Annotated in this window: 106 protein-coding genes, 4 pseudogenes and 1 riboswitch (2 of these 111 only partly in view); of the genes and pseudogenes, 63 read left to right on the forward strand and 47 right to left on the reverse strand. The window is 73.0% G+C overall.

Features of this window, described 5'->3' with window-relative positions; all coding sequences use genetic code 11:
- The 4 genes from ACZ79I_RS08225 to ACZ79I_RS08240 form a co-directional block, all read left to right on the forward strand.
- Positions 1–480, forward strand: partial view of a S8 family serine peptidase gene (locus ACZ79I_RS08225; protein ID WP_471495582.1) — the final stretch only. The gene continues 1059 nt to the left of window position 1, outside the view; the window shows 480 of its 1539 coding nt (coding positions 1060–1539); its start codon lies beyond the left edge, outside the window; its stop codon occupies positions 478–480.
- A gap of 71 nt (positions 481–551) precedes the next feature.
- Entirely contained in the window at positions 552–2081 is a 1530-nt protein-coding gene (locus ACZ79I_RS08230; protein ID WP_471495584.1) for a S8 family peptidase, read from the forward strand.
- A gap of 100 nt (positions 2082–2181) precedes the next feature.
- Complete coding sequence (locus ACZ79I_RS08235; protein ID WP_471495586.1) at positions 2182–3579, forward strand: CoA transferase; 1398 nt, start codon at positions 2182–2184, stop codon at positions 3577–3579.
- Between the two features lie 100 nt (positions 3580–3679).
- Complete coding sequence (locus ACZ79I_RS08240; RefSeq protein ID WP_471495588.1) at positions 3680–4729, forward strand: CopD family protein; 1050 nt, start codon at positions 3680–3682, stop codon at positions 4727–4729.
- A gap of 61 nt (positions 4730–4790) precedes the next feature.
- Here ACZ79I_RS08240 and ACZ79I_RS08245 read toward each other — a convergent pair whose 3' ends face one another.
- The 7 genes from ACZ79I_RS08245 to ACZ79I_RS08275 form a co-directional block, all read right to left on the reverse strand.
- A complete protein-coding gene (locus ACZ79I_RS08245) occupies positions 4791–5492 on the reverse strand; it encodes a lysoplasmalogenase (protein WP_471495590.1) in 702 nt (233 codons plus the stop codon).
- Positions 5489–6391, reverse strand: coding sequence for a sterol desaturase family protein (locus ACZ79I_RS08250; protein ID WP_471495592.1), 903 nt, complete (start codon positions 6389–6391; stop codon positions 5489–5491). The genes ACZ79I_RS08245 and ACZ79I_RS08250 overlap by 4 nt, the downstream gene beginning before the upstream one ends.
- Before the next feature lie 165 nt (positions 6392–6556).
- Complete coding sequence (locus tag ACZ79I_RS08255; protein ID WP_471495594.1) at positions 6557–7267, reverse strand: VIT1/CCC1 transporter family protein; 711 nt, start codon at positions 7265–7267, stop codon at positions 6557–6559.
- Between the two features lie 90 nt (positions 7268–7357).
- Positions 7358–8584 carry an amidohydrolase family protein gene (locus ACZ79I_RS08260; RefSeq protein WP_471495596.1) on the reverse strand — a complete coding sequence of 409 codons (1227 nt, stop codon included), beginning with the start codon at positions 8582–8584 and terminating at the stop codon, positions 7358–7360.
- A complete protein-coding gene (locus ACZ79I_RS08265) occupies positions 8581–9864 on the reverse strand; it encodes an amidohydrolase family protein (RefSeq protein ID WP_471495598.1) in 1284 nt (427 codons plus the stop codon). Before ACZ79I_RS08265 ends, ACZ79I_RS08260 begins: the two co-directional genes overlap by 4 nt.
- A 12-nt stretch (positions 9865–9876) precedes the next feature.
- The gene (locus ACZ79I_RS08270; RefSeq protein ID WP_471495599.1) at positions 9877–10761 is read right to left on the reverse strand and encodes an SDR family NAD(P)-dependent oxidoreductase; all 885 of its coding nucleotides are present in this window, start codon (positions 10759–10761) and stop codon (positions 9877–9879) included.
- Positions 10761–11558 carry an acetoacetate decarboxylase family protein gene (locus tag ACZ79I_RS08275; protein ID WP_471495601.1) on the reverse strand — a complete coding sequence of 266 codons (798 nt, stop codon included), beginning with the start codon at positions 11556–11558 and terminating at the stop codon, positions 10761–10763. Before ACZ79I_RS08275 ends, ACZ79I_RS08270 begins: the two co-directional genes overlap by 1 nt.
- A 100-nt stretch (positions 11559–11658) precedes the next feature.
- Here ACZ79I_RS08275 and ACZ79I_RS08280 point away from each other — a divergent pair, with 100 nt between their 5' ends.
- The 4 genes from ACZ79I_RS08280 (at position 11659) to ACZ79I_RS08295 (ending at position 14665) form a co-directional block, all read left to right on the forward strand.
- Positions 11659–12387, forward strand: coding sequence for a TetR/AcrR family transcriptional regulator (locus ACZ79I_RS08280; protein WP_471495602.1), 729 nt, complete (start codon positions 11659–11661; stop codon positions 12385–12387).
- 114 nt (positions 12388–12501) lie between these two features.
- On the forward strand, positions 12502–13500 hold the full coding sequence (locus ACZ79I_RS08285; RefSeq protein ID WP_471495604.1) for a DEDDh family exonuclease: 999 nt from the start codon (positions 12502–12504) through the stop codon (positions 13498–13500).
- 92 nt (positions 13501–13592) lie between these two features.
- A complete protein-coding gene (locus ACZ79I_RS08290) occupies positions 13593–13826 on the forward strand; it encodes a hypothetical protein (protein ID WP_471495605.1) in 234 nt (77 codons plus the stop codon).
- A 47-nt stretch (positions 13827–13873) separates the two neighbouring features.
- Positions 13874–14665, forward strand: a complete 792-nt coding sequence (locus tag ACZ79I_RS08295; RefSeq protein WP_471495607.1) for an SURF1 family cytochrome oxidase biogenesis protein — start codon at positions 13874–13876, stop codon at positions 14663–14665.
- A 358-nt stretch (positions 14666–15023) separates the two neighbouring features.
- Here the strand turns inward: ACZ79I_RS08295 and ACZ79I_RS08300 are convergent, their stop codons facing one another.
- The 3 genes from ACZ79I_RS08300 to ACZ79I_RS08310 form a co-directional block, all read right to left on the reverse strand.
- Complete coding sequence (locus ACZ79I_RS08300) at positions 15024–15212, reverse strand: YbdD/YjiX family protein (RefSeq protein WP_471495608.1); 189 nt, start codon at positions 15210–15212, stop codon at positions 15024–15026.
- Positions 15209–17374 carry a carbon starvation CstA family protein gene (locus tag ACZ79I_RS08305; RefSeq protein WP_471495610.1) on the reverse strand — a complete coding sequence of 722 codons (2166 nt, stop codon included), beginning with the start codon at positions 17372–17374 and terminating at the stop codon, positions 15209–15211. The genes ACZ79I_RS08300 and ACZ79I_RS08305 overlap by 4 nt, the downstream gene beginning before the upstream one ends.
- A 65-nt stretch (positions 17375–17439) precedes the next feature.
- The gene (locus ACZ79I_RS08310) at positions 17440–17565 is read right to left on the reverse strand and encodes a hypothetical protein (protein WP_471495611.1); all 126 of its coding nucleotides are present in this window, start codon (positions 17563–17565) and stop codon (positions 17440–17442) included.
- 167 nt (positions 17566–17732) lie between these two features.
- Here ACZ79I_RS08310 and ACZ79I_RS08315 point away from each other — a divergent pair, with 167 nt between their 5' ends.
- The 5 genes from ACZ79I_RS08315 (at position 17733) to ACZ79I_RS08335 (ending at position 22812) form a co-directional block, all read left to right on the forward strand.
- The gene (locus ACZ79I_RS08315) at positions 17733–19295 is read left to right on the forward strand and encodes a sodium:solute symporter family protein (protein WP_471495613.1); all 1563 of its coding nucleotides are present in this window, start codon (positions 17733–17735) and stop codon (positions 19293–19295) included.
- Entirely contained in the window at positions 19292–19906 is a 615-nt protein-coding gene (locus ACZ79I_RS08320; protein WP_471495614.1) for an RNA polymerase sigma factor, read from the forward strand. Before ACZ79I_RS08315 ends, ACZ79I_RS08320 begins: the two co-directional genes overlap by 4 nt.
- The gene (locus ACZ79I_RS08325; RefSeq protein WP_471495616.1) at positions 19903–20196 is read left to right on the forward strand and encodes a hypothetical protein; all 294 of its coding nucleotides are present in this window, start codon (positions 19903–19905) and stop codon (positions 20194–20196) included. The genes ACZ79I_RS08320 and ACZ79I_RS08325 overlap by 4 nt, the downstream gene beginning before the upstream one ends.
- A 73-nt stretch (positions 20197–20269) precedes the next feature.
- Positions 20270–22051, forward strand: coding sequence for a glycoside hydrolase family 15 protein (locus ACZ79I_RS08330; protein ID WP_471495618.1), 1782 nt, complete (start codon positions 20270–20272; stop codon positions 22049–22051).
- Positions 22052–22056: 5 nt separating this feature from the next.
- The gene (locus ACZ79I_RS08335) at positions 22057–22812 is read left to right on the forward strand and encodes an SDR family oxidoreductase (protein ID WP_471495620.1); all 756 of its coding nucleotides are present in this window, start codon (positions 22057–22059) and stop codon (positions 22810–22812) included.
- Positions 22813–22993: 181 nt separating this feature from the next.
- On the opposite strand, the gene amaP is transcribed toward ACZ79I_RS08335, so the two are convergent.
- The 8 genes from amaP to abc-f all read right to left on the reverse strand — a co-directional run bounded on the left by amaP (position 22994) and on the right by abc-f (position 29089).
- A complete protein-coding gene (gene amaP, locus ACZ79I_RS08340) occupies positions 22994–23581 on the reverse strand; it encodes an alkaline shock response membrane anchor protein AmaP (protein ID WP_471495622.1) in 588 nt (195 codons plus the stop codon).
- A complete protein-coding gene (locus ACZ79I_RS08345) occupies positions 23578–24243 on the reverse strand; it encodes a DUF6286 domain-containing protein (protein ID WP_471495623.1) in 666 nt (221 codons plus the stop codon). Before ACZ79I_RS08345 ends, amaP begins: the two co-directional genes overlap by 4 nt.
- Positions 24240–24674 (reverse strand): Asp23/Gls24 family envelope stress response protein, encoded by a 435-nt coding sequence (locus ACZ79I_RS08350; RefSeq protein WP_471495625.1) that lies wholly within the window; start codon positions 24672–24674, stop codon positions 24240–24242. The genes ACZ79I_RS08345 and ACZ79I_RS08350 overlap by 4 nt, the downstream gene beginning before the upstream one ends.
- A gap of 3 nt (positions 24675–24677) precedes the next feature.
- Positions 24678–24863, reverse strand: coding sequence for a hypothetical protein (locus ACZ79I_RS08355; protein ID WP_471495627.1), 186 nt, complete (start codon positions 24861–24863; stop codon positions 24678–24680).
- Positions 24864–24898: 35 nt separating this feature from the next.
- Positions 24899–25375 (reverse strand): Asp23/Gls24 family envelope stress response protein, encoded by a 477-nt coding sequence (locus tag ACZ79I_RS08360; RefSeq protein WP_471495629.1) that lies wholly within the window; start codon positions 25373–25375, stop codon positions 24899–24901.
- A 564-nt stretch (positions 25376–25939) separates the two neighbouring features.
- On the reverse strand, positions 25940–26731 hold the full coding sequence (locus ACZ79I_RS08365; protein WP_471495631.1) for an enoyl-CoA hydratase/isomerase family protein: 792 nt from the start codon (positions 26729–26731) through the stop codon (positions 25940–25942).
- Between the two features lie 165 nt (positions 26732–26896).
- Positions 26897–27118 carry a helix-turn-helix domain-containing protein gene (locus tag ACZ79I_RS08370; protein WP_471495633.1) on the reverse strand — a complete coding sequence of 74 codons (222 nt, stop codon included), beginning with the start codon at positions 27116–27118 and terminating at the stop codon, positions 26897–26899.
- A gap of 372 nt (positions 27119–27490) precedes the next feature.
- Positions 27491–29089 carry a ribosomal protection-like ABC-F family protein gene (abc-f, locus tag ACZ79I_RS08375; protein WP_471495635.1) on the reverse strand — a complete coding sequence of 533 codons (1599 nt, stop codon included), beginning with the start codon at positions 29087–29089 and terminating at the stop codon, positions 27491–27493.
- A gap of 249 nt (positions 29090–29338) precedes the next feature.
- Here abc-f and ACZ79I_RS08380 point away from each other — a divergent pair, with 249 nt between their 5' ends.
- Complete coding sequence (locus tag ACZ79I_RS08380; protein ID WP_471495637.1) at positions 29339–29752, forward strand: VOC family protein; 414 nt, start codon at positions 29339–29341, stop codon at positions 29750–29752.
- 7 nt (positions 29753–29759) lie between these two features.
- Here the strand turns inward: ACZ79I_RS08380 and ACZ79I_RS08385 are convergent, their stop codons facing one another.
- The 3 genes from ACZ79I_RS08385 to ACZ79I_RS08395 form a co-directional block, all read right to left on the reverse strand.
- Positions 29760–31262 carry a hypothetical protein gene (locus ACZ79I_RS08385; RefSeq protein WP_471495639.1) on the reverse strand — a complete coding sequence of 501 codons (1503 nt, stop codon included), beginning with the start codon at positions 31260–31262 and terminating at the stop codon, positions 29760–29762.
- Between the two features lie 188 nt (positions 31263–31450).
- Positions 31451–32581, reverse strand: coding sequence for an alpha/beta hydrolase family protein (locus ACZ79I_RS08390; protein ID WP_471495641.1), 1131 nt, complete (start codon positions 32579–32581; stop codon positions 31451–31453).
- Positions 32582–32681: 100 nt separating this feature from the next.
- On the reverse strand, positions 32682–33410 hold the full coding sequence (locus ACZ79I_RS08395) for a class II aldolase/adducin family protein (protein WP_471495643.1): 729 nt from the start codon (positions 33408–33410) through the stop codon (positions 32682–32684).
- A 234-nt stretch (positions 33411–33644) separates the two neighbouring features.
- Between ACZ79I_RS08395 and ACZ79I_RS08400 the strand changes: the two genes are divergently transcribed.
- The 4 genes from ACZ79I_RS08400 (at position 33645) to ACZ79I_RS08415 (ending at position 36764) form a co-directional block, all read left to right on the forward strand.
- Positions 33645–34928 carry an inorganic phosphate transporter gene (locus ACZ79I_RS08400; protein WP_471495645.1) on the forward strand — a complete coding sequence of 428 codons (1284 nt, stop codon included), beginning with the start codon at positions 33645–33647 and terminating at the stop codon, positions 34926–34928.
- Between the two features lie 13 nt (positions 34929–34941).
- Positions 34942–35160 carry a hypothetical protein gene (locus ACZ79I_RS08405; RefSeq protein WP_381083182.1) on the forward strand — a complete coding sequence of 73 codons (219 nt, stop codon included), beginning with the start codon at positions 34942–34944 and terminating at the stop codon, positions 35158–35160.
- A 252-nt stretch (positions 35161–35412) separates the two neighbouring features.
- The gene (locus ACZ79I_RS08410) at positions 35413–36270 is read left to right on the forward strand and encodes a helix-turn-helix domain-containing protein (RefSeq protein WP_471495647.1); all 858 of its coding nucleotides are present in this window, start codon (positions 35413–35415) and stop codon (positions 36268–36270) included.
- Between the two features lie 41 nt (positions 36271–36311).
- Entirely contained in the window at positions 36312–36764 is a 453-nt protein-coding gene (locus tag ACZ79I_RS08415; protein WP_471495649.1) for a hypothetical protein, read from the forward strand.
- A gap of 270 nt (positions 36765–37034) precedes the next feature.
- On the opposite strand, the gene ACZ79I_RS08420 is transcribed toward ACZ79I_RS08415, so the two are convergent.
- On the reverse strand, positions 37035–37256 hold the full coding sequence (locus tag ACZ79I_RS08420; protein WP_471495651.1) for a DUF397 domain-containing protein: 222 nt from the start codon (positions 37254–37256) through the stop codon (positions 37035–37037).
- Positions 37257–37559: 303 nt separating this feature from the next.
- A riboswitch (cobalamin riboswitch) is annotated at positions 37560–37698 on the forward strand.
- A gap of 101 nt (positions 37699–37799) precedes the next feature.
- On the opposite strand from ACZ79I_RS08420, the gene ACZ79I_RS08425 reads away from it, so the two are divergent.
- From ACZ79I_RS08425 to cobC, 13 genes are all read left to right on the forward strand, one after another.
- Positions 37800–38756: a cobalamin biosynthesis protein gene (locus tag ACZ79I_RS08425; protein WP_471495652.1), complete on the forward strand. Its 957-nt coding sequence runs from the start codon at positions 37800–37802 to the stop codon at positions 38754–38756.
- On the forward strand, positions 38753–40261 hold the full coding sequence (locus tag ACZ79I_RS08430) for a cobyric acid synthase (RefSeq protein WP_471495654.1): 1509 nt from the start codon (positions 38753–38755) through the stop codon (positions 40259–40261). Before ACZ79I_RS08425 ends, ACZ79I_RS08430 begins: the two co-directional genes overlap by 4 nt.
- The gene (cobN, locus tag ACZ79I_RS08435) at positions 40258–43911 is read left to right on the forward strand and encodes a cobaltochelatase subunit CobN (protein ID WP_471495656.1); all 3654 of its coding nucleotides are present in this window, start codon (positions 40258–40260) and stop codon (positions 43909–43911) included. The genes ACZ79I_RS08430 and cobN overlap by 4 nt, the downstream gene beginning before the upstream one ends.
- Positions 43908–45917: a putative cobaltochelatase gene (locus ACZ79I_RS08440; RefSeq protein WP_471495658.1), complete on the forward strand. Its 2010-nt coding sequence runs from the start codon at positions 43908–43910 to the stop codon at positions 45915–45917. The genes cobN and ACZ79I_RS08440 overlap by 4 nt, the downstream gene beginning before the upstream one ends.
- Entirely contained in the window at positions 45917–46525 is a 609-nt protein-coding gene (cobO, locus tag ACZ79I_RS08445) for a cob(I)yrinic acid a,c-diamide adenosyltransferase (RefSeq protein ID WP_471495659.1), read from the forward strand. The genes ACZ79I_RS08440 and cobO overlap by 1 nt, the downstream gene beginning before the upstream one ends.
- Positions 46519–47868 carry a cobyrinate a,c-diamide synthase gene (locus ACZ79I_RS08450; RefSeq protein ID WP_471495661.1) on the forward strand — a complete coding sequence of 450 codons (1350 nt, stop codon included), beginning with the start codon at positions 46519–46521 and terminating at the stop codon, positions 47866–47868. Before cobO ends, ACZ79I_RS08450 begins: the two co-directional genes overlap by 7 nt.
- Positions 47865–48614: a precorrin-2 C(20)-methyltransferase gene (gene cobI, locus ACZ79I_RS08455; protein WP_471495663.1), complete on the forward strand. Its 750-nt coding sequence runs from the start codon at positions 47865–47867 to the stop codon at positions 48612–48614. Before ACZ79I_RS08450 ends, cobI begins: the two co-directional genes overlap by 4 nt.
- An 89-nt stretch (positions 48615–48703) precedes the next feature.
- A complete protein-coding gene (gene cobM / locus ACZ79I_RS08460) occupies positions 48704–49522 on the forward strand; it encodes a precorrin-4 C(11)-methyltransferase (protein WP_471495665.1) in 819 nt (272 codons plus the stop codon).
- Positions 49519–50760: a precorrin-6y C5,15-methyltransferase (decarboxylating) subunit CbiE gene (cbiE, locus tag ACZ79I_RS08465; RefSeq protein ID WP_471495667.1), complete on the forward strand. Its 1242-nt coding sequence runs from the start codon at positions 49519–49521 to the stop codon at positions 50758–50760. Before cobM ends, cbiE begins: the two co-directional genes overlap by 4 nt.
- Complete coding sequence (cobJ, locus tag ACZ79I_RS08470) at positions 50757–52442, forward strand: precorrin-3B C(17)-methyltransferase (protein ID WP_471495668.1); 1686 nt, start codon at positions 50757–50759, stop codon at positions 52440–52442. Before cbiE ends, cobJ begins: the two co-directional genes overlap by 4 nt.
- Positions 52439–53023, forward strand: coding sequence for a precorrin-8X methylmutase (locus ACZ79I_RS08475; protein ID WP_471495669.1), 585 nt, complete (start codon positions 52439–52441; stop codon positions 53021–53023). The genes cobJ and ACZ79I_RS08475 overlap by 4 nt, the downstream gene beginning before the upstream one ends.
- The gene (locus tag ACZ79I_RS08480) at positions 53020–53952 is read left to right on the forward strand and encodes a sirohydrochlorin chelatase (RefSeq protein WP_471495671.1); all 933 of its coding nucleotides are present in this window, start codon (positions 53020–53022) and stop codon (positions 53950–53952) included. Before ACZ79I_RS08475 ends, ACZ79I_RS08480 begins: the two co-directional genes overlap by 4 nt.
- Positions 53942–55009 (forward strand): Rv2231c family pyridoxal phosphate-dependent protein CobC, encoded by a 1068-nt coding sequence (gene cobC / locus ACZ79I_RS08485; protein ID WP_471495673.1) that lies wholly within the window; start codon positions 53942–53944, stop codon positions 55007–55009. The genes ACZ79I_RS08480 and cobC overlap by 11 nt, the downstream gene beginning before the upstream one ends.
- 46 nt (positions 55010–55055) lie before the next feature.
- Here the strand turns inward: cobC and ACZ79I_RS08490 are convergent, their stop codons facing one another.
- A complete protein-coding gene (locus tag ACZ79I_RS08490; protein ID WP_471495675.1) occupies positions 55056–56009 on the reverse strand; it encodes an SCO1860 family LAETG-anchored protein in 954 nt (317 codons plus the stop codon).
- 255 nt (positions 56010–56264) lie between these two features.
- Positions 56265–57356, reverse strand: a complete 1092-nt coding sequence (locus ACZ79I_RS08495) for an amidohydrolase family protein (RefSeq protein WP_471495676.1) — start codon at positions 57354–57356, stop codon at positions 56265–56267.
- A gap of 803 nt (positions 57357–58159) precedes the next feature.
- Here ACZ79I_RS08495 and ACZ79I_RS08500 point away from each other — a divergent pair.
- The 12 genes and pseudogenes from ACZ79I_RS08500 to thpD all read left to right on the forward strand — a co-directional run bounded on the left by ACZ79I_RS08500 (position 58160) and on the right by thpD (position 71237).
- Entirely contained in the window at positions 58160–59683 is a 1524-nt protein-coding gene (locus ACZ79I_RS08500; protein WP_471495678.1) for a SulP family inorganic anion transporter, read from the forward strand.
- Between the two features lie 296 nt (positions 59684–59979).
- Positions 59980–60101 (forward strand): annotated as a pseudogene (locus ACZ79I_RS08505) (transcriptional regulator); the annotation flags it as partial.
- 128 nt (positions 60102–60229) lie between these two features.
- Positions 60230–60712 carry an NADH-quinone oxidoreductase subunit B family protein gene (locus ACZ79I_RS08510; protein ID WP_471495679.1) on the forward strand — a complete coding sequence of 161 codons (483 nt, stop codon included), beginning with the start codon at positions 60230–60232 and terminating at the stop codon, positions 60710–60712.
- Positions 60709–62742, forward strand: coding sequence for a proton-conducting transporter transmembrane domain-containing protein (locus tag ACZ79I_RS08515; RefSeq protein ID WP_471495681.1), 2034 nt, complete (start codon positions 60709–60711; stop codon positions 62740–62742). The genes ACZ79I_RS08510 and ACZ79I_RS08515 overlap by 4 nt, the downstream gene beginning before the upstream one ends.
- A 9-nt stretch (positions 62743–62751) precedes the next feature.
- Positions 62752–63708, forward strand: a complete 957-nt coding sequence (locus tag ACZ79I_RS08520; RefSeq protein WP_471495683.1) for a respiratory chain complex I subunit 1 family protein — start codon at positions 62752–62754, stop codon at positions 63706–63708.
- Positions 63705–64397, forward strand: a complete 693-nt coding sequence (locus tag ACZ79I_RS08525; protein ID WP_471495684.1) for a hypothetical protein — start codon at positions 63705–63707, stop codon at positions 64395–64397. Before ACZ79I_RS08520 ends, ACZ79I_RS08525 begins: the two co-directional genes overlap by 4 nt.
- Positions 64397–66034 (forward strand): proton-conducting transporter transmembrane domain-containing protein, encoded by a 1638-nt coding sequence (locus ACZ79I_RS08530; protein WP_471495685.1) that lies wholly within the window; start codon positions 64397–64399, stop codon positions 66032–66034. Before ACZ79I_RS08525 ends, ACZ79I_RS08530 begins: the two co-directional genes overlap by 1 nt.
- Before the next feature lie 4 nt (positions 66035–66038).
- Entirely contained in the window at positions 66039–67523 is a 1485-nt protein-coding gene (locus ACZ79I_RS08535) for a hydrogenase large subunit (RefSeq protein ID WP_471495687.1), read from the forward strand.
- A 534-nt stretch (positions 67524–68057) separates the two neighbouring features.
- On the forward strand, positions 68058–68600 hold the full coding sequence (gene ectA, locus ACZ79I_RS08540; protein ID WP_471495689.1) for a diaminobutyrate acetyltransferase: 543 nt from the start codon (positions 68058–68060) through the stop codon (positions 68598–68600).
- A 29-nt stretch (positions 68601–68629) separates the two neighbouring features.
- Positions 68630–69901 (forward strand): diaminobutyrate--2-oxoglutarate transaminase, encoded by a 1272-nt coding sequence (gene ectB, locus ACZ79I_RS08545; RefSeq protein WP_471495691.1) that lies wholly within the window; start codon positions 68630–68632, stop codon positions 69899–69901.
- A 31-nt stretch (positions 69902–69932) separates the two neighbouring features.
- The gene (locus ACZ79I_RS08550; protein WP_471495693.1) at positions 69933–70331 is read left to right on the forward strand and encodes an ectoine synthase; all 399 of its coding nucleotides are present in this window, start codon (positions 69933–69935) and stop codon (positions 70329–70331) included.
- A 6-nt stretch (positions 70332–70337) separates the two neighbouring features.
- On the forward strand, positions 70338–71237 hold the full coding sequence (gene thpD / locus ACZ79I_RS08555; RefSeq protein WP_471495695.1) for an ectoine hydroxylase: 900 nt from the start codon (positions 70338–70340) through the stop codon (positions 71235–71237).
- A 66-nt stretch (positions 71238–71303) separates the two neighbouring features.
- Here thpD and ACZ79I_RS08560 read toward each other — a convergent pair whose 3' ends face one another.
- The 4 genes from ACZ79I_RS08560 to ACZ79I_RS08575 form a co-directional block, all read right to left on the reverse strand.
- Entirely contained in the window at positions 71304–72389 is a 1086-nt protein-coding gene (locus ACZ79I_RS08560; protein WP_471495697.1) for an aminotransferase class V-fold PLP-dependent enzyme, read from the reverse strand.
- A 63-nt stretch (positions 72390–72452) separates the two neighbouring features.
- Positions 72453–73169 (reverse strand): DsbA family oxidoreductase, encoded by a 717-nt coding sequence (locus tag ACZ79I_RS08565; protein WP_471495699.1) that lies wholly within the window; start codon positions 73167–73169, stop codon positions 72453–72455.
- Positions 73170–73308: 139 nt separating this feature from the next.
- The gene (locus ACZ79I_RS08570) at positions 73309–73917 is read right to left on the reverse strand and encodes a DUF1349 domain-containing protein (protein WP_471495701.1); all 609 of its coding nucleotides are present in this window, start codon (positions 73915–73917) and stop codon (positions 73309–73311) included.
- A 69-nt stretch (positions 73918–73986) separates the two neighbouring features.
- The gene (locus tag ACZ79I_RS08575) at positions 73987–75516 is read right to left on the reverse strand and encodes an aldehyde dehydrogenase (NADP(+)) (protein WP_471495703.1); all 1530 of its coding nucleotides are present in this window, start codon (positions 75514–75516) and stop codon (positions 73987–73989) included.
- Positions 75517–75647: 131 nt separating this feature from the next.
- Here ACZ79I_RS08575 and ACZ79I_RS08580 point away from each other — a divergent pair, with 131 nt between their 5' ends.
- Positions 75648–76421: an IclR family transcriptional regulator gene (locus ACZ79I_RS08580; protein WP_471495705.1), complete on the forward strand. Its 774-nt coding sequence runs from the start codon at positions 75648–75650 to the stop codon at positions 76419–76421.
- Position 76422: 1 nt separating this feature from the next.
- Entirely contained in the window at positions 76423–76896 is a 474-nt protein-coding gene (locus ACZ79I_RS08585; RefSeq protein WP_471495707.1) for a GNAT family N-acetyltransferase, read from the forward strand.
- 26 nt (positions 76897–76922) lie between these two features.
- Here the strand turns inward: ACZ79I_RS08585 and ACZ79I_RS08590 are convergent, their stop codons facing one another.
- Positions 76923–78374, reverse strand: coding sequence for an NCS2 family permease (locus ACZ79I_RS08590; RefSeq protein ID WP_471495709.1), 1452 nt, complete (start codon positions 78372–78374; stop codon positions 76923–76925).
- Positions 78375–78562: 188 nt separating this feature from the next.
- Between ACZ79I_RS08590 and ACZ79I_RS08595 the strand changes: the two genes are divergently transcribed.
- From ACZ79I_RS08595 to ACZ79I_RS08605, 3 genes are all read left to right on the forward strand, one after another.
- Complete coding sequence (locus ACZ79I_RS08595; protein ID WP_471495711.1) at positions 78563–79129, forward strand: SigE family RNA polymerase sigma factor; 567 nt, start codon at positions 78563–78565, stop codon at positions 79127–79129.
- Positions 79126–79983 (forward strand): hypothetical protein, encoded by an 858-nt coding sequence (locus ACZ79I_RS08600; protein ID WP_471495713.1) that lies wholly within the window; start codon positions 79126–79128, stop codon positions 79981–79983. The genes ACZ79I_RS08595 and ACZ79I_RS08600 overlap by 4 nt, the downstream gene beginning before the upstream one ends.
- An 85-nt stretch (positions 79984–80068) precedes the next feature.
- Positions 80069–80899 carry a pectate lyase gene (locus tag ACZ79I_RS08605; RefSeq protein WP_471495714.1) on the forward strand — a complete coding sequence of 277 codons (831 nt, stop codon included), beginning with the start codon at positions 80069–80071 and terminating at the stop codon, positions 80897–80899.
- Between the two features lie 92 nt (positions 80900–80991).
- On the opposite strand, the gene ACZ79I_RS08610 is transcribed toward ACZ79I_RS08605, so the two are convergent.
- The 3 genes and pseudogenes from ACZ79I_RS08610 to ACZ79I_RS08620 form a co-directional block, all read right to left on the reverse strand.
- On the reverse strand, positions 80992–81789 hold the full coding sequence (locus ACZ79I_RS08610) for an HAD family acid phosphatase (protein WP_471495716.1): 798 nt from the start codon (positions 81787–81789) through the stop codon (positions 80992–80994).
- A 297-nt stretch (positions 81790–82086) separates the two neighbouring features.
- Positions 82087–82650: pseudogene (locus ACZ79I_RS08615) on the reverse strand (pectate lyase family protein); the annotation flags it as partial.
- A gap of 161 nt (positions 82651–82811) precedes the next feature.
- A pseudogene (locus ACZ79I_RS08620) lies at positions 82812–83270 on the reverse strand (RNA-guided endonuclease TnpB family protein); the annotation flags it as partial.
- A gap of 7 nt (positions 83271–83277) precedes the next feature.
- On the opposite strand from ACZ79I_RS08620, the gene tnpA reads away from it, so the two are divergent.
- Positions 83278–83706 (forward strand): IS200/IS605 family transposase, encoded by a 429-nt coding sequence (gene tnpA / locus ACZ79I_RS08625; protein WP_471495717.1) that lies wholly within the window; start codon positions 83278–83280, stop codon positions 83704–83706.
- A 203-nt stretch (positions 83707–83909) separates the two neighbouring features.
- Here the strand turns inward: tnpA and araD are convergent, their stop codons facing one another.
- The 4 genes from araD to ACZ79I_RS08645 form a co-directional block, all read right to left on the reverse strand.
- Positions 83910–85643 (reverse strand): L-arabinonate dehydratase, encoded by a 1734-nt coding sequence (gene araD, locus ACZ79I_RS08630; protein WP_471495719.1) that lies wholly within the window; start codon positions 85641–85643, stop codon positions 83910–83912.
- A complete protein-coding gene (locus ACZ79I_RS08635; RefSeq protein WP_471495721.1) occupies positions 85640–86548 on the reverse strand; it encodes a dihydrodipicolinate synthase family protein in 909 nt (302 codons plus the stop codon). Before ACZ79I_RS08635 ends, araD begins: the two co-directional genes overlap by 4 nt.
- Positions 86545–87207 carry a GntR family transcriptional regulator gene (locus ACZ79I_RS08640; RefSeq protein WP_471495723.1) on the reverse strand — a complete coding sequence of 221 codons (663 nt, stop codon included), beginning with the start codon at positions 87205–87207 and terminating at the stop codon, positions 86545–86547. The genes ACZ79I_RS08635 and ACZ79I_RS08640 overlap by 4 nt, the downstream gene beginning before the upstream one ends.
- Positions 87208–87355: 148 nt before the next feature.
- Positions 87356–87943 (reverse strand): TIGR03086 family metal-binding protein, encoded by a 588-nt coding sequence (locus ACZ79I_RS08645; RefSeq protein WP_471495725.1) that lies wholly within the window; start codon positions 87941–87943, stop codon positions 87356–87358.
- A 146-nt stretch (positions 87944–88089) separates the two neighbouring features.
- Between ACZ79I_RS08645 and ACZ79I_RS08650 the strand changes: the two genes are divergently transcribed.
- Positions 88090–89325, forward strand: coding sequence for an MFS transporter (locus ACZ79I_RS08650; protein WP_471495727.1), 1236 nt, complete (start codon positions 88090–88092; stop codon positions 89323–89325).
- Here ACZ79I_RS08650 and ACZ79I_RS08655 read toward each other — a convergent pair.
- The gene (locus tag ACZ79I_RS08655; protein WP_471495729.1) at positions 89259–90425 is read right to left on the reverse strand and encodes a hypothetical protein; all 1167 of its coding nucleotides are present in this window, start codon (positions 90423–90425) and stop codon (positions 89259–89261) included. The genes ACZ79I_RS08650 and ACZ79I_RS08655 overlap by 67 nt on opposite strands.
- Positions 90422–91363 carry a 5-dehydro-4-deoxyglucarate dehydratase gene (locus ACZ79I_RS08660; RefSeq protein ID WP_471495731.1) on the reverse strand — a complete coding sequence of 314 codons (942 nt, stop codon included), beginning with the start codon at positions 91361–91363 and terminating at the stop codon, positions 90422–90424. Before ACZ79I_RS08660 ends, ACZ79I_RS08655 begins: the two co-directional genes overlap by 4 nt.
- A gap of 274 nt (positions 91364–91637) precedes the next feature.
- Here ACZ79I_RS08660 and ACZ79I_RS08665 point away from each other — a divergent pair, with 274 nt between their 5' ends.
- The 7 genes from ACZ79I_RS08665 to ACZ79I_RS08695 all read left to right on the forward strand — a co-directional run bounded on the left by ACZ79I_RS08665 (position 91638) and on the right by ACZ79I_RS08695 (position 99109).
- A complete protein-coding gene (locus ACZ79I_RS08665) occupies positions 91638–92447 on the forward strand; it encodes an NAD-dependent epimerase/dehydratase family protein (RefSeq protein ID WP_471495732.1) in 810 nt (269 codons plus the stop codon).
- 271 nt (positions 92448–92718) lie between these two features.
- The gene (locus ACZ79I_RS08670; RefSeq protein WP_471495733.1) at positions 92719–93489 is read left to right on the forward strand and encodes a DeoR/GlpR family DNA-binding transcription regulator; all 771 of its coding nucleotides are present in this window, start codon (positions 92719–92721) and stop codon (positions 93487–93489) included.
- Positions 93490–93639: 150 nt separating this feature from the next.
- Positions 93640–95013, forward strand: a complete 1374-nt coding sequence (locus tag ACZ79I_RS08675; RefSeq protein ID WP_471495735.1) for an ABC transporter substrate-binding protein — start codon at positions 93640–93642, stop codon at positions 95011–95013.
- Complete coding sequence (locus ACZ79I_RS08680; RefSeq protein WP_471495737.1) at positions 95010–95957, forward strand: carbohydrate ABC transporter permease; 948 nt, start codon at positions 95010–95012, stop codon at positions 95955–95957. The genes ACZ79I_RS08675 and ACZ79I_RS08680 overlap by 4 nt, the downstream gene beginning before the upstream one ends.
- Positions 95954–96835, forward strand: coding sequence for a carbohydrate ABC transporter permease (locus ACZ79I_RS08685; RefSeq protein ID WP_471495739.1), 882 nt, complete (start codon positions 95954–95956; stop codon positions 96833–96835). Before ACZ79I_RS08680 ends, ACZ79I_RS08685 begins: the two co-directional genes overlap by 4 nt.
- Entirely contained in the window at positions 96832–97821 is a 990-nt protein-coding gene (locus tag ACZ79I_RS08690; protein ID WP_471495741.1) for a zinc-dependent alcohol dehydrogenase family protein, read from the forward strand. The genes ACZ79I_RS08685 and ACZ79I_RS08690 overlap by 4 nt, the downstream gene beginning before the upstream one ends.
- A gap of 94 nt (positions 97822–97915) precedes the next feature.
- Positions 97916–99109, forward strand: a complete 1194-nt coding sequence (locus tag ACZ79I_RS08695; protein WP_471504827.1) for a TerD family protein — start codon at positions 97916–97918, stop codon at positions 99107–99109.
- A 116-nt stretch (positions 99110–99225) separates the two neighbouring features.
- On the opposite strand, the gene ACZ79I_RS08700 is transcribed toward ACZ79I_RS08695, so the two are convergent.
- From ACZ79I_RS08700 to ACZ79I_RS08710, 3 genes are all read right to left on the reverse strand, one after another.
- Positions 99226–99792, reverse strand: a complete 567-nt coding sequence (locus ACZ79I_RS08700) for a TetR/AcrR family transcriptional regulator (RefSeq protein ID WP_471495743.1) — start codon at positions 99790–99792, stop codon at positions 99226–99228.
- Between the two features lie 161 nt (positions 99793–99953).
- On the reverse strand, positions 99954–100205 hold the full coding sequence (locus ACZ79I_RS08705) for a hypothetical protein (RefSeq protein WP_471495745.1): 252 nt from the start codon (positions 100203–100205) through the stop codon (positions 99954–99956).
- Between the two features lie 119 nt (positions 100206–100324).
- On the reverse strand, positions 100325–100465 hold the full coding sequence (locus ACZ79I_RS08710) for an Arc family DNA-binding protein (protein ID WP_471495747.1): 141 nt from the start codon (positions 100463–100465) through the stop codon (positions 100325–100327).
- Positions 100466–100500: 35 nt separating this feature from the next.
- Between ACZ79I_RS08710 and ACZ79I_RS08715 the strand changes: the two are divergent.
- Positions 100501–100611 (forward strand): annotated as a pseudogene (locus ACZ79I_RS08715) (AraC family transcriptional regulator); the annotation flags it as partial.
- 93 nt (positions 100612–100704) lie between these two features.
- Here the strand turns inward: ACZ79I_RS08715 and ACZ79I_RS08720 are convergent.
- Positions 100705–102132: a hypothetical protein gene (locus tag ACZ79I_RS08720; RefSeq protein ID WP_471495749.1), complete on the reverse strand. Its 1428-nt coding sequence runs from the start codon at positions 102130–102132 to the stop codon at positions 100705–100707.
- Positions 102133–102432: 300 nt separating this feature from the next.
- Between ACZ79I_RS08720 and ACZ79I_RS08725 the strand changes: the two genes are divergently transcribed.
- Positions 102433–104259, forward strand: a complete 1827-nt coding sequence (locus ACZ79I_RS08725) for an endonuclease/exonuclease/phosphatase family protein (RefSeq protein WP_471495750.1) — start codon at positions 102433–102435, stop codon at positions 104257–104259.
- A gap of 85 nt (positions 104260–104344) precedes the next feature.
- Here the strand turns inward: ACZ79I_RS08725 and ACZ79I_RS08730 are convergent, their stop codons facing one another.
- Positions 104345–105079, reverse strand: a complete 735-nt coding sequence (locus ACZ79I_RS08730; RefSeq protein ID WP_471495752.1) for an SRPBCC family protein — start codon at positions 105077–105079, stop codon at positions 104345–104347.
- 16 nt (positions 105080–105095) lie between these two features.
- On the reverse strand, positions 105096–105749 hold the full coding sequence (locus tag ACZ79I_RS08735) for an ArsR/SmtB family transcription factor (RefSeq protein WP_471495753.1): 654 nt from the start codon (positions 105747–105749) through the stop codon (positions 105096–105098).
- 144 nt (positions 105750–105893) lie between these two features.
- Between ACZ79I_RS08735 and dapA the strand changes: the two genes are divergently transcribed.
- Positions 105894–106799 carry a 4-hydroxy-tetrahydrodipicolinate synthase gene (gene dapA / locus ACZ79I_RS08740; protein ID WP_471495755.1) on the forward strand — a complete coding sequence of 302 codons (906 nt, stop codon included), beginning with the start codon at positions 105894–105896 and terminating at the stop codon, positions 106797–106799.
- 108 nt (positions 106800–106907) lie between these two features.
- On the opposite strand, the gene ACZ79I_RS08745 is transcribed toward dapA, so the two are convergent.
- Complete coding sequence (locus ACZ79I_RS08745; protein ID WP_471495757.1) at positions 106908–107456, reverse strand: flavoprotein; 549 nt, start codon at positions 107454–107456, stop codon at positions 106908–106910.
- Between the two features lie 118 nt (positions 107457–107574).
- Between ACZ79I_RS08745 and ACZ79I_RS08750 the strand changes: the two genes are divergently transcribed.
- From ACZ79I_RS08750 to ACZ79I_RS08760, 3 genes are all read left to right on the forward strand, one after another.
- Positions 107575–108765, forward strand: a complete 1191-nt coding sequence (locus ACZ79I_RS08750; protein ID WP_471495759.1) for a helix-turn-helix domain-containing protein — start codon at positions 107575–107577, stop codon at positions 108763–108765.
- A 432-nt stretch (positions 108766–109197) separates the two neighbouring features.
- A complete protein-coding gene (locus ACZ79I_RS08755; RefSeq protein ID WP_471495760.1) occupies positions 109198–109611 on the forward strand; it encodes a DUF6415 family natural product biosynthesis protein in 414 nt (137 codons plus the stop codon).
- Positions 109577–109789 (forward strand): hypothetical protein, encoded by a 213-nt coding sequence (locus tag ACZ79I_RS08760; RefSeq protein WP_471495762.1) that lies wholly within the window; start codon positions 109577–109579, stop codon positions 109787–109789. The genes ACZ79I_RS08755 and ACZ79I_RS08760 overlap by 35 nt, the downstream gene beginning before the upstream one ends.
- Positions 109790–110308: 519 nt before the next feature.
- On the opposite strand, the gene ACZ79I_RS08765 is transcribed toward ACZ79I_RS08760, so the two are convergent.
- Positions 110309–110662, reverse strand: a complete 354-nt coding sequence (locus ACZ79I_RS08765; RefSeq protein ID WP_471495763.1) for a zinc ribbon domain-containing protein YjdM — start codon at positions 110660–110662, stop codon at positions 110309–110311.
- Between the two features lie 96 nt (positions 110663–110758).
- On the reverse strand, positions 110759–110853 hold the end of the coding sequence (dapD, locus tag ACZ79I_RS08770; protein WP_471495765.1) for a 2,3,4,5-tetrahydropyridine-2,6-dicarboxylate N-succinyltransferase. It continues 895 nt past the right edge of the window; 95 of the gene's 990 nt are visible here — the last part of the coding sequence; its start codon lies beyond the right edge, outside the window; its stop codon occupies positions 110759–110761.

The raw sequence follows: 110853 nt of genomic DNA on the forward strand, positions 1-110853 counted from the left end.
GCGGTGACCCGCACCGTCGACCCGCACGAGTGCTTCGACGTGCCGACCCAGCTGCCGGGCGTCGTCACGGTCAGCGCGACCGGGGTCAAGGGCGCCAAGTCCTACTACTCCAGCTACGGCGACGGCGTGATCGACGTCGCGGCACCGGGCGGCGACAAGTACCAGATCCCGGACACGCCGTCGGCCAACGGCCGCATCCTCTCCACGATGCCGGGCGGCCAGTACGGCTTCCTCCAGGGCACCTCGATGGCGTCCCCGCACGCCGCGGGCGTGGCCGCGCTGCTGAAGTCCACGCACCGGTGGGCGACGCCGGCCCAGCTGCAGTGGCTCCTGAAGGCGCAGGCGGACAACCCGGGCTGCCCGAGCGAGCCCTACGACGGCAACGGCGACGGCGTCGTGGACGCGACCTGCGTGGGCGACAAGCACATGAACGGCTTCTACGGCTTCGGCGTCGTCAACGCCCTGCGGGCGGTCGAGTAGCCGCACGGACCCGTTCACCGGGCTTCCGCACGGCCCGTACCGCTGCTCTCGCGAACGAACTGGAGACCTCCATGACAGCGCCGCGCAAGCGCTCACGCCGTCTCGTCGCCCTACCGCTGGGCATGGCCATGGCGTCTGCCTTCGCCTTCCTGCCGAACGCCACCGCGTCGGCGGCCCAGGCCGCCCAGGCGGCCCCGAAGGCCACGACGGCGGACGCCGCCTCGCTCAGCTACGTCGTCAACGTCCGCCCCGGCCACGGCCCTTCCGCACACGTGAAGAAGGCGATCGCCGACGCGGGCGGCACGATCGTGATTTCGTACGACCGGATCGGCGTGATCGTCGTCCACTCCTCGAACCCCGACTTCGCGAGGACCGTCCGCACGGTGCGCGGGGTGCAGTCGGCGGGAGCCACCCGCAACGCACCGCTTCCCGCACAGTCGACGACCGATGTCGGCACGCCGAAGGTGCTCACCTCCGCGGAGGCCGCGAGCGCCCGCGCCACCGACGGACAGGACCCGCTGGAGCCGCTGCAGTGGGACCTGCCCGCCATCAAGGCGGACAAGGCGCACGAGAAGACGCTCGGCAGCCGGGACGTCACGGTCGCCGTCATCGACACGGGCGTCGACGACACACACCCGGACATCGCGCCGAACTTCGACCGCGACGCGTCCGTCAACTGCGTGTCGGGCAAACCGGACACGACCGACGGGGCCTGGCGGCCGAGCGCGTCGGAGAGCCCGCACGGCACGCATGTGGCGGGGGAGATCGCGGGCGCCAGGAACGGCGTCGGCATCACCGGGGTCGCCCCCGGGGTGAGGGTCGCCGGGATCAAGGTGGCCACGACGGCGGGCTACTTCTACACCGAGGCCGTGGTGTGCGGCTTCGTGTGGGCGGCCGAGCACCACGTCGACGTCACCAACAACAGCTATTACACCGACCCCTGGTACTTCAACTGCACCGACGACCCGGACCAGAAGGCGCTCGTCGACGCCATCACCCGGGCCTCGCTGTACGCGGAGCGCAAGGGCACGGTGAACGTCGCGGCCGCCGGCAACGAGAACTACGACCTGGACGCGGACTCGATCACCGACCCGGTCTCCCCGAACGACGGCACACCGAGCGACCGGGTGATCGACCCGCACCGGTGCTTCGACATACCGACCCAGCTGCCGGGTGTGGTGACCGTCGCCGCGACGGGCGCCAAGGGCATCAAGTCGTCGTTCTCCAACTACGGCCTCGGCGTCATCGACGTCGCCGCACCCGGCGGCGACGCCACCCGCTACCAGACCCCCGCACCGCCGGCCACCAGCGGTCTGATCCTCGGCCCGCTGCCCGGCGGCACCTGGGGCTACATGGCGGGCACGTCGATGGCGTCCCCGCACGCCGCGGGGGTGGCCGCGCTCATCAAGTCGACGCACCCGCACGCCTCCGCGGCCCTGGTGAAGGCGCTGCTCTACGCCGGCGCCGACCCCACACCGTGCACGGATCCGTACGACATCGACTCCGACGGCAAGGTCGACGCGGTGTGCCAGGGCTCGAAGAACCGCAACGGGTTCTACGGCTGGGGCACCGTGGACGCGTTGAAGGCCGTGACCAGGTAAGGACGGACCCGCCTGAACGACGGACCGGCCGCTGCCGGGGCCGGGCCACCGCCCGGCCCCGGCAGCCGTGTTGATCCGGTACACCCTGCATAGTGCCCCCATGACGGATATGGACATGGCATGGGCGGCACTGGGCGGGGATCCCGCTCTGCTGCCGGGGGTCTCGGCCGTCGTGCGGGACGGGGCACTGCCCTCGCGCCTGCCCGTGCGGGAGGTGGCGAGGGCCTGTGTCGGGGCCTGCGCCCTGGCGGCCGCCGAATGGGGCGCGCTTCGGGCCGGGCTCCCGGCCGTGCCCCGGGTCCGGGTGGACGACGGGGCCGTGGCCACGGCCTTCCACAGCGAACGGCACCTGCTGGTCGACGGCCGCGCACCCGTCGCCTTCGCCCCGCTGTCCCGGTTCTGGCGCACCGCGGACGGCTGGGTGCGCACCCACGCGAACTATCCGCATCACCGGGCGCGGCTGCTCGGTGCGCTCGGGCTGCCGGCGGACGCGTCCCCGGACACCGTGGCCCCGGCGCTCGCCGAGCGGTCGGCCGCCGAGGTGGAGGAGAGCGTGTACGCGGCCGGAGGGCTCGCGGTCGCGCTGCGCACCCCGGGGGAGTGGGCGGCGCACGAGCAGGGGCGCGCCATCGCCGCACACCCCCTGGTGGGCCGTGAGCGGCTCGACGACGCGCCCGTACGCCCCCTCGTACCGCTCGCCGGACAGCCGCTGCTGCCCGCCGTGGGCCTGCGCGTCCTGGACCTCACCCGGGTCATCGCCGGCCCCTCGGCCACCCGCACGCTGGCGCTGCTCGGCGCGGACGTGCTGCGGATCGACAGCCCGCGTCTGCCCGAACTCCCCGACCAGCACGCCGACATGGACATCGGGAAGCGGTCCGCGCTCCTCGATCTGACGGCGTCCGCGGACCGGCGGACGTTCGAGGGGCTGCTGGCGCAGGCCGACGTGGTCGTCAGCGGATACCGGCCCGGAGCGCTCGACCGGCTGGGACTGTCTCCCGGGCGGTTGGCCGAGCGGCGCCCCGGCCTCGTCATCGCCCAGCTGTCGGCGTGGGGCGCGTACGGTCCGTGGGGCGGGCGCCGTGGCTTCGACAGTCTGGTGCAGGTCGCCACCGGCATCGCGGTGACCGAGGGGCCGGCCGACCGGCCTGGCGCCCTGCCTGCGCAGGCCCTCGACCACGGCACCGGGTATCTGCTGGCCGCGGCGGTCCTGAGGTCCCTCACCGAGCAGACCCGGGAGGGCGGGACCCGGGTCGTACGGCTGGCGCTGGCGCGCACGGCCGCCTGGCTGACGGACGGGGCCGTGCGGGCCCCGGGGGGCGCGCGGTCGGCGTACGACGGCCCGGACGCCTGGCTCACGGAGTCCGACAGCGTGCTGGGCCGGCTGCGGTACGCGCTGCCGGCGACGCGTTTCGAGGGCGGGCCGGCGGACTGGGCGCGGCCACCGGGGCGGTGGGGGGAGGATCCGGCGCGCTGGGCGCCGGCCGCGCCCCGCGGCTGAGCCACCGGACGGCCGAAAGCGCACCTCTGGGCGGAATGACACCATCCCAGTTGTTCTCATTCGCTTGCCCGGTTCTGTGCCGACTGGTGACGATCCTGGGGTGAGCCCGATCCGACCTCCGGCCGAAGCCGGCGGCGGGGGCGCCGGCGCGGCGTCCGTGCCCGCGCCGCTCTCCCCCGCCCTCCCGCGCCCGTCGGCCCGGCGCGCCACCGCCGTCCTCGCCCTCGTGACCGCCGCCGCCCTGATACCCCTGCTCGGTCCCTCGGCGGCACTGCGGGACACGGGCGAGGCGGCCGCACCCGGGGCCGGCGGCACGGGCCTGCTGCGCACGGTCCTGTTCGCGGCGCTGTGCGTGCCGGCGGGCGAGTTCCTCTGCGCCCGGCTGGTCCGCCGGGTGCCGGACGCGCCCGGGGCCGGTGCGCCGCGCAGCCCGGCGACCTGGGCGGCCGCCGCGGGTTTCGCGGCCGCGCTGGCGCTCGCCTCGGTCGTGGCCACCGGCAACCTGGTCCCGGACCGGCTCGACCAGATCGACCTCGGGGGGCTGTACCGCACCAGGGACGGCTCGCTGGCCCTCCTGGAGGTCAACGCCTTCCTGGTGGCGGGGGTGTGCGCCCGCTCGCGCCGGCCGTCCCTGCGGCTGTGGCCGCCGGCCGCGGTGGTCGTCGCGGAGGCGCTGCGCGCCCATCCCACGACGGAGCACGGTGCACTGACCGGCTCGGTCCTGACGTTCGTTCACCTGACCTGCGCGGCCCTGTGGGCGGGGGGTCTGCCGGCCGTGCTGCGGACGGTGCGGCGCTGGCGTGCCGTCCCCGGGGCGGGCGCCGCGCTGCTGGGACTCTACGCGCGCGTGGCGGCCGTGCTGCTGGCCGCGATCACCGCGACGGGGGTGTGGAGTTCGCTGCGCCGGATGCCGACCGACACGGTCCTCGGCCAGCTCACGACGACGGCGTACGGCCGCGCCCTGCTGGCCAAACTGCTGCTCGTGGCCGTCGTCGCCGCGCTCGCCCTGATGGCGCGCCGGCGGCTTCGGCGTGCCGCCGATCCGCTCAGCGCCTGTTCCCCGGCGCGCGCGGAGGTGGCGGCGCTGTCCCTGGTCGTCGCGGTGTCGGGGCTGCTGACGGCGCTGCCGCTGCCGATCCGCTGGTCCTGATGCGCGGTTGGCGGGCGCGTCGACGACCGGCTCCCGGGGCTCGGCGCTGCCGTCCGGCCTCTCACCGCCCCGTCAGGCGGTGGACGGGCTCGCCGCGCCGTACGCCGTCGCCGGCTCCCGTCGCCGGTTCCCGTCGCCCGTCGAGGGCGCCCCGGACCAGCAGCGTCTGCGCGGCGGCGTAGGTGGCCATGACCCAGAAGTCCGGTCGCGGGAGCTGCGGCCAGTCGGCGACGCCGGTGGCGATGAGGGTGTCGGAGAGCATGAACAGCGCACCGCCCGCGCCGGCGACGGGGCCGAGCCGGGTGGCGCCGTACGCCATGGCGGTCAGCAGCAGGCTGTAGCCGGCGACGGGGACGCGCAGACCGGCCGGGAGTCCGGGCCACAGCAGGGCGACGAGGACGACGAGGGCGACGCCGTAGGCGGCGGCGAGCCGTGCGCGCTGCGGGCCCGGCGCGCCGTACCGCCGGAAGAGGAGGAGATAGCAGACGTGCCCCGCGGCGAAGGAGGCCATGCCCGCGAGGAAGGCGGCGTCGGCGTGGGACATCAGCAGGAGGTCGCCGCCCCACCCGAGGAGCAGGGCCGCGATCAGGAGGCGCGGGCCGCCGCGCACGCGCGCGTGGAGGACGAGCAGGGGCATCAGGAGGGGCTTGGCCAGGACGTGCCCCGGGTGGTAGCCGGCGGCCAGGGACCCGAGGTCGACGGCGGCGGCCACCCCGAACGCGAGGAGCGGCACGCGCGCGAGGCGCTCGCGCAGGGGGCTCATGCGGCAGGCTCCTCGACGGCCGGTGCCGTGGCGACGGCTGTGGCCGCGGACGCGGCCACGGCCGCGGCCGGTGCCGGTTCCCAGCCGGGCCCGCGGAACACCCGCCCGGCCCGCTCCCGCCAACCGCGCGCCGCCCTGACGTCCTTGGCGATGGCCACGTACTCGTGCGTGGCGACCCTCAGCGGGTTGTGCGTGGTGATGTTCTTGGTGAGCCCGTACACCGGCCGCTCCGTCTCGGGGACGAAGGATCCGAAGAGCCGGTCCCAGACGATGAGGATGCCGCCGAAGTTGCGGTCCAGGTAACCGCCTTGGGACGCGTGGTGCACCCGGTGGTGCGACGGCGTGTTGAAGACGGCCTCGAACCACCGGGGCATCCTGTCGATGCGCTCGGTGTGGATCCAGAACTGGTAGACGAGGCTCGTGGAGGAGCAGAACGCCAGCGCGGCCGGGTGCACGCCGAGGGCGACCAGGGGGAGGTAGAAGGGCCAGCCGGTGAGGGACGTCCAGGGCTGGCGCAGCGCGGTGCTCAGGTTGAACTTCCGGCTGGAGTGGTGCACGACGTGGCATGCCCACAGGATCCGGATGACGTGGTGCCCGCGGTGGGACCAGTAATAGAAGAAGTCCTGCCCGAGAAGCATCAGCGGGACCGTCCACCACAGCACGGGCACGCGCAGCGGCGTGAGCCCGTAGACCGCGTCGTAGACCAGGACGATCGGGATCTTCCACAGGAAGTCGAAGAAGAGGCTGCCGAGCCCCATGCCGATGCTGGTCGCGGCGTCCCTGGCGTCGTATCCCTCCGCGTCCTCGTCGGGATGGATCCGGTAGCTCACCGCCTCGATCACGGTGAGCAGCACGAAGGCGGGTATCGACCACAGCACGACATCGGGCAGGTTCGGCATGGATGAACCGTAGGGCCGCCGGTCGGCGGCGGCTAGAGGTTGTTACCGACAAGTATGGGCGGGGCGGGGGCGCGTTCGGTGGTCTCCGCCCATGGACGGCCGGACCTCAGCCAAACCTCGGCCGGACCTCAGCCGGACCTCAGCCGGGCCACGGCCGGGCCGCGGCTATACCCCGGTCGCGCCCAGCAGCGCGCCCGCCGCGTACGTCACCGCCATCGCCAGCGCCCCGCCGGCCACGTTCCGCAGCACGGCCCGCCCCGGCTCGGCCGCTCCCAGGCGCGCGCTGGTCCAGCCGGTGACCACGAGCGCGGCCAGGACGGACACCACGGTCACCGGGATCCGCCAGCCCGTCGGGGGCAGCACGATCGCCAGCAGCGGCAGCAGGGCGCCCACCGTGAACGCCAGGAAGCTCGCCCACGCCGCGTGCCACGGGTTGGTCAGCTCGTCGGGGTTGATGCCGAGTTCCACGCGCGCGTGGGCGCGCAGCGCGTCCCGCTCCGTGAGCTGGACCGCCGCCTCGCGGGCCACCTCCCGCGACAGGCCGCGCTCCCGGAGCAGCTGGGTCAGCTCCTCCAGCTCCGCCTCCGGCTGCTCCCTCAGCTCCCATCTCTCCAGGGCCAGCGCCGCCTTCTCCGAGTCGCGCTGGGTGGAGACCGAGACGTACTCGCCGGCCGCCATGGACATGGATCCGGCCAGCAGCCCGGCCAGACCCGCCGTCAGCAGGGCCGAGCGGTCCGTCGTCGCGCCCGCGACGCCGACCACGAGGCCCGCGGTGGAGACGATGCCGTCGTTGGCGCCGAGGACCGCGGCCCGCAGCCAGTTCAGCCGGGTGCCGAGATCGCCGCCGTGGGGCTCGGGGTGCATGGGTTTCGTCACAGGGTGAGGATGGCATCCCGGGTGCGCCCTCCGGCGCACCGACCCCGGCGGCCGGGCCCGGCGGCCGGGCCCGGGCCGGCGCGTCGCCCGTCACCAGACCCGTACCCGGCCTCCCCGGGCGAACACGGGACTCGTCGCGTCCCCCGGCGGCTCGGTCAGGGGTTCGGCGGTCCCCGCCACCGTGGGGCCCACCCTGGCGGCGATCGGGTCCAGGAGGGCCGGGTCGAAGCCGTACAGCCGGGCCGCGTTGCCGCCGACCATCGCCGCCACCTCCGCACGCGGCACACCGGCGTAGGCGGCTCTGAGGGCCTCCCGTGTGTAGGGATGGGTCCCCTCGTCGTGCGGGTAGTCGCTCCCCCACATGATCTTGTCGAGGCCGATGCGGTCGCGCAGCGGCACCTCGTGCGGACGCATGAAGCTCGCGCCGACGAAGCAGTTGGAGCGCCACACCTCCGAAGGGCCCTTGCCCATCGAAGCCGCCAGGCCGGCGCCGAACTTCGACTCCGCCGTCGACGCCTTCGCGCCCGCCGCGACCAGCCGGCCGTGGTAGTAGTCCAGCATGTCGAGCACGCCGGGGATCCAGCCCGAGCCCTGCTCGGTCAGCACCAGTTTCAGCCCGGGATGACGGTGGAAGGCCCCACCGAAGACCAGGTGCCACAGGGCGCGGTGGGAGAACCACGTCGTCTCGACCATGAAGACCGCCCGTGCGGCCGGCTCGTCCCCCAGGGGCGGCGACGCCGATCCCGCGTGGTGGTTGACGGGTACGTCCAGTTCCTCGCACACCGCCCAGATCGGGTCGTAGGCACGGGAGTGGAGTTCGGGCAGGCCCGAGCCCGGCGGCGTGCCGGGGAGCAGCAGACCGCCGCGCAGGCCCGCCGCCACCGCCCACCGGATCTCCCTCACCGCCTCCTCGACGTCGTTGAGGAGGATCTGGAAGACGCCCGCCCGGCGGCCGGGGGCCGCCGAGCAGAAGTCCGCCAGCCAGCGGTTGTGCGCCCGCAGGCCCGCCCAGCGCCGCTCGAACTCCTCCCGCGTGGGTGTCGGGGCCATCAGCGAGCCGGACGGGAAGAACGGCGGGATGGTGTTCGGGAAGACGACCTCCGCGACGATCCCGTCCGCCTCCAGCTCCGCGAGGCGCCGGTCCGAGTTCCAGTTCCGGTCGGCGGTGTCGGCGAGCAGGTCCTCGTACGGGTTGGTGTACGAGGCCGCCCACGCGTCGAAGTCGTCGTGGTACCGCGACTCCAGGTAGGGCCGGTAGTCCAGGAGGTCCGCGCCCGCGTGGCAGTCCGCGGAGATCACGGTGTACCGCTCGTTCACGGGGTCGCCCCCAGGGCCGGGAAGTCCTCGCCGGTCAGCCAGTGGCGGCCCACCTCGCGCGAGCGGGCCCACGACGCCTCCACGGCGGCCTGGTCGTCGCTCTGGCCGAGGTCCGCCGGGGTCGGGCCGATGCGCCGGGCCAGCGGGGTCAGCCGCTCCACGTCGAAGCCGAAGACCTCCGCCGCCGCCAGCCCGAGCATGCGGCGCGTCTCGCCCACCGGGATGTCGTGGAAGGTGCGCCTCAGCCAGGCGCGCGTGTCGGGCCAGGTGCCCTCGGGGTGCGGGAAGTCGCTGCCCCAGAGGATGTTGTCCACGCCGATCTCGTACCGCTGGGCCAGTTCGCGCCGTTTGGTGTTGGTCGCGCAGACGAAGACCTGCCGGTCCAGGTACTCGTGGGGCGGCCGCTTCAGCTCGGCGAAGGGGGAGAGCTTCTTGCCGCCGTGCGCGCCCAGGTAGAGGCGGTCCATGAACCAGAGCAGGTTCGGCAGCCACCAGCAGCCCGACTCCGCCACGCCGAACCTCAGCCCCGGGTGCCGTTCGAAGACCCCGGACCACAGCAGGAACCAGAGCGGGCGCGCCGGCCACCAGGTGACTTCGGAGACGTAGATGCCCAGGTGGTCTCCGTACTCGTGCCGCGGTGCGGCCCCCGAGTGGGTGAGGACGGGCATCCCGCACTCGGCCGCCGCCGCCCACACCGGGTCGTAACGGCGGTCGTGGTAGGGCTCCTTGCCGACCCACATGGCGGGGATCATCAGCGCTCCCAGGCCCGACTCCTTGGCCCGGTGGACCTCCGCGACCACGCGGCCGGTATCCGCCGTGACGGGCAGCAGGGCCACCCCGCAGTGCCGCTCGGGGTGCTCGGAGACGAAGTCCGCGAGCCAGCGGTTGTGCGCCTGCGCGCCCGCCATGCCCAGCTCGGGGTCCTGGTCGCCGGAGAGGCCGAGGCCCACGCCGAAGGGCGCGGCCGTCCGGCTGTCCACCGCGTCGGCGTCGGGGAACACCACCTCGGCGGCCACCCCGTCGCCGTCCAGTTCCTTGAGGCGCTGCGCGGTGTCCCATCCTCCGCGCAGCCCCTCCTCGTTGTCCTGGAACCACCGGGCGGCGAACTCCTCGTTGCGGATGCCGAGCCGGGTCATCTCCTCGCGGCGGCGGTCGCGCCCCGCGAGGAACTCGTCGAAGTCCCGGTGGAAACGGGTCTCCAGGTAGGGCCGGTACTCCTCGGTGGGCAGCCCGGCGTGGCAGTCGGAGGAGATGATCAGGTACGGGTCGTGGTCGGTCACGGCGGCCCCCTGTCAGTCCAGGATGAAGCGTTCGAGGTACGACGGGTTCGCGCGGTCGAGCATGGAGCGCGCCCGCGCCCGGATCTGTGCGTCGCTGTGCTCGCTGTCGGGCAGCAGCCAGAAGCGGTCCGCGCGGATGCCGTCCACGACCAGCCCGGCGACCTCCTCGACGGGTGTGAACCGCACCTCGTGCCCCGCCGCCCTCATGGCGGACTCCCACTGGGCGAGGCTGCGGTACGGGGTCCTGCGGGGCTTCTGCTTGGCGTACCGGGCGGGCCGGTTGCGGTGCGACTCCCACAGTCCGGTGCGCAGCATGTGCGGGCCCGGGAAGAGCACGGAGGCGCCCACGCGCGCGTGCTCGGCCCTCAGGTGCGCGTACAGGGACTCGGTCATCGTCACGACGGCCGCCTTGGTGACGGCGTACACGGACGCGGTGGGCAGCGGCGCGATGCCGCCGTCGCCCGACGAGGTGTTGACGACGTGACCGGCCTGCCCGCCCGCGAGCATCCGCGGTACGAACGCCTGGACGCCGTGGAAGACGCCCCACACGTTCACCGCGAAGGCCCACGCCCAGTCGTTCGGGTCGTGCTCCCACATGCGGCCCTCGGCGCCCGAGCCGACGCCCGCGTTGTTGCAGAGCACATGGACGGCGCCGAACCGCTCGTACACGTCGTCGGCGAGGGCCAGCACCTCGGCGCGCTCCCCGACGTCGACCACGCGCGCGTGCACGGTGCCGCCCTCCTCGCGCAGCAGGGACGCCGCCTTCTCCAGGGCGCCCTCCTCCACGTCCGCGAGGACGACCCGCAGCCCCTCGGCGGCGAACCGCCGCGCCATCGCCAGGCCGATGCCGCTCGCCGCGCCGGTGACGACGGCGACCTGTCCGGCGTTCAGCTCCATCACACGCTCCCTTCGGGCGGTCCGTCGTGTACCTGCTGCGGGTCGTCGTAGCGCTGGTGGACGTAGGGCAGCAGGGCCTCGGCGGGGACCCGTTCGACGACCGTGCCGCGCTGGTCGCTGGTCTTCTCGCCGATGGTGATCTCGACGAGCCGGCGCACGGGGAGGTCCGCGACGGGGTCGTACGCCGACTCGCGCAGGACGACGTCCCCGGTGATCCGTTCCAGCCTGCGCACCGTCTCGCGGCGTACGCAGTGCACGAGGACGGGGCCGGCGTCGAAGCCGGAACCGTCCACCGCCGGGAGGAACTTGAAGTAGAAGTCGGTCTTCGGGCGGGGTTCGGGCACCGGCAGGTCACCGCTCACCGTGCCGCGCACCTCCACGAACGCGACGCCGTGCCGGGCCAGCGAGGCACGGACGGCGGGGCCGTCGCGCTCGACCGTCACCTCGCCGAGCTTCTTCGGCTCCCCGAAGACCTCACGGCCGCCGGTCAGGGCCCGCTCGTGGGTCATCGGCATGACCAGCGGGTACCAGCCCCCGACGCCGCCGTGCGCCGCGGCGACCGCGAAGGAGCCCGCGCCCAGCGGGTATCCCGGCAGCTCGACCGTGCTGATGTTCACCCGTACCAGGGGCCGCCCGGTGGGTTCGAGCGGTGGCGGCAGCACCGCCGCCACCGCGTCAGGGTCGCTCTCCCAGACGGCCACCACGCCCGTGGACCAGATGTCGGGGAGTTCCGCCCGTGCGGTGCGTGCCGCGGCGATCTCCGCCTCGGTGCGGGCGCCGTAGCGCACTCGTGGCATGTCGTACCGCCCTTCTCCTGATGGGCCGTCACCTGTAACACAGTTACAGCACTCCTCGTGCGGGGTAAACAGGGCTGCACGGGCGGACCTCGGGGGGATCATGGCGAGAGCGGCACTCACGCGGGACGAGGTCCTGGACGCCGCCGCGGACCTGGTGAGGCGGCACGGTCCGGAATCGCTCACCATGCGCGGGCTCGCGGCCCGGCTGGGTACCGCCGTCACATCGATCTACTGGCACGTCGGCAACCGTGAGTCCCTGCTCGACGCGCTCGTCGAGCGGACGGTCGCCGACCTGGGCGAGATCCGGCCGTCGGGGCGCACGCCCGCACAGCGGATCGTGTCCGTCGCGCGGGCCCTGCGCCGGCAGCTGCTCGACCGCCCCCACCTCATCGCGATGGTCCACGAACGGGGCCTGACGGAGCGCATGTTCCTGCCCGCCCAGCAGGCCCTGGTACGCGAGGCGCACGCGGCCGGACTGCGCGGCGCCGGGGCCGCGGACCTCGTACGGGCCGTGCAGTTCCAGGTCGTCGGCCACGTCCTGGTCGAGCGCAACCGCGAGCGCGCCCCCGCGCAGCACCCCGGCGAGCAGGAGCTGTGGAACGCGGCGTCCGCCGGGGACGATCCCGCGCTGGCCCAGGCGCTGGCCGGTCCGCCGGACCTGGAACGGCTGTTCGTCACCTCCGTGGAGGCGTTGACGCGATCCCTGCCGGCGTCAGCGGACGCGCCCGGCGAACGGCCGGCGGACGACCGGCGGACGGAGGTACCGAAAGCCCCACGGGCGTCCGTCCCGGACGGGCGGCCGACGGGGCGGCGTCCGGGCGGGCGGTGAACTCCCGCGGCGCACGGCCCGGTTGCGCGCGCCCTGGCGCGAGCGTGACGCGGCCCGGCTCCCGGGTGCGGGTGCGCGCGGGAGTGTCAGACGCGGCCCGTATCCTCAGTGACCATGCTCGAAGACCGTACGACCGCAGCGGCCCCGGCCGCCTGGCCGGCCGCGTACCCGGAGGGGTACGCGGTCGTCGACGTGGAGACCACCGGCCTGGCCCGGGACGACCGGATCATCTCGGCCGCCGTCTACCGGCTGGACGCGCGCGGCGAGGTCGAGGACCACTGGTACACGCTGGTCAACCCGGAGCGCGACCCGGGCCCCGTGTGGATCCACGGTCTGACGAGTGAGGCGCTGGAAGGGGCGCCGCTGTTCCGGGACGTCGCCGGGGAGTTCGCCGCCCGACTCGATGGCCGTGTCCTCGTCGCGCACAACGCGGTCTTCGACTGGTCGATGATCGCCCGGGAGTACGCGCGCGCGCAGAGCGAGGCGCCGGTCCGCCAGCGGCTGTGCACCATCGCGCTCTCCAAGGAGCTGGGCCTGCCACTGGCCAACCACAAGCTGGAGACGCTGGCCGCGCACTTCGGCGTCGTCCAGCGGCGGGCCCACCACGCGCTGGACGACGCGCGTGTGCTGGCCGAGGCGTTCCGGCCGAGTCTGCACGCGGCGGCGCGCGGGGGTCTGCGGCTGCCGCTGCTGGAGTGCCGCCCGCTGGTCGAGTGGTCCGCCTCCCCGGCGATCGGCCGGCAGTCCTCCCGGACCTACCGTCCGGGCAGTTGGCGTCCCTCCCGCAAGCGGCCCGCCTGCCCCTACCCCAACCCGGGGAGGTACGAAGAGGGCAAGCGCCTCAAGCAGGGCATGCGGGTCGCGTTCTCCGGCGACACGTCCGTCGACCGCGAGCTGCTGGAGGACCGGGCGGTCGAGGCCGGGCTGCACGTCGCGACGAGCCTGTCCCGGCTGACCAGTCTCCTCGTCACCAACGATCCGGACTCGGGCACCTCCAAGGTGGTCAAGGCGCGGCAGTACGGGACGCCGGTGGTGGACGAGGCGGCGTTCGGGCAGTTGCTGCGCGACGTCGAGCCCGCGGCAGGGGGCGCGGCGCCCGCCTCGAAGGAGTGAAGGACGGCGGTTGACCGACGTACGGGTGATTGCCGCGCGACTCGCCCGGCGCCCGCTCGCCCGCGCCGCGCCGACGGCCCACCCTGTGGCGCATGGCGAGATGTGAAGTATGTGGCAATGACTACGGAATGACCTTCGAGGTGCACGCGCAGGGCTCGGTGCACGTCTTCGACTGTTTCTCCTGCGCCATCCACCGGATGGCACCCATCTGCGAACACTGTCGCGTCCAGATCATCGGGCAGGGTGTCGAGGTCGACGGCCACTTCTACTGCGGGGCGCACTGCTCCCGGGCGGAGGGAAAGGTGGGAATCGTCGACCACGCCTGAGGAGCCCCTGTGCGGGCGCCCCACGTCCCGAGAGGTACGGTCGTGGGGTGTACCGCTTCCTGTTGTCCCGGCAGTGGGTGATCCTCACCCTTGTCGCCCTCGCCCTCATCCCGACGATGATCGAGCTGGGCTTCTGGCAGCTGCACCGGCACGAGCACAGGGTCGCGCTGAACAAGGTGATCGCCGACTCGCTCGCGGCGAAGCCGGTGCCCGCCGAGTCGCTCACCTCCCCCGGGGTGACGGTCGCGCACCGGGACCTGTACCGGCGGGTCACGGCCAAGGGGACCTTCGACACCGCACACGAGGTCGTGGTGCGCCGCCGCACCAACGCGGACGGCGAGGTCGGCTATCACGTGCTGACCCCCTTCGTCCTCGACGACGGCAAGGTGCTCACGGTCAACCGCGGCTGGGTCCCCGCGGACACCACACAGACCGCGTTCCCCAGGATCCCGGCGCCCGCGTCGGGCGAGGTCACCATCACGGGCCGGCTGATGCCGGACGAGACGACCGCGGACAGCGGTATCAAGAACGTGCGGGGCCTGCCGGACCGCCAGGTCATGCTGATCGACAGCAGGCAGGAGGCCGAGCGCCTCGGCGGCAGGCAGGTCCTCGGCGGCTATGTCGAGCTGGCCTCGCCCGCCCCCAAGGGCGGCAGCCCCGAGCTGCTGCCCGACCCCGAGCACGGCGACATCGGGCCGCACCTGGCCTACGCCATCCAGTGGTGGCTGTTCTCGGCGGGCGTCCCGGTCGGCTGGGCCGTCCTGGCCCGCCGGGAGGCCCGCGACCGCGCCGCGGCGGCGAAGCGGCCGAGCGAGGAGCCGGCTCCGGCCACGGCGTGAGCGCCGTCGGCAGCGCCGGTGCGGACGCCGACCGGCCGGACGCCACACCGGACGGCGCCCAGCCGGGCAGAGACCGACCAAGCCGGACGCCGGCCGGGCAGGCACCGGGCAGGCCGGACGCCACACCGAACGGCGCCCAGCCGGGCAGACACCGACCAAGCCGAACGCCGACCAAGCCGGACGCCGGCCGAGCAGGCACCGGGCAGGCCGGACGCCACACCGAACGGCGCCCAGCCGAGCAGGTGCCGAGCGAGCCGGACGCCGGCCGGGCAGACGCCGAGCAGGCCGGGCGGGCGGGGTGGGTGTGTCGGCGTTCTGCCGGTGCGGCGCGCCCTCGCCGCGTTCGGTGCCGCGCGCGTCAGCAGCAGCGGCTTTGCGGATGGGTCTCGCGGTGCCGTGTGCGCAGCACCTCGTACTCGCGGCGGGTCGGCACCGGCGTGTGCGGATGGCGGCGCCGGTGGTGTTCGCAGTACCGGTCGTACTCCGCCTCCCCCGTCAGTTCGCGCAGGTACCAGCGCACGGCCCGCGCCCACGTCCGGGCGCTCATGAGGGTGCCCCCACCAGCGGGTCGCCGGCCTGCTCGGGCACGTCGATACGGGACTCGACGTACGGCGCCTCGGTGGTCGGCGGCGGCACCGGGGAGCGCAGCGTCCGGACGCACACCACCGCGGCGTTGCCGATCACGACGGCGACCAGCAGCAGGAACAGCGCGATCAGCACACCGTCGACGGTGGAGTTGGTGACCACGGTGTGCATGTCGTCGAGGGTCTTGGCGGGCGGCAGGACCGTACCGGCCTCGATGCCGTCGACGTACCGCGCACGCTGGGCGAAGAAGCCGATCTTCGGGTCGTCGGAGAAGATCTTCTGCCAGCCGGCGGTGAAGGTGATCGCGACCACCCAGGCCAGCGGGACACCGGTGACCCAGGCCCAGCGCAGCCGTCCGGACTTGACGAGGATGGTGGTGGACACGGCGAGGGCGATCGCGGCGAGCAGCTGGTTGGCGATGCCGAAGAGCGGGAAGAGCTGGTTGATCCCGCCGAGCGGGTCGGTGGCCCCGGTGTAGAGGAAGTATCCCCAGGCGGCCACGACGAGGCCGCTGCACAGCCAGATGCCCGGCTTCCAGTTGACCCGGCCGAGCGGCTTCCAGACGTTGCCGAGCATGTCCTGGAGCATGAAGCGTCCCACGCGGGTGCCCGCGTCGACCGTCGTCAGGATGAACAGCGCCTCGAACATGATGGCGAAGTGGTACCAGAACGCCTTCATCCCACTGCCGCCGAAGACCCCGGAGAAGATCTCCGACATGCCGACGGCGAGGGTCGGCGCCCCGCCGGTGCGGGCGATCAGCGTCTGTTCCTCGACGGCCTTGGCCGCCTGGGTCAGCTGGTCGGGGGTGATGGTGAAGCCGAGGCCCGCCACCGCGTGCGAGGCGGACTCGGCCGTCGCGCCGAGCAGTCCGGCGGGTGCGTTCATCGCGTAGTACAGGCCGGGTTCGAGGGTGGCCGCGGCGATCAGCGCCATGATCGCCACGAACGACTCCATGAGCATCGCGCCGTAGCCGATCATCCGGACCTGGGACTCCTTCTGGATCAGCTTCGGAGTCGTACCGGAGGCGACCAGCGCGTGGAAGCCGGACAGGGCGCCGCACGCGATGGTGATGAAGAGGAACGGGAACAGGGAGCCGGCGAAGACGGGTCCGGTGCCCGAGGTGGCGAAGTGGCTGACCGCGTCCTGGCGCAGCACGGGCGCGGCGGCCACGACGCCGATCGCGAGCAGCCCGATGGTGCCCATCTTCATGAAGGTGGACAGGTAGTCGCGCGGCGCGAGCAGCATCCACACCGGCAGCACGGAGGCGACGAAACCGTATCCGACCAGGCAGAAGACCAGCGTCGTCGGGCTCAGCGTGAACGTGTCGGCCAGCGAGGAGTCCTGGATCCAGCTGCCGCCGACGATCGCGAGCAGCAGCAGCGCCACCCCGATGACGCTGGTCTCGACGACCCGGCCAGGACGGATGACGTGCAGCCAGAAGCCCATGAACAGCGCGATGGGGACGGTCATGGCGACGGAGAAGGTGCCCCACGGCGAGTGGGCGAGGGCGTTGACCACGACCAGGGCCAGCACGCCCAGCAGGATGATCATGATGGCGAACACGGCGATCAGCGCGGCCGCGCCGCCCACCCGGCCGATCTCGTCACGGGCCATCTGGCCGAGCGACTTGCCGTCGCGCCGCATGGACAGGAACAGCACGACCATGTCCTGCACCGCGCCCGCGAAGATCACTCCGGCGACGATCCACAGGGTGCCGGGCAGGTACCCCATCTGGGCCGCGAGCACGGGCCCGACCAGCGGCCCGGCGCCGGCGATCGCCGCGAAGTGGTGGCCGAGCAGGACCCGGCGGTCGGTCGGCTGGAAGTCGACGCCGTCCTCCAGCCGCTCGGCGGGGGTGGCGCGGCGGTCGTCCGGCTTCAGTACGCGGCGCGCGATGAAGCGGGAGTAGAAGCGGTAGGCGATGGCATACGACCCGAGCGCCGCCACCACCAGCCAGACCGCGGAGACGTTCTCGCCGCGGGCCAGCGCGAGGACCCCCCAGGCGGCCGCGCCGACCAGCGAGACGGCGGCCCACCCGAGGATCGCCCGGGGCGACATACGGGGCCGCCCTGGGGACGTCCGGGGGCCGGGGTGCCCGGAATCGGGCATGACTGATGTGGGCATGATGGCTCCTCGGGTCGGGGATGACGCGGGTCACGGGGGTACGGCAGCCGGGGCTCGGCCCGGGATCAGGGGCCGCCGCGGCGGCCCCGCTCGTGCCGGGCCGGCAACGGGCCCTCGGCAGGCGTGGGAAGAAGGAGGACGAGGACGGCGGCCGCGGCCCGGAGGGCGCAGTGACGACCGGTCCCTGCCATGACCTGGACTCCTTTCCCACTCGCTGTCGGTCTGTGCAAGAGTTGCGCACCCGCCGGAAATGGTGGACAGCGGATTTCCAGCAGATTTCCCGCCGTTTTCCGTCCTCCGAACCGGCCACTCGCGCAACTCCCCCGTGAGGGCATACGCACACCAAGGACGGTGACCCATGGCCGACAGCGCCATGACAGCGACGTTCCTCGCCGTGACCGGCGGAGCGTCGCTGCTCGCCGTCACCGCACGCCGGCTGCGCCCGAACGACCGGCTGCCCTCCCTGGACGGCTGGGCCCTCGCCGACCGGAGCCTCGGCCCCGTGTGGACCTGGATGCTGCTCGGCGGGACGGTCTTCACCGCGTACACGTTCGCCGCCGTACCCGGACTCGCCTACGGCACCGGCGCGCCCGCCTTCTTCGCGGTGCCGTACACCGTGATCGTCTCCCCGCTCGCGTTCGTGCTGCTGTCCCGCCTGTGGTCCGTGGCCCGCCGGCACGGCTACGTCACCGCCGCCGACTTCGTGCGCGGCCGGTACGGGTCACCGCCCCTGGCCCTGGTGGTCGCGCTGACCGGGATCCTCGCGACCATGCCCTACCTGGCCCTGCAGCTGCTCGGCATCCGGGCGGTGCTGACGGCCGGCGGTGTCTACCCGCGGGGCGCGGTCGGCGACCTGGTGATGGTGGCGCTCTTCGCGGGGCTCGCGGTGGCGACGTACCGGCACGGCCTGCGGGCGCCCGCCGTCATCTCCGCGCTCAAGGCGGTGGCCGTGTTCGTCTCACTGACCGCCGTCTGCTGGCTGGTCCTGCACCGGCTCGCCGGCCCCGGTCCGGTCTTCGACGGCGCGGCACGGCGGCTCGGCGGGACGGACGCCGCGCACTCCCCGCTGCTCCTCTCCCCCGCCCAGCAGCCGGCCTACGCCACCCTCGCCCTCGGCTCCGCGCTGGCCCTGCTGATGTACCCGCACGTGCTCACCGCCGCGTTCGCCGCCGACGGTCCGCGCACCCTGCGCAAGGTCTGCGTGGCGCTTCCCGCCTGGACCGGGCTCCTCGCGCTCTTCGGCTTCCTGGGGGTCGCGGCCCTCGCGACGGGCGTCCGGGCCCCGAAGGGCGGGGCCGAGGCCGCCGTGCCCATGCTGGTCGACCGGCTGATGCCGGGGCCGCTGGCCGGGCTGGTGTTCGGCGCGATCACCGTGGGGGCGCTGGTCCCGGCGGCCGTGATGTCCATCGCGGCCGCCACGAGCTTCGTACGGAACGTCTACGTCGAGTACGTCCACCCGACGGCCACGCCCAAGCGGCAGGTGCGCATCGCCAAAGCGGTGTCCCTCACCGCGAAGGTGGGCGCGGTGGCATTCGTGTTCGGGCTGCGCGACCAGGACGCCATCAACCTCCAGCTGCTCGGCGGGGTCTGGGTCCTGCAGATCTTCCCGGCGGTGGCCGTGGGGCTGTTCACCGGGTGGCTGCACCCTCGGGCCCTGCTCGCCGGATGGGGCGTGGGCATGGCGGCAGGAACGTTCCTGGTCGTACGGGAGGGATTCTCGTCGATCGTGCCCCTCACCACCGCACAGCCGCCCCTGGAGATCTACGCGGGGCTCGCGGCCCTGCTCCTGAACCTGACCGTCGCCGTGGCCGGGACTGCGGCCCTCGAACGCCTCGGTGTCCCGCGCGGCGCCGACGCGACCGACCTACCGTCGCGCCTGACCGCCAGGCGGCGCCCCGAGACGGGAGCGAACAACCCGTGAGACGCAGACACAGCCCGCCCGCCACGCTGCCGCAGGAGCCGCTCGTCCCGCAGCCCGCAGGCCCCGCCGAGCCCCTCGCCCCCGCGGTGGGCGACCCGGCGGAGCTGGAACGCGAGGCCGCCCTGGCCCGGCTGTTCGAGCTGCACTACGCCTCCATGCTGCGCCTCGCCGTGCTGCTCGGCGCGGACGACCCGGAGAACGTGGTCGCCGAGGCGTACTACCAGATCTACCGGAGGTGGCGGCGGCTGCGGGACACGGAGGCGGCGGAGGCGTATCTGCGCTCCACCGTCTGCAATCTGACCCGTATGCGCATACGCCATCTGCAGGTCGCCCGCAGGCACGTCGAGCACCTCGAACACCTCGAGAAGCCGGCCGACGACGTCGTCGCCTCGGCCGAGAGCACCGCACTCCTCCGTGACGACCAGCGCGTGCTGATCGACGCCCTCCAGCAACTGCCGGCCCGGCAGCGCGAGGCACTGGTGCTGCGGCACTGGCTCGGGTTGAAGGAGAGCCAGATCGCCGCGGCGATGGGGATCTCCTGCGGCTCCGTCAAGACCCACACGGCACGCGGCATCGCCGCCCTGACGCAGGCCATGGAGGCCCGGCGATGAACGACACCAGCCCGGACCGGACCGAGCGGGAACTGCGCGAGGCCCTCGCCGCGTTGGCGGACGGGGTACGGGCCGCCCCCGACGCCTATCGCACCGCACGCGGCGAATGGCTGCGCCGCGAGCGCCGGCGCCGGCTCGTCCTCGCCGTGCTCATCGCGGTCGTCTTCACCCTGGCCGTGCTGATCGGACTGTGGGTCCTCAACCGGGCCCCGGCGGATCCCGGCGTGATCTTCTCCCGCGCCTGCGGCGGCACCGGCGTGTCCTGGGTACTCGGGCGGCCCACAGCCTGACGGGGGTACGCCGACCGGGCCACCGCCGCCTCGTGTCCGGTTCGGCGCCCGGCTCGCCGGGAACCCGCACCCCGTGCACCCGCGCATCGAGGACTACGCGCTCATCGGCGACCAGCAGACGGCCGCGCTGGTCGGCCGTGACGGCTCGATCGACTGGCTGTGTCTGCCCCGCTTCGACTCGGCCGCCTGCTTCGCCCGGCTGCTCGGCACCGAGGACCACGGCCACTGGAGGATCGCGCCCGACGGCGCCGGCGCGTGCACCCGCCGCGCCTACCGCCCCGACACCCTCGTCCTGGACTCCGAGTGGGACACCCCGGACGGCAGGGTCCGCCTCACCGACTTCATGCCCCAGCGCGACCGCGCCCCCGACCTGGTCCGCGTCGTCGAGGGCCTCGACGGCCGCATCACCCTGCGCGGCAGCATCCGGCTGCGGTTCGACTACGGCTCGATCGTGCCGTGGATGCGCCGGGCCGAGGGCCACCACGTGGCGGTCGCGGGTCCCGACTCGGTGTGGCTGCGCAGCCTGCCCCGGGTGCGCACCTGGGGCAAGGACTTCGTCACCCACTGCGAGTTCACGGTCGAGCGGGGCGAGAGGGTCGCCTTCGTCCTCACCTGGCATCCCTCGCACGAGCCGCGTCCACCCTTCATCGATCCGTTCGAGGCGCTGGACAGCAGCGTCGCGGACTGGCGGGCGTGGGCGGCGCAGTGCCGTTACCGCGGCCCGCACCGGGACGCCGTCATGCGTTCCCTGATCGTCCTCAAGGCCCTCACCTACACGCCCACCGGGGGCATCATCGCCGCCCCCACCACCTCGCTCCCGGAGGTGCCGGGCGGCGTGCGCAACTGGGACTACCGCTACAGCTGGCTGCGCGACTCGACGCTCACCCTGAAGGCGCTGCTGGCGGCCGGCTACCACGAGGAGGCGGAGGCGTGGCGCGACTGGCTGCTGCGCGCGGTCGCCGGCGACCCGGCGGACCTGCAGGTCATGTACGGCCTGTCCGGCGAGCGCCGGCTGCCCGAGTACGAGCTGGCCTGGCTGCCCGGCTTCCAGGGCTCGGCCCCGGTCCGGGTCGGCAACGAGGCCGTGAAGCAGCTGCAGCTCGACGTGTACGGCGAGGTCATCGACTCGCTCTCGCTGGCGCGGAGTTCGGGGCTGCCGGTCAAACCGCACATGTGGCAGGTGCAGTGCGCGCTGATGGAGTTCCTGCGGTCGGCCTGGCGGCAGCCGGACGAGGGGGTGTGGGAGGTGCGCGGCACGCGCCGCCACTTCGTGCACTCGAAGGTCATGGCCTGGGTGGCCGCCGACCGTGCCGTCCGCGCCCTGGAGGAGGACCCGGGGCTCGAAGGCGATCCGGAGCGCTGGCGGGCCATGCGCGACGAGGTGCACCGGGAGGTGTGCGAGCGCGGCTTCGACCCCGAGCGGAACACGTTCACGCAGTACTACGGTTCCCGCGGGCTCGACGCCGCGCTGCTGCTGATCCCCCGCGTCGGCTTCCTGCCGCCGGACGATCCGCGCGTCATCGGCACCGTCGACGCGGTGCGGTCGGAACTGGCGTGCGACGGCCTCCTGCGCCGGTACTCCACGGACGGCTCGGCGGACTCGCTGCCCGGGAAGGAGGGCGCCTTCATCGTCTGCTCGTTCTGGCTCGCGGACGCCCTGCACCTCACCGGCCGCACGGACGAGGCCCGTGAGCTGTTCGAACGGCTGGTGGGACTCGGCAACGACGTCGGCCTGCTCTCCGAGGAGTACGACACGGCCGCCGGCCGTCTGCTCGGCAACTTCCCGCAGGCGTTCAGCCATCTCGGCCTGGTGGCCGGCGCCCTCGACCTTTTCGGGGGCGGGACGGCAGGATAAGGGGCATGGATCTTGGACTGAAGGACCGCGTGTACGTCATCACCGGCGCCACGCGCGGGCTGGGCAACGCGGCAGCGCGGGAACTCGTCGCCGACGGTGCGAAGGTGGTCGTCACGGGCCGGGACGAGAAGCGGGCCGCCGAGGCCGCGGCCGGACTGGGCGCGAACGCGGTGGGCGTGGTCGCCGACAACGCCGACCCCGCGGCGCCGGCCCGGCTCATCGCCACCGCGCGCGAGCACTTCGGCGGCTTCGACGGCGTCCTCGTCAGCGTCGGCGGCCCGCCGCCCGGCCATGTCGCCGACAACACGGACGAGCAGTGGACGGCCGCCTTCGAGTCGGTGTTCCTCGGCGCGGTCCGGCTCGCCCGCGCGGCCGCCGCGGAACTGCCGGAGGGCGGTGTCATCGGCCTCGTGCTGTCCAGCTCCGTGCACGAGCCGATCCCGGGACTGACCATCTCCAACGGTCTGCGACCCGGACTCGCGGGCTTCGCCAAGTCCCTCGCGAGCGAGCTGGGCCCGCGCGGCATCCGCGTCGTCGGGCTGCTCCCCGGCCGCATCGACACGGACCGGGTCCGTGAGCTGGACGCCCTCTCCGCCGACCCGGAGGCGACGCGCGCGGCCGCCGAGGCCCGCATCCCGCTGCGCCGCTACGGCACCCCGGAGGAGTTCGGCCGCACGGCGGCGTTCCTGCTGTCCCCCGCGGCGTCGTACCTGACGGGCATCATGCTGCCGGTGGACGGCGGCGCCCGCCACGGCTTCTGACACCCGGGCCTACGCCGGCGCAGGGGCATCGGAGGGTGGGCCGGTGGCGCGTACGGACATCGCCGACGTGGGCCGGTGCGCGTACGGACACCGGCGGCGCGGACCGGTGCGCGCACGGGCACCCGCGACGCGGACCGGTGCGCGTCACAGGCATCGGCGACGCGGACCGGTGGCGCGGGCGTCAGCTCACTCGCTCCGGCCGGTGACCGACGGCGCGCAGTCGCACCTCCGCGGGCAGCGCGGCCAGCCCGGCGGAGTCCCGGGCGTGGGCGAGCGCCTCGGTGGTCAGGCGGTGCAGCGCGTCGCCGGGGTCCACGTGCGGTTCCAGCAGGAGCCGCACCCTCGCCTCGGGCGCGCTGCGGCGCCCCCACAGCAGCACATGCGCCCGCTCGACACCGTCCAACCGCCCCGCCTCACCGGCGAGTACGTCCTCCAGGGCCCGGCCGCGCAACAGGGCGCCCTCGCCGTCGCCGGTGTCGACGAGGATCTCCGCGAGCCGGTGCCGGCGCAGGATCGCCGACAGCCACCACAGCGCGAGCAGCACGAGGACGGCGAGCCCGGCCAGGACCGCCGGCCACCACCAGCCCTGGTCCCGCCACCGGGTGCGCTCGGCGTCGCTCAGCAGGACGTCGTGCGGCCCCCGGTGGATCCACCACGAGGGCGGTGCGGCGCCCAGGCCGACGGCCAGCACGGAACCGCCGAGGAGGAGCAGCACCGCTCCGGCCAGCCCGATCAGCACCCGGTTGACGATCCGCAGCACCGCGCTCACCCCCTCCGCCCGGGCCGCCGCACGTGCACCGACAGCGCGGGCGGCCGGGCGAGCCCGAGGCCCCGTACGGCGTCGGCGAGCACGGTGTCCAGGTCGGCGCGTACGTCGTCGAGTTCCCGGAAGTGCGACACCGCCCGCACATCCGCGCGGGTGCGCCCGAGACGGATCCGCACGGACTGCACCCCGGAGACCTCCATGGCCCGGTCGCGCAGCACCAGGGCCGCGGCCTCACGGTGCAGCCCCGCCCGGACGTCCGGGTGCGCCGGGCGCATCCGCAGTACACGCCGCAGTCCCGGGGCCGCGGCGAGCACCAGCAACCACAGGCCGAGTGCCGTCACCGCACCCGCCCCGACGAGCACCCGGGTGTCGTCGAGGGGAAGCCCGGCGAGCCGGTGGGCGAGGGCCGGGCGCCAGCGCATGGCGGGCCGGTGGGCGCGGACGGCCGCGATGTCGTACAGGAAGAGGCCGGCCGAGATCAGGACGAGCACCGCGAGGACGCCCGCGGGAACCCGCCGCACGGACCAGAACCGGCGGCCCCCGCCGTCCGCCCCGGGAGCCGCCCCGTAGGCCGCCGCCGACGAGAGCTGCCCGGGTCCGCCGTCCGCGGTCTTTTCGAGGACCGGGAGCCGCTGGGTGCTCTCGTGGCCCTGGGACTCGCTCATTGCGTCCTCCCCTGTGCCGGTGCGAGATGCAGCCGCTCCACCCGGACGGCCACCTCGTGCACGTCCATCCCCGTCAGAGCGCCTACCCGCTCGGCGACCCGGCGACGCACCGCACGGCACCGGCCGCCGATGTCGCAGGGGTAGTCGAGTTCGACGACGACGCGGACTTTCGCCGTTTCGGCCTGGGGCTCCCCCGCTCGCGGGGGGCCGGGGGCCGGGGATCGCACGACGACCGTGGCGTGCGGCGAGGCGGCGTCCGGGGGCAGCTGGCCGAGTGCCTCCCGTGCCGCCTGTGCGGCGACCTTGGTGACGACCCGGTCGGCGATCCGGGTGGCGCCGCGCTCGGCCGGCACGACGACGGCCGGCCCGGCGACGGCGGCCGCCCGTCCGGCCGGGTCCGTCTGCCGATGCTCACCGGCGGAGCCGGGCACGGGTCACCGCCGCCCGCCGTCGCGGGGACGGAAGAAGTCTCCGAGGTCCAGATCCCCCTCCAGGAAGCGGCCGACGACGAAGCCGACGGCGCCGAGGGCGGCCACCAGCAGGAAGGCACCGAATCCGCCGAAGTACCCGGCGAAGCCCAGCGCCATTCCGGCGATCATGCCGATCACGGCCAAGCTCATGCTGCGCTCCTCACCTCGCCCTCTCCCTCGTCCGGTTACTGGAGCCGCGGCTCCGGCTCCTCCTCTTCCTCCGGCAGCTTGACGTCGATGACCGCGATGTTGACCTCGACGACCTCCAGTCCCGTCATGCGCTCGACGGACGCGACGACGTTCTCGCGCACGGCGCGGGCGACGTCGGCGATGGACACGCCGTACTCGACGACGATCTCCAGGTCGAGCGCGGTCTGCACCTCGCCGACCTCGGCCTTCACCCCGCGGGCGGCGGCCCGTGAGCCGCCGGGCACCCGGTCGCGCACGGCGCCGAAGGTACGGCTGAGGCCGCTGCCCAGGGCATGCACGCCGAGCACCTCACGCGCCGCGAGCCCGGCGATCTTCTCCACCACACCGTCGGCGATGGTCGTCCGTCCCCGGGTCGCCGGGTGGCCGCCGCCCCGCCGGGTGGGCCTGATGCGCGTCTGCGTGCCCTCCGTCGCACCCGCGGAGGCCGTTTCCGGCCGGTTCGTCTCGGTCATCGCCGCTCGCCCTCTCGGTCGTCCTCCTTCACCCACAGTAAGGGGGGTTCCACCGTGCTGCGCCCGGCGTGCGGCAGGCCGGAGGAACGGCGGAGCGCTCGGCCGTGGGTGGCCCGGCCACCGCGCGCCGCCGCCCGCGGGCGGATGAGACACCCGCGCCGACGGTGCCGTACCGCCGGTGCGCCGCGGAGCAGTGCCGGCCTCGCGGCGGTGGCGGGTCACCCGTTCGGGGCGCCGGACCGCTCCCGGCGACAGCGGCCCGCCTGCGCGCGGTCCCGGCGACGGCGGCGACGCAGCGGCCCGGCCCGACGGTCGCGGGGGGACCCGCGAGGGACGGAGGGCTGGACGGAAAAGCCGGCCGCGGCGGCGGGTCCCGGCCCGCAGCGGACGGGACCCGCCGACGGACCGGACCGGGTGCCGGGCGTGGCATCCCGCCGCTGTCCTGGCGGCCCGATCCGGGCGGTGCGCGGGAGCAACGGCATGGCGGCACGGCCCTGCCGCGCCGCCCGTCCGGGTGGACCGTCGGTCGCGGCGGGTGCCGGGCGCTGTGACGGCCGTCGAACCCTAGTCGCCGACCCCGGCCAGATCACGCAGCCGGCGCGCCTGGGCGGCCCGCTCCGCGGCCCGCTGGTCCTCGTAGGACCGTCCCTGCGCCCCGCGCAGCAGTGCCTTGGTCTCGACCACCGCGTCCCGGGGCGCCGCGAGCAGCGCGGAGGCCAGGTCCCGTACGGCGTCGTCGAGCTGCTCACGGGCCACGGCGAGGTTCGCCAGCCCCGTGGCCACGGCCTCCTCGGCCGCCACGAAGCGGCCCGTCGCGCAGATCTCCAGCGCACGGGCGTAGCCGACCAGGTCCACCAGCGGATGCGTGCCCGTGAGGTCCGGTACGAGGCCCAGGCTGGTCTCGCGCATGGCGAACTGCACGTCGTCCGCGACGACGCGCAGGTCACAGGCGAGGGCGAGCTGGAAGCCCGCACCGACCGCGTGGCCCTGCACGGCGGCGATGGACACGATGTCGTTGCGCCGCCACCAGGTGAACGCCTCCTGGTACTCGGCGATGGTCGCGTCCAGTTCGGCGTCGCTGCTGCGCGCGAGGTCGATGAACGTCGGTTCGCCCTCGATTCCCTCGGGGGTGAACATCTGCCGGTCGAGCCCGGCAGAGAACGACTTGCCCTCGGCGCGCAGCACGACCACGCGAACGGAACCGGGCAGCGCGCGCCCGGCCTCCGTGAGTGTGCGCCACAGAGCGGGGCTCTGGGCGTTCCGCTTGGCCGGGTTGGTCAACGTCACCGTGGCGATCGCCTCGTCGACGGTGAGCCGTACGCCGTCCTTGTCGAGTGCTGGGTCGAGCGAAGCCATGGGGCGCCTCCGATGGGTGCGGTCAGGAGAGGATGCCATGCAACGGCATCCATAAGTGACTGCACAGTAACCACCCGGCCGGACGGGGGCACCCCCAGGCCCCTTGAGGCACTGGGGGACCGATCGACCGGGTGGCCACCACCGAAGCCGATGGGGCGCCCGGCGTCAGGCCGACGGGGTCTTCTTGCCCCGCGTCGCCCCGCCACGCCCTCGGAGCGTGACGCCCGACTCACTGAGCATCCGGTGAACGAAGCCATACGAGCGGCCGGTCTCCTCGGCCAGCGCCCGGATGCTCGCACCGGAGTCGTACTTCTTCTTCAGGTCTGCCGCGAGCTTGTCGCGCGCGGCGCCGGTCACCCGGCTGCCCTTCTTCAGAGTCTCGGCCACCCGTGCCTCCTCATGGGAAGTGCGCTCTGGTCTCCTCATGATCACCCCTCGGAGGCGTGATGGCCACCCATTCGGCAAGGTCCGTGAGACATGGTTGTGACGACAGGAGCACATCCCCACGAACGGAATCTGGGGTTCCGCCCGGTGGCATCGCTGTGCCCGAACGGGTTCACCCGGGAAGCGCCAGGTCAGCGGCGCGCGGCGGGCGGAGCCCCGGGACGAGGGGGTCCGCCCGCCGATTCGGTGCAGGACACACCCGGGTACGAGGAGATCTCACACAGATGATGGATCACGCGTCGGCCGAATGATCCATACGCGGGGATCAACCATTCGGTCAAACGGCGCTGACCGCCTCCGGCGCCGCGGCCGGACTCAGGCGAGGGCCACGAGGTCCTGGTAGTCGGCGCCCCACAGGTCCTCGACACCGTCGGGCAGCAGGATGATGCGCTCCGGCTGGAGCGCTTCGACCGCGCCCTCGTCGTGCGTGACCAGGACGACCGCGCCCGTGTAGGTGCGCAGGGCGCCGAGGATCTCCTCGCGGCTGGCCGGGTCGAGGTTGTTGGTCGGCTCGTCGAGGAGCAGCACGTTCGCGGAGGAGACGACGAGGGTGGCGAGGGCGAGACGGGTCTTCTCGCCGCCGGAGAGGACACCTGCGGGCTTGTCGACGTCGTCACCGGAGAACAGGAAGGACCCGAGCACCTTGCGGACCTCGACGAGGTCCATGTCGGGCGCGGCGGAGCGCATGTTCTCCAGAACCGTGCGGTCCGGGTCGAGGGTCTCGTGCTCCTGGGCGTAGTAACCGAGCTTGAGACCGTGCCCGGGGACGACGGCGCCCGTGTCCGGCTGCTCGACGCCCGCGAGCAGCCGCAGCAGAGTGGTCTTGCCGGCGCCGTTGAGGCCGAGGATGACGACCCTCGATCCCTTGTCGATGGCCAGGTCGACGTCGGTGAAGATCTCCAGCGACCCGTACGACTTGGACAGTCCCTCGGCCATCAGCGGGGTCTTGCCGCAGGGCGCGGGCTCTGGGAAGCGGAGCCTGGCCACCTTGTCGGACCGGCGGGCCTCCTCCAGGCCGGCCAGCAGTTTCTCGGCGCGGCGGGCCATGTTCTGCGCGGCGACCGTCTTGGTGGCCTTGGCGCGCATCTTGTCGGCCTGCGCGTTGAGCGCGGCCGCCTTCTTCTCGGCGTTGGCGCGCTCGCGCTTGCGGCGCTTCTCGTCGGCCTCGCGCTGCTGCTGGTAGAGCTTCCAGCTCATGTTGTAGATGTCGATCGTGGCGCGGTTGGCGTCCAGGTAGAACACCTTGTTGACGACCGTGTCGACCAGGTCGACGTCGTGGGAGATGACGATGAAGCCGCCACGGTAGGTCTTCAGATAGTCGCGCAGCCAGATGATCGAATCGGCGTCGAGGTGGTTCGTCGGCTCGTCGAGCAGCAGGGTGTCCGCGTCGGAGAACAGGATGCGGGCCAGCTCGATGCGGCGGCGCTGCCCGCCCGAGAGCGTGTGCAGCGGCTGGCCGAGCACCCGGTCGGGCAGGTTGAGGGCGGCGGCGATGGTGGCGGCCTCGGCCTCCGCGGCGTACCCGCCCTTGGTGAGGAACTCGGTCTCCTGGCGCTCGTACTGCTTGAGGGCCTTCTCGCGGGTGGCGCCCTGGCCGGTGGCGATGCGCTGCTCGTTCTCGCGCATCTTGCGGATCAGCACGTCGAGGCCGCGCGCGGAGAGGACGCGGTCGCGGGCCAGCACGTCCAGGTCGCCGGTGCGGGGGTCCTGCGGGAGGTACCCCACCTCGCCGGAGCGGGTGACGGTGCCCCCGGCGGGGATGCCCTCGCCCGCGAGGACCTTGGTGAGGGTGGTCTTCCCGGCGCCGTTGCGGCCGACCAGGCCGATGCGGTCGCCCTTGGCGACGCGGAAGGTGGCGTTCTCGATGAGGATGCGCGCACCGGCGCGCAGCTCGATACCGGATGCGGAGATCACGGACAGACTCCAGGGCGGGAGGGTGGCGGGATGGGCGGCTGCGGACGTTCCCGCCGTCTAATGCGCGAGGAGAATGGCCATGGGCCCAGTCTAACGGGGCGGCGCAAGCGCTTTTCGCCGGTGCGGACGTCCGGCACCGTGGTGCTCCCCGCCCCGTCCCGCGACCGGCTCGGGGTCACTGTCAGTGGCCGGTGCGAGACTGGGCGCAGGCCGTGATTGCGGCAGGGACACCGGAGGGGAGTGATCGCGATGGCGGGCATGGACGGGAGGCGTCCGAGCATCTGCCCGACGCTGCTGTACACCGACGCGAAGGCGGCGCTCAAGCAGCTCACGGAGGCGTTCGGCTTCACGGAGCTGTCGGTGTACGAGGACGAGAACGGCTCGGTGCTGCACGCCGAGCTGGTGCAGGGCAACGGCGCGGTGATGCTCGGCTCCAAGGGCCGGGGCGGCGCCTTCGACGAGGCCATGAAGGGCGCGGGCCCGTGCGGGGTGTACGTCGCCGTGGACGACGTCGACGCGCACCACCGGCGCGCCGTGGAGCACGGCGCGGACATCCTGATGCCCCCGACGGACCAGGAGTACGGCTCGCGGGACTACATGGCCCGTGACGCCGAGGGCAACATCTGGAGCTTCGGTACCTACGCCCCGGACATAGCCGTCTGACGGGCGGTCAGCTGCCCCCGGTGTGGACCTGGAAGGCGGCGCGGCGCACGGCCTTGGCGAGCGCGGGGTCCGGGTGGGCGGCGGCGAGCGCGACCAGCACCTGCACGGTGCGGGGGTGCCCGACGCCCCGCACCTCGTTCAGGAGCGCGGGCACGGTGGGCTGCACCGCCGACTCCAGATGGCGCACGAGGAGCGGGGCCTCGCCGTGGTCGGCGACGGCCGCGGCGGTGTCGACCCACAGCCATGTGGCCTCCTCCCGGGTCAGCACCTCGTGGGCGTCCTCCGGGTCGGTGCCGTCGTGCTCGGCGAGCCAGAGCAGGGCGTAGGGGCGCAGCGGGGTCTCCTTCGCGGCGGCGCGCACATCGGGCTCGGCGGGGGCCCCGACCACCCGCAGCGCCTCGAAGGCCAGGCCGCGCAGGAGGGCGTCCTCGCCGCGGGCGGCGTCCAGGAGTTCGGTCACGGCGCTGCCGACGGTGCGGGCGGCGAGCCAGGCGCGGTACTCGGCACGGGCCGCGTTCGGGCGGAGCCGGGCGCAGCCGCGGAGCATGTCCTCCGCGTTCTGCTCGATGTTCCCGGCGGGACTCTGCGCGGCGACGCAGATCTGCTCCAGCTTGACCCAGACCGCCCAGCTGCCGAGCGGCGTCAGGGTGGCCTGCCCGTCCCCGTAGACGAGGGCGCCCACGGAGGCCAGCGCGCGCAGGGCCCAGTCGAGCAGAGGGGCGAGGGGGGTGTCCTCGGCGGGGCCCTGGTCCGGCCCCGGCACGGGGCCGGCATCGGTGAGGGCGGTGTCTGCGGGGGCGGCGTCCGCGGGGGCGGCGTCTGCGGCGGCGGCAGGGGGCGCCTCGTCGTGGGGGCCGTCGGCGACGGCCGGGGCGAGGGGGATCTCGCAGCGCTCGGTGCGCAGTTCGGTGACCCGCTGCTCCAGGAGGTCGAGGAGCTGCTCGACCGGGACGGGCCCCGCGGACAGCTGCAGAAAGGAGAGCACCTGGGGCATGGCCGAGACGACCTCGGCGACGGCGGCGTGCTCATGGTCCGCGGGCTCGGGGCAGGCGAGCGACCAGGCGTCGAAGAGGGCGACCCAGCCGCGCAGCACGGCGGAGTCGTCGCGGTTCCAGGCGCGCAGCCGCCAGCCGGGGCGGGCGCTGTCGCCGTGCACCTCGACGAGGCCGGCCAGGCGGGCGGTGTCCCAGTCGGCACGGACCTGAGCGGCGGTCAGGCCGAGTTCACCGGCGGCCCGTTCGGCGGTGGTGTCGGAGAGGGCGCCCTTGCCGTCGGAGGCCGCGCCGTCGCGTCCGGGCCGGAGCGCGGTGTCGGCCCAGCGGGCGAGACGGGCCGCGTCGGCCAGTCGGGCGCGGGCCATGGCGGCCAGTTCCGCGGGCGGGGGTGTGCCCTCGGGCGGCCGGGGGGCGGGGCGGCGCGAGCGGCGCTGGGTCACCGCTCGGGGAGCGTCGGCCAGGGGCCGCGGGCGGACGAGTCGGAGCCTGGAGTCGCGCGGGTTACGGGACGTCACGGGTGCAGTCTTCCGGTTGACGGTCCGAAAACCCAAACGGAATGTCACGACGGGCGACAGGGCTGGCCAAGGCAGGGGTTCCGAGAGGGATCGCGGCAGGCGCGAGGGCTTGTCCGGCGGGTTAAGCGGAAGGCGGCGCGGGGCCGCGATCCGGGGTGCGGCGGCCGGGCGGCGGGCCGGCCCGCGCCTCACATGAGCGGGGTCAGGAAGCGCCGCATGGCCTCTTCGTAGGCGGCGGGGTCCGCGTTCCACATCGCTCCGTGCGGGGCGCCCTGCACGGTGTGGAGGGTGACCAGGTCCGGGCGGCGCTGCGCGAGGCGGCGCGAGGGCCCCCAGGGGGCGACCGTGTCGTCGGGGCCGTGGAAGATCAGGACGGGCACCGAGAGGCGGTCCGTGGCGACGGTCTCCCGCACCCGGTCGAGGTGCAGACCGGCACGGCCCTGGGCGGCGCGCACCGCCAGCGGCAGCAGGGCGCCGGGGGTGCGGCGGGCCACGGCCAGGGCGCGCAGCGTGGTCTCCCAGCTGAGCACGGGCGAGTCCAGGACGAGCCCGGAGATCCGCTCGCGCAGCGAGGAGTGCGCGGCGGCGCGCAGCGCCATGGTGGCACCGGTGGACCAGCCGTGCAGGACGACGCGCTCGGCGCCGTGGACCACGGCGTAGCGGATGGCGGCGTCCAGATCGTGCCACTCGGTCTCGCCGAGGTGGTTCAGGCCGTCCGGGGGCCGCGGTGCCCCGGGGTCGCCGCGGTAGGCGGGGTCGAGGACCGGGAAGCGGTGGCGGCTGAGGAACTCCATGACGTTCATGGGATGTTCCCGGGTGGTGCCCAGGCCGTGCACGGTGATCACCCACGTGTCGCGGGCGCCGGGTACGAACCAGGCGGGCAGGGTCCCGAGTTCGCCGGGCACGTCGACATCGGTGTGGCGGAGGCCGAGGGCGGTGGCCGGGTCGCCGATGTGCACGGCGGGGGTGAGCCAGGCCCGGCCGCCGGGTTCCATCGTGCCCTGGGTGACGCGTTCCAGGCGGCGTACGACGGTGTCGGCGGAGTGCGGGGCGGTGGGCAGGACCGGTCCGACGACCGCGTGCGAGCCGTTGGCGGACAGGCCGTAGACGCCGGGGCGCTGAGAGGCCAGGTCCCGGGTGAGGGTGATCCGGCCGGCCGCCGTGGAGTGCACGGTGAGGCGGGGCTCGGTGGGCAGCGGGCGGCCCGGCGGCGCCTTGAGCGCCGCGTTGCTGGCCATGCGGCCCACGACGAGGCCGGCCGCGGCTGCTGTGGCGATGGCTGTGGTGGCGGCTGCGGCCGCCGCTGTGACAGTGCGCACCCGTCCAGTCTCGCGGTGGAGCCCGCCCCCGGCCAGTGGGAGGACGGCGGGGGGTGACCCCGCCGGGCGCGTGCGCGCACGGCCGTCGCCGTCCCGGCCCTTACCCCTGCCCGTATCCCCGCAGCCGCTCCCCCACCTCCGCCACCTGCTCCCGGGTGAGCAGCGACGGTGTGAGGCCGGGTACGGAGGACGCCGCCAGCCAGACGCGGCACATCCACTCCAGTTGGGCGGTGCGGTCGTATGCCTGGGTCAGCGACGACCCGTGGGCGAGCGTGCCGTGGTTCTCCAGGAGACAGGCGCTGCGGCCCCTCAGGGCCCGGAGGGTGTTCTCGGCCAACTCGGGCGTGCCGTAGGTCGCGTACGGGGCGACCCGGACCGGTCCGCCGAGGGCGGCGGCCATGTAGTGGATCAGCGGCAGCTCCGGGACCAGGGTGGAGACCGCCGTCGCGTGCACGGCGTGCGTGTGGACGACGGCACGCGCCCCGGTGGTGCGGTAGACGGCCAGGTGCATCGGCAGCTCGCTCGTCGGACGCAGCGAGCCGAGCACCTGCCCGCCGTCGAGGCCGACGCCGACCGCGTCGCCCGGTGTCAGCCGCTCGTACGGCACGCCCGTGGGTGTGACCAGCACGATGTCTCCGACGCGGACGGAGACGTTGCCGGACGTTCCGACGACCAGCCCGTCGGCGACGGTGCGGCGGGCCGTCGCGACGAGTTCGTCCCACGCCCGCGCCACCTCGTCCGCGGCATCCGTCCCGCCCCGCCCCCGGCCGCCCGCCGCGGCCTCCGGTACGGCCTGTGCGTCCGGTGCGTCGTCTCGCTGCTCAGCCATGACGCGATCCTGCCAGACACCGCACAGGGCCCGGTGGCGGGACCGAGCGGACCCGAAGATTTCCGGAAGGTGGAATTCCGCATTCGTTCGAGAGCGCCACCGCCGCGGTCCCGCGACGAAACGGAGCGGCGGCACCCCGATCGGTACACCCTCCGGCCCGTCTCAGTTCATCTTCCGTTCACCCAGGTTGCGTACGGTTCACGCGCCACTGACGTCCTAGAGAAGCCTGGGTAAATGGAACACATCACGCTCCTCCTCGGAATCGTGATCGTCACCGCTCTCGTGTTCGATTTCACGAACGGTTTCCACGACACAGCCAACGCGATGGCCACGACCATCTCGACCGGCGCCCTCAAGCCCAAGACGGCGGTGGCCATGTCCGCCGTGCTGAACCTCGTCGGCGCCTTTCTCTCGGTGGAGGTCGCCAAGACGATCTCCGGCGGCATCATCAACGAACAGGGCATACGCGTCGAAGTGATCTTCGCGGCCCTGGTGGGCGCGATCCTCTGGAACCTGCTGACCTGGCTTCTCGGCCTGCCGTCGAGCTCCTCCCACGCCCTCTTCGGCGGCCTGATCGGCGCCGCCGTCACCTCCGCCAGCTGGTCCGCGGTGAACGGCTCGACGGTCGTCACCAAGGTCCTCATCCCCGCGGTCGCCGCGCCGATCGTGGCGGGCCTCGCCTCGATGCTGGCGACGCGCCTGTCGTACACCTTCAGCCACCACGCCGACGAGAAGGCGAGCGCGAAGGGCTACCGCGCCGGGCAGATAGCCTCGGCCGGCCTGGTCTCCCTGGCGCACGGCACCAACGACGCGCAGAAGACGATGGGCGTCATCACGCTGGCGCTCGTCACCGGTGACGTCATCGCCCCCGGCTCGAACCCTCCCACCTGGGTCATCGTCTCGGCCGGTACGGCCATCGCGCTCGGCACCTACCTCGGCGGCTGGCGCATCATCCGCACGATGGGCAAGGGTCTGACGGACCTGGCCCCGCAGCAGGGCTTCGCCGCCCAGACCAGCGCGGCGACCGCGATCCTCGCCTCCTCCCACCTCGGCTTCTCGCTCTCCACCACCCAGGTCGTCTCCGGCGCGGTCATGGGGTCCGGCCTCGGCCGCAAGGGCGCCGCGGTGCGCTGGTCCACCGCGACCAGGATGCTCGTCGCCTGGGTCCTGACCCTTCCGGCCGCCGGCCTGGTCGGCGGCGCCGCCGAAGTCCTCACCAAGCAGGGCACCTGGGGCACGGCCGCCACGGGAGTGCTGCTGGTCGCCGGCGCCGGCGCCATCTGGGCCCGTTCCCGCCGCAAGCCGGTCACGGTCCACAACGTCAACGACGTCGAGACGGAGCCCTCGGGCGTCGTCACGGCCGCGATCGCCGCGGTGATCCCGCCCCCGGCGGGCCCGGTCACGGCGGACGACACCGCGGCGGAGAGCGCCGCGACGGACGGCGCCGAGCTGAGGACCACCACCCTCCAGGCCCCGGAAGGCCCCTCCGCGGAGCCGACCCGCCCCGCGACGGTATAAGGAAGTACACCCCATGAAGATCGACTGGGCAGCCCTCGGCTCCGTCTTCGGCGTCAGCCTCATCGTCACCGTGGCCCTGGTGGGCCTGTTCACCCTGGGCGTCGTCGGCCTCACGAAGAAGGAGACGGCGCGTGGCGGCACGGCCGCCCTGGCGGCCACCGGCGCGTACGTCTGTTTCGCGGCGTGCGCGGCGGCGGTGTCGTACGGGATCTATCTGATCGTGGCCAAGTAACCCCCACAGCGCGCCCGCGCGCATGGGCGCGCACGGCCAAGCCCCCGCAGTGACGATCACTGCGGGGGCTGATCTTTGTTAGATATATGCCGATTTGCTACGGTCTACCCCGCATACGACCACGTCGAAAAGACAGGTGGCGAAGCGGCAGAGGTCTGGCCGCCCATGCCCAACTCACCTAGTCTAATGGATGAGTTGCTGCCCGACGTTGGCCGCCCGACCAGCCGAAGACGACGTGTAGCAGGGAGCGACATGGCCAGGGACATCGATCCGAGCCTGAACCGACGCAGGCTCCGTATCGAGTTGCGCAAGGCGCGGGAGGAAGCCGGTCTCACCCAGCGGGAGGCGGCCGACGCGCTGGAGTGGTCACTGTCGAAACTGATCCGGCTGGAGGCCGGCACGGTCAGCCTCAGCGTCACAGACCTGCGCGCCCTGCTCCAGCTGTACCGGGTGACGGACTCCGGGCTGGTGGGCGAGCTGGAGGAGGCGGCCCGCGGCTCGAAGGGGCCGTCCTGGTGGGCGCCGTACAGCGACATGGTGCGGCCGCAGTTCGCCCAGTACCTGGGCTACGAGAGCGCCGCGACCTCGATCCGCTTCTACCACCCGTCGGTCGTCTACTCGCTGTTCCAGATCGAGGACTACACGATGGCCCAGCTGGAACCCCGCGAGACCGCCGAAGTGGCCCGGCGCTCGGCGGAGCTGCGCACCACCAGGCAGGAGCGGATCTTCGACGGCGAGCAGGGGCCCGACGTGAGCATCGTGCTGGACGAGGCGGTCGTGCGGAGGGTCATCGGCGGACCGGGGGTGATGCGACGTCAGCTGGAACACCTCAAGACGATGTCCCAGCACCCCAGGGTCACCATGCGCCTGCTGCCGTTCGCGGCGGGCGCGCACTACAGCATGGGCGGGTCCTTCACCCTGCTCGGCTTCAGGGACGACGACGACCTGCTCTACCTGGAGGGCGCCACCGGCAGCGTGGCGAACCGGGACGACCTCGACCTCACGTCCCGCTACCAGGAGTGCTTCGAGGACATCAGCAACAAGGCGTACGACGGCGACCGGATGATCGAGCTGATCGACGCGGTCAAGGAGAGTCTCGGCAACGGCTGAAACCCGGGAGGAACGGCCCGGGCGGACAACGGGGAGGGGCCATGGCGGCCTTGGGGATTGCTGACTGGTACAGGCGGCTGCGCACGCTCCGCTCCGTCGCGACGGACAGGCCGCCGGGCGTCCCGCCGCGGCCCGCCGGGCCGCACGAGGGCGCCCCCGCGCTCCACGAGGTGGAGCACACGGGCGGCGAGGACGGCACACGGCCCCCGGGCGGCCGACTGCTGCTGGGCACGGCGTGCGGCAGCGTCCTGCTGTTCGGCATCGCCGTGTCCGCCCGGGTGGCGCCCAGCCTCGCGCTGGACGCTCTGACCCCCCTGACCACGACGGTGGTCGGGGTACTCGGCGCGGCCGCCGTCACCGTGCTCGCGGCCTGCGTCGGCCGGTCGCTGCGCGGCCGCTCGTCGGCGCCGCGCGCGCCCGGGCTCAGCGGGTCCCCGAGCCCCGCGGACGAACCGTCGCCACAGCCCGGTCGAGAACACGGAGACGCTCCGTGACGGGGGTGAGGCCCCACCACAGCCCGGCGCTGGCGGCCGCGACGATCGTCACCACGAGCCAGACCAGGGCCCGCGCCGTGGATCCCGGTACGAGCAGCGCGGCGAGCGCTCCGACGCCCACCGCGAACACCCCCGTGGTCAAGGAGAAGAGTGCCAGCGGGGCCGCCGCCGACAAGGACGGGCGCGGAGTGTGGGGACCGCCCGCGCGTGCCGAGACATCCCTGGCCCTGTCTGCCATACGGGTCCCCTCCCGCCCTCTGGACGGCCCCTTCAGAAACCGCCGGCCGCCGGGTTCTCAAGTCCAGCCAGCAAACCACACCACGCGGCACGGCGAAAGACGAGCACCGGCCCGGCCCGCCGTTTCGAGTCACGCACGAGCACGTGCGCTGTCTCCACGGTCACTTCGACGCAGTCGTTGTTGTCCCCTCCCGAGTGACTGCTCTTGCGCCACACCCGCCCCGTCGGGTCCCTGCCGATCACACCGACCTCCACTCACCAGTCAGCGCACCGACACAGCGTCCTCACCGTGACGCTCCCGAGCGCCGTGTCCCACCGCTGCCACAGGCAACAGAGGCCCGGCCACACCAGGTTCGTCTCCCCGCAACGAATCACCCAATGCCGCTCGTCGGCGCTCTTCGCGTTGGTCATGCCGATTCGTTCGTAGTGCCGTCCCTAGTCTTCCCAGCTTCCCCGCGCGGAAAGAGCACAGATAGCGCCGATTCGGTTGGCTGACGATATTTCAGCGGTGTGGGGCTCAGCACACCGCAGCGTCGCAGGTCAAGACCCAGTTGACGGGTGTTCCGGAGGCGTGGTGGACTGCCGGGGCCACCACGGCGGCAGGAGAGGAAGCCGGTGCAAGTCCGGCGCGGTCCCGCCACTGTCACCGGGAAGGAACGTCCCGGGAGCCAGGAACTCTCACCGCCGGTCTCATCGAACCAGGGCGTGGACACCCTGAGTGAGGACATATCGCCATGCGCGGCTGCCGATCGAGGTTCCGTACCCGCCCCCTGCCCGACCCCACGGTCGGCTGAGCCGATGGGTGCCGATCGCGTCTTCGCGTACGGCGCCGCCGCCGGCCTCCTCGGTGACCTCCTGCTCGGCGATCCGCGCCGAGGGCATCCGGTCGCCGCGTTCGGGCGGGCCGCGGGCGTCGTGGAGCGGGTGTTGTGGCGGGACCACCGCGGGTGGGGCGCGCTGCACACCGCCGTGTGCGCCGGGGGCGCCGTGGCGACGGCGGCGCTGGCCGCGTCCGTCGCGCGCCCCTCGCGCGCCGCGTCCCTGGTCCTGACCGCCGCCGCCACCTGGGCCGTCGTCGGGGGGACGTCCCTGGCGCGGGAGGCGCGGGCCGTCGGGCGCTCCCTGGAGGCGGGGGACATCGGGGCCGCCCGTGCGCGGCTGCCCCATCTGTGCGGACGGGACCCCCAGGCGCTCGACGCCGACGGGATCGCGCGGGCGGTCGTGGAGTCCGTCGCCGAGAACACCTCCGACGCCGTGGTGGGCGCGCTGGTGTGGGGAGCCGTCGCCGGTGTGCCCGGGCTCGCCGGCTTCCGTGCCGTCAACACCCTCGACGCCATGGTGGGCCACGTCTCGCCCCGGTACCGGCGGTTCGGGTGGGCGTCCGCCCGGCTCGACGACCTCGCCGGATGGCCGGGGGCACGGCTGACAGCCCTCCTCGCGGCGGCCTCCGGCCCCGATCCGCGCGGCGCCGTGCGCGCCTGGCGTGCCGACGCCGCGCGGCATCCGAGCCCCAACGCGGGCCCGGTGGAGGCCGCGTTCGCGGGTGCCCTGGGCGTACGGCTGGGCGGAACGCTGTCGTACGGGGGCCGCGTCGAGCACCGGCCCGTCCTCAACGCGGCGGGGCGCGCGGTGCGCACGGACGACATCGAACGGGCGGTACGGCTCTCCCGCGGGGTCAGCGGGCTCGCGCTCGGCGTCACCCTCGCCGGGCGCCTCGCGGCCCGACGGCTTCTCGCGAAGGGACACACCTCATGAGCGGCGGACTCCTCGTCGCCGGCACCACCTCCGACGCCGGCAAGAGCGTCGTCGCCGCCGGGATCTGCCGCTGGCTGGTACGGCAGGGAGTGAAGGTCGCGCCCTTCAAGGCGCAGAACATGTCCCTCAACTCCTTCGTCACCCGTGAGGGCGCCGAGATCGGGCGGGCGCAGGCCATGCAGGCCCAGGCGTGCCGTACCGAGCCGACCGCGCTGATGAACCCCGTACTGCTCAAGCCGGGCGGCGAGCAGAGCAGCCAGGTCGTGCTGCTCGGCAGGCCGGTCGGCGAGCTGAGCGCACGCGGGTACCACGGGGGGCGGCAACGGCAGCTTCTCGGCACCGTCCTGGACTGCCTCGCCGAGTTGCGGGGCACCTACGACGCGGTGATCTGCGAGGGGGCCGGCAGTCCTGCCGAGATCAATCTGCGGCGCACCGACATCGTGAACATGGGGATCGCCCGCAACGCCCGGCTCCCCGTCCTCGTCGTCGGCGACATCGACCGCGGTGGCGTGTTCGCCTCCTTCTTCGGCACGGTCGCGCTGCTCTCGCGCGAGGACCAGGAGCTCGTCGCCGGATTCCTCGTCAACAAGTTCCGCGGCGACGTCTCACTGCTGGAGCCGGGGCTCGACATGCTGCACGGGCTCACCGGACGGCGGACTTACGGCGTGCTGCCGTTCCGGCACGGCCTCGGGATCGACGAGGAGGACGGGCTGCGGGTGTCCCTCCGGGGTGCCGTACGCGAGTCTCGGATCGCCGCGCCGTTCGGCGAGGACGTGCTGCGGGTCGCCGTGTGCGCCGTCCCCCTCATGTCCAACTTCACCGACGTGGACGCGCTGGCCGCCGAGCCGGGCGTGGCGGTCCGGTTCGTGGACCGGCCCGAGGAGCTGGCCGACGCCGACCTCGTCGTCGTCCCCGGCACCCGCGGCACCGTCAGGGCCCTGGAGTGGCTGCGCGAACGCGGCCTCGCGGACGCCCTGGTGCGCAGGGCCGCGGAAGGGCGCCCGGTCCTCGGTGTCTGCGGCGGTTTCCAGATCCTCGGCGAGCACATCGAGGACGAGGTGGAGAGCCGCAGGGGACACGTCGAGGGGCTGGGGGTGCTGCCGGTGCGGGTCCGGTTCGCACGGGAGAAGACCCTGACCCGGCCCGCCGGAAAGGCCCTCGGCGAGCGCGTCGAGGGGTACGAGATCCACCACGGGGTCGCCGAGGTCACCGGTGGCGATCCCTTCCTCGACGGCTGCCGGGTCGGTCAGACCTGGGGCACCCACTGGCACGGCTCCCTGGAGTCGGACGGTTTCCGGCGGGCGTTCCTGCGCGAGGTGGCGGCCGCCGCGGGCCGCCGCTTCGTGCCCGCGCCCGACACGTCGTTCGCCGCGCTGCGCGAGGAGCAGCTCGACCGGCTCGGCGACCTGATCGAACAGCACGCGGACACGGACGCGCTGTGGCGGCTCATCGAGTCGGGCGCGCCGCCAGGACTGCCCTTCATTCCCCCGGGAGCGCCCGCATGAGCACAGTGTTGTTGTTGTCGACCGCCGACACGGATCTGCTGGCGGCCCGTGCCTCCGGCGCGCCCTACCGGATCGGCAACCCGGTCCGGGTGGACGTCGACACCGAGCTGCCCGCCCTCCTGGAGGGCGCGGACATCGCCGTCGTACGTCTGCTGGGCGGCAAGCGCGCCTGGGAGGACGGGCTCGCCCGGCTGAGGGCCTGCGGTGTCCCGACCGTGCTGCTGGGCGGAGAGTCCGTGCCCGACGCCGAGCTGATGGCCGAGTCGTCCGCGCCCGCGGGTGTCGTGGCCGAGGCGCTGCGCTACCTCGTGGAGGGCGGCCCCGCCAACCTCGCGGAACTGGCCCGGTTCCTGTCCGACACCGTGCTGCTGACCGGTGAGGGGTTCGTCGAGCCGCGCACGATGCCCGAGTACGGGGTCCATGGGGAGCGGGGGCACGTCGAGGGGCGGCCCACCGTCGGCGTGCTCTTCTACCGGGCCCATGAACTGAGCGGCAACACCGCCTTCGTGGACGCGCTGTGCGACGCGATCGAGGCGAAGGGCGCCAACGCCCTGCCGGTGTTCTGCGGTTCGCTGCGCGGCGCCGACCCGGGGCTGTACGCGCTGCTGTCGGGGGCCGACGCCCTGGTGGCCACCGTCCTCGCCGCCGGCGGCACGCACGCCTCCCAGGCGTCGGCGGGCGGCGAAGAGGAGTCCTGGGACGTCGGGGCGCTCGCGGACCTGGGTGCCCCGGTGCTCCAGGGCCTGTGCCTGACCTCCTCCCGCGCCGCGTGGGAGGAGTCCGACGCCGCCCTCTCCCCCATGGACGCGGCCATGCAGGTCGCGATCCCGGAGTTCGACGGCCGCCTCGTCACGGTCCCCTTCTCCTTCAAGGAGCAGGGCCCGGACGGCGTACCGGTGTACGCGGCCGACCCGGAGCGGGCGGCGCGGGTCGCCGGGATCGCCGTACGGCACGCGCGGCTGCGGCACACGGCGAACGCCGACAAGCGGATCGCGCTCGTCTTCACCGCCTACCCGACCAAGCACTCGCGGGTCGGCAACGCGGTCGGCCTGGACACGCCCGCGTCGGCGGTACGGGTCCTGGACGCGCTGCGCGACGCGGGGTACGCCGTCGAGGGGCACCCCGCGGAGGGCGACGAGCTGATCCACCGGCTCATCGCGGCCGGCGGCCATGACGTGGAGTGGCTGACGGAGGAGCAGCTGGCCGCCGCGCCCGCGCGGGTGCCCCTCGCCGACTACCGGGCGTGGTTCGAGGCGCTCGACCCGGGGCTGCGGGACGCGATGACCGGGGCGTGGGGCGAGCCGCCGGGCGGCCTGTACGTCGACGGCGACGACATCGTGCTGGCGTCGCTGCGGTTCGGGAACGTCGTCGTGATGATCCAGCCGCCGCGCGGCTTCGGCGAGAACCCGATCGCGATCTACCACGACCCCGACATGCCGCCGTCGCACCACTACATGGCGGCGTACCGCTGGCTGGAGAACACGTTCCGGGCCGACGCCGTGGTGCACATGGGCAAGCACGGCACCATGGAGTGGCTGCCGGGCAAGGGCCTCGGTCTCGGCCGGGGCTGCGCGCCGGACGCCGTCCTCGGCGACCTGCCCCTGGTGTACCCCTTCATCGTCAACGACCCCGGCGAGGGCACCCAGGCCAAGCGGCGCGGGCACGCCACGGTCGTCGACCACCTCGTACCGCCGATGGCGCGCGCCGACACCTACGGCGACCTGGCGAAGCTGGAGCAGCTGCTCGACGAGTACGCGCTGGTGTCCGACCTGGACCCGGCGAAGGCGCCCGCGGTACGGGCCCAGATCTGGACCCTCGTCAAGGCCGCCGAGCTGCACCACGACCTGCACGTGGACGAGCAGCCGGACGAGGACGCGTTCGACGAGTTCGTCATGCACATCGACGGCTATCTGTGCGAGATCAAGGACGTGCAGATCCGGGACGGACTGCACGTGCTGGGCGGCGGCCCGGTCGGCGAGCCGCGCGTGAACCTGGTGCTCGCCGTGCTGCGCGCCGCGCAGGTGTGGGGCGGCCGGGCGAACGCGCTCCCGGGCCTGCGGGCGTCGCTCGCCGGGCAGTTCGGCCTGGTGGAGAAGGAGCTGCTCGCACGGCCGGGTGCCCCGGTGAAGGTGCCGGCCGAGCTGACGGACCTGGTGGCGGGCCCGTCGCGTACGGCGGCGGACGCGATCGACCTCCTGGAGGTGCTGTGCCGCCGCCTCGCGGAGGGCATGGAGGCGCGCGACTGGCACCCCGGGACCGCACCCGTGCTCGTGCGGGAGGTGCTCGGCACCGAACCGCCGGACGCCGTCGCCGTCCTGGAGTTCGCGTGCGCCGAGGTCGTGCCCCGGCTGGCCCGGACCACCGACGAGATCGGGCACATCCTCAGGGCGCTCGACGGCGGCTACGTCCCGGCCGGGCCGTCGGGCTCCCCGACCCGCGGCCTCGTCAACGTCCTGCCGACCGGCCGCAACTTCTACTCCGTCGACCCCAAGGCCATTCCCTCGCGGCTGAGCTGGGAGGTCGGGCAGTCGCTGGCGGACTCACTGGTCGCCCGCCATCTCGGCGACACCGGCGAGTACCCCAGGTCCGTGGGCCTGACCGTCTGGGGCACGTCCGCCATGCGCACCCAGGGCGACGACATCGCCGAGATCCTCGCGCTGCTCGGCTGCCGCCCGGTGTGGGACGACGCCTCGCGCCGGGTGACCGGCTTCGAGATCGTGCCGCTCGCCGAGCTGGGCCGCCCTCGCATCGACGTCACGGTCCGTATCTCGGGCTTCTTCCGCGACGCGTTCCCGCACGTCGTGGGCCTCGTCGACGACGCCGTGCGGGCGGTCGCCGAGCTGGACGAGCCCGCCGAGCGGAACTTCGTGCGCGCGCACGCCGACGAGGACACCGCCGCCCACGGCGACCGGCGGCGCGCGACGGCCCGCATCTTCGGCTCCAAGCCGGGCGCGTACGGCGCGGGACTGCTGCCGCTGATCGACGCGCGGAACTGGAGGTCCGACGCCGACCTCGCCGAGGTGTACGCCGTGTGGGGCGGCTACGCGTACGGGCGCGGACTGGACGGCCGGGCGGCGCGCGGCGACATGGAGACGGCGTTCCGGCGGATCGCCGTCGCCGCCAAGAACGTGGACACCCGCGAGCACGACCTCGTGGACGCGGACGACTACTTCCAGTACCACGGCGGCATGGTCGCCGTGGTGCGGCACCTCACGGGCTCCAACCCCGAGGCCTACGTGGGCGATTCCGCCGTTCCCGACCAGGTCAGGACCCGCACCCTGGGCGAGGAGACCCACCGTGTCTTCCGCGCCCGCGTCGTCAACCCGCGCTGGATGGCGGCGATGCGGCGCCACGGCTACAAGGGCGCGTTCGAGATGGCCGCGACCGTGGACTACCTGTTCGGGTACGACGCAACGGCGGGCGTCGTCGACGACTGGATGTACGAGAAGCTCAGCGCGGAGTACGTCTTCGACGCCGAGAACCGGGACTTCATGAAGAAGTCCAACCCCTGGGCGCTGCGCGGCATCACCGAACGCCTGCTGGAGGCCGCCGACCGCGGCCTGTGGGCCGAGCCGGACGCGGACACGCTGGAGCGGCTGCGCGCCACCTATCTGGAACTCGAGGGCGATCTGGAGGGCGACGACAAGTGAGTACCCCGTTTCCGTTCACGGCCGTCGTCGGCCAGGACGACCTCCGGCTGGCGCTGCTCCTGAACGCGGTGAGCCCGGCGGTCGGCGGTGTCCTCGTGCGCGGCGAGAAGGGCACCGCCAAGTCGACCGCCGTGCGGGCCCTTTCGGCTCTGCTGCCGGCAGTGGACGTGGTCTCCGGATGCCGGTTCTCCTGCGATCCCGGGGCGCCCGATCCGGCGTGCCCGGACGGGCCGCACGCGCCGGGGGCCTTCGAGTCCCGGCCCGCGCGCATGGTCGAGCTTCCCGTCGGCGCCTCCGAGGACCGGCTGGTGGGCGCCCTGGACATCGAACGGGCCCTGGCCGAGGGCGTGAAGGCGTTCGAGCCGGGGCTGCTGGCCGGCGCGCACCGCGGGATCCTGTACGTCGACGAGGTCAACCTCCTCCACGACCACCTGGTCGACCTGCTCCTCGACGCGGCCGCGATGGGCGCCTCGTACGTCGAGCGCGAGGGTGTCTCCGTGCGGCACGCCGCCCGTTTCCTGCTCGTCGGCACCATGAACCCCGAGGAGGGCGAGCTGCGTCCGCAGCTGCTCGACCGGTTCGGGCTGACCGTCGAGGTGGCCGCGTCGCGCGAGCCGGACCAGCGGGTGGAGGTCGTGCGGCGGCGGCTCGCCCACGACGACGACCCGGAGGGTTTCGCGGCGCGCTGGGCCGAGGAGGAGGCCGCCGTGCGGGCGCGGATCGTGGCCGCGCGCGAGCTGCTGCCGTCCGTGCGGCTCGGGGACGGGGCGCTGCGGCAGATCGCGGCGACCTGCGCCGCGTTCGAGGTGGACGGCATGCGGGCCGACATCGTGATGGCGCGCACCGCGACCGCGCTGGCCGCCTGGGCGGGCCGCGGGGACGTCCTGGCCGAGGACGTGCGGCAGGCCGCGCTGCTGGCGCTGCCGCACCGGCGGCGGCGCAACCCGTTCGACGCGCCTGGCCTGGACGAGGACAAGCTCGACGAGACGCTGGAGCAGTTCGGCGGGCAGGACGAGGGCGACGGCGATCCGGACCCGGACGGGCCCGGTGGCGGCGGTGGACGGCCGCCGCGGACGGACGGCGATCCGGGCGGCGGTGACACCGGCGCGCGGCCCGAGGCCGGTGAGGACGGGCGGCCGCAGGCCGCCGGAGGCGGCGAGCAGGCGGCCGTAGGGGCCTCGGAGCCCTTCCGCACCAAAGTGCTGAGCGTGCCCGGGATCGGCGAGGGTGCCGCCGGGCGGCGGTCACGGGCGCGGACCGAGCACGGCCGTACCACCGGGGCCCGCCGCCCCCGGGGGACGCTCACCAAGCTGCACCTGGCCGCGACCGTGCAGGCCGCGGCGCCCCACCAGCGGGCGCGCGGACGGTCCGGGCCCGGGCTGGTGGTGCGCCGGGACGATCTGCGGCAGGCGACCCGTGAGGGGCGCGAGGGCAATCTCGTGCTGTTCGTGGTCGACGCCTCCGGGTCGATGGCGGCGCGGCAGCGGATGAGTGCCGTGAAGGGTGCGGTGCTGTCCCTGCTGCTCGACGCCTACCAGCGGCGGGACAAGGTGGGGCTGGTGACCTTCCGGGGGTCGGCGGCCGAGGTCGCGCTGCCGCCGACGTCGTCGGTGGACGCGGCGGCGGCCCGGCTGGAGTCGCTGCCCACGGGCGGCCGGACCCCGCTGGCCGCGGGGCTGCTGAAGGCCCATGACGTGCTGCGGGTGGAGCGGCTGCGGGATCCGGCACGGCGGGCGCTGGTCGTGGTCGTCACCGACGGGCGGGCCACCGGCGGCGCGGACCCGGTCGGGCTGGCGGGGCGCGCGGCGCGGCTGCTGGCGGCGGAGGGAGTCGCGTCCGTGGTCGTGGACTGCGAGTCGGGGCCGGTACGCCTGGGGCTGGCCGGGCGGCTCGCGGGTGAGCTGGGCGGTACGGCGGTGACGCCGGACGAGCTGCGCGCGGACGGTATCGCGGGGCTGGTGAGGGACGTGCAGGGGACGCAGAGGACCGCGAGGAGGGCCGCGTAATGCCGCAGGGACAGCCGAGTGTCGTACCGGACGACGGTCTGACGACCCGTCAGCGGCGTAACCGGCCGCTGGTCGTCGTGCACACCGGGACCGGCAAGGGCAAGTCGACCGCCGCCTTCGGGCTCGCGCTGCGCGCCTGGAACCAGGGCTGGCCCGTCGGGGTGTTCCAGTTCGTCAAGTCGGCGAAGTGGAAGGTCGGCGAGGAGCGGGCGCTGCGCGTGCTCGGCGATTCCGGTGAGGGCGGCACGGTCGCCTGGCACAAGATGGGCGAGGGCTGGTCCTGGGTGCAGCGCGGTCTCCAGGGGGACAACGCCACCAACGAGGAGAAGGCCCGCGAGGGCTGGGAGCAGGTCAAGCGGGACCTGGCGGCGCAGACGTACCGGCTGTACGTGCTCGACGAGTTCGCCTACCCGATGCACTGGGGCTGGGTCGACACCGACGAGGTCGTCGAGGTGCTGCGCGACCGGCCGGGGACCCAGCACGTGGTGATCACCGGACGCAACGCGCCGGACCAGCTGGTCGGCTTCGCGGACCTGGTGACCGACATGTCCAAGGTCAAGCACCCCATGGACGTGGGCCAGAAGGGCCAGAGAGGCATCGAGTGGTGACGTCCGTACCCCGGCTGGTCATCGCCGCGCCCTCCTCCGGCAGCGGCAAGACCACCGTCGCCACGGGGCTGATGGCCGCCCTCACCGAGCGGGGGCTGGCCGTGTCCCCGCACAAGGTGGGACCCGACTACATCGACCCCGGCTACCACGCGCTGGCGACGGGGCGCACGGGACGCAACCTCGACGCGTACCTGTGCGGTCCCGAGCTGATCGCGCCGCTTTTCCTGCACGGGGCGCGCGGGTGCGACATCGCCGTCGTCGAGGGCGTGATGGGGCTGTACGACGGGGCCGCCGGCGAAGGGGAGCTGGCCTCCACGGCGCAGGTGGCGAAGCTGCTCGCGGCGCCGGTGGTGCTCGTGGTCGACGCGTCGTCCCAGTCACGGTCGGTGGCCGCGCTGGTGCACGGGTTCGCGTCCTGGGATCCGGGGGTGCGGATCGGGGGCGTGATCCTGAACAAGGTCGCCTCCGATCGGCACGAGGAGTTGCTGCGGGAGGCGCTGGACGCCTCCGGCGTGCCGGTCCTCGGTGTCCTGCGGCGGACACCCCGGATGGAGACGCCCTCGCGCCACCTCGGCCTGGTGCCGGTCGCCGAGCGCCGCGCGGAGGCCGTGGCCGCCGTGGCGGCGATGGCCGCGCAGATGCGCGCGGGCTGCGACCTGGAGGCGCTGCTGGCGCTGGCGCGTAGCGCGCGGGCGCTGCCCGACGGCCCGTGGGAGCCTCCGGTCGCCGACGGCGGCGGGCGCGCGGTGGTCGCGGTCGCCGGCGGGGCCGCGTTCACCTTCTCCTACGCCGAGCACACCGAACTGCTCGCCGCCGCCGGAGCCGACGTCGTCCCCTTCGACCCGCTCCGCGACGAGCGGCTGCCGGAGGGCACCGCCGGGCTGGTGATCGGCGGCGGGTTCCCCGAGGTGCACGCCGCCGAGCTGTCCGCCAACGTGCCGCTGCGCCAGGCCGTCGCCGCGCTCGCGCTGGCCGGCGCGCCCGTCGCCGCGGAGTGCGCCGGGCTGCTGTACCTGTGCCGGGAGCTGGACGGGCGGCCGATGTGCGGCGTCCTCGACGCGAGTGCCCGCATGAGCGAGCGGCTCACCCTGGGCTACCGCGACGCCGTGGCCGTGAGCGACGGCGTCCTCGCCGCGGCCGGGACGCGGATGCGGGGGCACGAGTTCCACCGGACCGTCGTCGAGCCCGGCGCGGGGGCGGCCCCCGCCTGGGGCCTGCGCGCCCCTCACCGCCGCGTCGAAGGCTTTGTGCACCGCGGGGTGCACGCCAGTTATCTGCACACGCACTGGGCGGCCGCGCCCGGTGCGGCCCGTCGGTTCGTGGAGAGGTGCCGGACGTCATGAGCAGCACGCTGATCGGAGTCGGGGTGGGCCCCGGCGACCCCGAGCTGGTGACCGTCAAGGGCGTGGGCGCGCTGCGGGGCGCGGACGTCGTCGTCGTGCCCGTCATGGCCGCGTCCGACGGAAGCGACGGCGGGGAGCGCGGGCGCGCCGAGGCCACCGTGCTGCACTACGTGTCCGAGGAGAAGGTCGTACGGGTGGTGTTCGCGCTGAACGAGCGCAGCGACCGGGCGCGGCGCGAGGCCGCCTGGGACGCGGCCGGGCAGCGGGTGGCCGAACTGCTGCGGCGGCACGCGGCCGTCGCCTTCGCCACCATCGGCGACCCCAACGTGTACTCGACGTTCACCTATCTCGCGCAGACCGTCCAGCGGCTCCTGCCGGGGACCGTGGTCGAGACCGTGCCCGGCATCACCGCCATGCAGGACCTCGCCGCCCGGTCGGGCGCCGTGCTGACCGAGGGCACCGAGCCCCTCACCCTCGTGCCCGTCACCGCGGGTGCCACCGTGCTCAAGGACGCGCTTGGCGGTCCCGGTACCGTCGTCGCCTACAAGTTCGGGCGGCAGGCGCGCGAGGTCGCCGAGGCACTGCGGGAGACCGGCCGCATCGACGACGCCGTGTGGGGGTCCGCGCTCGGGCTGCCGGACGAGTCCATCCGCCCGGCCGCCGACCTGGAGGACGGCGCCCTGCCGTACCTGTCCACCCTCATCGCGCCCGCCCGGCGCGACGGCACCCGCGGCGGCAAATTGTGACCGCCGCGGCAGCCCCCGACCGGGACGGGCGGCCGGATGCGCGCCGGCCTTCGCCCCGTCCCGGCCTTCACAGAAGAGGACACATCCCCATGGCCGATGCCACCACCGGCAAGGTGACCTTCGTCGGTGCCGGCCCCGGCGCCGCCGACCTGCTGACGTTCCGTGCCGCACGCGCCATCGCCGAGGCCGACGTCGTGATCTGGGCGGCCAGCCTGGTGCAGGCGGAGGTCCTGGAGCACGCGCGCGAGGGCGCCGAGATCCTCGACTCGGCCGCCATGTCCCTGGAGGACGTCGTCGCCGTCTACGAGCGGGCGCACGCGGACGGGCTGAAGGTCGCCCGGATCCACTCCGGCGACCCGGCGCTGTGGGGCGGCACCCAGGAGCAGCTCGACCGGTGCGACGCGATCGGCATCGCCACGGAGGTCGTACCGGGCGTCTCGTCCTTCTCCGCCGTCGCCGCGCTCGCCCGGCGCGAGTTGACCGTCCCGGAGGTCGCGCAGTCCGTCGTGCTCACCCGGCTCGGCGGCGGCAAGACCCCCATGCCGCCCGGGGAGGAGGTGCGCGAGTTCGCCCGCCACGGCACCACCATGGCGGTCTTCCTGTCGGCGGCCCGCAGCGGACAGCTCGTGCGGGAACTGCTGGAGGGCGGCTATCCGACGACCACCCCGGTCGTGGTGGCCCACCAGGCCACCTGGCCGGAGGAGCTGATCGTCAGGTGCACGATCGGCACGCTGGAGGAGACCGTCAAGCAGCACAGGCTCTGGAAGCACACGCTGTTCCTGGTCGGCCCCGCGCTCGACGCGCACGGCACGCGCTCGCACCTCTACCACCCCGGCCACTTCCACGGTCACCGCAAGGCCGACCCCGAGGCCCGCAAGGCGCTGCGCGCGCGGGGTGCGCGCACATGATCACGGTGGTCGGTACGGGCACGGGGGTGCCGCTTCCCGCCGAGGTGACGGCGGGCGCGGACCTCGTGGTGGGCGGGCGGCGGCATCTGGCGGCCGCCCGGCTGCCCGCGCGGGCGGAGCGCATCGTCCTCGGTCCGCTGGCGCCCGCGCTCGACGCGATCGGGCGCTGCCTCGACAAGGAGCGGCGGGTCGTGGTCCTCGCCTCCGGCGACCCGGGGTTCTTCGGGATCGTCCGGGCGCTCGCCGAGCGGTTCGGGCCCCAGCGGCTCGATGTGCGGCCCGGCGTGTCCTCCGTGGCGGCCGCGTTCGCGCGGCTCGGGCTGCCGTGGGACGACGCGGTGGTGGTGAGCGCGCACGGGCGTGATCTGCGCACGGCGGTGAACGTGTGCCGGGCGCATCCGAAGGTCGCGGTGCTGACCGGGCCGGGCGCCGGTCCCGCCGAGCTGGGGGCGGCGCTCGCCTACCGCTGCGGTGAGCGGGTGCTCGTCGTGGCGAGTGCGCTCGGCGACCCGGAGCGCGAGCGCGTGGAGCGGGTGACGCCCGGTCAGGCGGCGGCCCGCGAATGGGGTGCGGCCGTCAGCGTGGTGCTGTGCCTCGACCCGGCACGGGCGCTGGGGGGCGTGCGCACGCTCGCCGGGCCGCCGGCCGGCCCCGATGTGTGGGCCCTGGACGAGAGCGCGTTCGCGCACCGCGACTCGATGATCACCAAGTTCGAGGTGCGCGCCCTGGCGCTGGCCCGGCTGGGACCGCGGCGCGGAGAGCTGGTCTGGGACGTCGGCGCGGGCTCCGGCTCGGTCGCCGTGGAGTGCGCTCGGCTGGGCGCCGCCGTCACCGCGGTCGAGAAGACGCCCGACGGGGTGCGGCGGATCCGTGCCAACGCGGCCGCGCACGGCGTGGACGTGCGGGTCGTGCACGGGGCTGCGCCGGCCGTGCTGGACTCTCTCGACGACCCCGACGCGGTGTTCGTCGGCGGCGGCGGGCGGGAGCTGCCCGCGATCGTGACCGCGTGTGCGCGGCGGGCCCGGCGGGCGGTGGTGATCGCCATGGCCGCCCTGGACCGCGTACCGGCGGCGCGCGAGGCGCTCGTCGGGGCCGGGTTCTCCTGCGACGGCGTGCTGCTGCAGTCGTCGCGGCTCGCGCCGCTGCCGGGGGACGTGACCCGGCTCGCGGCGACCAACCCTGTGTTTCTGCTGTGGGGCATGCGGCCTGCGGCGCATAGCGAAGGAGTTGCTGAGTGATCGGCCTCATTTCCGCCACCGCGGCGGGGGCGGCTGCGCGGGACCGGCTGGCCGGGGCGTGGCCCGACCGCACACGGGTGTACGAGGGGCCCGTCGGCGACGCCGTACGGTCCGCCTTCGCGGAGTGCGAGCGTCTCGTGTGCTTCCTGGCGACGGGGGCGGTCGTCCGGCTGATCGCACCGCTGCTGGGCGGCAAGGCGGACGACCCCGGTGTGGTCTGCGTCGACGAGGGCGGGCGCTTCGCGGTGTCCCTCGTGGGCGGGCACGCCGGCGGCGCCAACGAACTCGCCCGCGAGGTGGGCGAGGTGCTGGGGGCCGAGCCCGTGGTGACGACCGCGACGGACGCGGTGGGGCTGCCGGGCCTCGACACGCTCGGGCTGCCGGTGGAGGGCGACGTCGCCGGGGTGTCGCGGGCGCTGCTGGACGGGGAGCCCGTCGTCCTGCGGTCGGACGTGGCCTGGCCCCTGCCGCCGCTGCCCGTCACCACCGAGGGGGGCGCGTACGCCGTCCGCGTCACCGATGTCCTCGCCGAGCCCGCCGGGCGGGAGGTCGTCCTGCGGCCGCCGTCGCTCGTCGCCGGCGTGGGCGCCTCCAAGGGCGCGCCCGTCGAGGAGGTCCTCGAACTCGTCGAGCGGTGCCTGCGGGATGCCGGGCTCAGCGCGGCGTCGCTCGCCGAACTCGCCACCGTCGAGGCCAAGGCCGACGAGCCCGGGATCGTCGGGGCGGCCCGGCGGCTCGGGGTGCCCCTGGTGACGTACTCCGCCGAGGAGCTGGCCGGGGTCGAGGTGCCCAACCCGTCGAACGCGCCGCTCGCCGCGGTCGGCACACCCTCGGTCGCAGAGGCCGCCGCGCTCGTACGGGGCGGCGAACTGCTGGTCCCCAAGCGGAAGTCGGCCGGCCGGCCCGCGTCGGCGACGTGTGCGGTGGTGCGCCGGCCGGGGCGCGGACGGCTGGCCGTCGTCGGGCTCGGACCCGGCGCCCGGGACCTGCTGACGCCGCGCGCCCGGGCGGAGCTGCGGCGCGCGTCCGTGCTGGTCGGCCTGGACCAGTACGTCGACCAGATCCGTGATCTGCTGCGGCCCGGCACCAGGATCCTCCAGTCGGGGCTCGGCGCCGAGGAGGAGCGGGCCCGCACCGCGGTCGCCGAGGCCCGCAGGGGCCACGCGGTCGCGCTGATCGGCAGCGGGGACGCCGGTGTGTACGCGATGGCGTCGCCCGCGCTGGCCGAGGCCTCCGACGACATCGACGTGGTCGGCGTGCCCGGAATCACCGCGGCGCTGGCGGCGGGCGCGCTCCTCGGCGCTCCCCTGGGCCACGACCATGTGTCGATCAGCCTCTCCGATCTGCACACCCCCTGGGAGGTCATCGAGCGCAGGGTGCGTGCCGCGGCCGAGTCGGATCTCGTCGTGACCTTCTACAACCCGCGCAGCCGGGGCCGGGACTGGCAGCTGCCGAAGGCGCTGGCGATCCTCGCCGGGCACCGGGACCCGGCGACGCCGGTCGGTGTCGTACGCAACGCGTCGCGCCCGGACGAGTCGGCGCGGGTGACGACGCTGGCCGCGCTGGACCCGGCGACGGTCGACATGATGACGGTGGTGACCGTGGGCAACACGGCGACCCGCCGGGTCGCGGGGCGCATGGTGACGCCGCGCGGCTACCGCTGGCAGGAGGAGGCCCGGTGAACCGCGTGGTCCATCCGATCGAGCAGGAGTCCTTCCGGCGGCTGCGCTCCCGCCTGGACACCTCGCACTTCGCGCCGCTGAGCCGGGCGGTGGTGGAGCGGGTCGTCCACTCCTCGGCCGACCTCGGCTACGCGAGCGACCTCGTCCTGGACGAGGGCGAGCTGGAGCGGGCGCACGCCGCGCTGCACGACGGGGCGCCCGTCGTGGTCGACGTGGAGATGGTCGCGGCGGGGATCACCCGCCGCGAGACGGTCTGCCGCCTGGGGGACGCCAGGTCCGGACCGGGGCTGACGCGATCGGCGCACGCCGTCCGGCTGGCGTACCAGGACGTGGGCCCGGGGGCGCTGTGGGTGATCGGCTGCGCGCCGACCGCCCTGGAGGAGCTGCTGCGGCTGGACGCCTCGCCCGCGCTCGTGATCGGGCTGCCCGTCGGCTTCGTCGGGGCCGCCGAGTCCAAGGCGGCGCTGCGCGAGAGCGGGCTGCCCGCCGTGAGCAACGTGTCCGAGAAGGGCGGTTCGGCGGTCGCCGCCGCCGCGCTCAACGCCCTGCTGTACCACCCCACGTCGAAGGAGACGCCGTGACCACCCCGCCGCCCGCCCTGCTCATCGCCGGCCACGGCACCCGGGACGACGCCGGAGCCGAGGCGTTCCGCGCCTTCGTACGGGAGCTCGGGCGGCGCCGGCCCGAGCTGCCCGTCGCGGGCGGCTTCATCGAGCTGTCGCCGCCGCCGCTGGGCGAGGCGGTGACGGAGCTGGTGGAGCGCGGGGTCCGCCGGTTCGCCGCGGTACCGCTGATGCTGGTGTCGGCCGGGCACGCCAAGGGGGACATCCCGGCGGCGCTGGCCCGGGAGAAGGAGCGGCACCCCGGGATCACGTACGCCTACGGCCGCCCGCTGGGTCCGCATCCGGCGCTGCTGAGCGTGCTGGAGCGGCGCCTGGACCAGGCGCTGGGAGGCGCGGCCCGTACGCCCGCCGACCGCGCCGGGGTGACGGTGCTGCTGGTCGGTCGCGGTTCGACGGACCCGGACGCGAACGCCGAGGTGTACAAGGCGGCCCGGCTGCTGTGGGAGGGGCGCGGGTACGCGGGCGTGGAGACGGCGTTCGTGTCGCTGGCCGCACCGGATGTGCCGGGCGGCCTCGACCGGTGCGCCCGGCTGGGCGCGCGGCGGATCGTGGTGCTGCCGTACTTCCTGTTCACGGGCGTCCTGCCGGACCGGGTACGGCGGCAGGCCGGGGAGTGGGCGGCGGCGCACCCGGACGTCGAGGTGCGGTCGGCCGACGTCATCGGCCCCGAGCCGGAGCTGCTGGACCTGGTGATGGAGCGGTACGAGGAGGCGGTGCGGGGGGATCTGCGGATGAACTGCGACTCGTGCGTGTACCGGATCGCGCTGCCGGGCTTCGAGGAGAAGGTGGGCCTGCCGCAGCAGCCGCACTTCCACCCGGACGACGAGGGCCACGACGGTCACGGGCACCATCACCACGGCGGCCACGCGCACTCCCATGCGCACTGACGGCACGCCCGACGCCGGCGCGCACGACCTGCGGCACCACGGGGACGCCGAAATCCGCGACGACGGTTCGGCGCTCACCGACCTCGCGGTGAACGTGCGCGCGGGCACACCCCCGGCCTGGCTGCGCGAGGTCATCGCCGGGTCGCTGGCCGGGCTCGCGGCCTACCCCGACGGCCGGGCCGCCCGGGCGGCGGTGGCGGCACGGCACGGGCTGCCGGCCGGGCGCGTCCTGCTCACGGCGGGCGCGGCCGAGGCGTTCGTGCTGCTCGCGCGGGCCCTGAAGGTGCGTCGCCCGGTGGTGGTGCATCCGCAGTTCACGGAGCCGGAGGCGGCGCTGCGGGACGCCGGGCACACGGTGGGCCGGGTCCTGCTGCGGCCGTCGGACGGCTTCCGCCTGGACCCGGCGCTGGTCCCGGAGGACGCCGACCTGGTGGTGATCGGCAACCCGACGAACCCGACGTCGGTGCTGCACCCGGCGGCCGCGATCGTCTCGCTCGCCCGTCCCGGGCGGACGCTGGTGGTCGACGAGGCGTTCATGGACGCGGTGCCCCGGGAGCGGGAGGCGCTGGCCGGCCGGACGGACGTTCCCGGTCTCGTGGTCCTGCGCAGCCTCACCAAGACCTGGGGGCTCGCGGGGCTGCGCGTCGGCTATGTGCTGGCCTGCCCCGAGACGATCGCCGGGCTGGAGCGGGCGCAGCCCCTGTGGCCGGTGTCCACGCCTGCGCTCGTGGCGGCTCGGGCGTGCGTGTCGCCCCGGGCGCTGGCGGAGGCGGCGCACGCGGCCCAGCAGGTGGCGGCGGACCGGGCCTATCTGGTGGCGGGGCTGCGGGAGCTCGGACCGGACGGCGTGTCCGTGGTGGAACCGGCGGAGGGGCCGTTCGTCCTCGCCCGGCTGCCGCGGGCGGCGGCCGTGCGCCGCCGGCTCCGCGGCCTCGGGTTCGCGGTGCGGCGCGGGGACACCTTTCCGGGGCTGGACGAGGAGTGGCTGCGCCTGGCGGTCCGGGACCGGGCGACGGTCGACCGGTTCCTGCAGTCGCTGGACCGCGCGATGGCGTGACGGGGCGGTGAAGGGGACCGAGCCCCTCACCGCCCCGTGCCCCGGCTCAGCCCCGGCGCCTGCGGGCCAGCCCGACGGCTCCTCCCCCCGCGGCCAGCAGCGCGACCGCCCCGCCGACGAGGTAGGGCGTCGCCGAACTCCCGCCGGTCTCCGCGAGGTTCTGCTTCCCGGGCGCCCCCTGCGGCTTCACGTCCTGCGCGGGGCCCGCCGTGGCCGCCCCGGACCCGGCGGGCGCGGTGGACTCCGCCGACGTGGTGGACGCCGTCGGTGTGGCGGCTGCCCCGGGCGTCTCGCACGTCGCCTTCGCCAGCGTGACGGTGCCCACGACCTCGGCCACGTTCAGCTTCAGCGGGTTGACGGACACCTTGAGTTCGAGGGCGGTGGCGGCCGCCGTGCGGGATGTGGTCTCCCGGGCCGACAGGTCCAGGCGGACCTCGCCGACTCCGGGCACCTTCACATCGGTGGTGCCGCCGGCGCTGAGCGTCACCTTCTTGCCGAGGACCGTGACCGCGCCCAGCACGTTCGAGTCGGCGACCGGTGCCCTTCCGGCCTCGCAGGTCGCCTTCGAGGTGACCCCGTCGACCTGGACGAGGGACAGCAGCGGCAGGCCCGGCAGATGGAGCGCGGCGTGGGCCAGGTTGACCGAGCCCTCGGCCGTGGCGCCGGACGTCGTCGCCTTCGCCGAGGCCACGTCCGCGCGCAGCACGCTGAAGGGCCTTCCTGCGTCGACCCCGTCCAGCCGGGCCGTCAGAGCGGTCTTGCCCGCGCTCTGCGGCGCGTGCACCTCGTTGAGGGAGACCGTGAGCGGGATGTTCACGGACTTGTTGAGCAGGGACACGTCGAGCCCGGTGCGCAGCACGACGGCGCTCGCGCGACCGTGGTCGGTGGTCGCGTGCGCGGAGCCCGCACCGGCCAGCGCCGCCGGGCCGGCGGCGAGGGCCGTGGCCGCCGCGACGGTGACGCAGCGGCGGGCGGGCATGCGGAAGTGGTTGCCGTTCAAGGTGGTGGGACCCCCAGATGAGACATGCTTGGGACCCCGTAAGAATTACGCACTCAGGGTGAACAGTCAGCGATCCTCCGTGACTTCACCCCATCGTGGGGTTTTCGTGGATCTTTTCGATTTTCAGGGCACGGATGTTCCCTGTTTTCACCCTCGGCCCGCACATGCGGCGAACACCCTGGTGGGCACCCCGCGCGCACGACGGAGTGCACAACGAGCCGCTCCGCCGCGCCGTCACGCTCGGTCAACGGACGGTCAGCCGACCACGCGCCCGTCGAGCACCACCCGCCGCGGTGCCGCCAGCACCCGTACGTCCGTGCGCGGGTCCGTCTCGTACACCACGAGGTCCGCCGGCGCTCCCTCGTCCAGGCCCGGGCGGCCCAGCCACGTCCGGGCGCCCCACGTCGTCGCCGACAGCGCCGCCACCGGCGGGATGCCGGCGGTCACCAGTTCCGCCACCTCGTCCGCGACCAGACCGTGGGCCAGCCCGCCCCCGGCGTCCGTGCCGGCGTAGATCGGGATTCCGGCGTCGTAGGCGGCCCGCACGGTGTCGTACCGCCGCGCGTGCAGCCGCCGCATGTGCGCCGACCAGCGCGGGAACCGGCTCTCGCCGCCGTCCGCGAGCTTCGGGAAGGTCGCGATGTTCACCAGGGTCGGGACGATCGCGACGCCCCGCTCCGCGAACAGGGGGATCGTCTCCTGCGTCAGGCCGGTCGCGTGCTCGACGCAGTCGATGCCCGCCTCGACGAGGTCGCGCAGCGAGTCCTCGGAGAAGCAGTGCGCGGTGACCCGCGCGCCCAGGCGGTGCGCCTCGGCGATCGCGGCCTCCACCGCCCCGCGCGGCCAGCACGCGGACAGGTCCCCGGCCTCGCGGTCGATCCAGTCCCCGACCAGCTTGACCCAGCCGTCGCCGCGCCGGGCCTCCTGCGCGACGTACGCGACCAGGTCGCCGGGCTCGATCTCCCAGGCGTAGTTGCGGATGTAGCGGCGGGTGCGGGCGATGTGCCGGCCGGCCCGGATGATCTTCGGGAGGTCGTCGCGGTCGTCGATCCAGCGCGTGTCCGACGGGGAGCCCGCGTCGCGGACCAGCAGGGTGCCGGCGTCGCGGTCGGTCAGCGCCTGCTTCTCGGCGACGTCGTCGGGGACCGCGCCGTGGGCGTCGAGGCCGACATGGCAGTGCGCGTCGACGAGGCCGGGCAGTGCCCAGCCCTCGACGGTACGGACGTCGCGGGCGCCTGCCGGGCGGTCGTAGGAGACCCGGCCGTCGATCACCCATACCTCGTCACGGGCCTCGTCCGGTCCGACGAGCACCCGCCCCTTCACATGCAGCACCGCGCGATCGTTCATGTACCGCACCTTAGTCCGGACACTCCTCCGCCCGGCCCGCCCGGCCGGAGATCCGGCCCTCCTCCCCCACGGCGGGGCGGCGGTGCCGGACTCCCCCGCACGACCTCCACCGGCGCCCCCGGCCCCGTCCGCTCCGGCGCCCTTCCCGACGGCCGGCCCCTCCCCCTGATGACGGGTTGGCGAGCGGCCCATGCTGGAGAGCCGGCTGGAATTCCACCGCGCCGCCCTTGCACTCAAGCGCTCCCGGGCTCGACGACCGACGGGTGCGCTCACTCCGCCGAGGGCGCACGCACCCGGTGACAGCGGGTGTCCGGCGCTCCCGGACTGTCGCGGAGTCCCCGCCCGCACCAGGCTCCGCGCACCCGCAGTCATAGGCATTGCCTTTGACATCATAAGCCGAGGATGTCTACCGGCTGCCGGGCCCACGGGCCAGCATGGGGGAATATCGCGGACTGCCAAAATGATGCGGCATGTCCACCTATATCCGGATCCGCGCTGAGGCAGGCATTGGCGATCGATCAGCGCGCATGTGGATCGGCTGTCAGGGTCGTATTGTCACGTGCGGGGCCGAGCATGAGTTTCTGCTCGACAAGACATGGTCAGCGCCAATGACCTGGCCCGCCACCTGCGCAATACGCACCGATGCAGCAAGCGTTCGGTGAACTCGACCGAACGGGCCGAGGGCGAGGCCTGGTCGGTGAGTGACGAAAGGTGAAGGCGCGCATGATGCCAATGGGTCAGACGGCGGTATCGGTGTGAAGGGCGAAGAGAAGACCCGACAGCGGCCACGCTGGAAAGACACAGTGACCCGGGACGTGATCGCCGGGGTGAGCGTGGGCTTGGTGCTGATACCCCAGTCGTTGGCTTATGCCCAGCTCGCCGGGCTGCCTCCTGCGGTGGGGCTCTATGCGGCGGCCGCTGCGCCGATCGCGGGCGCGATGGTGGGATCGTCGCCGTACCTGCAGACCGGCCCGACTGCGGGTACGGCGCTCCTGGTTCTCGGCACGCTGAGCTCACTGGCGCCGGTCGGGGGAGGCGAATACGTTACTCTCGCCGCGCTGTTGGCCGTGCTGGTCGGCGTCTGGCGGGTTCTGCTGGGCCTTCTCAAGGGTGGTCCGCTCGCATACCTGATGTCACAGCCCGTGCTGACCGGTTTCACCATTGCGTCCAGCCTGGTCATCATCGTCTCCCAGTTGCCGGCGGTAGTGGGGGTCCGCTCCGGCTCCACCAATCCGCTGTCCAGCGCCTGGGGGGTGCTGAACCAGGCGGCCGAGTGGGAAATATGGGCGATTGCGTTCGGCCTCGCCACGGCCGTGGTGATGGTGGCGGCGAAGCGGATCTCTCCCCTGATGCCGGGCGTCCTGATCGCGGTTGTCGGTGCGATCGTGGTGGGCGTTCTGCTCGATTACTCGGGCCGCACGGTGGGGGAGCTGCCGACCGGACTGCCGGCCTTGACTGTGGACTTGCCGTGGAGCGATGTGCCACGCCTGCTGATGGGATCGCTGGTGATCGCGTTGGTCGGCTTCGCCGAGCCGGCGTCGATCGCCCGGCGGTTCGCCGCTGCCGACCACCACCGATGGGATCCCGACCGGGAGATGGTCGGTCAGGGCCTGGCCAACATTGCCGCCGGTCTGGGTGGCGGGTTCGCCGTGGGAGGATCTTTCTCCCGTACGGCGGTGAACCGGCTCGCCGGTGCCCGCACCCGGTTCAGCGGCCTGGTCACCGGCCTGGTGGCATTGGCGTTCTTGCCGGTGGCCAACATCCTTTCCGAGCTGCCCACCGCGGTGCTGGGCGCCATCGTGATCGTCGCCGTGGTGCCGCTGCTGAACCTCAGGCCGCTGCGGGAGTACTGGCAGTACTCCCGCCCCCAGGCCGTCGTCGCCGTGGGCACGCTGGTGACGGTTCTCGTGGTGGCGCCCCGCATCCACCTCGGGGTGCTCGTCGGAATCGGGCTTGCGATCGCCGTACACCTGTGGCGTGAACTCCACGTCCACGTCCATTCCTGGGCCGAGGGCGACGTGCTGCACCTGCGGCCGCGCGGGGTGCTCTTCTTCGCGTCCGCGCCCCCGCTCGAGGGTGCTTTCGGTGACTTGCTCGCCGCACACCAGGACGCGCAGCGGCTCGTCCTGCACTGTGACGGCATGGGACGCATCGACCTCACCGGCGCCTTGGCGTTGCGCGCGGTCGTCGAGGATGCGAAGGCGGCCGGTGTCGCCGTCGAGCTCGTCGGCGTACCGCCGCAGACCCGGCGCATCCTGTCCCGGGTGCTGAAGACGGAAGTCGGCGAGGCTTCCTCCACGCCCGACGGCGCCGAGCTTGCCGTATGACCTCGGCACCGTTGGCCCAAGAAGGCTTCCGCTTACCGCTCGACAGGCGAACACCGGCCATCCCGGACTGAATCCTGCTCTTCTTGAAGGCCCTCTTCACCTGTCTCTCCTTATCGAGGGATGGGTGAAGAGGGGCGGCGTAAGCGGATGCTGCGGGCGGTCTCGGGGCGGTGGCCTTGCTGCCAGGCGTCCATGCGGATGAGGTTCACGGCGGTGGCAGCGAGGCAGTGGCCAGGCGAGTGGCGGCTGTGTTCCGGTCGGCTGCGCGTGCGTGAGTCGGTGGACGACCTGGACCCAGTCCGCACATCGCGAAGCTGCTCCGGTCGCCCGCACCATCCTGTCGGGCGTACCGGCCGGGCGGGCCGAACTGCTCGCCGCACCGCAGTCCGCGTTGGACGAGGGGAGGCCGCCCTCGTAGCGGCGGCCCTCGGTTAAACGGTCAAAGATCAGCCAATCAGGCAAAGTGCGGTAAATACCGCATGTCCGGTTGAGGTGTGTCCCGTTGGACACTCCGCGGACCGGTCTTCACTGTGTCGGGAGGGGTTTATGGGCCTGTTGCGTAAGATCCGCGCCACCGGGCGGGTGGCTGAGCCGGCTCCACCGCGCCCGGTCGGCGAGGTCCCGGAGGCGGCGCGGGGGTTCGGGGGCTCGGTGCAGGTGCGGTGTGTGGATGCGGGGTCCTGCAACGGCTGCGAGATCGAGATCGCGGCGGCCTTCAATCCGGTGTATGACGCCGAGCGGTTCGGGGCGCGGTTGGTGGCCTCGCCCCGGCATGCCGATGTGGCTTTGGTGACCGGGCCGGTGACGCGGAACATGGCTGGGCCGCTGCGGCGTACGGTCGCGGCGATGCCCGAGCCGCGGCTTGTGGTGGCGGTGGGGGACTGCGCGATCGGCTGTGGGGAGTTCGCGGGCGGGTACGGCGTCGAGGGTGCCGTTCCGGATGTCGTGCCTGTGGACCTCCAGGTGCCTGGGTGTCCGCCGGAGCCGGAGGCGATCGTGGCGGCGCTCAGGAGGGTGACCGGTAGATGAGCGTCGTCTCGGTCGCTCTCGCGGTGGCTGTCGGGCTGGGTGGCGTGGGTGCGGTGGCCGGGTTCGTGCTGCCGTATCGGCCGCGTGTGCCGGTCGTCGGAGTGCTGACGGCGGGTGTCGGTGTCGGCGGTGCCGCGGCGGGTGTGGCCGCGCTGGGCGGCGGCCGTTGGACGGCCTTCGTTCCGGGGGTGTTGCCCCTGGCCGGGACGCATCTGGCGGTGGACGCTCTGGCGGGGCTGTTCATGGCGGTGGCGGGGGTCGTGGTGGCTGCGGTCGCGGTGTATGGCATCGGGTATGCCGCCGGGCATGGGTCGCACGGGCTCGGCTCTCGCACGGCGCAGGCGGTGCTGCCGCTGTTCGCTCTGACGCTGGTGCTGGTGCCGGTGGCGGCGTCGGTGTCCACGTTCCTTGTGCTGTGGGAGTTGATGGCGCTCGCCTCGCTGCTGCTGGTGCTGGCCGAGCACCGGGAGCGGGGTCCGGTGCGGCAGGCCGGTGTCTGGTACGCGGTGATGACCCATCTCGGTCTCGTGCTCCTGCTGGCCGGGTTCGCCCTGTTCGCCGCGCGGGCGGGCGGGGAGAGCTTCGATGTGCTGCGGGCGGGGGCCCATGATCTGTCGCCGATGGTGCGCGGGCTGGTGTTCGTGCTGGTGGCGCTGGCCTTCACCTCGAAGGCGGGTGCGGTGCCGCTGCATGCCTGGCTGCCCAGGGCGCACCCCGAAGCGCCCAGTCCGGTCTCGGCGTTGATGAGTGCGGCTATGGTCAATCTGGGCGTCTACGGTCTTGTGCGTACCGGCCTCGATTTGCTCGGCGGCGGGCCGGCGTGGTGGTGGCTGGGGCTGATGGCCGTCGGTGGGGTCAGTGCCGTGTACGGCATCCTGCAGGCGGCGATGGCCTCGGACCTCAAGCGGCTGCTGGCCTATTCGACCAGTGAGAACATGGGCCTGGTGCTCATCGGTGTGGCGGCCGCCGGGCTGTTTGCGGCCTCCGGTGACCGGGCGCTTGGGGCGCTGGCGCTGACGGCGGCGCTGCTGCATGTGGTCAACCATGCCGCGTTCAAGGCCCTTTTGTTCAGTGCGGCCGGGTCGGTGCTGCGTGCCACCGGTCTGCGGGATCTGGATCTGCTGGGCGGGCTGCGCTCGCGGATGCCGTACACGGCCGGGCTGTTCGCGCTCGGTGCTCTGGGCGCGGTGGCGCTGCCGCCGGGCAACGGGTTCATCAGCGAGTGGCTGCTGTTGCAGTCCCTCATCCATGGGCTGAGGGTGCCGGGTGTCGCGGTGGGGGTCGTGCTGCCGCTGGCGGTGGCGCTGATCGCGTTGTCTGCGGGTATCGCCGCGGCGGTGTTCGTCAAGGCGTTCGGTGTCGGGTTCTTTGCCCGGCCCCGCGGGGAGCGGGCCGCCTCGGGGCGGGAGGCGCCGCCCCTGATGCTTGCCGGGATGGGGCTGCTCGGCGTTTTGTGTGTGGGCCTGGCGTTGGTGCCGGGCGTGCTGGGCGGTGGCCTGGAGCGTGCGGTGGCCGCGGCCGGGTTGCCGGGCGGCGATGGTCTGGTGGGTGGCGGGCCGGCGCTGCGGCTCGCCGAGGTGTCCGCGTCGTTGTCTCCGCTGTGGGTGGTCGCCGCGCTGACCGCCGCGCTTGCCCTGGCTGCGGGCCTGCCCCGGCTGCTGCGGCGGCGCCGGCGTCGTATGCGCGCGCCGCTGTGGGACTGCGGGGGCGGGGCGCCGACGGCCCGCATGGCCTACACGGCGACCTCGTTCGCCGAGCCGCTGCAGCGGGTCTTCGATGATGTGCTTGCACCGGAGCAGGACCTGGACGTCACACCCGTGCGGGAGTCGGCGTACCTGGTGGAACGGGTCCGTTTCCAGCGCCGGGTGCCCGACCGGATCGAGCACCGGCTGTACGAGCCGGTGCTGCGCCTGCTGGCCGGGGCCGGCCGGGCGGCACGGCGGCTGGCGGGCGGCAGCGTGCACCTCTACCTCGGCTACGGCTTCGTCGGCCTGGTCGTCGTACTGTCGATCCTCGCGTTGGGCTGGTGAAGCGGACGGATGAGTACTGTCGGATATGCCGCCGTCGCCGGCCAGGTCCTCGTGGTGGGGGCCGGGGCACCGTTGCTGACCGGGTGGATGCGGCAGGTGCGGGCCCGCCTGGAGGGCCGGGCCGGGGCCGGTGTGCTGCAGCCGTGGCGGGATCTGCGCAAGCTGCTGCGCAAGGAACCCATCACCCCGATCGGGACCGGGCCCGCCTTCCGCACCGCCCCCGCGGTGCTGGTCGCCACCACCGTGGTGGCCGCGGCCCTGGTGCCGCTGCTGGCCACCGACACTCCGGTCGGCGGCCATGCGGACCTCATCGTGGTGGTGGCCCTCATCGCGCTGGGCACCCTGGCCCTGGCCCTGGCCGGTCTGGACACCGGCACGGCGTTCGGTGGGATGGGCGCCTCCCGGGAGATGACGGTGGCGGCCCTGGTGGAGCCCACCATCCTGCTGTCGGTGTTCGCCCTGTCGATCCCCGCCGGGACGACCAACATCCCGGCCATCGTCTTCGGTGCCGCCCACGACCCCGCCCGCCTCGCCTCCCCCGTGAGCCTGCTCGCCACCGCCGCGCTCGCGGTGGCGGTGCTCGCGGAGACCGGGCGGATCCCCGTCGACAACCCCTCGACCCACCTCGAACTGACGATGATCCACGAGGCGATGGTCCTGGAGTACGCCGGCCCCGACCTGGCACTGGTCGAACTCGGCGCCCAGATGCGCCTGACCCTGCTGCTGGGACTGCTCTCCTCGCTGTTCCTCCCGTGGGGGATCGCCACCAGCACCTCCTGGGCCGCCCTGGCCGTGGCCCTGGTGCTGTTCGCGGTGAAGGCCGCCGCGCTGGGCGCGGTACTCGCCGCGGCCGAGGTGTTCTGGGCCAAGGTGCGGCTGTTTCGGGTACCCGAACTCCTCGCCGGATCCTTCCTGCTGGCGCTGCTCGCGGTGGCCGCCTCCTACTTCCTGAACGGAGCGCCATGAACAGCGGCCTGTACACGCAGTTCCTGGACGTGGCCTGCGGCGCCTTCCTGCTGGCCGCCGTGATCGTACTGTGGCGGCGCGAACTTGCCGCGATCGTACGGGTCTTCGCCCTGCAGGGCATCGCCCTGGCCGCCATCGCGGTCCTCCTCGGCGCGCACGAGGGACGGTGGGACCTGATCGCCGTGGGCATCGGCATCGGGCTGCTCAGAGCCGGCGTCCTGCCGTATCTCATGCGCCGGGCCCTGACCGCACTCACGGCGGACCGGCAGTGGTATGGCACCGGCGGGGCGGAGGCGCGGGAGACCCAGCCGCTGGTGAACGTCGCCGCCTCCCTGCTGACCGCCTCGCTGCTGACCCTGCTGGCCTACGTGGTCAGCCTGCCCCTGACCGAGCTGGACCCGACGCCGGCCACCCGCGCGCTGCCGGTCGGCCTCGCCGTGGTCCTGATCGGCTTCTTCGTCCTGGTCACCCGCAGACGGGCCCTGGCCCAGGTGGTCGGCTTCCTGCTGCTGGACAACGGCATCACCGCCACCGCCTTCCTGGCCGCCTCCGGGGTGCCGCTGATCGTCGAACTCGGCGTCTCCTTCGACGTGCTGCTGGCCGTGCTGGTTCTGCAGATCCTCACCACCCGAATGCGGGAGGCATTCGGCACCACCGACATCGACGACCTGCGGGAGCTGCACGACTGATGCCCTACCTATCGCAAGGAGGCACCGCCTCCACCCTGCTGCTGACCGCACCCGCCGCCGTCCCCCTCGCCGCCGCAGCCGCATACACGCTGGCCGGAGCACGCACCCACCGGCCGGCGGCCGTGCCGACCGCGGTGGCCCCGGAGCTTCGGCGGCCGGCAGGCCCGGTGAAGTCCTCCGTCCTGGTGGCCGAGGAACCCCCGACCGAGCAGGCTCCGCGGCGCCGCGCCGCGGACTGGGCCGGGCTTCTCTCACCCGCCGCCGTCCTCGGGTCCGCGGCTCTGCTCGCCGCGACCGTCGTGGACGACGGCCCCCGGACGGCGTACGCCGGACTGCTACGCGCCGACGCGCTCACCGTCTGGATGCTGCTCGTGGTGGGCGCCGTCGCCACGGTCGCCTGCGGTTCCGCACCGGCGTATCTGGCGGGTGAACGGTCCGCCGGCCGGGAGGGCGACCGCACCCGGTGGCGCTACCACGCCCTCGTGCAGGCGTTCCTGGCCGCGATGAGCCTGGCGGTGGTGACCGCCAACCTCGGTGTGCTGTGGGTCGCCGTGGAGGCCACCACCATCGTCACCGCCTTCCTCGTCGGGCACCGCCGCACCCGCACCTCCGTGGAAGCCGCCTGGAAATACGTGGTGATCTGCTCGGCCGGCATCGCGCTCGCCCTGCTCGGCACCGTCCTCGTCTACTACGCGGCCCGGCAGGCCGGCGTCGCCGAGGCATGGGCGCTGGACTGGCCCACCCTCGTCTCCCACGCCGACCGCCTCGACCCGGCGGTCACCCGCCTCGGCATCACCCTGGTCGTCCTCGGGTTCGGCGCCAAGGCGGGCCTGATCCCGCTGCATGCCTGGCTGCCGGACGCCCACAGCCAGGCTCCCGCCCCCGTGTCCGCGCTGATGTCCGGAGTGCTGCTGTCCGTGGCGTTCGCCGCGGTCCTGCGCTACCGGGTGATCGCGGACGCCGCCCTCGGCCCGGACTTCACCCGGGTCCTGCTGGCCGGGATCGCACTGCTCACCCTCGCCCTCGCGGCCGCGCTGCTGCTGGCCCAGCGCGACTACAAGCGGATGCTGGCCTACTCCAGCATGGAGCACATGAGCCTGATCGCGCTGGCCGCCGCGGTCGGCAGCCCGCTCGCCCTGGCCGCCGCGCTGCTGCACATCGCCGGACACGGCCTCGCCAAGTCGGCCGCCTTCTGCGCCTCCGGCCGCATCCTGCACCTGACCGGCACCACCCGCATCGAGCAGGTCCGCGGGCTGCTCGCCCGGGCACCCGCGTCGGCAGGAGTGTTCGGGCTCGCGGTCGTGGCGCTGATGGCCTTCCCGCCGTTCAGCCTCTTCGCCTCCGAACTGGCCATCGCCCGGGCCGGCTTCGCCGCGGGCACCGGCCTGGGCTGGGCCACCGCGGCGGCCCTGCTGCTCGTGCTCGTCGCCTTCGCCGCGCTCGCCGCCCGCACCGCCCGGATGCTGCTCGGCCCCGCACCCGAACCCGCGCCGGCACCGGCACCGCATACCGCCTCCGAGGCGTCGGCCGTGTGGCCGCTCGTCCTCGGGCTCGTCGCCTGCGCCGCCCTCGGCGTCGCCACGGGACCGCTGACCGATCTGTTGCACGCCGCCGCCCAGGCGATTGGAGGCAGGTGAGACGATGCGTACCACGCACGACATCGAGGTTTCCGAACTCCCACGGCGCGCGGAGGAGTTGCTGCGCGAGGGCCACCGGCTGGCCCTGGTCGCGGCCCACCACGACGAGCGCGGACCGCGCGTGGTGTACCTGTTCGCGGCCGGCCCGCCCGACACCCGCACCGAACTCCACGTCCGCCTCGACCCGGACCGGCCCGAACTGCCCACGCTGGCCCATCTCTCCTTCCCCGCGGGCCGGTTCGAGCGCGAGATGCGCGACCTGTTCGGCATCGTGCCCCTCGACCACCCGCTCCCGCGCCGACTGGTGCGCCACTTCCACTGGCCCCGCGGCTGGTACCCCATGCGGCCCGACGCCGGCCCGCCCCCGGCCTTCGGCGAACAGGAAGGCCCGTACCCCTTCCTGGAGGTGGAGGGCGAGGGAGTCTACGAGATCCCCGTCGGCCCGGTGCACGCCGGGCTGATCGAGCCCGGCCACTTCCGCTTCTCCGTCGTGGGCGAGACCATCCTCAAGCTCAAGGCACGGCTGTGGTTCGTCCACAAGGGCATCGAGAAGCTCTTCCAGGGCCGCACGATCACCACCGGCCTACCGCTCGCCGAGCGGATCAGCGGCGACACCGCCGTCGGCCACGCCCTGGCGTACTGCCTGGCCGTGGAAGAGGCCACCGGCACCGAGGTCCCACCCGAGGCCCAGCGCGCCCGCGCCCTGCTCCTGGAACTGGAGCGGATCCACAACCACGTCGCCGACCTCGGCATGCTCTGCAACGACGTCGGCCACGGCATCCTCAACACCCAGGCCCAGCGCGTCCGCGAGCACCTCCTGCGCCTGAACCGGGAGATCACCGGACACCGGCTGCTGCGCGGCGGCGTCGTCCCCGGCGGCGCGGTCCTGCACGCGCTGCCGGATGCGGGCAGGCTGAAGGCCATCGGCGAGGACATCCGCGAGATCACCGGCCTCGCCCTCGGCCACTCCACCGTCCACGACCGCTTCACCGGCACCGCCATCCTCCACACCGACGCCGCCCGCGCGATCGGCTGCCTCGGCTATGTCGCCCGCGCCAGCGGCCTGCCCGGCGACGCCCGTACCGCCCACCCCTTCACCGCCTACGACACCCCGCCCGACGTGCCGGTCCACGACAGCGGGGACGTCCTGGCCCGCTTCCTGGTCCGCGCCGAGGAGATCGACGTCTCCCTCGCCCTCGCCGAGCGGCTCCTGGACGGGCTGCCGGACCCCCGGGCGCTGCCCGCGCCCGTACCGCCGCGGCCCGGCACGGGTCCCGGCACCGGGGTGGGCCTCGTGGAAGGCTGGCGCGGCACCATCGCCACCCGCGTCGAACTCTCCCCCGACGGCAACCTGGCCCGGGTCAAGCCAGTCGACCCGTCCTTCTTCAACTGGCCCGCACTACCAGTGGCATTGGCGGACACGATCGTCCCGGACTTCCCCCTCACCAACAAGAGCTTCAACCTCTCCTACGCGGGCAACGACCTGTAGGGGCCGTCCCGGCCGGGGGTCCGGGGTCGTGGACGACGCCGTGCCGGAGCCGAGCCGGGACCAGCGGACGGCGCCCCCGGCGAAGCCGATGCGGGCCAGGTTGCGGATCGCGCGCACGGCGGCCTGCGGGTCGTCCGCGCATGACGCACAGGTCGCCCGCCGGTGCCAGCGCATCGACGGAGTGACCGGCGCCTGACTCCGGCATTTCCCCGTCCTTTCCGTCTCTCCGTCCGCAGAATTCAATGAATTCCATCCAGGGCAGCTCCCCGTTTTCTTCTGCCCGCTTTTCCTTGGCCTAAACGCAAAGGTTTTGCGAACACCAACCAGCACAATACGGGCGGATCTCGCGGGGATTACGGGAGTGTGACCCACTCCACAGCCCGACCTTTTTGGGCGGTATTTTACGGGCATACCCTCCCAAAAACTGCCCCCTTCATGCGGGCGCACGCGCCCGCGCAGATAACACATAAGACGCCCACCCGTAAGCCCTTCCGACGATGCAATTTTAAATTTCCCTCGGTAAATTCCATCCGCATGACCGCCGCACAAGCAGACCTGCAAGCGGAATTCCCGGAAATGCCGGAGGGGCTTCGGATCGACCGTCCCGCGGTGGCGGACGGGGCCGCACTCTGGCGCATGGCCAGGGACTCCGGGGTCCTCGACCTGAACTCCTCCTACAGCTATCTGCTGTGGTGCCGTGACTTCGCCGGCACCTCGGCGGTGGCGCGTGCGGAACCCGGCGGTCCGCCCGTCGGGTTCGTCACCGCCTACCTGCGGCCCGACCGCCCCCGCACCCTCCTGGTGTGGCAGGTGGCCGTCGACGCCGCCCACCGCGGGCGCGGTCTCGCGACGCGACTGCTGGACACGCTCACGGCGCGGGCCGCGGACGAACACGGGGTGACGGGGATCGAGACGACCATCACTCCGGGCAACACCGCCTCCGAGCGCCTGTTCCTGTCCTACGCCCAGCGGCACGGCGCGGCCGTGGAGCGTGAAGTCCTCTTCGAGACACGCCAGTTCCCCGACGGGCCGCACGAGCCCGAGGTCCTCTACCGCATCGGCCCCCTCTCCGTCTGACCCCCCACGTACCGAGGAGCGTTTTCGCCGTGACCATCACCCAGCCCGACCTCGGCGTCTTCGAGACCCTGGAGTCGGAGGTGCGCAGCTACTGCCGCGGCTGGCCCACCGTCTTCGACCGCGCGCAGGGCAGCCGCATGTACGACGAGGACGGGCACGAGTACCTCGACTTCTTCGCCGGCGCCGGTTCGCTCAACTACGGGCACAACAACCCCGTCCTGAAACGTGCGTTGATCGACTACCTGGAGCGGGACGGCATCACCCACGCGCTCGACATGTCGACCGTCGCCAAGCGGTCCTTCCTCCAGACGTTCCAGGACCTCGTGCTGCGGCCGCGCGGCCTGCCGTACAAGGTCATGTTCCCGGGGCCCACGGGCACCAACGCCGTCGAGGCCGCCCTCAAGCTGGCCCGCAAGGTGAAGGGGCGCGAGGCCATCGTTTCCTTCACCAACGCCTTCCACGGCATGTCCCTGGGATCCCTCGCCGTCACCGGCAACGCCTTCAAGCGCGCCGGGGCCGGGATCCCCCTGGTGCACGGGACGCCCATGCCCTTCGACCACTACCTGGACGGCAGGGTCCCGGACTTCCTGTGGTTCGAGCGCCTGCTGGAGGACCAGGGATCCGGGCTCAACCAGCCCGCCGCCGTCATCGTCGAGACGGTGCAGGGCGAGGGCGGCATCAACGTCGCCCGGCCCGAGTGGCTGCGGGGGCTCGCCGACCTGTGCGCGCGCCGCGACATGCTGCTGATCGTCGACGACATCCAGATGGGCTGCGGACGCACCGGCGCCTTCTTCTCCTTCGAGGAAGCGGGGATCGTGCCCGACATCGTCACCGTCTCCAAGTCCATCAGCGGCTACGGACTGCCCATGTCGCTGTGCCTGTTCAGGCCGGAACTGGACATCTGGGAGCCGGGCGAGCACAACGGCACCTTCCGCGGCAACAACCCGGCGTTCGTCACGGCGACCGCCGCCCTGGAGACCTACTGGAGCGACGGGTCCTCGATGGAGAAGCAGACCCGGGCCCGCGGTGAGCAGATCGAGCAGGAGCTGATCTCCATCACCGAGGAGAACCTCGCCGACGTCAAGGAGTACCGCGGGCGCGGACTCGTGTGGGGTCTGGAGTTCCACGACAGGCGGCGCGCGGAGTGCGTGGCCCGCCGCGCCTTCGAGCTCGGACTGCTCGTGGAGACGTCCGGCCCCGAGAGCGAGGTCGTCAAGCTGCTCCCGGCCCTCACCGTCACCCCCGACGAACTGGACGAGGGACTGAGCACCCTCGCCCGCGCCGTCCGCGAAACCGTCTGAGCGACCCCGGCACAAGGAGGTACGTACCACCGTGATCGTCCGTTCGTTCAAGGACATCGAAGGCACCGACCGGCACGTCAGGGCGGCGTCCGGCACGTGGGAGAGCAAACGGATCGTCCTCGCCCGGGAGAAGGTCGGCTTCTCCCTGCACGAGACGGTCCTCTACGCGGGCACGGAGACGTCCATGTGGTACGCGAACCACATCGAGGCCGTCGTGTGCGTCGAGGGCAAGGCCGAACTGACCGACCACGAGACCGGGAAGGCGTACACCGTCACGCCCGGGACCATGTACCTCCTGGACGGCCACGAGCGGCACACGCTGCGCGTCGAGGAGGACTTCCGCTGCATCTGCGTCTTCAATCCCCCCGTGACCGGACGGGAGGACCACGACGAGAACGGCGTCTACCCCCTGCTCACCGAGGAGGTCTGAACCACCGTGACCACCACCGTCACCCCCGTCAGCGATCTGTACCCCACCCGCGGCACCACCGAGGTGTCCGTCCCCCGCCAGGACCCGGTCGTCTGGGGCGCGCCCGGCACGCCCGGGCCGATCGCCCTCGCCGATCTCCAGGCGTACGAGCGCGACGGCTTCCTCGCCATCGGCGAGCTGCTCACCGAGGACGAGGTCGCCGTCTACCGGCAGGAGCTCCAGCGGCTCGTCACCGATCCGGCGATCCGCGCCGACGAGCGGTCGGTCGTGGAGCCGAGGTCGAAGGAGATCCGGTCGGTCTTCGAGGTCCACAGGATCAGCGAGGTGTTCGCGAGGCTCGTCCACGACGAGCGCGTGCTCGGGCGCGCCCGGCAGATCCTCGGCTCCGACGTCTACGTCCACCAGTCGCGGATCAACATCAAGCCCGGCTTCGGGGCCAGCGGCTTCTACTGGCACTCCGACTTCGAGACCTGGCACGCCGAGGACGGCATGCCGAACATGCGGGCGGTGTCCGTCTCGATCGCGCTGACCGAGAACTACGACACCAACGGCGGTCTCATGATCATGCCGGGGTCGCACAGGACGTTCCTCGGCTGTGCCGGGGCCACGCCGGAGGACAACTACAAGAAGTCCCTGCAGATGCAGGACGCGGGCACACCGTCCGACGAGGCCCTCACCGCGATGGCGAGCCGCCACGGCATCAGGCTGTTCACGGGCGGGGCCGGTTCGGCGACCTGGTTCGACTGCAACTGCATGCACGGGTCGGGGGACAACATCACCCCCTTCCCGCGCAGCAATGTGTTCATCGTGTTCAACAGCGTGGAGAACGCGGCAGTGGAGCCCTTCGCGGCGCCGGTGCGGCGGCCCACGTTCATCGGAGCCAGGGACTTCACCCCCGTGCGGTGAGGCCCGCCGCACGGGACGGCCCGAACGCGTGGGCCGCCTGCGGGGCCGTCCCCCCACCGTCTCCCCTCAGCCCGACAGGACGTCCAGGAGGCGATCGACGTCCGCGGTCGTGTTGTACAGGTGGAAGGCGGCCCTCAGGTTGCCCGCGCGGTCCGAGACCTCGACGCCGGCCCGGCTCAGGTCCGGCTGGCGGGCGCCGAGCCCGGGGACGGAGACGATCGCCGAGCCCGGCGCGGGGACCGGCTCGTGGCCGAGGCCGTTCAGGCCCGCGCGGAAGCGGTCGGCGAGGGCGAGGTCGTGGGCCAGCACCCGCTCCGCGCCCAGTGCCTCCAGCAGCGCCAGCGAGTGGCGTGCGCCCGCGTACGAGAAGAGCGCGGGGCTCTCGTCGAAACGCCGTGCGGAGTGGGCGAGTTCGGCCACCGGCCCGTAGCAGCTGTCCCAGGGCTCCTCGCCCGCGACCCAGCCCGCGAAGACGGGAGTGAGTCCGCCGAGGTCCTCCGGCACCACCAGGAAGGCCACGCCGCGCGGGCAGACCAGCCACTTGAAGGCGACGGAGGCGACGAAGTCGTACGCGTCGGCGTCGACCGGCAGCCAGCCGGCGGCCTGGGACGCGTCCACGTACGTCCGGGCGCCGTGGGCGCGGGCGGCCGCGCGGATGGCGGGCAGGTCGGCGATCCGGCCGTCGGCGGACTGCGCCGCGCTGACGGCGACGAGGGCCGTGCCGGGCCGTACGGACTCCGCGATCCGCTCCAGCGGGACGGTGCGCACCGTGAGGTCACGGCGCAGGTGGAAGGGGGTCACGACGGAGCTGAAGTCGGCCTCGGCGGTGAGCACTTCCGCGCCCGGGGGCAGGGACGCGGCGATCAGCCCGGTGTAGACGGCGACCGAGGCCCCGGCCGCCACCCGGCGGACGGGGACCCCGGTGAGCCGGGCGAAGGAGGCGCGTGCCGCCTCCACGTCGGCGAACATGTCGGTCGGCTGCCCGGCGGCGGCCGACTCCAGGGCGGTCCGCACGGCCTCCACCGTGCGGGCCGGCATCAGCCCGCTGCTCGCGGTGTTCAGATAGGTGTTCTTCGGAGCGAACTCGGCACGGACCAGGGTCTCGAAGGTCTCCATGGGACCACTGTGGGGCCCGATGAAGTCATAGTCCATTGCCGATTATTACGTGGTTTCGCTAAGGAATGCTTATACATCCGCCCCGACCTGCGCCGTTGCTCAGTGCTGGGGCACCGCGCACCCGTCGGGACCGCAGGCGTCGGCTCCGCCGTCCTCGACCGCCGGGAGCGGCGGACGCTCGCCCCACGCCCGCGTCAGCGCCTGGGCGAAGACCTCGGCGGGCTGCGCGCCGGAGACGCCGTAGGTGCGGTCGAGGACGAAGAACGGCACGCCGTTCGCGCCCAGCTCGGCGGCCTCGCGCTCGTCCGCCCGGACGGCGTCGGCGTACGCGGTGGGGTCGGCGAGGACGGCGCGGGCGTCCTGGGCGTCGAGCCCGGCCTCCACGGCCAGCTCCACCAGCCGCTCGTCGCCCTCGGAGAAGAGGGAGCGCTCCTCGGCGAAGTTCGCCCGGTACAGGATCCCGATCAGCTCGTCCTGCCGGCCCTTCTCCTTGGCGAGGTGGAGCATGCGGTGCATGTCGAAGGTGCTGCCGTGGTCGCGGCCCGTGGTGCGGTACTCCAGGCCCTCCGCGGCGGCCTGCGCGCCGAGGTTGTCCTCCCCGGCCTGCGCCTGGGCCTCGCTCATCCCGTATTTCTCGGCGAGCATCGCGAGCACCGGCCGCACGTCGCCCTTGGCGCGCCGCGGGTCCAGTTCGAAGGAGCGGTGCACCACCTCGACCCGGTCCCGGTGGGGGAAGGCCCGAAGCGCCTTCTCGAAGCGGGCCTTGCCGACGTAGCACCAGGGGCAGGCGATGTCGCTCCAGATCTCGACGCGCATTCTCGGCTTCACTCCCTCGTACGGGTACGGAGACCTCCTCCGCCGAGTGCATGAACGTTCAAACGGTTGGGGTCGTTCCCCGTCGGGCGGCGAGGCCGCCGGGCCCGGACCTCAGGCGCGGCCTGGCTGCGCCGGCCCCTCACGCCCCGTCCCGCAGGCTCTCCGGCCAGGAGTCCCGGTACTCCAGGTGATCGAAGGTGACCACGCACCCCTCCCCCACGGGCGACTGCGTCATGAAGCCCACGAGCGCCGCCGAGGACGGGCCCTCGTCGGCCAGGGTGAACAGGCGGACGAACGTCCACCGCTTCCCGTCCCGCGACGCGTGGAACGCGAACGCCCGGCCCGTGCGGCTGACCCGGAGCCAGACCGAACTGCCGTCCACGGTGAAGGAGTTCGCGTCGTCGGAGTGTCCGCGCGTCACCACCGTGCAGACCGTCGGCACATCCGGCGAGTACTCCAGGCACAGCTTCGCCCACGCCCGTTCGCCGACGTGGACGTACAGCACCCCGGCGTCGAAGGCCGCGGCGAAGCCGACCGTGACCCGGGCCATCAGCTGGAAGTCGCCGGCCGGCGCCCCGAGCAGCCGGGGCGCGTCGCAGGCGGCGTCGAGCGACTCGCCGGTGGGCGGCACGAACCGGTCCTGCCGCGCGCCGGCCCATCCGGTGAGCACCCCGTCCTCGTACGACCAGTGCCCGTCGGGGCCGTATGTGCGGAGGAGGAAGGGGAGTTCGGGAAGTTCCACGTCCATCCCGTGAGTGTCTCAGGTCCGCTCCGCGGCCCGGCCCGGAGGCACGGACCACGGCTGCCGTGCGGAGCGCTACCGCTCCAGGGTGCCGTTGAACCGGCGGGGCAGCCCGAGCGGGTTGTCGTCGCGCAGTTCCGGCGGCAGCAGGGACTCGGGGACGTTCTGGTACGCGACGGGGCGCAGCCAGCGCTCGATGGCGGTGCCTCCGACGGAGGTGGACGTCGAGGTGGTCGCCGGGTACGGGCCGCCGTGGTGCTGGGCGGGGGCGACCGCGACGCCCGTCGGCCAGCCGTTGACGAGGACGCGCCCGGCGAGCGGGGTCAGCTCCGCGATGATCTCCGCCCCGCGGCCCTCACCGTCCGCCTCCTGCGCCGACAGGTGCACGGTCGCGGTGAGGTTGCCGGGCAGCCGGGAGAGCACGGCGTGCACCTCGACCTCGTCCTCGTACTGTGCGATCACGGTGACCGGGCCGAAGCACTCCTCCAGGAGGAGGTCGTAGGCGCCCTCGGCGGTCAGTCTCTTCGCCGGGACCGTCAGGAAGCCGGGGCTCACCGCGTGCTCGCTGCCCGCTCCCGGGGTCACCGGGGAGTCGACGTCCGGCAGTCCGGTGCGCTCGCCGATCCCGGCGACGAAGTTGTCGCGCATACGGTGGTCCAGCAGGACACCGGCGTCCACGCCGCTGACGGCCTCGGTCAGGGACTTCACGAACCGGTCGCCCGCGGCGCCCGCGGGGGCCAGGACCAGCCCCGGCTTGGTGCAGAACTGGCCGAGCCCCAGGGTCATCGAACCCGCCAGCCCGGCTCCGATCGCCTCGGCGCGCTCGGCGGCCGCGGCCTCGGTGATCACGACGGGATTGAGGGAGCCCAGTTCGCCGTGGAACGGGATCGGTACGGGCCGGGCGGCCGCCGCGTCGAAGAGGGCGCGGCCGCCGCGGATGGAACCGGTGAACCCGGCGGCCGCCACCAGCGGGTGCCCGACCAGGTCGACGCCCGCCGTGAAACCGTGGACGAGGCCGAGGACGCCCTCGGGGATGCCGTGCCCGGCGGCGGCCCGGCGCAGCACCCTGGCGACCAGCTCGGACAGTGCGGGGTGGTCCGGGTGGGCCTTGACGACGACCGGGCAGCCGGCCGCCAGGGCGCTCGCGGTGTCACCGCCGGCGACCGAGAAGGCGAAGGGGAAGTTGGACGCCGAGTAGACGGCGACGACACCGAGCGGGACCTTGAGGCGGCGCAGGTCCGGGATCGGCGGGATCGCGGTGTCGTCGGGGTGGTTGATGATCACGTCGAGGAACGCGCCCTCGTCGACGATGTCCGCGAAGGCCCGCAACTGGTAGCAGGTCCTGGCGAGTTCTCCGGTGAGGCGGACCGGGCCGAGCGCGGTCTCGGCGTCGGCCGCCTCGATGAGCCGGTCGCGGGCCGCCTCCAGTCCCTCGGCGGCGCTGCGCAGGAACGCCGAGCGGACCGTGCGGTCGGCGAGGGCGCCGCGCGCGGCGTGGGCCGCGTGGACGACGGCGTCCACCTCCTGGGCCGTGGCCTCCACCGCAACCTGTTCACGCTGCTTCCCGGTACGGGGGTCGACACTCCAGACTGGTGCTGTTGCCACCGCTGGTCCCTCCAGATATCTGCCGCAGTTCGTACCTCACCACCAGCCGTGTTCGATATACTGAACGCCGTCTCTGATGATGAATTCGCTGCTCGGAGACTATTTCCCGTCGAACGAAGGGGTCAAGGGCGATGTCGGCAGGCGAGACAGGCGGCGGGGCGCAGGTCAAGTCCGCGGTGCGGACCGTTGAACTGCTCGAGTACTTCGCGGGTCGCCCCGGTATGCATTCCCTGGCCGCCGTGCAGGAGGCGGTGGGGTACCCCAAGTCCAGCCTGTACATGCTGCTGCGCACGCTCGTCGAGCTGGGCTGGGTGGAGACGGACGCGACGGGCACGCGGTACGGCATCGGGGTGCGGGCGCTGCTCGTGGGCACGTCGTACATCGACGGCGACGAGGTGGTGGCGGTGGCCCGCCCGACGCTGGACCGGCTGTCGGACGACACGACGGAGACGATCCACCTCGCACGGCTCGACGGCACCAACGTGGTCTACCTCGCGACCCGTCAGTCGCAGCACTATCTGCGCCCCTTCACCCGCGTGGGCCGCCGGCTGCCCGCGCACTCCACGTCGCTGGGCAAGGCTCTGCTGAGCACGTACACCGACGAGCAGGTCCGCAAGATGCTGCCGGAGACGCTGCCGGCGCTGACGGAGCACACCATCACCGACCGGGAGAAGCTCATCGAGGAACTGCACCAGGTCCGTGAACAGGGCTTCGCCGTCGACCGCGAGGAGAACACGCTGGGTCTGCGCTGCTTCGGGGTCGCCATCCCGTACCGCACCCCGGCGCGCGACGCCATCAGCTGCTCGGTCCCGGTGGCCCGGCTGACCCCGGCGCACGAACAGATGATCACGGACGCCCTGTTCGACGCGCGGGACCGTCTCACCCTGGCGACCCGGAGGCTGTGACATGGAGATCGTGCTGCGCGAGGTCCACGACAGCGACCTGCCGGTCTTCTTCCGTCAGATGAGCGACCCCGTGGCGGTCCGTATGGCCGCCTTCGCCCCCGAGGACCCGGCCGACCGGCCGCGCTTCGACGCGCACTGGGCGCGGATCCGCGCCTCGTCCGGCGTCACCACCCGCACCGTGCTGGCGGACGGCGACGTGGCGGGCAGCGTGGCGGTCTTCGGCGAGCCGGGCGAACGCGAGGTCACGTACTGGATCGACCGCGCCTTGTGGGGGCGGGGCATCGCGACGGCCGCGCTGCGGGCCCTGCTGGAGCAGGTCCCGCAGCGCCCGCTCTACGCCCGGGCCGCCGCCGACAACGCTGCCTCGCGCCGGGTCCTGGCGAAGTGCGGCTTCGAGGAGACGGCCCGGGAGCGCGGCTTCGCGAACGCCCGCGGCGAGGAGATCGAGGAGGTCGTCCTCGTCCTGAGGGCCTGACCGGCCGGCCCGTGCCTCACCTCACCTCACCTCACTCCGAGGATCTGCTCCACCGGGTCGATCGCGAAGTAGACGAGGAACAGCGCCGACACGCCCCACAGCAGCCAGTGGACCTCCCTGGCCTTGCCGACGACCGTCTTGATGACGACGTACGACACGAATCCGGCGCCGATGCCGTCGGTGATCGAGTACGTGAACGGCATCGCCGCGATGGTGAGGAAGGCGGGGACGGCGATGTCGTACCTGTCCCAGTCGATGTGCTTGACGTGGGTCATCATCAGGAAGCCCACGGCGATCAGGGCGGGCGCCGCCGCCTGCAGCGGGACGATGGTCAGCAGCGGGGTGAGGAAGAGCGCGAGGCCGAAGAGGCCGCCGGTGACCAGGTTGGCGAACCCGGTGCGCGCGCCCTCGCCGACGCCGGCCGCGGACTCGATGTAGGCGGTGTTGGAGGAACCGGAGGCGACACCGCCGGCCACCGCGGCGGCGCCGTCGATGAACAGGACGCGGCCGATGCCCGGCACCTTGCCGTTCTCGTCGAGCAGTCCGGCCCTCGCGCTGATGCCGACGATGGTGCCCATGGCGTCGAAGAAGTCCGACAGGATGAGGGTGAAGACCAGCAGGACCACCGTGAGGGCGCCGGTCTCCCCGAAGGCGCCGAACAGGCTGAAGTGACCGACGAGTCCGAAGTCGGGTGTCGCCACGACCTCGTCGGGCACCTTCGGGGTGGTCAGGCCCCAGCTCTTGATGTCGGCGGCGGCGTCGATGACGATCGCGACGACCGTCATGGTCACGATGCTGATCAGGATCGCGCCCTTCACCTTGCGGGCGAGCAGCGCGACGGTCAGCAGCACCCCGAGGCAGAAGACCAGCACGGGCCAGCCCGTCAGCCGGCCGACCGCGCCCAGTTGCACCGGCACCGTGGTGTTCGCCGCGTCCGGGATGCGGCTGACGAACCCGGCGTCGACGAAGCCGATGAAGGCGATGAAGAGGCCGATGCCGACGCCGATGGCCTGTTTGAGCTGCTGCGGGATCGCGTTCATGATGGCCTCCCGCAGTCCGGTGAGGACCAGGACGCAGATGAGGACGCCCTCGATGACCACGAGGCCCATCGCGTCGGCCCAGCTCATCAGGGGCGCGATCTGGAAGGCGACGACGGCGTTGAGGCCGAGGCCGGCGGCGATGGCGAGCGGGAGGTTGCCGCCGACGCCCATGACGACGGTCATGACGCAGGCCACCAGGGCGGTGGCGGTGACCAGTTGGCCGGCGTCGAGCTGGTGGCCGAACTTGTCCTTGGCGCTGCCGAGGATGATCGGGTTCAGGACGAGGATGTAGGCCATCGTGAAGAACGTGGCGAGGCCGCCGCGTATCTCGCGGCCGAAGGTGGAGCCGCGTTCGGAGATCTTGAAGAACCGGTCGACGCCGTTCCCCGCGGGGAGTGCGGCGCTCGCCCTGTCGGCCGCCTGCTGTGTGTCGGGCATCGTGGAACTCCTCGTCGACGGTGGGACCGTGCCGAATGCTGGCTGGATTGTTCCCGCGATGAGCCCGTTTCAGGTTTTCACCGTGTTACGGAATCGGGTTCGGCCCGCCATACGACGTTCGATGACCTGTACGAGCGCTGCTACGCTTCCGGGACTCGTCCGGGAACCGCAGCGAGGAGAGGTCGCCCGTGGGCACTGTTGTCGACGACGCCGCCTCCGTGGAGTTCCGCGCCTTCTTCGAGCGACACCATGCCGAACTCGCCCGTCTCGCCCGGCTGCTGACCGGTGAGGCGGACGCCGCCGACGATCTCGCGGCGGACGCGCTGCTCGCCCTCTGGCACCGCTGGGACCGGGTGCGCGCCGCGGACCACCCGGTGGCGTACGCGCGCGGCGTGGTCGCCAATCTGGCCCGCACCCGGATCCGCAGCGCGGTGCGCGAGCGCCGGCGGATCGCCCTCTTCTGGTCGCAGCGCGACGAGAAGACCGAGAACCCGGACGTACCGGCGGTCGTCGACGTCCAGGAGGCGTTGCGCCGACTGCCGTTCCGCAAGCGGGCGTGCGTGGTGCTGCGGCACGCCTTCGACCTCTCCGAGCGGGACACGGCCCTCGCGCTGGGCATCTCGGTCGGTACGGTGAAGAGCCAGACGTCGAAAGGGATGGCCGAATTGCAGCGGCTGCTGGGCACCGACGAGGCCCCACAGCGCATGCACACGGCGGTGGTGCGCACGGGTGGAGCCGGAGGAAGGAACCGATGACCACGGGGAGGGACGTGCCCGACGAGCTGCGCGCAAGGCTGCACGAGGCGGCCGAGGCGCACGAGCCCGACCGTGCGCGCATCCTGGCCCGCGTCGAGCGCGGGATGGCCGCGAGCTCCCGCCCGATCCGCCGGGCGACGCGTCCGCCGCTGCTGGGCTGGGTACGGGTGTTGGGGGCCACCACCGCGGTCGCGGGTGTCCTCGCCGTGGGCGGCTACGCGGTCGCCTCGGCGGTGCAGGAGGACACTCCCCCGCAGCAGACGGTCACCGTCTCGCCGACCCCCGCGCCCTCCCCGGACGCGACGAGCCGGGCGCCGGTCCCGCCGGCCGGGCCGACGCCGAGCCGCAGCGCCTCCCCGGGCCCCCCGAAGCCCTCCGGCCCGGTGGCCCCGAAGGCCGACGTCACCGACACCGCCCGGCCGCCCGCGGTCGGCGCCCAGGACGGTCCGCTGTGGTCCGACGGTTCGGTGGACCCCCACAGCAACGACTTCTGGGCGCAGAGCAACGTGACCCTCAGGACCGACAAGCCCCTCACCGAGCTGACCGTCGAACTGAAGGTCGCCCAGACCGGCGGGGTGTCCTCGACGGGGGCCTGGCGGTCGCTGCCGGAGGGCGACTTCACGCTGACGGTCGACGAGAAGGACGGCTTCCTCGTCTACACCTGGGTGCTCCGGCAGGGCCGTACGGTCCCGGCGGGCGAGTGGGTGTTCGCGGGGCAGTACGACCACGCCCGCGGCGGCCGGGACGCCGCGGGAGACGGCTACACGGCGGCTGCCACCGCAGGTGGCACGCGGCTCGCGGTACGGGGCGACTTCGCCGCTCACGGCGGCGGCAGCACGAGCGGCGACTCGTAAGGGTTTTCCGGAGAAGCGGCAACCTCTTCCTCACCGGTGGCGACCAGGAGACGCAAGAAACTCCTCCCACTCAAGGAATCGGTACATGACTGCACCCGTTGAACCGCGCGTCCGCCACCGTCGCCGGGTCACCCGGCGACGGGCGGTGATCGGTGGAGCAGCCGCCCTCGCCCTGACCGGAGCGGCGATCGCCACGACGTCGCTGCTGTCCACCGCAGGCGCTGCCACCACCTGGCCCACGGCCACCGGCGGCAAGGCCGTGGCCTCGACGATCAAGGTGTCGGGCACCTACGACGGCAAGCTGAAGAAGTTCTCCGGCACCGGCGCCCTCGGCACGGGCGGACAGTCCGAGAACCAGGGCGCGATCTTCGAGCTGAAGGACGGTGCGGTCCTCAGGAACGTGATCATCGGCACCCCGGCCGCGGACGGCGTCCACTGCCTGGGCAGTTGCACGCTGCAGAACGTGTGGTGGCTGGATGTCGGCGAGGACGCGGCCAGCTTCAAGGGCAAGTCGGCGTCGGCGACGTACAAGGTGATCGGCGGCGGTGCCAGGAACGCCTCCGACAAGGTGCTCCAGTTCAACGGTGCCGGGACGCTGACCGTTTCCGGCTTCCAGGTCGAGGACTTCGGCAAGCTGGTCCGCTCCTGCGGCAACTGCCGGACGCAGTTCAAGCGCACGATCGTGGTCAGCGACATCGACGCGACCGCGCCCGGCAGGGTGCTCGTCGGCATCAACTCCAACTACGGCGACACCGTGACGCTTTCGAAGATCCGCATCCACGGCGACGCCAAGAAGAAGATCAAGCCGTGCGTGCGCTTCAAGGGCAACAACACCGGCAAGGAGCCCACGGTGCTGGGCAGCGGCCCGGACGGCACGAACTGCGTGTTCAAGGCGTCCGACATTCGCTACGAGTGACGGGCTCCCCCACCCGCCTCTGGGAACGCCGGCGGCACGCACCGCAGTGCGCCGACGCCGCCGGCGTCCTCCGTCATCGATCTGCCGACGGACTAGCTGACGAAGTACGTCGGGTTGGGGAGCTTGTACGTCTTGTCGGCGTAGCCCCCGTCGAGGTCCGAGTACTGGTCGCCGAAGTTGGCGATGATGTCGTACCCGAGGTCGTCCTCGATGTGCCGGCGGGTGGCGGACTTGTACTGGACGGTGGTGCAGGTCCAGGTGCCCGGCGTGGCGCACTCGTCCAGATAGGCCGGCGGGTCGGCCTTGTCCTTGAGGAACATGTGGCCTGCGTCGAGGTTCACGTCGGCGCCGATCTTCTTCAGGTTCTCCACGGCGGCGGAGCGCTGCGCCTCGCTCAGGCCCGAGTTGTAGAAGACCTCGACGCCCTTCTCCTCGGCGTACCGCACGAGTTCCGGGCTGCCGAAGACGGCCGGCCGGTCCGCCTTGTTGACGTAGTCGGCCCAGGTCGTCGGGTTGTAGGTGTAGTTGTAGCGCTTCTCGTAGTCGAGGCTGAGGAGCAGGGTGTCGTCGATGTCGAAGACGACGGCCGGTTTCTCGCCCCGGTGGTGCGCCTTGCGGGCCGCCCTGTCGATGTAGCGCCGGGCGGCGGCGTCGACACCCGCCAGGTCCTGGGCGTAGGGGCTGTCCGGCGACGCCTGGTACACGCCGTTGCCGTCGAGCGCGGTGCCGTAGTAGGTGTCGATGTCCTTGACCAGGAGCCCGATGTTGTAGGGCTCGTGGGTGGAGTTCGCCGTCGACTGACCGGCGGTGGCCGCGCCGGCGCCGTAGAGCGCACCGCCGGCGACGGCGCAGGCGGCGGCGAGGGCCGCGATGCGAAGTGGCTTATGCATGACAGGTTTTCTACGCGCGTCATGCCACGAGCGCGAGGCCCGTTGCCCGATCGATACCTTCCCGGCCGGCCACGGACCCGCGCACGGCCGTCCGGAGCGGCTCACGACGCCGCCGGCGACCGCGCCGCGCACGGCGGCGTCCAGTCGCCGGGCGGACGGGCGGACGGGCGGACGTACCGGCCGGACGCGGCCCCGCCGGGACGCGGCCCCGCCCGGGCGGGGCCGCGAGGCCGAGCGCCAGGGCGGCGCCGGCGCTCGCGGCGAGGGAGGCCCTGCGTCCCATGGTCGCGTTCATGGTCAGCAGACCTTTCCGGCGCCCGCGCCGTGGTCGACGATCCCCGGCACGGCCCGCGCCGGGTCCACCCCGGTGCGCAGGACCGGCGTCCAGCCGGCACCTGACCGGAGCGTCTCGCCCGGGATCTCCGCGTTGTGGACGGCGATCAGATCGGTGAGCGCGCCGTTGACGTAGTTGTCGTCGGCGGTGACCGGCGCCTCCTTCCACTTCTTCAGGACCTTCGCCGCGCTGGTCCCGTCCGGCAGCGTGAACGCGTTGTGCTCGGCTACCAGTTGGGACTCCGTGCCGATGCCGTAGCTGTAGGAGTGGCCGGAGCCGGCGACGAAGTGGTTGTTGTAGGAGTCGACCTGTCCGAAGCGCACCCGCGGGGCGCGCTCGACCAGGTTCGAGAACAGGTTGTGGTGGAAGGTGACCTTCAGATGGCCCCGGTCGACCGCCGCCGTGGCGGCGCTGTCGCTGTTGCCGATCAGGATCGTCTTGTCGTGGTCCGCGAACACGTTCCAGGACGCCGTCACGTAGTCCGCGCCCTTGACGATGTCCAGCTCGCCGTCGTGCTGTTGTTGAAGTGCTCTCCCGGCTGTAGCCGGGAGATTCCCTCCTACCTTGCGGTGGCGGGCTTGACGCGACGAGCGCGTCTGACGACTGCCCTTCCGGCAGCCGGGATGAGCGCGTGGCCCATCCGGTACAGGTGCAGGACGTTCCGGGCGGCGTTGTGGTCGGCGTTGCCCGACCATCCGCAGCGGACCCGGCCCACCTTGGGGATGTTGGCCATGCCCCAGCGGCGGTGCACGCGGACGATGTTCAGGTCCCGGCCCTGTGGGATGTCCACCGACATGACGGAGCGGATGCGGGATTTGAAGGCCGGCGCTTCCGCTCGTCCGTCCCAGCAGTTCCTCCACGCCTGGAAGTACGACTTCAGCACCGCCTGAGCGGCCTGGGCGGGAAGGGCGGCGAGCCAGTCGATGTCCTTGCGGGCATGGCGGATCGCGGCGTCCGCTGCGGCAAGCGTGCGCTTGTCCTTCGGCAGCATCGTCCACCAGTCATGCAGCAGGTTCCATGTGGTGCGGGCCGTGTGCGCCTGGCCGTCGATGAGCCGGACCTGCGCAGGGGTCAGCGCCAGCCGGGCACGATGCCCGAACTGCCGCTTCCGCCACACACGTTCCGTACTCACGTGATAACTATACATTTGGCTCATGTCGCCGCGATGGAACCCAAATCCCGACGTGCGCACCGGCCGTCACGTCGTCTACAACCTTCATGTCCACTTGGTGTTCGTCACCAAGTACCGGCGTGGCGCCTTCACCGACGCCATGCTGAACCGATGCGAGGAGATCATGCGGGAGGTGTGCGAGGACTTCGAGGCCGAGCTGAAGCAGTTCAACGGCGAGGACGACCACGTGCACCTGCTCGTCCACTACCCGCCCAAGGTCCAGCTCTCCAAACTGGTCAACTCCCTCAAGGGCGTCTCCGCCCGGCTGCTGCGCAAGGAATACGACGCCCACGTCCGCCGGTACCTGTGGGGCGGGCACTTCTGGTCCGGCTCGTACTTCGCTGGGAGCTGCGGCGGGGCACCGCTGACCGTCGTACGCCAGTACATCGAGGACCAGCAACGCCCCGTGTGACGGCCGCCGTGGACGCGGGTCACAGGTACGGGAGCCCGCGGGGCGTGGCGGAGGCACGGCGCCGCCGGGGTGGCGCGGGCGGTCTCGCCACGGCTGCGGCCTGGGCCATGACTGTTCTCCGTTCGCAGTGGGGCGGATACGGTCGGTGCAGGAAGCGCTTGCTCCGTACGCAGGGGCGGGCCCACGGGGCGGCGCGGTGCGCGTCACCCCGCGTACGGGTCGGGCACCTTCCCCGGCCGGGCCAGGAACTCGAAGTCGCAGCCGGTGTCCGCCTGGGTGATCTGTCCGTTGTAGAGCAGGCCGTAGCCGCGCTCGTGGCGCGCGGGCGGCGGTGTCCACTCCACCCGGCGGCGCTCCAGCTCCTCGTCGTCCACGTCGAGCCGGAGGGTGCGCGCCTCGACGTCGAGCGTGATGCCGTCGCCCGTCCGCACGAGCGCCAGCGGCCCGCCCACGTACGACTCCGGTGCCACGTGCAGGACGCAGGCGCCGTAACTCGTACCGCTCATACGGGCGTCGGAGATCCGCACCATGTCCCGTACGCCCTGCTTGAGGAGGTGGTCGGGGATGGGCAGCATTCCGTACTCCGGCATGCCCGGACCGCCCTTGGGCCCGGCGCCCCGCAGCACGAGCACGCTGTCCGCGGTGATGCCGAGGCCGGGGTCGTTGATCGTCCGCTGCATCGTGCGGTAGTCGTCGAAGACGACCGCGGGACCGCTGTGCCTGAGCAGCCGCGGCTCGGCGGCGATGTGCTTGATGACGGCGCCGTCGGGGCAGAGGTTGCCGCGCAGGACGGCGACCCCGCCCTCGCTCGCGACCGGGTTGTCACGGGGGCGGATGACGTCGTCGTCGTGGACCCGCGCGGAGGCGATCTGCTCGCGCAGGGTGTCGTACGAGACCGTCGGCCGGTCCAGGTGCAGCAGGTCCGGGATCCGGGAGAGGAAGCCGGGCAGACCGCCCGCGAAGTGGAAGTCCTCCATGAGGTACCGCTCGCCGCCGGGGCGGACGTTGGCGAGCACGGGGGTCGTGCGTGCGATGCGGTCGAAGTCGTCGAGCGTGAGGCGGACCCCGGCCCGCCCCGCCATGGCGATCAGATGGATGACGGCGTTGGTCGAGCCGCCGAGCCCGAGCACCGCCGTCACGGCGTCCTCGAACGCCTCACGGGTGAGGATGTCGCTCGGTCTGCGGTCCCGGTGGACGAGTTCGACGATCCGCAGGCCGGACGCGGCGGCCATGCGGTCGTGTCCGGAGTCGACGGCGGGGATGCTGGACGCGCCGGGGACGGTGATGCCGAGGGCCTCGGCGGCCGCGGTGAGCGTGGACGCCGTGCCCATGGTCATGCAGTGCCCGGGCGACCGGGCGAGCCCGCTCTCCAGCTCCGTCATCTCGCAGTCGCCGATGAGCCCGGCGCGCTTGTCGTCCCAGTACTTCCACATGTCGGTCCCGGAGCCGAGGACCTCGCCGCGCCAGTGGCCCGGCAGCATGGGCCCGGCGGGCACGAAGACGGCGGGCAGGTCGACGGAGGCGGCCCCCATCAGGAGCGCCGGCGTGGACTTGTCGCAGCCGCCCAGCAGCACCGCCCCGTCGACCGGGTACGAGCGCAGCAGCTCCTCGGTCTCCATGGAGAGCAGGTTGCGGTAGAGCATCGGCGTCGGCTTCTGGAACGTCTCGCTGAGGGTGGAGACCGGGAACTCCAGTGGGAAGCCGCCGGCCTGCCACACGCCCCGCTTCACCGCCTGGGCGCGGTCGCGGAGGTGGACGTGGCAGGGGTTGATGTCGGACCAGGTGTTGAGGATCGCGATGACGGGCTTGCCCAGGTGCTCCTCGGGGAGGTAGCCGAGCTGCCGGGTGCGGGCCCGGTGGCTGAAGGAGCGCAGCCCGTCGGTGCCGTACCACTGGTGGCTCCTGAGGTCCTCGGGGCGCTTGCGCGGGGCGTTCATGCGGCCCACCCGGCGGCGATCGCGGCGACCTCGGCGCGCTCTTCCTCGGGCAGCGGCTTGCTCGGCGGGCGCACGTCGCGGCGGCACAGGCCGAGCGAGGCGAGGGCCTCCTTGACGACGGTGACGTTGTTGGCGGAGCCGCTCGCGGCCCGCAGTTCCTCGAAGCGGCGGATCTGCTCCCACACCTTCATGGCGGCGGGATAGTCCCCGGAGCGAAGCGCTTCGATCATGTTCAGCGAGACGGCCGGGGCGACGTTCACGAGCCCGGAGGTGAAGCCGGTGGCGCCCGCCGAGAAGTAGGAGGGGGCGTACGGCTCGGCGAGGCCCGCCACCCACACGAAGCGTTCCAGGCCCGCGTCCCGCGCGAAGGCGGCGAACCGGGCGGCGTCCGGGACGGCGTACTTCACGCCGATGACGTTGGGGCAGTGGTCGGCGAGTTCGGCGAGGCGGGCGCCCGGCAGCTGCGCGTTGCGGATGTAGGGGACCACACCCAGTCCGGGCACGGCCTCGGCGATGGCCCGGTGGTAGTCGACCCAGCCGCCGGCCGAGACGTAGGGGTGGACGGGCTGATGGACCATCACCATGGGGGCGCCCAGGTCGCGGGCCTGCCGGGCCGAGGCGACGGCGGTGGGCACGTCGTGCCCCACACCGACGAGGATCGCGGCCCGCTCCCCCGCCTCCCCGATGGTCAGCTCGGTGACCAGGCGCCGCTCGTCGGGGGTGAGGGCGTAGAACTCACCGGTGTTGCCGTTGGGCGTCAGGGTCGTGATCCCGGCGTCGAGCAGCCGTCGCAGCAGGGCCCGGTGGGCGGCCCGGTCCACGGTGCCGTCCTCGGCGAACGGGGTCACCGGGATCGCCACCACACCGGCCAGGGCCGCCCGCAGGTCCTCGGACGTCGCGGTCATGCCCGGCCGTCCTCAGCCCGGTGCCCGGGCGCGGGAAAGGCCCGCTGCACGAACGAGGCGATGTGGGCGTGCAGGGCGCTCGCCGCGCCGTCGGCCTCGCCCTCCAGGGCGAGCCGCAGGATCTCCCGGTGCTCGGCGGCCTCCCGCTCCCAGGAGGGCTCGGCTGCCCAGGCGACGGCGGAGACGAGGGCGGCCTGGTCGCGCACCTCGTCGAGCATCCGGCCGAGCAGCGGGTTGCCGCACGGCAGGTACAGGGCGCGGTGGAACTCCCGGTTGGCGAGGGAGCGTTCGGCGGTGTCCGCGGCGGCGTCCGCCCGGCGCAGGGCGTCGCGCGCGGCGTCCAGCAGAGCCCCGCGCCGCACCGAGCGCCGCAGCGCCTCCGGCTCCAGGAGAAGCCGGACGTCGTAGACCTCGCGCGCCATGTCCGCGTCCACCATGCGCACCGTGACGCCCTTGTACTGGCTCATCACCACGAGTCCGGTCCCGGCGAGGGTCTTGAGCGCCTCGCGCACCGGCGTCTTCGACACCCCGAACTGTGCGGCGAGTTCGGTCTCCACCAGGGCCTGACCGGGCGTCAGCTGTCCGGTGAGGATGCGGTGTTTGATCCCCTCCAGCACGAACTGCGTGCGGGAGGGGATCGGTGTGGGCACAGAGGTCATGCGCACCTCTCGGATCTCGTGTATCGGATCTCACGTATCGCGTCTCATATATGACGTACGAAGTACGACGCGATGACGGTAGGAGCGCGCCTGTGTTTCGTCAACGCCTCCGGCAAAGGAAGTTGAGGTTGCCGGTACCGCCGGGGCCCTACGGTTTCCAGCCCGGGTCGCGCCCGCTCAGCCCCACCGCGCGGTCGAGGAGCGGGGCGTCCGCCGGGACCGGGACGACGGGACCGAAGGGCCCGTTCCCGCGGTTCGGGTCGTCGGCCGCCGCGAGCAGGAAGCCGTACGACACCTGCAGCGCGGCCGGGTCCGGCTCGTACTCCTGGCCGGTGGCCCGCGCGAGGTCCCAGCCGTGGATCACCAGCTCGTCGGCGGCGATGACGCCCGCGACCGCGCCGGGCAGGGTCACTCCGCCCGCGCGGGTGACGCCGGTCCAGGCCGCCGGGTCGCGCCAGGCCCCCACCGGCTCGTCGAGCAGCTCGGGCAGCTGCTCACGCCAGCCGGGCCCGATGTCGGCCGCGGCGACGTCCGGGCCGGTGTCCGTGGCCGGGCCCAGGTCCTTGCGCCCGGCGTCCCGGAACGCGGCGGCGAGCCCGAGCAGATGACCCAGCAGGGTGCGCACCGGGCACCCGGGGCAGGGCGTCACGTCCGCCGGCTGCTCGTCGCGCACCCCGGCCGCGAGCCGGGCGAGGACCCGTGACCGCGGTCCCAGGTCGAGTGCGGTGTCGGTCATCGCATCTCCTCCGGCATCGTCTCCCGAAGGGGACCGGCGGCGACCGCGGAACTCATCGCCGTGTGTCTGCGGGGAGGCGGGCCGGTGGCTGTCTAGGGCATCCGCCTCATCCCGGGGGCGGGGCCTTAGCACCACGATGACCGGGCATGACGACGACATGGACCGGGGCGCGCGTCCTGCGCGACCGCAACGCGGGGCTCTACCTGGCCGGGGTGCTGGTGTCCGGGCTGGGGACGTCGGCGCTGTGGCTGGCGGCCGGGGTATGGGTCAAGGAGCTCACGGGCTCGGACGGGCTGGCCGCGCTGTGCCTGCTCGCCATGTGGGCGCCGACCCTGATCGCGCCCGCGCTGGGCACGATCGCCGACCGCGTACGCCGCAAGCCGCTGCTGATCGCGGTGAACCTGGCCCTGGCGGCCCTCCTGCCCGTCCTCTGCGCCGTCGGCTCCCCGGACCGGCTGTGGCTGCTGTACGCGGTCCTGTTCCTGTACGGGGCGGCCGGCATCGTGCACGACGCGGCCGAGTCGGCGCTGATGGCCACCGCCGTCGACGGCTCGCTGCTCGGCGACGTCAACGGCCTGCGGATGACCGCCACCGAGGGCACGAAGCTCCTGGCCCCGCTGGCGGGGGCGGGCCTGTACACGGCGTACGGCGGCCCGGCCGTGGCACTCCTGGACGCGGCCACGTTCGTGATCGCCACCGCCCTGTACGCGGGTCTGCGGGTCCGTGAGACCAGGCCGGAGCCGCCCGCCGCCGGGTGGCGCGCGGGGACGGCCGAGGGCGCGCGTCATCTGTGGGCGCATCCGCGGCTGCGGCCCCTGGTCCTGGCGGGCGGCATCACGATGCTCGCCGCGGGAGTCAACGGCGCGATGGTCTACGCCGTCGTCGACGGCCTCGGGCACTCCCCCGCCTACGCCGGAGTGCTCGCCGCCGTCCAGGGCGCCGGGTCGGTGGCGGTCGGGGCGGTCTCGGGCTCCGCCCTGCGCCGCCTGGGCGAGCGCCGGTTCGCGGCGTGCGGCATCGCCCTCATGGCCGCCGCCGTGGCGCTGCGCGCGATCCCGTCCGATCCGGTGGTGCTCGTGTGCAGTGCCGCGATCGGCCTGGGGCTGCCCTGCGTGCTGGTCGCGGCGTACACCGCGGTGCAGCGGGAGACGCCGGGGCCACTGCTGGGCCGCGCGGCCGCCACGGCGGGCACGCTGCTGTACGCGCCGAACGCGATCGGTCTGGCCGTGGGCGCGGCCGTGGTGGAGGCGATCGGCCACCGGGTGGTCCTGGTGGTGGTGGGTCTGCTCCTGCCGGCGGCGGTGACCCCGCTGCTTCACCGGCCCACGAGGGCCTCCCGCACCGCCTCCAGGTCGCCGTCGGACGCCAACCCGACGTGGTAGAGCCGCAGTTCCGTGGCGCCGAGCGCGGCGGCGCCCTCCGCGTCCGCGGCCAGCGTCCCCGGGCTGCCGCCCATTCCGGAGACGACGCTGAAGTTGGCCGCGAGAACGGTCTCCCGCCGGGCGTGCCGTGCGAACGGCGTCAGCAGGCCCGCGCCGCCGGTGCAGGGCACCACCACTCCGTCGGCGACGGACAGGATGTGCCCGGGGTCGACGCCCGCGTTCGCCCCGCAGTGGTACGACACCGGATCCGCGTGCAGCAGGACCTGGAAGCCGTCGCCGGGCGCGGCCGCGCGGACCGCGGCCACCGCCGCCTCCTGGAGGGTGCGGGCGGTGCCGTCGCGCCAGGCGCGCGAGGCGGCCGCCGTGGAGCCGCCGAGCAGCTTCTCGACGCCCGGCCAGCCTCCGCCGGAGGGCGCGCCGCGCCACACCGGCTCCAGCGCGGCCCGTACCGCCGCCGCCAGCTCCCCGGCGTCCAGGCCCTGCTCCCCGTACCCCGGGCGGCAGCTCGCGCAGAAGCACAGCGACATGAGGTACTGCCCGGCGTCCCCGAGCGTCACCCCGCCCGTCTTGTCGTGGGCGTGCAGATGCGCGAGCCCGTACCAGCCGAGCGACTCCAGTTCGGTGCCGCGCGCGCCCGGCCGTACGGCCGCCTCGGCCGCGAGGTCCACGAGGTAGGCGCGCGTGGCGGGCTGCGCGATGCACGGCGCCCAGGGGTAGCGGTCGCCGTAGGCGTTGACCACGGAGGTCTGCGGATGTTCCTCGCCGAGGCGGGAGTTGTGCGCCAGCACCACCCAGCTGTGCACGTCGACGCCGGCGCCGGCGAGCGCCTCGGCGGCCTCGCCGAAGGCGTCGCCGGGGGCCCAGTCCCCGGCGGCGTGGGGGCGCAGGGCCCGGCCCTCCCAGCGCGGATCCGCCGGGTAGAGCACGGCCGCGTGGCGGGCCGTGACGACGCGGTGCCGGGGATGCCGGGGGGTCAGCGCGCGGGTGGAGTGGTAGGCGGACGCCAGCGTCACCTGGTGCACGCCGAGCGCGGCGATGCGGTCGGCCGCCTCCGGGTCCCCGTTGACGTCCCAGGGGTAGAGGAACGCCGAGGCCCTCACATGCCCTCCCGCAGCAGCGTCTGTCCGCGGTCGATGAGCCGGGCGAGCTGTGTGACGTGGTCCTCGGCCGGCTCGTGCAGCGGCGGACGCACCTCGCCGACGTCGAGGCCGCGCAGCCGGACGCCCGCCTTGACGAGGGAGACCGCGTAGCCGCGGCCCTGGTCGCGCAGTTCGACGAACGGGCGGTAGAAGCCGTCGAGGAGCCGGTGGACGGTGGTGTCGTCGCCGGAGGCCAGCGCCTTGTGGAAGGCGAGGGCGATCTCGGGGGCGAAGCAGAACACGGCGGACGAGTACAGCGTGATGCCGATGCCGCGGTAGGCGAGCTGGGTCTGCTCGGCGGTCGGCAGCCCGTTGAAGTAGAGGAACTCGCCCTGGACCTCGGTGCGTACGGTGCTCACGATCCGCTGCATCAGGTCCAGGTCGCCGAGCCCGTCCTTGAAGCCGATGACGCCGTCCGTGCGGGCCAGTGCGGCCACCGTGCCGGGGGTGAACACGGCGTTGTCGCGCTGGTAGACGACGATCGGCAGCGAGGTCGCCGCGGCCAGCTCCCGGTAGTGCCGCAGCAGCCCCTGCTGTCCCGCGACGACCAGGTAGGGCGGCATGGCCAGCAGCCCGTCGGCCCCGGCGTCCCGCGCGAGATGCGCGTAGCGCACGGCGAGCGCGGTCCCGTACCCGGTGCCCGCCACGACCGGCACCCGTCCGTCCGCGGCCTCGACGGCCGTCCGGACGCACGCCTGGAACTCCTCGGGCGTGAGCGCGTGGAACTCGCCGGTGCCGCAGCACGCGAAGACGGCGGCGGCTCCCGCCTCGACGCCCGTGCGCACATGCGCCCGGTAGACGTCGAGGGCGACCGGGCCGCCGGGCGCGTAGGCGGTGACGGGGAAGAACAGCGGCCCGCTGGGGATGCTGAGTCGAGCGGCGAGAGTGGCTGACGTCACGGGCTCTCCCTTGAACAGGCGCTCAGATGCGCACCGGTCCGCCGGCCCTCACCACCAGTGCACGTTTCTGATCCACGTCCATATTTCTGAACACGCCCACGCTAAGCGGCACCCTGGGGGCAGTCAAGCGGCCACACGCGCGGGACAACGGGTGAACACGCCCCGAACACGCCGAGGCCGCCCCCCACTTGACGGGCCGTGCGGACGCTTTTTAACGTGTCCATGAATGTGAATGCTGTACACGAATGCGGCCGTTGACTCAAGGAGACCGCGGATGCCCGCTCCCCGTACCGTTCTGCTGACCGGCGCCGCCGGAGGGCTCGGCACCCTGATGCGGGGACTGCTGCCCGGGTACGGCCACACCCTGCGACTGCTGGACCTCAGGCCGATCGAGGGCGAACCGGAGGCGATCACCGCGGACCTCGCCGACAGGGAGGCCCTGCGCGAGGCCGTGCACGGCGTCGACGCGATCCTCCACCTGGCGGGCATCTCCCTGGAGTCCACGTTCGACAAGATCCTCAAGGCGAACATCGAGGGCACCTACAACCTGTACGAGGCCGCTCGCGAGGAGGGCGTGCGCCGGATCGTGTTCGCCTCCTCCAACCACGCCGTCGGCTACACCCCGCGCCCCCAGGGCGACGACCCGCTGATCCCGGTCGACACCCCGCGCCGCCCGGACACCTTCTACGGCTTGTCGAAGTGCTTCGGCGAGGACCTCGCCCAGCTCTACTGGGACAAGCACGGCCTGGAGACGGTCTCCGTGCGCATCGGCTCCTGCTTCCCCGAGCCGACCAGCGTGCGCATGCTCTCCCTCTGGATGAGCCCCGCGGACGGCGCCCGTCTCTTCCACGCGGCCCTGACCGCCGAGAACGTCGGCCACACCGTCGTCTACGGCTCCTCCGCCAACACCCGCCTGTGGTGGAACCTGACCGAGGCCCGGGCGCTCGGCTACGAACCGCGGGACGACTCCGAGCCCTACGCCGGCAAGCTCCTCGCCGAGCAGGGCGGCCTCCGGCCGGACAACCCGGCCCACGCGCGCCTGGGCGGCCACTTCGTCACGGACCCGCCGATCTGGCCGCACTGACGCGGACATTCCGGCACAAGCGGGCGGGCGGGCACCGAACGGGCCCGCCCGCCGCCGCATTCGGGCATCCGCGGTGCCCGATCCCACCCCCCGGCCCGCAGCCCCGCAGGTCCGAGGCGGGCACCACCCGGGCCGAACGGGCACATACGGGCACCATCGGGCCTGCAACAGACCTGGTCACCGCCGCGCACCCGCTGTACAACTTCCCCCATGGGCCCCACCGGGCCCGAACGGGCAGCACGCACAGCACACAGGGAAGGCGGTGCCGGCCATGGCCGCGAGCACGGCGGAGGAGCGCCAGCGGAACATCGTGCGGGCCGCCCGCCGCACCGGCTCGGTCGACGTCACCACGCTCGCCGCCGAACTGGGCGTCGCCAAGGAGACCGTGCGACGCGATCTGCGCGCCCTGGAGGACCACGGGCTCATCCGCCGTACGCACGGCGGCGCCTACCCCGTGGAGAGCGCGGGCTTCGAGACGACCCTCGCCTTCCGCGCCACCAGCCACGTACCCGAGAAGCGCCGGATCGCCACCGCCGCCGCCGAACTGCTCGGGGACGCCGAGACCGTCTTCGTGGACGAGGGGTTCACCCCGCAGCTCATCGCCGAGGCGCTGCCCCGGGACCGGCCGCTGACCGTGGTCACCGCGTCCCTGGCCACCGCGGGCGCGCTCGCCGAGGCCGAGAACACGACGGTCCTGCTGCTGGGCGGACGGCTGCGGCCCGGCACGCTCGCCACCGTCGACCACTGGACGACGAAGATGCTGGCCGGGTTCGTCCTCGACCTGGCCTACATCGGCGCCAACGGCATCTCCCGCGAACACGGGCTGACCACGCCCGACCCGGCGGTCAGCGAGGTCAAGGCCCAGGCGCTCCGTGCGGCGCGCCGCACGGTCTTCGCGGGCGTGCACACCAAGTTCGGGGCGGTGAGCTTCTGCCGGTTCGCCGAGATCGGCGACCTGGAGGCCATCGTCACCAGCACCCTGCTGCCGGCCTCCGAGGCCCACCGCTACGCGCTACTGGGGCCGCAGGTCATCAGGGTCTGACACCGCGGCCGCCCTCCGGACAACCGCACACCCCTCCCACAACCGTCCGCCCGCCGCCCCGGCGAGCCGCACGGCGGACCCGCACACCCTCACACCGCCGACATCCGACGGCCCCGCCGTCGACCACCCATGAGCGACCAGGAGCACCCCATGCGAACCCAGAGCCGACGAACGCCCCGCACCCTGCTTGCCGTGGCCGCCGCAGGAACGCTGATCAGCCCCCTGCTCGCCGCCTGCTCGGGCGCCGGCGGCGCCGGCGGCGGATCCTCCGCCCACTCCATCAACGTCCTGATGGTGAACAACCCCCAGATGGTGGAGCTGCAGAAGCTCACCGCCGGCCACTTCACCAAGGACACCGGGATCAAGGTGAACTTCACCGTCCTGCCGGAGAACGACGTCAGAGACAAGATCAGCCAGGACTTCGCCAACCAGGCGGGCCAGTACGACGTCGCCACGCTCAGCAACTACGAGATCCCGATCTACGCCAAGAACGGCTGGCTCCACCCGATCGACTCGTACGTCAAGAGCGACACCGCCTTCGACCAGCAGGACATCCTCGCGCCCATGCGGCAGGCCCTCACCGCCGCGGACGGCAAGCTCTACGGCGAGCCCTTCTACGGCGAGTCCTCCTTCCTGATGTACCGCAAGGACGTCTTCCAGAAGAAGGGCCTGACCATGCCAGCCAAGCCCACCTGGCGGCAGGTCGCCGGCCTGGCCGCCGAGGCGGACGGCGCCGAACCCGGCATGAAGGGCATCTGCCTGCGCGGGCTGCCCGGCTGGGGCGAGGTGATGGCGCCGCTGACCACGGTCGTCAACACCTTCGGCGGCACCTGGTTCGACAAGGACTGGAAGGCCCGGCTGGACTCGGAGGAGTTCCGGCAGGCCACGCAGTTCTACGTCGATCTGGTCCGCAGGCACGGGGAGTCGGGCGCCGCGCAGTCCGGCTTCGCCGAGTGCCTGAACGACATGACGCAGGGCAAGACGGCGATGTGGTACGACGCCACGAGTGGCGCGGGCTCGCTGGAGGCCCCCGGGTCCCCGGTCAAGGGCAAGATCGGCTACGTTCCGGCCCCGGTCGAGAAGACGGAGAGCTCCGGCTGGCTCTACACCTGGGCGTGGGGCGTCCAGAAGGCGTCCCAGCACGCCGACGACGCCTGGAAGTTCATCTCGTGGGCGTCCGGCAAGGACTACGAGAAGCTCGTCGGCAGGACGGCCGGCTGGGCCAACGTGCCCGCCGGCAAGCGCACGTCGACCTATGACATCCCGCAGTACCACCAGGAGGCGGCCGCCTTCGCCGACGTCACCCGGGACGCCATCGCGGGCGCCAGGCCGGAGGACCCGGGCGTGCAGCCGCGCCCCGCGCCGGGCATCCAGTTCGTCGGCATCCCCGAGTTCACCGACCTGGGCACCAAGGTCTCCCAGGAGATCAGCTCCGCCATCGCGGGCCGGCAGTCCGTGGACGGCGCGCTGAAGAAGTCGCAGCAGTACGCCGAGGCCGTCGCCAGGAAGTACGAGGGATCATGACCGTCACCAGCACCGCCCGGGTCGCCACCGCCTCCGCGCGGCCGGCGGCCCGGCCGCCGAACCGCATGCGCGCGTGGGCCACGCGGGCCCCTCTGCTGCCCGCGCTGATCTTCATGATCGTCGTGACGCAGCTGCCGTTCGTGGCGACCCTGGTGATCTCGTTCTTCGACTGGAACGCGCTCTACCCGGACGACCGCCGCTTCGCCGGACTCGCCAACTACTCCGACGTGCTCAGCACCCCGGAACTGCGCAAGTCGGTGTGGACGACCGTCCTGCTGACCGTCACCGTGGTGCTCGTCAGCCTGCTGCTCGGGCTGGTCCTCGCGCTCCTGCTCGACCGCCGCTTCCGTGGCCGGGCCGCCGTCCGCACCCTGCTCATCGCGCCCTTCCTGCTGGTGCCGATCGCGGCCGCCCTGCTGTGGAAGCACGTGCTGTTCAACCCCGAGTACGGCCTGTTCAACGGCGTCCTGCACTGGATCGGGGGAGACGGCGCGCCCCAGCCGGACTGGATCTCCGACATGCCGCTGACGGCGGTCGAGGCGTCGCTGGTGTGGCAGTGGACGCCCTTCATGATGCTGATCCTGCTGGCCGGGCTGCAGAGCCGCGACCCCGAGCTGGTCGAGGCGGCCCGGATGGACGGCGCGGGCGACTGGCAGGTGTTCGTCCACATCACCCTGCCGCATCTGCGCCGCTACCTCGAACTGGGCGTGCTGCTCGGCTCGATCTACATCGTGCAGAACTTCGACGCGGTGTTCACCATCACCTCCGGCGGCCTGGGCACCGCGAACCTGCCCTACACCGTCTACCAGACCTTCTACCAGGCGCACGAGAACGGTCTCGCCTCCGCGGCCGGCGTCCTCGTCGTCATCGGCTCCATCGCCCTGGCGACCTTCGCCCTGCGCGTCGTGTCGTCCCTGTTCCGTGAGGAGGTGTCCCGCGCATGACGACCACGGCCACCGCCGCACCACGTCCGCGCGCACCGCGACGGACCCGCTCCGGCCCCGGGCTCGGGGGCAGCGCCCTCGGGGTGGCCGCCTGGCTGGCCGGCATCCTGTTCGTGCTGCCCATCGCCTGGATGGCCCTGACGTCCTTCCACTCCGAGACGGACGCGGCGACCAACCCGCCCTCCCTCGCCGCCTCCCTCACCCTGGACAGCTACCGCGAGTTCTTCGGCCTGGACGGAGGCGCCAGCCCCTGGCCCTCGCTGATCAACTCGACGACGGCGTCGGTGGCCTCCACCGCGCTGACCCTGCTCCTCGCGCTGCCGGCCGCGTACGCGCTGTCCGTCCGGCCGGTGCGGAAGTGGACGGACGTGCTGTTCTTCTTCCTGTCCACCAAGATGCTGCCGGCGGTGGCGGGCCTGCTGCCGATCTACCTCTTCGCCAAGGACGCCGGGCTGCTCGACAACGTCTGGGCGCTGGTCGTGCTCTACACCGCCATGAACCTGCCGATCGCGGTGTGGATGATGCAGTCCTTCCTGTCCGAGGTGCCGGTCGCGGTCATCGAGGCGGCACAGATCGACGGCGCCCGGCTGCCCACGGTGCTGGGCCGTGTGGTGGCCCCGATCGCCCTTCCCGGCATCGCCGCCACCGCGCTGATCTGCTTCATCTTCAGCTGGAACGAACTGCTGTTCGCCCGGGTGCTCACCGGCGTGGTGGCCGAGACCGCCCCCGTCTTCCTGACCACCTTCATCACCAGTCAGGGCCTGTTCCTGGCGAAGGTGTGCGCCGCGTCGCTCGTCATCTCCCTGCCGGTGCTCGCCGCGGGGTTCGCCGCCCAGGACAAGCTGGTCCAGGGCCTGTCGTTGGGAGCCGTCAAATGAAGGCCGCCGTCATCGAGTCCGTGGGCCGGGCCGTCGTCTCCCAGGTCCCGGACCCGGTGCCGGGGCCCCGCGAGGTCGTCGTCGAGGTCGCGGCCTGCGGTCTGTGCGGTACGGATCTGCACATCCTCCAGGGCGAGTTCGCGCCCACGCTGCCGATCGTGCCGGGCCACGAGTTCGCGGGCGAGGTGGTCGGGGTGGGCACCGGCGTCACCGAGGTGTCGGTCGGCGACCGGGTGGCCGTGGACCCGTCCCTGTACTGCCACGAGTGCCGGTACTGCCGTACGGGCCACAACAACCTCTGTGAGCGGTGGGCCGCCATCGGTGTGACGACGGCCGGCGGTGCGGCGCAGTACGCGCTGGCCCCGGTCGCGAACTGCGTCAGGCTGCCCGAACACATCCGCACCCAGGACGCGGCGCTGATCGAGCCGCTGTCCTGCGCGGTCCGGGGCTACGACGTCCTGCAGTCCCGCCTGGGCGCGCACGTCCTGATCTACGGCTCCGGAACGATGGGCCTGATGATGCTGGAGCTGGCGAAGCGGACGGGCGCGGCGAGCGTGGACGTGGTGGACGTGAACCCGGCGCGCCTTGAGACGGCGCGGCGGCTGGGCGTGACGGCGTCCGCGGCGAGCGCGGACGAACTGGACCGCCCGCAGGGCTGGGACCTGGTGGTGGACGCCACGGGAAACGCGGCGGCGATCCAGGACGGCCTCGGGCGGGTGGCGAAGGCGGGCACGTTCCTGCAGTTCGGCGTCGCCGACTACGCCACGCGGGTCACGATCGACCCGTACCGCATCTACAACCAGGAGATCACCATCACCGGTTCGATGGCCGTGCTGCACAGCTTCGAGCGGGCGGCCGAACTGTTCGCGGGCGGGGTGCTCGACCCCGGGGTGTTCATCAGCGACCGGCTTCCGCTGGAGCGGTACCCGCAGGCGCTGGAGCAGTTCGCGGCGGGGGTGGGCAGGAAGATCGTGGTGGTGCCGTAGGGGATCGGGGCCGGGGGCCCGGCCGCGTCGGCCATACGGCGGTGGGTAAGGGAACGGTAAAGCGCCCTCGCTCGTTACCCCAGGCATGACAGCTATGACCCCCGGCTCGAACATCCCTCTCTCCGCCGCCCGCGTGACGGTGGACGTCGCCGCCCCGGTGCGGCTCGACGTATCGGGCCTGCTGCTCACCGCCGACGGCAAGGTGCGCTCCGACGACGACTTCATCTTCTACAACCAGCCCGCGGGCCCCGGCGTGACCTACCGCTCCGGCGGCGGCACGAGCCCCGACTCGATCACGGTCGACACCGGTGGGCTCCCCGAGGGCATCGAGAAGATCGTCGTGACCGCGAGCCCGGACGCCGCGGGACAGACCTTCCAGGGCATCGAGCCGACGGCCACGATCCGTGACGCGGACGACAACAGCGTCCTGGCCACGTTCACTCCCCCGCAGCTCGGCACCGAGACGGCCCTGGTGGTCGTGGAGATCTACCTGCGAGGCGGCGTGTGGAAGGCCCGCGCGGTCGGCCAGGGGTATGCGAACGGACTGGCGGGCATCGCCACCGACTTCGGGGTCACGGTGGAAGAGCCGGCCGCGCCCGCGCAGCCCGCCGTCCCGCCCCCGCCCGCCGCGCCGGCCCCGGTCGCCGCACCCGCCGCTTCCCCGATGCCCGCCGCCCCTCCGGCCCCGCCCGCACAGGCTCCCGGCGCCGGGAAGATCAATCTGGACAAGGGCCGGGTCAGCCTCCGGAAGAACCAGACCGTCTCCCTCGTCAAGGGCGGCCGTCCGCTGCTGTCCCAGGTCAAGATGGGCCTCGGCTGGGAGCCCGCCTTCCGCGGGAAGGACATCGACCTGGACGCGTCCGTGATCGCCTACGGCCCGCAGCGCAACCACATCGACAGCTGCTACTTCGGCAAGCTGACCATCCTCGGCGGCGCCGTCAAGCACTCCGGTGACAACCTCACCGGCGAGGGCGCCGGCGACGACGAGGTCATCATGGTCGACCTCGGACGCCTTCCGCAGGAGGTCACGGGCCTGGTGTTCACCGTGAACTCCTTCTCCGGGCAGAAGTTCACGGAGGTGGCCAAGGCGTACTGCCGCCTCGTCGACGCCGCGACCGACCAGGAACTGGTCCGCTTCGACCTCACGGGCACCGAGCCGCAGACGGGCGTGATGATGGCCAAGCTCATCCGGCAGTTCTCCGGGGAGTGGGAGATGACGGCCATGGGCGACTTCGTCAAGGCCCGCACGGTGCGGAACATGGTGAAGCCGGCGGCGCAGGCGCTGTAGGCGGTCGTACGGCACCCGCGGGGCCCCGGGCCGGGGGCCCGGCGGGTGCGCCGGCCATGGGACCGCGGATGCGCCGGGCCGGGGCCCGCGAACGCGCCGGTCGTGGTGCCGCGGCCCTACGGCCGCAGCCCCTCCGTCAGCAGCGACAGATAGCGGCGGATGTGTCTGCCCTCGCCGTCGGCGAGTTCGGACGCCGTCGCCACCCCGTGGGCCAGCCGGAGGATCTCGATCGGCTCGACGTCCGCCCGCAGGGCCCCCTCCCGCTGCGCGGCCTCGACCAGCCGCGTGGCGGCCTCCTTCATGCATGTGCCGCAGGCCGTGACGGCCGCCGAGCTGCCGTCCGTGACGGCCGATCCCAGCAGTGCCTTGAGGCCGCGCACCTGGATCGTTCCGACGCACAGCTCGTTGAGCCATTCCACCAGCGCCTCACCCGGCGGAAGCTCCTTCGCGATCTCGTCCGCCCGGGCGGCGATCGCCTCGATCCGGTCGACGTAGGCCGCCTCCAGCAGCGCCTGGCGCGTCGGGAAGTGGCGGTAGAGCGTGCCGGAGCCGACCCCCGCGCGCTTGGCGATGTCATCGAGCGACGCGTTCTCGCCGTGTTCGGCGAACGCGGCGGCCGCGGCCTGCAGCAACCGCTCGTAGTTGCGACGGGCGTCCGCTCGCATGGGCTTGACCTGCGACATCCAGATACTCCTTGCGAACCGGGGACCGTCTCCGCATCTTATCGGGCCTCGAACCGACGCGCCGTCCACACCACGGCAACCCCATGGCGGCGCAGCACGAAGTCGTCCACTCCCGGCCGGCACCTCTCGCTCCGGTAGCCGGATGTGCAGCGTGTGCACCTTCACGACAGGTCGATGGGAGCCGGGTTCCACTTGTACCGCACGTCGTCCTCATCCTTGAGCAGAACTCCGGCTTGCGCCATCCGGTCAAGGATGTCCACCAACATGTCGCCCAGCGGATATCCGTCCACCCAGAACATCCGCTTCACCGAGGAGAGCTTCTGGTCACGCGGAAAGACACCCAGGAACACCCCGAGCCGAAAGGCTGCTTCGTCGTAGTCCAGCCAATCGGCCAGGACGTCCCTGAGCTCCATGCCGCCTTTCACCGAGCAGCCGGAGGATGCCCGTCCTTCAGGGCGGGGTGGGGGTACCTCCCGCTTGCGGGGGAGGATCCGGCTTCCCGCGCAGCAGGGCAAGGAAAGAGCAATCGCCGTCAGGGCGATTGGTCGTCCCCCTCCACGGCGGCGAGCGCGACCTCAAGCATGTACACCAACTCGGAGTTGAGGGACCGACGCTCGCGCTGTGCATGGGCGCGCAACCGGTCACGGAGCTCTCGGGGCAGACGCAGTGTCATCCGAACTTCCTCGTCAGCCAGGTTCCCGTCGAATCCATCCATACCGGACCGTGCCGGGGCCCGAGATCCTGCGGGTGCGCCTGTCAGAAGACGGGGCCCGGGCGGACGCGGAACTGTGGATTCCCGTGGAGCGGTCCGTCTCCTGAGGCGGCGCTGTCCGGTGGCCCGGAAACCGGGTCAAGGGCCACCGGCCGGCGCGCCGTATGCCGGCGGCCCCGGCCCGGGTCACCGGCCGGACCTCAGCCCCCTTGCTGGGAACGGGCCTTGAACGCCGCCTTCCGTGCTTCCTTGGCGACCTTCTTGTCCGGGTGCAGGCGCCCCATCGCCTCCAGGACCTCCGGGGTGGCGGGGTGGTCCACCCGCCACGCCGTGGTGAAGAAACCGCGGTGCTGCGCCGCGAGGCCCTCCACCAGCGCCTGCAGTTCCGCCGAGTTGCCCTCGGCGGCCAGTTGCGCGGCCACCGTGTCGATGGTCAGCCAGAAGACCATCGACTCGGGCGGCGCGGGCACCTGGGCCGCGCCGTGCTCGGTGAGCCAGACCCGTGCCAGGCCCCCCAGTTCCGCGTCGTCCAGCACCTCACGCAGGGCCGGCTCCGCGTCCGCTCCCACCAGGGAGAGCGCCTGCTGGCAGCGCAGCCGGCGCAGCGGCGCGCCGGCGTCCGAGCCGCGTGCCGCCGCGAGCAACTCACGTGCCGCCGTGAGGGGTTCGCGGCGCGCCAGCCACTGCTCCGTCTCGGCCTGTGCCGCAGGGGGAGGAAACGCGGACGTACCGTCGAGCAGCACGTCGGCGCCCTTGTCCGCCAGTTCGCCCACCGCGGGCGCGGTCATCCCGGCCTCCAGCAGCCGGGTCCGCATCCCGAACAGCCCGAGCGGGGTCAGCCGCACCATCCCGTACCGGGTGACGTCCGTCTCGTCGACGGGTGCCGCGGGTTCCTCACCGTCATCGGTCAACAGCGCCTCGTCGACGGGCTGGAAGTCGACGAGCCCGATCGGTTCGAGAACCCGGAACTGGTCGTCGAGCCGCATCATCGCGTCCGACACCTGTTCCAGGACGTCGTTCGTGGGCTCGGCCATGTCGTCGGGCACGAGGACCGACGCGGCGAGGGCGGGCAGCGGCACCGGGCTGTCGCCGGGACCCTGCTCGCCGACCGCCAGCACATAGAGGTTTCCGAGGACCCCGTCGAGGAAGTCCGCCTCCGCATCGGGGTCCCAGTCGAGGGAGGAGAAGTCGATCTCGCCGCCCTCGTCCATGGCGTCGACGAGGTCGCCGAGGTCGGGCACGCTCGCGTCGGCCAGCACGGTCTCCAGCGCGTCGAGCCATACGCGGAGCACGTCGTGCGGGCTTCCGGAGGTGAGCAGGGCGAGGTCGGCGCCCGCGGTGACCGTCCCCTCCTCCTCGTCGGCGATCTCCACCAGCCCGGTGTCGACGGCGACCCGCCATGCCTCGCTCGCGAGGGCGGCGGCGTCCTCGCCGGCCAGCCCGAGGACCTCGGCCGCGGCGGGCAGCTGCTCCTCGACCAGTTCGCCCGCGGTGCCGACCCGTGTGTCCGGGCCGGCCCAGCGGGCCAGCCGGGCGGCGCGGGAGAGCAGGGGCGTGGCGAGCGCGTCCCGCGCGAGCTCCGCTTCTGAGCGCAGCCGGACCGGCGGCAAGGGGGAGCTGTCTGACATCGGCAGGGTCTCCTTGAGACGTATGTAGTGACCGAGGGGCGCCCCGAAACACACGGCTCAGCCTAGACGGATTTCCACCCATGCCGCCCGGTTCATCTCCCCTTCGGCCGCCGTACATGGCTGAAACCTTGACAACTGCCCTGACCAGGCAGGAGATTGACGCGCGTAGAAGTCGGCGGACACTTGTTCACCGACGCCTCCGCCTTCTGCGCGCGTCGCCACCGCCCCACCGGTCACGGCTGCGCAGTTCCACGCTCCACCCTCGTCCCGGCGCCCACGCATGTCCCCGGAGGGATCCCGTTGCCGAGAAAGTCCACCGCGCGTCTCGCCGCGCTCACCGTCGCCGCCGTCTGCTCGACCGTGTCCGGCGTGGTCCTCACCACCCCGGCGCACGCGGACTCCGTGCGCATCCATGACATCCAGGGCACCACGCGACTGTCGCCGCTCGCGGGCCAGAAGGTCACGGACGTGGCCGGAATCGTCACGGGCGTACGGGGCTACGGCTCGTCCAAGGGGTTCTGGATCCAGGACCCGACCCCGGACGACGACCCTGCGACCAGTGAGGGAGTCTTCGTCTTCACGAGTTCCGCCCCGAAGGCCGCCGTCGGCGACTCGGTCACGGTGACGGGCACCGTCTCGGAGTACGTCCCCGGCGGCACCTCGTCCGGCAACCAGTCGGTCACGGAGATCACCAGGCCGACGGTGACGGTGCTCTCCGGCGGCAACCCGGTCCCGGCGCCCGTCGTCATCGACGCGCAGACCGTGCCGGCCGAGTACGCCCCGGCGGGCGACACGGCGGCGAACGGCTCCATCAACGGTCTCGCCCTGGAGCCGGCGACGTACGCCCTGGACCACTACGAGTCCCTGGAGGGCATGAACGTCCAGGTCGCCGACGCCCGCGTGGTCACCGCCAGCAACCGGTACGGCGAGCTGTGGGTCACGGTGAAGCCGCACGAGCACGCCAACCGCCGTGGCGGCACGGTCTACGGCTCCTACCGCTCCCAGAACACCGGCCGGCTGCAGATCCAGTCGCTGGGCCCGGCCGCGGACTTCCCGACGGCGGACGTCGGCGACACGCTCACCGGCACGACCACCGGCCCGCTGGACTACAACCAGTTCGGCGGCTACACCCTCGACGCGAGGGAGACCGGCGCCCTCAAGAGCGGCGGCCTGCAGCGTGAGACCACGCGCAAGCAGGGTCGCGGGGAGCTGGCCGTGGCGACGTACAACGTGGAGAACCTGGACCCGTCCGACTCCACCTTCGAGGCCCACGCCTCCGCGATCGTGGACAACCTGCAGTCGCCGGACATCGTGTCCCTGGAGGAGATCCAGGACAACGACGGGGCGACGGACGACGGCACGGTCGACGCCTCCCAGACGGTGGACAAGCTCGTCGCCGCCATCGTCGCGGCGGGCGGCCCGCACTACGAGTGGCGCTCCATCGACCCGGTCAACGACCAGGACGGCGGCCAGCCGGGCGGCAACATCCGCCAGGTCTTCCTGTTCAACCCGCAGCGGGTCTCCTTCACCGACCGCCCGGGCGGCGACTCGACGACCGCGGTGGGCGTCACCGAGGTACACGGCAAGGCGCAGCTGACGGTGTCCCCCGGCCGCATCGACCCGGCCAGCGACGCCTGGAAGGACAGCCGCAAGCCGCTCGTCGGAGAGTTCGTCTTCCGCGGCCGGACGGTCTTCGTGATCGCCAACCACCTCGCCTCGAAGGGCGGCGACCAGGCGCTGCACGCCCAGTACCAGCCGCCGACGCGCGGCTCGGAGACCCAGCGCCACCTCCAGGCGGCCGAGGTGCACGCCTTCGTCGAGGACATCCTGGACACGCAGAAGAACGCCGACGTCATCGCGCTCGGCGACATGAACGACTTCGAGTTCTCCGACACCGCGAAGATCCTCGAGGGCGACGGCGAGCTGTGGTCGGCGATCAAGTCGCTGCGCAAGAGCGAGCGGTACACGTACGACTACCAGGGCAACAGCCAGGTCCTGGACCAGATCCTGGTCAGCCCCTCGATCCGCCGCGGCTGCGACGTCGACTACGACAGCGTGCACATCAACTCGGAGTTCCACGACCAGATCAGCGACCACGACCCGCAGGTGCTGCGGTTCAGGCCGTAGCCGCCCGCGCGGCCGCCGGCCTCCCGTGCCGACGAGCCCGGCCCCGTCGTCCGGGGGGCCGGGCTCGTCCCATGGGTACGCCGGGTCAGGCGAAGACCTCGTCCAGCCAGCCCTGCCAGGCGGCTTCGTCGGCCTTCGCGTCGGCGCCGGGCGCGAAGTCGTGGATGCTGATGCCGACCGGGGCGCCCCAGTGGTTGCGCCCGAAGAAGCGGATGAGGGCGTCGTCGGTGCGCAGTCCGGCGAAGTACGGGTCGCGGTAGTCGAGCACGGCGTCGAAGAGGCGGCCCTGCGGACCCCGCACCTCCACGGCGGAGCCCGCGACGGCGTCCTCCTCGATCCCGAGCGCCCGCACCACCGCGTCGAAGGCGTCGGCCGCCGTGGACGCCTCGGGGCCGTTCAGCGTCGCGAAGGCGACCGGCCGGGGCGCGAAGTGCGTGAGGTACTCGCGCAGGGTGTGCAGGTAGAAGTCGGTGTGCTTGCTCGCGCCGTCGTACTGGTTGTCCCAGTCGTCGACGAAGATCCCGCTGTGCACGTACCGCACCCAGGCGCGTCGGCCGCCCTGGCGCGGTTCGATGGTGTGATCGAGCTGGTTGAGGGTCTGCTCGTGGATGCCTTCGACGTTCTCGACGCGGTTGGTGTAACGGTGCGGCGGGTCCCACGCCGTGACGGTGGATCCGAAGGGCCCCTTGCCGCCCTCGCGCGGCTCGGGGGCGTCCATCGGCCACAGCCAGCCGCCGGTGCCGCCGGTGACGGCCTCCCAGACCTGTTCCGGAGTGGCGTCGGCCTCGAACTCGCGGACGATCTCGAATTCCCTGGACATGATGGGCTCCTGCGCGTCAAGTGGGGGTGTCGGTCGGTGGGTCCAGCTCGGCGGCCGGCGACGGCGCGTCCTCGAGTCCGGCGGCCGGCGGCCTGAGCGTGGGGTGGACGGCCACGACGATCCGGTGGTCGCGGCCGCCCTCGGTCTCCGGAGCGTCGTACTTGCGTATCAGGGCACTCAGGCCCGCCGTGAGCTCCTGGACGAACGCGGCCCGGTCGGCCGCGGAGGCGAAGCGCACCTCGCCGTCGAGCGCGAATGTCGCGAGCCGCTTGCGGGCCTTCGCCGCGCCGGTGACGAGCGAGCCGACCTCCCGCACCAGCCGGGCGCCGAGGGCGAGCAGCCAGCGCGCGGAGAGCTGGTCGCGGAAGCGGTCGGGGTCGGGCTGCACGGAGGCGAGCGCGAGCGGGCTGATCACGTACGAGGCGGCGGTGGCCCGCATCAGCCGCTCGGTGACGTTGCCCTTGCGGCGCTCGCCGGCCAGCTCGACCAGGCCGTGCCGCTCCAGGGCCCTGAGGTGGTAGTTCACCTTCTGCCGGGGCTGCCCGACGCGTCCGGCCAGCATGACGGCCGACGCGGGCCCGGCCGCCAGCTCGGCGAGCAGCCGGGCCCGTACGGGGTCGAGTGAGACGGCTGCGGCCTCGGGGTCCTCGATCACGGTCACGTCCAACATGGCTCCACCCTCCCACCGAAAACTTTTTTTGTCCAGGAGAGTGAGGCTTTCGGTGAGAGGCGCCGGCACGCCACAGCATTCCTAATGAATATCGTGAAGAAGAATTAAGTGGAGCTACACAAAGAGGCGCCGGAGACTACCGCCATGACGACAACGACCCTCGCCTCCCCTCCCTTCGGCCGCGCCCTGTGCGCGATGATCACGCCCTTCACCGACGACGGAGCGCTGGACCTCGACGGCGCGCAGCGGCTCGCCGACCTGCTGGTGGCCGAGGGCTGCGACGGCCTGGTGCTCTCCGGCACCACCGGCGAATCGCCGACCACGACGGACGCCGAGAAGGCCGCACTGGTGCGGGCGGTACGCGAGGCGGTCGGCGGACGGGCGTCGATCGTGACGGGTGTCGGCACCCCGGACACCCGGCACACCGTGGAGTTGGCGATCGCGGCCGAGAAGGCGGGCGCGGACGGCCTGCTGGTGGTCACGCCGTACTACAACCGGCCCCCGCAGGACGCCGTCGAGGCCCACTTCCGCGCGGTCGCCGACGCCTCCGGGCTGCCGCTCGTGCTGTACGACATCCCTGGCCGCACCGGCACCCGCATCGAGCCCGCCACGATGATCCGGCTCGCGGAGCATCCGCGGATCGTGGCGGTCAAGGACTGCGCCTACGACCTGCTCGGCACCCAGAAGGTGCTGGCGCGCACGGAGTTGGCGTACTACGCGGGCTGCGACGAGGAGGTGCTCGCCCTGTACGCGGTCGGCGGCGCCGGTTGCGTCAGCACGGTCGCCAACGTGGCGCCACGCCGGTTCCGGGCGATCCTCGACGCGTTCGACGCGGGCAGGACGGCCGAGGCCGCCCGTCTTCAGCAACGGGCCCTGCCGCTCATCGAGTCGATGATGGCGTCCGGCCTGCCGGGCACGGTGACCGCGAAGGGCCTGCTCGGCAGGCTCGGCCTGCCGTCCGGCCCGGTCCGCCCACCGCTGCGGCCCGCGGACGCGAAGACGGTCGGCGAACTGCTCTCGGTGTACCAGGACCTGACCGAGGATCAGTGATCACGGGCGGCCGTGGACACCGTACCGTTGCCGTCCGGGGGCGGGGGGTACCGTCGTCAGCGAGCGACGACATCGGTGGAGTGTCCGGCTCACACGGTGATCCGCTGATCAGGTCCGGGCGAGTTCCTCCGCCGCGGTGAGGACCAGGTGCCAGGGATACTCCTTCGGCTTGCCCTGGCCCGGCGGGTTCGGCACGAAGCCGCCCTGTCCGTACAGGACCCGTACCCTCATGGCGCGCAGTTCGGCGACACTCCGCCGGAACTGGCGATGCTGCGCGTAGGCCGCATTCACGCACGGCATGGTCACGGTCGGGATGTCCTTGCCGATGCCCTCGGCGACGACGCCCACCACGAAGTCATGCGTGAGGCCGAGCGCCCACTCATTGATCGTGTTGAAGGTGGCCGGCGCGACCGCGATCACGTCTGCCTTGGGCCAGAGGTCCGGCTCGCCTGGCATCTTGTACTCGCTGCGCACGGGATGGCCGGTCAGCCGCTCCAGCTCGGTCAGCTGTGGCGCCAGCCAGAGCGCCGCGGTCGGGGTGAGGCCGAGGCACACGTCGAAGCCCCGGGCCTGCGCATCCTGGATCACCGTCGCGACGTCGAACACCGGCGGGGCCGCCGAGCCGAACAGGTACAGCACACCGGAAGTCGTCGTCATACGCCTATCCGACCACACCCAACCGTCCCCGCTCACAAGGGAGTCGGAAGCGGAAGGAGGAACCCGCACCGACCGGGCGCGGGTACTGTTCCCCGTGGGTGCCAGAACGGAGACCGGTATGCCCACAGTGGATGATGACCACACGGGTGCACGCATCAAGGAGCAGCGCAGACTGGCCAGGCTCACTCAACGCCGGATGGCCGATCTGCTGCCGTACTCGTACAGCTACCTCAATCAGGTGGAGTGCGGGGCCCGCCCGGCGACGGCCGCCTTCGTGGCCGCGTGCGCCAAGGTCCTCAAGGTCGACGTGACCGCGCTGACGGGGCAGCCGTACGTGACCGAGTTGCAGCGCGACCGGCTCGCCGCGCTGGTGCGGCCGATCCGTGAATCGCTTGACCTGTATGACCTCGGCCCCGACCCGGACCTGACCGTTCGGCCGGCAGACCGGCTCGTCACGCGGGCGGACCACCTGTGCGAGGAGGTCCGCGCCGCCCATCTGCGGAACGCCGCCCGCGACCTTCCGGGCCTCATCGCCGAACTCACGCACACCGCCTGGTCGACACCGTCGACCGAGGTGTGGCAGGCGCTCGCCTCTGCCTACCGCACCGCGCACGACATCAGCGTGAAGCTCGGCTACTACGACCTGTCCGCGGTCGCCCTGGACCGGATGGACTGGGCGGCGCAGCGCGCGTCCGCCCCGTGTCTTGCGGCCGTGCGCCAGTACATGCGGGCCCTGGTGTACTTCCGTGAGGGTGAGTACCGGATCGGGCAGCGGCTCATCGCCTCCGGACACAGCATGGTCGACCAGGCCGACGACACCCGCGAGGCCCTGGCCGTTGCCGGGCAGTTGCACCTCGGCGCCTCGGTCATCTCCGCACGGGCCGAGGACGAGGCGGCCGTGAAGGTGCACATCGGCGAGGCGCGCCGGATCGCGAAACGGATCGGTGACGCCTCCGAGGTGCACTGGCTGTCCTTCGGCCCGGCCAACGTGGACCTGCACGAGATGTCCGCCGCTGTCGAGATGCGCCAGTACGACGACGCGCTCAAGAAGGCCCGGAAGATCGGCAAGAAGCTGCCGCCGAAGCTCGCGACGTCCCGCCGCGCGCACTTCCTGATCGACCAGGCCCGCACCGAACTGGAGACCGGGAACACCGAGGACGCGTTGAAGTCGCTGGTCGCGGCGCGGCGCATGGCTCCCGAGCAGACCCGGTATCACCCGGCGGCCCGGGAGACCATCACGGGCCTCATTCACCTGTCGCGGCGAACCCCGGACACCCTGAATCACATGGCGGCCTGGATCGGTCTGTAGGCCGCGCCCGCAACGCTCACAAGACTGTGAGCGTTGTGCCCCTTTCGGAGCGTCACTCTGTTCTCACGCCTGGTCAACAACGACGACGCGGGAGCAGTGGGATGGCACGCGGTCGACTCGCTCCGAAGGCATCGGCCGACGCCACCCCGCGGCCCTGCGGACGTCACCGCAAGGCGTGCCCCGGCAGCCGCGCGAACGGCTCCGGGGCCGGTCAACGCTTCGAGGGAACGTCGGCATGACGAACACTACGACCCCGGCACGCCCGAGGGTCAAGATGAGCATCCGCGTGTACCGAGTGGACCGCCACGGCTCGGTCATTCAGGACCGCGGCACCGTGATGAGCCTTCCGCACGACTACGAGCCCGCGTTGGAGCCGCTCAGTACCGATCCGGGACCCTGCCGCTGCCCCATCCACCGGGCAGGAGGTGACCGGTGACGGGGACCGCGGAGACCGAGAGTGGCACGCGGGTGCCGGACATCGCGGCGATGCGCGAGATCGCGAACCGGCTGCTCGACCCGGACGCCGCCCCCGAGGCGCTGCCGCCGGCCGCCGACGAGCTGGAGAGGCTGACCGGCCTGCTGCGGGAGCATCTGGGGCTGCTCATGCCCGAGATCGAGCAACTGACCGAGCAACTCCCGGAGGACAGCATCCCCAGGTACTGCGCACTCGCCTGCACGGGGGAGGCCCGCAGGAAGCTCGCCGCCGCGCCGAGCCCGGCGCCGGGCGGGGCCGTCGCCCACGCACGCCGTCTGGCCCGCTCGCTGACCGCCCTCGCGGACCACTACGAGACGCTGGCCGGTGGTGCCCGATGTGACCGCCGCGTCGCATGTGTGCCGCGCCTGTGACGAGCCGGTCAGCGACCCGGAGGCCGCGGTGTACCTGGGGCGCGAGACGGGCAACAGCGGGCCCGGCTGGGACCTCTGGGCCCACCGCGATCACGCCGACCGCGTCGGCCCGGACCCGGACGCGGTGCGGATCCTCGCCCGCGTCCTGCTCGCGCGAGCCCTTCGGCCGGACCGCTGATCCCTGCCGCCCCGCCCCGGGCGACAGGGGTCCCAGGACAGCCGCCCAGGGCATCGCCACAACCACCGCCCCGTGTCACCGGACTCCAAAGCCCGGCGAGACGGACCCCCGACCAGGCCGCCGCCTCACGCCGCCGGGCCGTCCGAGCCCGTCGGCCGGACCGTCGCGTAGTCGGCGTCCGCTCGAACGCTGCCGAGCTGCAGTGAACCGGCCCCGTCCGTCCGCTTCCCCCGTGGCGGATCGGCGGGGCCTTCAGTCCCCGAGCCGGGACGCCGTCACGCCGAGCACGTCGCGGCATTTGGTGGGTCCGTGCCGGCTCCGGGCACTGCGACCAGGCGCAGTAGGCCGCGCGTGGCCCGAATCCGCCAATCCCGAGGCGGCTGCCGGGCTCGAGTCCGCCCAGTCGAAGGAGCGGTCGACCGCTATGTCGCGATGACCCGGGCGACCGGGCAGCTCGTCGTCCTCACGACCTCCTGAGGCCGGCCCCCTTCGGGTCAGGCACTGGTTCAGGGCTTCCGGTCAGGCCTTCCTGACCACGCCGGACTTGAGCTGCATGGCGCCGAACCCGTCGATCCTGCAGTCGATGTCATGGCCGTCCACGCCGCTGACGAGACGGATGTTGCGCACCTTGGTGCCGGCCTTGATCCCGGTGGGGCTGCCCTTGACCTTGAGGCTCTTGATCACCGTGACGGTGTCGCCGTCGGCGAGCACATTGCCCACCGCGTCCTTGACGACCCCGCTCTCGGCCGCGCTCTCGGTGGCCGGGGGCGCGGGGGTCCACTCGTGCGCGCACTCCGGGCAGACCAGGAGAGGACTCATCTCGTAGGTGTACTCGCTGGAGCACTCGGGGCAGGGGGGCAGTATTTCGGTCACCTGGCGAGTTTAGTCGAGGTCCCGAGCGGCCGGAGCGCCCTCCCACCGTCCTCGGACCGTGGAGGGGCGCTCGCCGCGGCGCGGGGCCGCCGGTGATCAGTTGTGGCTGTGCAGGACCTCGTTCAGACCGCCCCAGACCGCGTTGTTCGGGCGGGCCTCGACCGCGCCCGTGACCGAGTTGCGGCGGAACA

The sequence above is a fragment of the Streptomyces sp. PSU-S4-23 genome (assembly GCF_055632315.1).

Coding starts and splice junctions, on each gene's coding strand:
- ACZ79I_RS08230 (WP_471495584.1), top strand. CDS start 552: ATGACAGCGCCGCGCAAGCGCTCACGCCGTCTCGTCGCCCTACCGCTG.
- ACZ79I_RS08235 (WP_471495586.1), top strand. CDS start 2,182: ATGACGGATATGGACATGGCATGGGCGGCACTGGGCGGGGATCCCGCT.
- ACZ79I_RS08245 (WP_471495590.1), bottom strand. CDS start 5,492: ATGAGCCCCCTGCGCGAGCGCCTCGCGCGCGTGCCGCTCCTCGCGTTC.
- ACZ79I_RS08250 (WP_471495592.1), bottom strand. CDS start 6,391: ATGCCGAACCTGCCCGATGTCGTGCTGTGGTCGATACCCGCCTTCGTG.
- ACZ79I_RS08270 (WP_471495599.1), bottom strand. CDS start 10,761: ATGGAGCTGAACGCCGGACAGGTCGCCGTCGTCACCGGCGCGGCGAGC.
- ACZ79I_RS08275 (WP_471495601.1), bottom strand. CDS start 11,558: ATGCCACGAGTGCGCTACGGCGCCCGCACCGAGGCGGAGATCGCCGCG.
- ACZ79I_RS08280 (WP_471495602.1), top strand. CDS start 11,659: ATGGCGAGAGCGGCACTCACGCGGGACGAGGTCCTGGACGCCGCCGCG.
- ACZ79I_RS08285 (WP_471495604.1), top strand. CDS start 12,502: ATGCTCGAAGACCGTACGACCGCAGCGGCCCCGGCCGCCTGGCCGGCC.
- ACZ79I_RS08290 (WP_471495605.1), top strand. CDS start 13,593: ATGGCGAGATGTGAAGTATGTGGCAATGACTACGGAATGACCTTCGAG.
- ACZ79I_RS08300 (WP_471495608.1), bottom strand. CDS start 15,212: ATGAGCGCCCGGACGTGGGCGCGGGCCGTGCGCTGGTACCTGCGCGAA.
- ACZ79I_RS08305 (WP_471495610.1), bottom strand. CDS start 17,374: ATGCCCACATCAGTCATGCCCGATTCCGGGCACCCCGGCCCCCGGACG.
- ACZ79I_RS08310 (WP_471495611.1), bottom strand. CDS start 17,565: ATGGCAGGGACCGGTCGTCACTGCGCCCTCCGGGCCGCGGCCGCCGTC.
- ACZ79I_RS08315 (WP_471495613.1), top strand. CDS start 17,733: ATGGCCGACAGCGCCATGACAGCGACGTTCCTCGCCGTGACCGGCGGA.
- ACZ79I_RS08325 (WP_471495616.1), top strand. CDS start 19,903: ATGAACGACACCAGCCCGGACCGGACCGAGCGGGAACTGCGCGAGGCC.
- ACZ79I_RS08335 (WP_471495620.1), top strand. CDS start 22,057: ATGGATCTTGGACTGAAGGACCGCGTGTACGTCATCACCGGCGCCACG.
- ACZ79I_RS08345 (WP_471495623.1), bottom strand. CDS start 24,243: ATGAGCGAGTCCCAGGGCCACGAGAGCACCCAGCGGCTCCCGGTCCTC.
- ACZ79I_RS08355 (WP_471495627.1), bottom strand. CDS start 24,863: ATGAGCTTGGCCGTGATCGGCATGATCGCCGGAATGGCGCTGGGCTTC.
- ACZ79I_RS08360 (WP_471495629.1), bottom strand. CDS start 25,375: ATGACCGAGACGAACCGGCCGGAAACGGCCTCCGCGGGTGCGACGGAG.
- ACZ79I_RS08365 (WP_471495631.1), bottom strand. CDS start 26,731: ATGGCTTCGCTCGACCCAGCACTCGACAAGGACGGCGTACGGCTCACC.
- ACZ79I_RS08380 (WP_471495637.1), top strand. CDS start 29,339: ATGGCGGGCATGGACGGGAGGCGTCCGAGCATCTGCCCGACGCTGCTG.
- ACZ79I_RS08395 (WP_471495643.1), bottom strand. CDS start 33,410: ATGGCTGAGCAGCGAGACGACGCACCGGACGCACAGGCCGTACCGGAG.
- ACZ79I_RS08400 (WP_471495645.1), top strand. CDS start 33,645: ATGGAACACATCACGCTCCTCCTCGGAATCGTGATCGTCACCGCTCTC.
- ACZ79I_RS08405 (WP_381083182.1), top strand. CDS start 34,942: ATGAAGATCGACTGGGCAGCCCTCGGCTCCGTCTTCGGCGTCAGCCTC.
- ACZ79I_RS08410 (WP_471495647.1), top strand. CDS start 35,413: ATGGCCAGGGACATCGATCCGAGCCTGAACCGACGCAGGCTCCGTATC.
- ACZ79I_RS08415 (WP_471495649.1), top strand. CDS start 36,312: ATGGCGGCCTTGGGGATTGCTGACTGGTACAGGCGGCTGCGCACGCTC.
- ACZ79I_RS08425 (WP_471495652.1), top strand. CDS start 37,800: ATGGGTGCCGATCGCGTCTTCGCGTACGGCGCCGCCGCCGGCCTCCTC.
- ACZ79I_RS08430 (WP_471495654.1), top strand. CDS start 38,753: ATGAGCGGCGGACTCCTCGTCGCCGGCACCACCTCCGACGCCGGCAAG.
- cobN (WP_471495656.1), top strand. CDS start 40,258: ATGAGCACAGTGTTGTTGTTGTCGACCGCCGACACGGATCTGCTGGCG.
- cobO (WP_471495659.1), top strand. CDS start 45,917: ATGCCGCAGGGACAGCCGAGTGTCGTACCGGACGACGGTCTGACGACC.
- cobI (WP_471495663.1), top strand. CDS start 47,865: ATGAGCAGCACGCTGATCGGAGTCGGGGTGGGCCCCGGCGACCCCGAG.
- cobM (WP_471495665.1), top strand. CDS start 48,704: ATGGCCGATGCCACCACCGGCAAGGTGACCTTCGTCGGTGCCGGCCCC.
- cbiE (WP_471495667.1), top strand. CDS start 49,519: ATGATCACGGTGGTCGGTACGGGCACGGGGGTGCCGCTTCCCGCCGAG.
- cobC (WP_471495673.1), top strand. CDS start 53,942: ATGCGCACTGACGGCACGCCCGACGCCGGCGCGCACGACCTGCGGCAC.
- ACZ79I_RS08495 (WP_471495676.1), bottom strand. CDS start 57,356: ATGAACGATCGCGCGGTGCTGCATGTGAAGGGGCGGGTGCTCGTCGGA.
- ACZ79I_RS08510 (WP_471495679.1), top strand. CDS start 60,230: ATGGGCCTGTTGCGTAAGATCCGCGCCACCGGGCGGGTGGCTGAGCCG.
- ACZ79I_RS08515 (WP_471495681.1), top strand. CDS start 60,709: ATGAGCGTCGTCTCGGTCGCTCTCGCGGTGGCTGTCGGGCTGGGTGGC.
- ACZ79I_RS08520 (WP_471495683.1), top strand. CDS start 62,752: ATGAGTACTGTCGGATATGCCGCCGTCGCCGGCCAGGTCCTCGTGGTG.
- ACZ79I_RS08525 (WP_471495684.1), top strand. CDS start 63,705: ATGAACAGCGGCCTGTACACGCAGTTCCTGGACGTGGCCTGCGGCGCC.
- ACZ79I_RS08530 (WP_471495685.1), top strand. CDS start 64,397: ATGCCCTACCTATCGCAAGGAGGCACCGCCTCCACCCTGCTGCTGACC.
- ACZ79I_RS08535 (WP_471495687.1), top strand. CDS start 66,039: ATGCGTACCACGCACGACATCGAGGTTTCCGAACTCCCACGGCGCGCG.
- ectA (WP_471495689.1), top strand. CDS start 68,058: ATGACCGCCGCACAAGCAGACCTGCAAGCGGAATTCCCGGAAATGCCG.
- ACZ79I_RS08560 (WP_471495697.1), bottom strand. CDS start 72,389: ATGGACTATGACTTCATCGGGCCCCACAGTGGTCCCATGGAGACCTTC.
- ACZ79I_RS08565 (WP_471495699.1), bottom strand. CDS start 73,169: ATGCGCGTCGAGATCTGGAGCGACATCGCCTGCCCCTGGTGCTACGTC.
- ACZ79I_RS08570 (WP_471495701.1), bottom strand. CDS start 73,917: ATGGACGTGGAACTTCCCGAACTCCCCTTCCTCCTCCGCACATACGGC.
- ACZ79I_RS08580 (WP_471495705.1), top strand. CDS start 75,648: ATGTCGGCAGGCGAGACAGGCGGCGGGGCGCAGGTCAAGTCCGCGGTG.
- ACZ79I_RS08585 (WP_471495707.1), top strand. CDS start 76,423: ATGGAGATCGTGCTGCGCGAGGTCCACGACAGCGACCTGCCGGTCTTC.
- ACZ79I_RS08590 (WP_471495709.1), bottom strand. CDS start 78,374: ATGCCCGACACACAGCAGGCGGCCGACAGGGCGAGCGCCGCACTCCCC.
- ACZ79I_RS08600 (WP_471495713.1), top strand. CDS start 79,126: ATGACCACGGGGAGGGACGTGCCCGACGAGCTGCGCGCAAGGCTGCAC.
- ACZ79I_RS08605 (WP_471495714.1), top strand. CDS start 80,069: ATGACTGCACCCGTTGAACCGCGCGTCCGCCACCGTCGCCGGGTCACC.
- ACZ79I_RS08610 (WP_471495716.1), bottom strand. CDS start 81,789: ATGCATAAGCCACTTCGCATCGCGGCCCTCGCCGCCGCCTGCGCCGTC.
- tnpA (WP_471495717.1), top strand. CDS start 83,278: ATGTCGCCGCGATGGAACCCAAATCCCGACGTGCGCACCGGCCGTCAC.
- araD (WP_471495719.1), bottom strand. CDS start 85,643: ATGAACGCCCCGCGCAAGCGCCCCGAGGACCTCAGGAGCCACCAGTGG.
- ACZ79I_RS08635 (WP_471495721.1), bottom strand. CDS start 86,548: ATGACCGCGACGTCCGAGGACCTGCGGGCGGCCCTGGCCGGTGTGGTG.
- ACZ79I_RS08640 (WP_471495723.1), bottom strand. CDS start 87,207: ATGACCTCTGTGCCCACACCGATCCCCTCCCGCACGCAGTTCGTGCTG.
- ACZ79I_RS08645 (WP_471495725.1), bottom strand. CDS start 87,943: ATGACCGACACCGCACTCGACCTGGGACCGCGGTCACGGGTCCTCGCC.
- ACZ79I_RS08650 (WP_471495727.1), top strand. CDS start 88,090: ATGACGACGACATGGACCGGGGCGCGCGTCCTGCGCGACCGCAACGCG.
- ACZ79I_RS08665 (WP_471495732.1), top strand. CDS start 91,638: ATGCCCGCTCCCCGTACCGTTCTGCTGACCGGCGCCGCCGGAGGGCTC.
- ACZ79I_RS08670 (WP_471495733.1), top strand. CDS start 92,719: ATGGCCGCGAGCACGGCGGAGGAGCGCCAGCGGAACATCGTGCGGGCC.
- ACZ79I_RS08675 (WP_471495735.1), top strand. CDS start 93,640: ATGCGAACCCAGAGCCGACGAACGCCCCGCACCCTGCTTGCCGTGGCC.
- ACZ79I_RS08680 (WP_471495737.1), top strand. CDS start 95,010: ATGACCGTCACCAGCACCGCCCGGGTCGCCACCGCCTCCGCGCGGCCG.
- ACZ79I_RS08685 (WP_471495739.1), top strand. CDS start 95,954: ATGACGACCACGGCCACCGCCGCACCACGTCCGCGCGCACCGCGACGG.
- ACZ79I_RS08690 (WP_471495741.1), top strand. CDS start 96,832: ATGAAGGCCGCCGTCATCGAGTCCGTGGGCCGGGCCGTCGTCTCCCAG.
- ACZ79I_RS08695 (WP_471504827.1), top strand. CDS start 97,916: ATGACCCCCGGCTCGAACATCCCTCTCTCCGCCGCCCGCGTGACGGTG.
- ACZ79I_RS08700 (WP_471495743.1), bottom strand. CDS start 99,792: ATGTCGCAGGTCAAGCCCATGCGAGCGGACGCCCGTCGCAACTACGAG.
- ACZ79I_RS08705 (WP_471495745.1), bottom strand. CDS start 100,205: ATGGAGCTCAGGGACGTCCTGGCCGATTGGCTGGACTACGACGAAGCA.
- ACZ79I_RS08710 (WP_471495747.1), bottom strand. CDS start 100,465: ATGACACTGCGTCTGCCCCGAGAGCTCCGTGACCGGTTGCGCGCCCAT.
- ACZ79I_RS08720 (WP_471495749.1), bottom strand. CDS start 102,132: ATGTCAGACAGCTCCCCCTTGCCGCCGGTCCGGCTGCGCTCAGAAGCG.
- ACZ79I_RS08730 (WP_471495752.1), bottom strand. CDS start 105,079: ATGTCCAGGGAATTCGAGATCGTCCGCGAGTTCGAGGCCGACGCCACT.
- ACZ79I_RS08735 (WP_471495753.1), bottom strand. CDS start 105,749: ATGTTGGACGTGACCGTGATCGAGGACCCCGAGGCCGCAGCCGTCTCA.
- dapA (WP_471495755.1), top strand. CDS start 105,894: ATGACGACAACGACCCTCGCCTCCCCTCCCTTCGGCCGCGCCCTGTGC.
- ACZ79I_RS08745 (WP_471495757.1), bottom strand. CDS start 107,456: ATGACGACGACTTCCGGTGTGCTGTACCTGTTCGGCTCGGCGGCCCCG.
- ACZ79I_RS08750 (WP_471495759.1), top strand. CDS start 107,575: ATGCCCACAGTGGATGATGACCACACGGGTGCACGCATCAAGGAGCAG.